Source organism: Nocardioides gansuensis, assembly GCF_003076135.1.
Classification (GTDB): domain Bacteria; phylum Actinomycetota; class Actinomycetes; order Propionibacteriales; family Nocardioidaceae; genus Nocardioides; species Nocardioides gansuensis.
In genome coordinates, this window is record NZ_QDGZ01000003.1 from 112,682 (window position 1) to 227,479 (window position 114,798).

107 protein-coding genes and 3 pseudogenes (2 of these 110 only partly in view) are annotated in these 114,798 nt (G+C 68.5%); 74 read left to right on the top strand and 36 right to left on the bottom strand.

Annotated features, from left to right (window positions below; translation table 11 throughout):
* From otnC to DDE18_RS24235, 5 genes are all read left to right on the top strand, one after another.
* Positions 1–91: the 3' end of a 3-oxo-tetronate 4-phosphate decarboxylase gene (otnC, locus tag DDE18_RS07535; protein WP_116571639.1), read on the top strand. 560 nt of this gene lie to the left of the window's left edge; only the last 91 of its 651 coding nucleotides appear in the window; the start codon falls outside the window, past its left edge; it ends in the stop codon at positions 89–91.
* A complete protein-coding gene (locus DDE18_RS07540) occupies positions 88–771 on the top strand; it encodes an aspartate/glutamate racemase family protein (RefSeq protein WP_211754460.1) in 684 nt (227 codons plus the stop codon). Before otnC ends, DDE18_RS07540 begins: the two co-directional genes overlap by 4 nt.
* 153 nt (positions 772–924) lie before the next feature.
* Positions 925–2,271, top strand: a complete 1,347-nt coding sequence (locus DDE18_RS07545; RefSeq protein WP_165821078.1) for an NAD(P)/FAD-dependent oxidoreductase — start codon at positions 925–927, stop codon at positions 2,269–2,271.
* Between the two features lie 259 nt (positions 2,272–2,530).
* Positions 2,531–3,697, top strand: a complete 1,167-nt coding sequence (locus DDE18_RS07550) for a mandelate racemase/muconate lactonizing enzyme family protein (protein ID WP_116571641.1) — start codon at positions 2,531–2,533, stop codon at positions 3,695–3,697.
* A 920-nt stretch (positions 3,698–4,617) separates the two neighbouring features.
* Positions 4,618–5,538, top strand: coding sequence for an ROK family protein (locus tag DDE18_RS24235; protein WP_116571642.1), 921 nt, complete (start codon positions 4,618–4,620; stop codon positions 5,536–5,538).
* A gap of 14 nt (positions 5,539–5,552) precedes the next feature.
* Here DDE18_RS24235 and DDE18_RS07560 read toward each other — a convergent pair whose 3' ends face one another.
* Together DDE18_RS07560 and DDE18_RS07565 are read right to left on the bottom strand one after the other, a co-directional pair.
* The gene (locus DDE18_RS07560) at positions 5,553–6,605 is read right to left on the bottom strand and encodes an ROK family glucokinase (protein ID WP_116571990.1); all 1,053 of its coding nucleotides are present in this window, start codon (positions 6,603–6,605) and stop codon (positions 5,553–5,555) included.
* A 122-nt stretch (positions 6,606–6,727) separates the two neighbouring features.
* Positions 6,728–7,468: a GntR family transcriptional regulator gene (locus DDE18_RS07565; RefSeq protein WP_116571643.1), complete on the bottom strand. Its 741-nt coding sequence runs from the start codon at positions 7,466–7,468 to the stop codon at positions 6,728–6,730.
* 131 nt (positions 7,469–7,599) lie between these two features.
* Here DDE18_RS07565 and DDE18_RS07570 point away from each other — a divergent pair, with 131 nt between their 5' ends.
* The 18 genes and pseudogenes from DDE18_RS07570 (at position 7,600) to DDE18_RS07660 (ending at position 28,331) form a co-directional block, all read left to right on the top strand.
* Complete coding sequence (locus tag DDE18_RS07570; protein ID WP_116571644.1) at positions 7,600–8,601, top strand: Gfo/Idh/MocA family protein; 1,002 nt, start codon at positions 7,600–7,602, stop codon at positions 8,599–8,601.
* A complete protein-coding gene (locus DDE18_RS07575) occupies positions 8,598–9,479 on the top strand; it encodes a sugar phosphate isomerase/epimerase family protein (RefSeq protein WP_116571645.1) in 882 nt (293 codons plus the stop codon). Before DDE18_RS07570 ends, DDE18_RS07575 begins: the two co-directional genes overlap by 4 nt.
* The gene (gene iolC / locus DDE18_RS07580; RefSeq protein WP_281258355.1) at positions 9,476–10,423 is read left to right on the top strand and encodes a 5-dehydro-2-deoxygluconokinase; all 948 of its coding nucleotides are present in this window, start codon (positions 9,476–9,478) and stop codon (positions 10,421–10,423) included. The genes DDE18_RS07575 and iolC overlap by 4 nt, the downstream gene beginning before the upstream one ends.
* A complete protein-coding gene (locus DDE18_RS07585) occupies positions 10,416–11,312 on the top strand; it encodes a Cgl0159 family (beta/alpha)8-fold protein (RefSeq protein ID WP_245916505.1) in 897 nt (298 codons plus the stop codon). Before iolC ends, DDE18_RS07585 begins: the two co-directional genes overlap by 8 nt.
* A gap of 23 nt (positions 11,313–11,335) precedes the next feature.
* The gene (gene iolB / locus DDE18_RS07590) at positions 11,336–12,169 is read left to right on the top strand and encodes a 5-deoxy-glucuronate isomerase (protein ID WP_211754462.1); all 834 of its coding nucleotides are present in this window, start codon (positions 11,336–11,338) and stop codon (positions 12,167–12,169) included.
* Entirely contained in the window at positions 12,166–14,049 is a 1,884-nt protein-coding gene (gene iolD, locus DDE18_RS07595; RefSeq protein ID WP_116571647.1) for a 3D-(3,5/4)-trihydroxycyclohexane-1,2-dione acylhydrolase (decyclizing), read from the top strand. The genes iolB and iolD overlap by 4 nt, the downstream gene beginning before the upstream one ends.
* 33 nt (positions 14,050–14,082) lie before the next feature.
* Complete coding sequence (locus DDE18_RS07600) at positions 14,083–15,579, top strand: CoA-acylating methylmalonate-semialdehyde dehydrogenase (RefSeq protein ID WP_116571648.1); 1,497 nt, start codon at positions 14,083–14,085, stop codon at positions 15,577–15,579.
* Between the two features lie 44 nt (positions 15,580–15,623).
* Positions 15,624–16,589, top strand: a complete 966-nt coding sequence (locus tag DDE18_RS07605) for a sugar ABC transporter substrate-binding protein (protein WP_116571649.1) — start codon at positions 15,624–15,626, stop codon at positions 16,587–16,589.
* A 64-nt stretch (positions 16,590–16,653) separates the two neighbouring features.
* Entirely contained in the window at positions 16,654–17,688 is a 1,035-nt protein-coding gene (locus DDE18_RS07610) for an ABC transporter permease (RefSeq protein WP_116571650.1), read from the top strand.
* Positions 17,685–18,674, top strand: coding sequence for an ATP-binding cassette domain-containing protein (locus tag DDE18_RS07615; protein ID WP_116571651.1), 990 nt, complete (start codon positions 17,685–17,687; stop codon positions 18,672–18,674). The genes DDE18_RS07610 and DDE18_RS07615 overlap by 4 nt, the downstream gene beginning before the upstream one ends.
* On the top strand, positions 18,671–19,708 hold the full coding sequence (locus DDE18_RS07620; protein WP_116571652.1) for a Gfo/Idh/MocA family oxidoreductase: 1,038 nt from the start codon (positions 18,671–18,673) through the stop codon (positions 19,706–19,708). The genes DDE18_RS07615 and DDE18_RS07620 overlap by 4 nt, the downstream gene beginning before the upstream one ends.
* Before the next feature lie 158 nt (positions 19,709–19,866).
* A pseudogene (locus DDE18_RS07625) lies at positions 19,867–20,492 on the top strand (TIM barrel protein).
* Positions 20,493–22,011: 1,519 nt separating this feature from the next.
* Positions 22,012–24,225, top strand: a complete 2,214-nt coding sequence (locus tag DDE18_RS07635) for an ATP-binding protein (protein ID WP_281258356.1) — start codon at positions 22,012–22,014, stop codon at positions 24,223–24,225.
* Positions 24,226–25,000: 775 nt separating this feature from the next.
* Positions 25,001–25,150, top strand: a complete 150-nt coding sequence (locus DDE18_RS22890) for a hypothetical protein (RefSeq protein ID WP_165821081.1) — start codon at positions 25,001–25,003, stop codon at positions 25,148–25,150.
* Positions 25,151–25,265: 115 nt separating this feature from the next.
* Positions 25,266–26,567, top strand: a complete 1,302-nt coding sequence (locus DDE18_RS07640) for an MFS transporter (RefSeq protein WP_116571993.1) — start codon at positions 25,266–25,268, stop codon at positions 26,565–26,567.
* Positions 26,568–26,613: 46 nt separating this feature from the next.
* On the top strand, positions 26,614–27,009 hold the full coding sequence (locus DDE18_RS07645) for a tautomerase family protein (protein WP_116571654.1): 396 nt from the start codon (positions 26,614–26,616) through the stop codon (positions 27,007–27,009).
* A gap of 103 nt (positions 27,010–27,112) precedes the next feature.
* A complete protein-coding gene (locus DDE18_RS07650; RefSeq protein ID WP_245916507.1) occupies positions 27,113–27,343 on the top strand; it encodes a response regulator transcription factor in 231 nt (76 codons plus the stop codon).
* Positions 27,344–27,734: 391 nt separating this feature from the next.
* A complete protein-coding gene (locus tag DDE18_RS07660; protein WP_425437549.1) occupies positions 27,735–28,331 on the top strand; it encodes an IclR family transcriptional regulator in 597 nt (198 codons plus the stop codon).
* A 77-nt stretch (positions 28,332–28,408) separates the two neighbouring features.
* Here DDE18_RS07660 and DDE18_RS07665 read toward each other — a convergent pair whose 3' ends face one another.
* Entirely contained in the window at positions 28,409–28,933 is a 525-nt protein-coding gene (locus DDE18_RS07665; protein WP_245916550.1) for a winged helix-turn-helix transcriptional regulator, read from the bottom strand.
* A gap of 60 nt (positions 28,934–28,993) precedes the next feature.
* Between DDE18_RS07665 and DDE18_RS07670 the strand changes: the two genes are divergently transcribed.
* The 15 genes and pseudogenes from DDE18_RS07670 (at position 28,994) to DDE18_RS23605 (ending at position 46,845) form a co-directional block, all read left to right on the top strand.
* Positions 28,994–30,049: an aldo/keto reductase gene (locus tag DDE18_RS07670; RefSeq protein WP_116571658.1), complete on the top strand. Its 1,056-nt coding sequence runs from the start codon at positions 28,994–28,996 to the stop codon at positions 30,047–30,049.
* A 255-nt stretch (positions 30,050–30,304) separates the two neighbouring features.
* Positions 30,305–31,798, top strand: a complete 1,494-nt coding sequence (locus DDE18_RS07675; RefSeq protein WP_116571659.1) for an aromatic ring-hydroxylating dioxygenase subunit alpha — start codon at positions 30,305–30,307, stop codon at positions 31,796–31,798.
* A gap of 62 nt (positions 31,799–31,860) precedes the next feature.
* Positions 31,861–32,424: an aromatic-ring-hydroxylating dioxygenase subunit beta gene (locus tag DDE18_RS07680; protein ID WP_116571660.1), complete on the top strand. Its 564-nt coding sequence runs from the start codon at positions 31,861–31,863 to the stop codon at positions 32,422–32,424.
* 8 nt (positions 32,425–32,432) lie between these two features.
* Positions 32,433–32,759 carry a non-heme iron oxygenase ferredoxin subunit gene (locus DDE18_RS07685; RefSeq protein ID WP_116571661.1) on the top strand — a complete coding sequence of 109 codons (327 nt, stop codon included), beginning with the start codon at positions 32,433–32,435 and terminating at the stop codon, positions 32,757–32,759.
* Complete coding sequence (locus tag DDE18_RS07690; RefSeq protein WP_116571662.1) at positions 32,756–33,994, top strand: NAD(P)/FAD-dependent oxidoreductase; 1,239 nt, start codon at positions 32,756–32,758, stop codon at positions 33,992–33,994. Before DDE18_RS07685 ends, DDE18_RS07690 begins: the two co-directional genes overlap by 4 nt.
* A gap of 13 nt (positions 33,995–34,007) precedes the next feature.
* Positions 34,008–34,841, top strand: a complete 834-nt coding sequence (gene bphB, locus DDE18_RS07695; protein WP_116571663.1) for a cis-2,3-dihydrobiphenyl-2,3-diol dehydrogenase — start codon at positions 34,008–34,010, stop codon at positions 34,839–34,841.
* Positions 34,842–34,945: 104 nt separating this feature from the next.
* Positions 34,946–35,827, top strand: a complete 882-nt coding sequence (gene bphC / locus DDE18_RS07700; protein WP_116571664.1) for a biphenyl-2,3-diol 1,2-dioxygenase — start codon at positions 34,946–34,948, stop codon at positions 35,825–35,827.
* 252 nt (positions 35,828–36,079) lie between these two features.
* Positions 36,080–40,849, top strand: a complete 4,770-nt coding sequence (locus DDE18_RS07705; RefSeq protein WP_116571665.1) for an AAA family ATPase — start codon at positions 36,080–36,082, stop codon at positions 40,847–40,849.
* Positions 40,846–41,460 (top strand): response regulator transcription factor, encoded by a 615-nt coding sequence (locus DDE18_RS07710; RefSeq protein ID WP_116571666.1) that lies wholly within the window; start codon positions 40,846–40,848, stop codon positions 41,458–41,460. The genes DDE18_RS07705 and DDE18_RS07710 overlap by 4 nt, the downstream gene beginning before the upstream one ends.
* A gap of 332 nt (positions 41,461–41,792) precedes the next feature.
* Positions 41,793–42,617, top strand: a complete 825-nt coding sequence (locus tag DDE18_RS07715) for an alpha/beta fold hydrolase (RefSeq protein WP_116571667.1) — start codon at positions 41,793–41,795, stop codon at positions 42,615–42,617.
* Between the two features lie 130 nt (positions 42,618–42,747).
* Positions 42,748–43,572: a beta-keto acid cleavage family enzyme gene (locus DDE18_RS07720; protein WP_116571668.1), complete on the top strand. Its 825-nt coding sequence runs from the start codon at positions 42,748–42,750 to the stop codon at positions 43,570–43,572.
* Positions 43,573–43,654: 82 nt separating this feature from the next.
* The gene (locus DDE18_RS07725; protein ID WP_170313271.1) at positions 43,655–44,470 is read left to right on the top strand and encodes an enoyl-CoA hydratase/isomerase family protein; all 816 of its coding nucleotides are present in this window, start codon (positions 43,655–43,657) and stop codon (positions 44,468–44,470) included.
* A 3-nt stretch (positions 44,471–44,473) separates the two neighbouring features.
* Entirely contained in the window at positions 44,474–45,724 is a 1,251-nt protein-coding gene (locus tag DDE18_RS07730) for a CaiB/BaiF CoA transferase family protein (protein WP_116571669.1), read from the top strand.
* A gap of 187 nt (positions 45,725–45,911) precedes the next feature.
* A pseudogene (locus DDE18_RS23600) lies at positions 45,912–46,378 on the top strand (MlaE family ABC transporter permease); the annotation flags it as partial.
* Positions 46,379–46,461: 83 nt separating this feature from the next.
* Complete coding sequence (locus DDE18_RS23605; protein WP_245916563.1) at positions 46,462–46,845, top strand: hypothetical protein; 384 nt, start codon at positions 46,462–46,464, stop codon at positions 46,843–46,845.
* On the opposite strand, the gene DDE18_RS07740 is transcribed toward DDE18_RS23605, so the two are convergent.
* Entirely contained in the window at positions 46,811–47,581 is a 771-nt protein-coding gene (locus DDE18_RS07740) for an IclR family transcriptional regulator (RefSeq protein ID WP_245916509.1), read from the bottom strand. The two genes, DDE18_RS23605 and DDE18_RS07740, sit on opposite strands and share 35 nt — an antisense overlap.
* Between DDE18_RS07740 and DDE18_RS07745 the strand changes: the two genes are divergently transcribed.
* Genes DDE18_RS07745 through DDE18_RS07765 form a run of 5 tightly spaced genes read left to right on the top strand, consistent with a single transcriptional unit; the run spans position 47,544 to position 51,798 of the window.
* Entirely contained in the window at positions 47,544–48,467 is a 924-nt protein-coding gene (locus DDE18_RS07745; RefSeq protein ID WP_281258357.1) for a 2-keto-4-pentenoate hydratase, read from the top strand. The genes DDE18_RS07740 and DDE18_RS07745 overlap by 38 nt on opposite strands.
* The gene (locus DDE18_RS07750) at positions 48,464–49,411 is read left to right on the top strand and encodes an acetaldehyde dehydrogenase (acetylating) (protein ID WP_116571672.1); all 948 of its coding nucleotides are present in this window, start codon (positions 48,464–48,466) and stop codon (positions 49,409–49,411) included. The genes DDE18_RS07745 and DDE18_RS07750 overlap by 4 nt, the downstream gene beginning before the upstream one ends.
* Complete coding sequence (dmpG, locus tag DDE18_RS07755; protein WP_116571673.1) at positions 49,408–50,442, top strand: 4-hydroxy-2-oxovalerate aldolase; 1,035 nt, start codon at positions 49,408–49,410, stop codon at positions 50,440–50,442. Before DDE18_RS07750 ends, dmpG begins: the two co-directional genes overlap by 4 nt.
* Entirely contained in the window at positions 50,439–51,158 is a 720-nt protein-coding gene (locus tag DDE18_RS07760; RefSeq protein WP_116571674.1) for a CoA transferase subunit A, read from the top strand. Before dmpG ends, DDE18_RS07760 begins: the two co-directional genes overlap by 4 nt.
* Before the next feature lies 1 nt (position 51,159).
* On the top strand, positions 51,160–51,798 hold the full coding sequence (locus DDE18_RS07765) for a CoA transferase subunit B (protein ID WP_116571675.1): 639 nt from the start codon (positions 51,160–51,162) through the stop codon (positions 51,796–51,798).
* A 203-nt stretch (positions 51,799–52,001) separates the two neighbouring features.
* Here the strand turns inward: DDE18_RS07765 and DDE18_RS07775 are convergent, their stop codons facing one another.
* From DDE18_RS07775 to DDE18_RS07825, 11 genes are all read right to left on the bottom strand, one after another.
* A complete protein-coding gene (locus DDE18_RS07775) occupies positions 52,002–52,511 on the bottom strand; it encodes a VOC family protein (protein WP_116571676.1) in 510 nt (169 codons plus the stop codon).
* 426 nt (positions 52,512–52,937) lie between these two features.
* The gene (locus tag DDE18_RS07785) at positions 52,938–53,762 is read right to left on the bottom strand and encodes an alpha/beta fold hydrolase (protein WP_116571677.1); all 825 of its coding nucleotides are present in this window, start codon (positions 53,760–53,762) and stop codon (positions 52,938–52,940) included.
* Between the two features lie 119 nt (positions 53,763–53,881).
* Positions 53,882–54,187 (bottom strand): hypothetical protein, encoded by a 306-nt coding sequence (locus tag DDE18_RS22615; RefSeq protein WP_133241185.1) that lies wholly within the window; start codon positions 54,185–54,187, stop codon positions 53,882–53,884.
* 904 nt (positions 54,188–55,091) lie between these two features.
* Complete coding sequence (locus tag DDE18_RS23335; protein WP_211754464.1) at positions 55,092–55,451, bottom strand: tyrosine-type recombinase/integrase; 360 nt, start codon at positions 55,449–55,451, stop codon at positions 55,092–55,094.
* A 265-nt stretch (positions 55,452–55,716) separates the two neighbouring features.
* Positions 55,717–56,409, bottom strand: a complete 693-nt coding sequence (locus tag DDE18_RS07795; RefSeq protein ID WP_116571679.1) for an N-acyl homoserine lactonase family protein — start codon at positions 56,407–56,409, stop codon at positions 55,717–55,719.
* A gap of 183 nt (positions 56,410–56,592) precedes the next feature.
* On the bottom strand, positions 56,593–58,095 hold the full coding sequence (locus tag DDE18_RS07800; RefSeq protein ID WP_116571680.1) for an NAD(P)/FAD-dependent oxidoreductase: 1,503 nt from the start codon (positions 58,093–58,095) through the stop codon (positions 56,593–56,595).
* A gap of 347 nt (positions 58,096–58,442) precedes the next feature.
* A complete protein-coding gene (locus tag DDE18_RS23610; RefSeq protein ID WP_116571681.1) occupies positions 58,443–60,854 on the bottom strand; it encodes an aspartate ammonia-lyase in 2,412 nt (803 codons plus the stop codon).
* Positions 60,854–62,281: an amino acid permease gene (locus DDE18_RS07810; RefSeq protein WP_116571682.1), complete on the bottom strand. Its 1,428-nt coding sequence runs from the start codon at positions 62,279–62,281 to the stop codon at positions 60,854–60,856. Before DDE18_RS07810 ends, DDE18_RS23610 begins: the two co-directional genes overlap by 1 nt.
* A 42-nt stretch (positions 62,282–62,323) precedes the next feature.
* Positions 62,324–63,037, bottom strand: coding sequence for a FadR/GntR family transcriptional regulator (locus tag DDE18_RS07815; protein ID WP_116571995.1), 714 nt, complete (start codon positions 63,035–63,037; stop codon positions 62,324–62,326).
* A gap of 91 nt (positions 63,038–63,128) precedes the next feature.
* Positions 63,129–63,422 carry an NIPSNAP family protein gene (locus DDE18_RS07820; RefSeq protein ID WP_211754466.1) on the bottom strand — a complete coding sequence of 98 codons (294 nt, stop codon included), beginning with the start codon at positions 63,420–63,422 and terminating at the stop codon, positions 63,129–63,131.
* Positions 63,423–63,557: 135 nt separating this feature from the next.
* Positions 63,558–64,823 carry an MFS transporter gene (locus DDE18_RS07825; protein ID WP_133241186.1) on the bottom strand — a complete coding sequence of 422 codons (1,266 nt, stop codon included), beginning with the start codon at positions 64,821–64,823 and terminating at the stop codon, positions 63,558–63,560.
* A gap of 72 nt (positions 64,824–64,895) precedes the next feature.
* On the opposite strand from DDE18_RS07825, the gene DDE18_RS07830 reads away from it, so the two are divergent.
* Positions 64,896–65,774: a LysR family transcriptional regulator gene (locus tag DDE18_RS07830; RefSeq protein ID WP_116571684.1), complete on the top strand. Its 879-nt coding sequence runs from the start codon at positions 64,896–64,898 to the stop codon at positions 65,772–65,774.
* Positions 65,775–65,949: 175 nt separating this feature from the next.
* On the opposite strand, the gene DDE18_RS07835 is transcribed toward DDE18_RS07830, so the two are convergent.
* The gene (locus DDE18_RS07835; RefSeq protein ID WP_116571685.1) at positions 65,950–67,083 is read right to left on the bottom strand and encodes an epoxide hydrolase family protein; all 1,134 of its coding nucleotides are present in this window, start codon (positions 67,081–67,083) and stop codon (positions 65,950–65,952) included.
* A 91-nt stretch (positions 67,084–67,174) separates the two neighbouring features.
* Here DDE18_RS07835 and DDE18_RS07840 point away from each other — a divergent pair, with 91 nt between their 5' ends.
* A complete protein-coding gene (locus DDE18_RS07840) occupies positions 67,175–68,125 on the top strand; it encodes a helix-turn-helix transcriptional regulator (protein ID WP_116571686.1) in 951 nt (316 codons plus the stop codon).
* Here DDE18_RS07840 and DDE18_RS07845 read toward each other — a convergent pair.
* The gene (locus DDE18_RS07845) at positions 68,107–68,991 is read right to left on the bottom strand and encodes a helix-turn-helix domain-containing protein (RefSeq protein WP_165821082.1); all 885 of its coding nucleotides are present in this window, start codon (positions 68,989–68,991) and stop codon (positions 68,107–68,109) included. The genes DDE18_RS07840 and DDE18_RS07845 overlap by 19 nt on opposite strands.
* Before the next feature lie 27 nt (positions 68,992–69,018).
* Here DDE18_RS07845 and DDE18_RS07850 point away from each other — a divergent pair, with 27 nt between their 5' ends.
* On the top strand, positions 69,019–69,534 hold the full coding sequence (locus DDE18_RS07850) for a VOC family protein (RefSeq protein WP_116571998.1): 516 nt from the start codon (positions 69,019–69,021) through the stop codon (positions 69,532–69,534).
* A 502-nt stretch (positions 69,535–70,036) separates the two neighbouring features.
* On the opposite strand, the gene DDE18_RS07855 is transcribed toward DDE18_RS07850, so the two are convergent.
* Positions 70,037–70,531 (bottom strand): glutathione peroxidase, encoded by a 495-nt coding sequence (locus tag DDE18_RS07855; RefSeq protein WP_116571687.1) that lies wholly within the window; start codon positions 70,529–70,531, stop codon positions 70,037–70,039.
* 153 nt (positions 70,532–70,684) lie between these two features.
* On the opposite strand from DDE18_RS07855, the gene DDE18_RS07860 reads away from it, so the two are divergent.
* Positions 70,685–71,080: a hypothetical protein gene (locus DDE18_RS07860; RefSeq protein ID WP_116571688.1), complete on the top strand. Its 396-nt coding sequence runs from the start codon at positions 70,685–70,687 to the stop codon at positions 71,078–71,080.
* Positions 71,081–71,178: 98 nt separating this feature from the next.
* Here the strand turns inward: DDE18_RS07860 and DDE18_RS07865 are convergent, their stop codons facing one another.
* Entirely contained in the window at positions 71,179–71,973 is a 795-nt protein-coding gene (locus DDE18_RS07865; protein WP_116571689.1) for a cation diffusion facilitator family transporter, read from the bottom strand.
* 354 nt (positions 71,974–72,327) lie between these two features.
* On the opposite strand from DDE18_RS07865, the gene DDE18_RS07870 reads away from it, so the two are divergent.
* The 11 genes and pseudogenes from DDE18_RS07870 (at position 72,328) to DDE18_RS07920 (ending at position 83,952) form a co-directional block, all read left to right on the top strand.
* Positions 72,328–75,333 (top strand): NAD-glutamate dehydrogenase domain-containing protein, encoded by a 3,006-nt coding sequence (locus DDE18_RS07870; protein ID WP_342748917.1) that lies wholly within the window; start codon positions 72,328–72,330, stop codon positions 75,331–75,333.
* A gap of 52 nt (positions 75,334–75,385) precedes the next feature.
* Positions 75,386–75,985, top strand: a pseudogene (locus DDE18_RS23965) (aminotransferase class I/II-fold pyridoxal phosphate-dependent enzyme); the annotation flags it as partial.
* Between the two features lie 64 nt (positions 75,986–76,049).
* Positions 76,050–76,568 carry a PLP-dependent transferase gene (locus tag DDE18_RS23970; protein ID WP_281258358.1) on the top strand — a complete coding sequence of 173 codons (519 nt, stop codon included), beginning with the start codon at positions 76,050–76,052 and terminating at the stop codon, positions 76,566–76,568.
* Positions 76,569–76,629: 61 nt separating this feature from the next.
* Positions 76,630–77,358 (top strand): VIT1/CCC1 transporter family protein, encoded by a 729-nt coding sequence (locus tag DDE18_RS07885; RefSeq protein ID WP_116571693.1) that lies wholly within the window; start codon positions 76,630–76,632, stop codon positions 77,356–77,358.
* Positions 77,355–78,098, top strand: coding sequence for an SDR family oxidoreductase (locus tag DDE18_RS07890; RefSeq protein ID WP_116571694.1), 744 nt, complete (start codon positions 77,355–77,357; stop codon positions 78,096–78,098). Before DDE18_RS07885 ends, DDE18_RS07890 begins: the two co-directional genes overlap by 4 nt.
* Before the next feature lie 74 nt (positions 78,099–78,172).
* Complete coding sequence (locus DDE18_RS07895) at positions 78,173–78,847, top strand: haloacid dehalogenase type II (RefSeq protein WP_116571695.1); 675 nt, start codon at positions 78,173–78,175, stop codon at positions 78,845–78,847.
* 182 nt (positions 78,848–79,029) lie between these two features.
* Positions 79,030–79,980, top strand: coding sequence for an ABC transporter substrate-binding protein (locus DDE18_RS07900; protein WP_211754467.1), 951 nt, complete (start codon positions 79,030–79,032; stop codon positions 79,978–79,980).
* A 3-nt stretch (positions 79,981–79,983) separates the two neighbouring features.
* On the top strand, positions 79,984–80,931 hold the full coding sequence (locus tag DDE18_RS07905; RefSeq protein ID WP_116571696.1) for an amino acid ABC transporter permease: 948 nt from the start codon (positions 79,984–79,986) through the stop codon (positions 80,929–80,931).
* Positions 80,928–81,704 (top strand): amino acid ABC transporter ATP-binding protein, encoded by a 777-nt coding sequence (locus tag DDE18_RS07910; protein ID WP_425437550.1) that lies wholly within the window; start codon positions 80,928–80,930, stop codon positions 81,702–81,704. Before DDE18_RS07905 ends, DDE18_RS07910 begins: the two co-directional genes overlap by 4 nt.
* A 126-nt stretch (positions 81,705–81,830) precedes the next feature.
* The gene (locus DDE18_RS07915; protein WP_116571698.1) at positions 81,831–83,108 is read left to right on the top strand and encodes an NAD(P)/FAD-dependent oxidoreductase; all 1,278 of its coding nucleotides are present in this window, start codon (positions 81,831–81,833) and stop codon (positions 83,106–83,108) included.
* Between the two features lie 151 nt (positions 83,109–83,259).
* Entirely contained in the window at positions 83,260–83,952 is a 693-nt protein-coding gene (locus DDE18_RS07920) for a GntR family transcriptional regulator (protein ID WP_211754468.1), read from the top strand.
* Between the two features lie 96 nt (positions 83,953–84,048).
* Here DDE18_RS07920 and DDE18_RS07925 read toward each other — a convergent pair whose 3' ends face one another.
* Positions 84,049–85,125, bottom strand: a complete 1,077-nt coding sequence (locus tag DDE18_RS07925; protein ID WP_116571699.1) for a tartrate dehydrogenase — start codon at positions 85,123–85,125, stop codon at positions 84,049–84,051.
* 9 nt (positions 85,126–85,134) lie between these two features.
* The gene (locus tag DDE18_RS07930; protein ID WP_116571700.1) at positions 85,135–86,610 is read right to left on the bottom strand and encodes an NAD-dependent succinate-semialdehyde dehydrogenase; all 1,476 of its coding nucleotides are present in this window, start codon (positions 86,608–86,610) and stop codon (positions 85,135–85,137) included.
* Between the two features lie 71 nt (positions 86,611–86,681).
* Between DDE18_RS07930 and DDE18_RS07935 the strand changes: the two genes are divergently transcribed.
* Positions 86,682–87,938 carry an aspartate aminotransferase family protein gene (locus tag DDE18_RS07935; RefSeq protein ID WP_116571701.1) on the top strand — a complete coding sequence of 419 codons (1,257 nt, stop codon included), beginning with the start codon at positions 86,682–86,684 and terminating at the stop codon, positions 87,936–87,938.
* Positions 87,939–87,956: 18 nt separating this feature from the next.
* Here the strand turns inward: DDE18_RS07935 and DDE18_RS07940 are convergent, their stop codons facing one another.
* Both DDE18_RS07940 and DDE18_RS07945 read right to left on the bottom strand, forming a co-directional pair.
* Positions 87,957–89,261 carry an MATE family efflux transporter gene (locus tag DDE18_RS07940; protein WP_116571702.1) on the bottom strand — a complete coding sequence of 435 codons (1,305 nt, stop codon included), beginning with the start codon at positions 89,259–89,261 and terminating at the stop codon, positions 87,957–87,959.
* Between the two features lie 53 nt (positions 89,262–89,314).
* On the bottom strand, positions 89,315–90,775 hold the full coding sequence (locus DDE18_RS07945; protein WP_116571703.1) for an aldehyde dehydrogenase family protein: 1,461 nt from the start codon (positions 90,773–90,775) through the stop codon (positions 89,315–89,317).
* 173 nt (positions 90,776–90,948) lie between these two features.
* On the opposite strand from DDE18_RS07945, the gene DDE18_RS07950 reads away from it, so the two are divergent.
* From DDE18_RS07950 to DDE18_RS07995, 10 genes are read left to right on the top strand one after another with little or no spacing between them, the layout of a single operon-like run.
* Complete coding sequence (locus DDE18_RS07950) at positions 90,949–92,457, top strand: ABC transporter substrate-binding protein (protein WP_211754469.1); 1,509 nt, start codon at positions 90,949–90,951, stop codon at positions 92,455–92,457.
* A 27-nt stretch (positions 92,458–92,484) separates the two neighbouring features.
* Positions 92,485–93,762: an NAD(P)/FAD-dependent oxidoreductase gene (locus tag DDE18_RS07955; RefSeq protein ID WP_116571705.1), complete on the top strand. Its 1,278-nt coding sequence runs from the start codon at positions 92,485–92,487 to the stop codon at positions 93,760–93,762.
* Between the two features lie 46 nt (positions 93,763–93,808).
* Complete coding sequence (locus tag DDE18_RS07960; protein ID WP_116571706.1) at positions 93,809–94,753, top strand: ABC transporter permease; 945 nt, start codon at positions 93,809–93,811, stop codon at positions 94,751–94,753.
* Positions 94,746–95,729 carry an ABC transporter permease gene (locus tag DDE18_RS07965; protein ID WP_245916511.1) on the top strand — a complete coding sequence of 328 codons (984 nt, stop codon included), beginning with the start codon at positions 94,746–94,748 and terminating at the stop codon, positions 95,727–95,729. Before DDE18_RS07960 ends, DDE18_RS07965 begins: the two co-directional genes overlap by 8 nt.
* The gene (locus tag DDE18_RS07970; protein ID WP_116571707.1) at positions 95,726–96,436 is read left to right on the top strand and encodes a GntR family transcriptional regulator; all 711 of its coding nucleotides are present in this window, start codon (positions 95,726–95,728) and stop codon (positions 96,434–96,436) included. The genes DDE18_RS07965 and DDE18_RS07970 overlap by 4 nt, the downstream gene beginning before the upstream one ends.
* Positions 96,433–97,473 carry an ABC transporter ATP-binding protein gene (locus DDE18_RS07975; RefSeq protein ID WP_116571708.1) on the top strand — a complete coding sequence of 347 codons (1,041 nt, stop codon included), beginning with the start codon at positions 96,433–96,435 and terminating at the stop codon, positions 97,471–97,473. Before DDE18_RS07970 ends, DDE18_RS07975 begins: the two co-directional genes overlap by 4 nt.
* Positions 97,470–98,522: an ABC transporter ATP-binding protein gene (locus tag DDE18_RS07980; protein ID WP_116571709.1), complete on the top strand. Its 1,053-nt coding sequence runs from the start codon at positions 97,470–97,472 to the stop codon at positions 98,520–98,522. Before DDE18_RS07975 ends, DDE18_RS07980 begins: the two co-directional genes overlap by 4 nt.
* On the top strand, positions 98,515–99,489 hold the full coding sequence (locus DDE18_RS07985) for a cation diffusion facilitator family transporter (protein ID WP_116571710.1): 975 nt from the start codon (positions 98,515–98,517) through the stop codon (positions 99,487–99,489). Before DDE18_RS07980 ends, DDE18_RS07985 begins: the two co-directional genes overlap by 8 nt.
* Positions 99,486–100,958, top strand: coding sequence for an aspartate ammonia-lyase (locus DDE18_RS07990; protein WP_170313272.1), 1,473 nt, complete (start codon positions 99,486–99,488; stop codon positions 100,956–100,958). Before DDE18_RS07985 ends, DDE18_RS07990 begins: the two co-directional genes overlap by 4 nt.
* 31 nt (positions 100,959–100,989) lie before the next feature.
* Positions 100,990–102,183 (top strand): NAD(P)/FAD-dependent oxidoreductase, encoded by a 1,194-nt coding sequence (locus tag DDE18_RS07995; RefSeq protein ID WP_165821083.1) that lies wholly within the window; start codon positions 100,990–100,992, stop codon positions 102,181–102,183.
* Positions 102,184–102,188: 5 nt separating this feature from the next.
* Here the strand turns inward: DDE18_RS07995 and DDE18_RS08000 are convergent, their stop codons facing one another.
* Positions 102,189–104,183, bottom strand: coding sequence for a heavy metal translocating P-type ATPase (locus DDE18_RS08000; RefSeq protein ID WP_116571712.1), 1,995 nt, complete (start codon positions 104,181–104,183; stop codon positions 102,189–102,191).
* Positions 104,184–104,276: 93 nt separating this feature from the next.
* Here DDE18_RS08000 and DDE18_RS08005 point away from each other — a divergent pair, with 93 nt between their 5' ends.
* The gene (locus DDE18_RS08005; RefSeq protein WP_116572003.1) at positions 104,277–104,639 is read left to right on the top strand and encodes an ArsR/SmtB family transcription factor; all 363 of its coding nucleotides are present in this window, start codon (positions 104,277–104,279) and stop codon (positions 104,637–104,639) included.
* 17 nt (positions 104,640–104,656) lie between these two features.
* Here the strand turns inward: DDE18_RS08005 and DDE18_RS08010 are convergent, their stop codons facing one another.
* The 4 genes from DDE18_RS08010 to DDE18_RS08025 are packed head-to-tail and all read right to left on the bottom strand — an operon-like array spanning position 104,657 to position 108,486.
* Complete coding sequence (locus DDE18_RS08010; RefSeq protein WP_116571713.1) at positions 104,657–106,990, bottom strand: heavy metal translocating P-type ATPase; 2,334 nt, start codon at positions 106,988–106,990, stop codon at positions 104,657–104,659.
* Positions 106,991–107,012: 22 nt separating this feature from the next.
* Positions 107,013–107,972 (bottom strand): hypothetical protein, encoded by a 960-nt coding sequence (locus tag DDE18_RS08015; RefSeq protein ID WP_116571714.1) that lies wholly within the window; start codon positions 107,970–107,972, stop codon positions 107,013–107,015.
* Entirely contained in the window at positions 107,969–108,175 is a 207-nt protein-coding gene (locus tag DDE18_RS08020; protein ID WP_116571715.1) for a heavy-metal-associated domain-containing protein, read from the bottom strand. Before DDE18_RS08020 ends, DDE18_RS08015 begins: the two co-directional genes overlap by 4 nt.
* Positions 108,176–108,195: 20 nt before the next feature.
* On the bottom strand, positions 108,196–108,486 hold the full coding sequence (locus tag DDE18_RS08025; RefSeq protein ID WP_245916512.1) for a metal-sensitive transcriptional regulator: 291 nt from the start codon (positions 108,484–108,486) through the stop codon (positions 108,196–108,198).
* A gap of 197 nt (positions 108,487–108,683) precedes the next feature.
* On the opposite strand from DDE18_RS08025, the gene DDE18_RS08030 reads away from it, so the two are divergent.
* Complete coding sequence (locus DDE18_RS08030; RefSeq protein ID WP_116571717.1) at positions 108,684–108,983, top strand: metal-sensitive transcriptional regulator; 300 nt, start codon at positions 108,684–108,686, stop codon at positions 108,981–108,983.
* Between the two features lie 21 nt (positions 108,984–109,004).
* Here the strand turns inward: DDE18_RS08030 and DDE18_RS22905 are convergent, their stop codons facing one another.
* Positions 109,005–109,154: a hypothetical protein gene (locus DDE18_RS22905; RefSeq protein WP_165821084.1), complete on the bottom strand. Its 150-nt coding sequence runs from the start codon at positions 109,152–109,154 to the stop codon at positions 109,005–109,007.
* Positions 109,151–109,429, bottom strand: a complete 279-nt coding sequence (locus DDE18_RS08035; RefSeq protein WP_116571718.1) for a CDGSH iron-sulfur domain-containing protein — start codon at positions 109,427–109,429, stop codon at positions 109,151–109,153. The genes DDE18_RS22905 and DDE18_RS08035 overlap by 4 nt, the downstream gene beginning before the upstream one ends.
* Before the next feature lie 163 nt (positions 109,430–109,592).
* Here DDE18_RS08035 and DDE18_RS08040 point away from each other — a divergent pair, with 163 nt between their 5' ends.
* From DDE18_RS08040 to DDE18_RS08050, 3 genes are all read left to right on the top strand, one after another.
* The gene (locus tag DDE18_RS08040; RefSeq protein WP_116571719.1) at positions 109,593–109,799 is read left to right on the top strand and encodes a heavy-metal-associated domain-containing protein; all 207 of its coding nucleotides are present in this window, start codon (positions 109,593–109,595) and stop codon (positions 109,797–109,799) included.
* A gap of 126 nt (positions 109,800–109,925) precedes the next feature.
* The gene (locus DDE18_RS08045) at positions 109,926–110,600 is read left to right on the top strand and encodes a response regulator transcription factor (RefSeq protein WP_170313273.1); all 675 of its coding nucleotides are present in this window, start codon (positions 109,926–109,928) and stop codon (positions 110,598–110,600) included.
* Positions 110,597–111,877 carry a sensor histidine kinase gene (locus DDE18_RS08050; protein WP_116571721.1) on the top strand — a complete coding sequence of 427 codons (1,281 nt, stop codon included), beginning with the start codon at positions 110,597–110,599 and terminating at the stop codon, positions 111,875–111,877. Before DDE18_RS08045 ends, DDE18_RS08050 begins: the two co-directional genes overlap by 4 nt.
* Here the strand turns inward: DDE18_RS08050 and DDE18_RS08055 are convergent.
* From DDE18_RS08055 to DDE18_RS08075, 6 genes are all read right to left on the bottom strand, one after another.
* Positions 111,840–112,367 carry an SgcJ/EcaC family oxidoreductase gene (locus DDE18_RS08055; protein ID WP_116571722.1) on the bottom strand — a complete coding sequence of 176 codons (528 nt, stop codon included), beginning with the start codon at positions 112,365–112,367 and terminating at the stop codon, positions 111,840–111,842. The genes DDE18_RS08050 and DDE18_RS08055 overlap by 38 nt on opposite strands.
* Before the next feature lie 138 nt (positions 112,368–112,505).
* Positions 112,506–112,673 carry a hypothetical protein gene (locus DDE18_RS22910; protein ID WP_165821085.1) on the bottom strand — a complete coding sequence of 56 codons (168 nt, stop codon included), beginning with the start codon at positions 112,671–112,673 and terminating at the stop codon, positions 112,506–112,508.
* A complete protein-coding gene (locus DDE18_RS08060) occupies positions 112,670–112,921 on the bottom strand; it encodes a hypothetical protein (RefSeq protein WP_116571723.1) in 252 nt (83 codons plus the stop codon). The genes DDE18_RS22910 and DDE18_RS08060 overlap by 4 nt, the downstream gene beginning before the upstream one ends.
* Positions 112,922–112,932: 11 nt before the next feature.
* Positions 112,933–113,136: a hypothetical protein gene (locus DDE18_RS08065; RefSeq protein WP_116571724.1), complete on the bottom strand. Its 204-nt coding sequence runs from the start codon at positions 113,134–113,136 to the stop codon at positions 112,933–112,935.
* A gap of 180 nt (positions 113,137–113,316) precedes the next feature.
* On the bottom strand, positions 113,317–113,763 hold the full coding sequence (locus tag DDE18_RS08070; RefSeq protein WP_116571725.1) for an iron chaperone: 447 nt from the start codon (positions 113,761–113,763) through the stop codon (positions 113,317–113,319).
* 81 nt (positions 113,764–113,844) lie between these two features.
* Positions 113,845–114,798: the 3' portion of an ATP-binding protein gene (locus DDE18_RS08075; RefSeq protein WP_116571726.1), read on the bottom strand. 4,563 nt of this gene lie beyond the right edge of the window; only the last 954 of its 5,517 coding nucleotides appear in the window; its start codon lies beyond the right edge, outside the window; the stop codon is at positions 113,845–113,847.

Here is a 114,798-nt window from a genome sequence, read left to right on the forward strand (position 1 = left end):
CCGGCTCCGGTTGTTGCTGGGTGACAGCCCCACCAGACCGTTGACCAGTGCCCAGCTCGGCGCCTTGGCGCAGAGGAAGGAACGAGCATGATGCGTCGAGTTGTCCTTGTTCACACGGTCGCCGGACTGGTGCCGGTCTTCCAGGACCTGGCGAAGGGACTGCCAGGGGATGTGAAGGTCTCCAACATCGTGGACGAGTCCTTGCTGGAGGATGCGATCGGCGCCGGAGCGCTCACTCCTTCGGTGAACCGGCGGGTCGTGGACCACGTCCTGTCGGCCGCGGACAGTGGCGCGGTGGCAGTTCTTGCCACCTGCTCCTCCATCGGACCGGCCGTGGAGATCGCTTCACAGCTGGTGGGTGTGCCCGTCCTGCGGGTCGACGAGCCGATGGCGTCGACTGCTGTCGAGAGCGGCAGGCGGATAGGGGTGCTGGCAACCGTTCCCTCAACGCTCAACCCCACCGTGGACCTGCTGCGACGCTGCGCCAGGAGCCTCGAGAAGGACGTCGAGCTCGTGCCCGTGCTGAAGGACGAGGCCTTCACGGCGATCAGGTCGGGCGACGGCGCAAGGCACGACGAGCTCATCGGCGAGGCACTCCTGCAGCTGGCGCTGCAGGTGGACGCGATCGTGCTCGCCCAGGCGTCGATGGCACGGGTGGTCGCCACCCTCGAACCGGGAGCCCTGTCGGTTCCGGTCTTCTCGAGCCCCAGCTCGGGCATGGCCCGGCTGGCGTCCGTGCTCGCTGAGGCCGCAGTCGCGGCCCCCGCATGATGGAAGTAGCCATGGAGGCAGCGGCCTTCAGGCAAGACCAGGAGAGGTAAAGTTGTGTTTCGAGTTGACCGCCCCAGCAGCGGGCCAGATGTGGCCGCCGGTCCGCCACCGCCACCCGAGAACCCGTGGGCGCGGAGCCTGTGGCTCGACGGGGTGGTCCAGGGTCTGACCCCGAGAGAGCAGCTGTCAGGCGACCACACGTGTGACGTCGCGATCGTCGGAGCCGGGTTCGGCGGGCTGTGGACGGCGTACTACCTCAAGAAGGCGGACCCGTCCCTGCGGGTCACCGTGGTCGAGGCCGAGATCGCGGGATACGGCGCTGCCGGTCGCAACGGCGGCTTCGTCTCGTCCGGCATTGCCGGCAGCGGGGCGCGCTATGCACGGCGCAACGGTTGGGACAGCGTCCATCGAGCCGAGCGCGAGGTCCTGCACGGGATCGACGAGATCGGTCGCGTCGTGTCGCTGGAGGGCATCGACTGTGGCTACAACAAGGCGGGGGCGCTCACCGTGGCCACCACCGAACCGCAGCTGCAGCGGGTCCGCGCCCGAATCGAGGCAAAGCACCGCTCCGGACTCGGCGCCGAAGACATCAGGTTTCTCAACCCCGACGAGTGCACCGAATTCCTCCGCGGGCCGGAGGGTCTTCTCGGTGCGTCCTACACGCCGCACTGTGCTCGCGTCGACCCCGCTCGGCTGGCTCGGGGACTCGCCGACGTCTGCGAGCGTCTCGGTGTCAAGATCTATGAGCAGAGCCCGGCAGAACACCTGGGCCCCAGGCTCGTGCAGTGCCGCAACGGACGGATCTCGGCCGAGGTCGTGGTCCGCGCGACGGAGTCCTACACGATCCGCGAGCGCGGCCAGCGACGCAAGTTCCTGCCCCTCTACTCCTTGCTGATCGCCACCGAGCCCCTCCCGCAGGAGACCTGGGACGAGCTCGGGTGGCGCGACGGCATCGGCTACTCAGACATCGGGCACCTGTTCTACTACGCCCAGCGGTCGCTCGACGGCCGGATCGTGGTCGGCGGACGAGGAGCGCCGTACCGGCTGACCAAGCCCGTCTCCCCCGAGAACGAGCAGAACGCCCACGTCTACGAGCGCCTGGTCCAGACCCTGCACGAGGCATTTCCCGCTGTGGCGCAGGCTCGGATCACCCATCACTGGGGCGGTTCCCTGGCGGTCCCACGCGACTGGTGCATGCGAACGACGTTCGACCGCGACAGCGGACTTGGATTCGTCGGTGCGTTCGGCGGTCATGGCGTCACCGCCTCCAACATCTCCGGCCGCACGATGCGCGACCTGATCCTGGGCCACGACACCGACCTGACGTCGCTCCCATGGGTGGGGCACCACACCCGGAACTGGGAGCCGGAGCCCCTCCGGTTCATCGCCTCGATGGCCATCCACAAGACCCTCGCGTCGGCCGACGCCTACGAGGAGCGCACCGGGAAGCCGGCGAAGCGCGTACGCCTGGTGGCGCCGTTCCTACCACCGGGCCACTAGACGGACTAACACAGGTCCAGGGTGCGCTTGCGATCCGCGCCTGAACACGACGATGGCCCCGGGACAGGCCCGGGGCCATCGTCGCCTGAGTGTTGGTGGATTCAATCGGTTCTAACCTAGATGTAGGACCTGACGCGACGTTGCCGCTGACCCGCGCTGGGGCAATACTCGGCCGACTTCGCGGGCCCCGGGCGGGGGCGATCTGGCGCGAGCCGGCCAGTTTCGAGGCGCGGCCCGCAAGTTTCGAGGAAGGATGCTCATGAAGATCATCTCCGCCCACGAAGGCGTCATCCCGATCAGCTCGTCGATGGGCAACGCGTTCATCGACTTCTCCACGATGGACTGCTCGATCCTGGCTTTGGTCAGCGACGTGATGGTTGATGGGGAGCCGGTGGTCGGCTACGGCTTCAACTCCAACGGCCGCTACTCGGCCGGCGAGATCCTCCGCCGCCGAGTGCTGCCCCGGCTGATGGGGGCGCCCGCCAATAGCCTGCTGGACGATGACGGCCTGCTCAGCCCGTCCACTGCTTGGGACGTCATGATGCGCAACGAGAAGCCCGGCGGCCACGGTGAGCGCTCGGTCGCGGTCGGCGTCGTCGACATGGCCCTCCACGACCTTGCCGCCAAAATCGCTGGCGTCCCGCTCTACCGGTGGATCTCCGACAAGTACGGCGACGGCACCTTCGACGACTCCGTCTTCGTCTACGCGGCCGGCGGCTACTACGCCCCCAACAAGACCTACCGCGACCTGCAGGACGAGATGAAGGGCTTCCTCGACGCCGGCTACAACGTCGTCAAGATGAAGATCGGCGGCGCCGACCTCGCCGAGGACCTGCGCCGCATCGAGGCCGTCCTGGAGGTCCTCGACGGTGACGGCTCGCGGCTCGCGGTCGACGCTAACGGTCGCTTCGATCTCGACCGCGCGCTCGAGTACGGCCGTGCCCTCGAACCCTACGGTCTGTTCTGGTACGAGGAGGTCGGCGACCCGCTCGACTACCGGCTCAACGCCACTCTGTCCGAGCACTACCGCGGCCCGATCGCCACCGGCGAGAACCTCTTCTCCCTCCAGGACGCTCGCAACCTGATCCGGTACGGCGGCATGCGACCCGATCGCGACTACATCCAGGTCGACCCCGCCCTGAGCTACGGCCTGGTCGAGTACCGTCGCATCCAGCACATGCTCGCCCAGCACGGCTGGTCCTCGCGCCGATGCATTCCGCACGGCGGCCACCAGTTCTCACTTCACATCGCCGCCGCTCTCAAGCTCGGCGGCAACGAGTCCTATCCCGACGAGTTCCAGCCGACCGGTGGGTTCGCAGACGACGCGGTCGTGGTGAACAGCCGCGTCAAGCTCGACGACCGACCCGGGATCGGGTTCGAGGGCAAGGCCAACTTCCACAAGGTCCTGCGGGAACTGCACGCGTAACCGCGTGCATCGACAGCCTCCCGGCAACCCGGGCTCGCATGGTCGATTTCGCTGAGTTCGAGCTCTATGTGAGGAATGACTTCAGGTCGTACTGCTGATCGGACTCCGCGCCTGCGGCGCCTAAGGATGGACGGCGACGCCGGGCTGACGTGTGCCTCCCGGACGTCGGTCGTCACGCGACCGCAGGAGAGGTCGGGAGATCACTCGGCACGTCTCCGCGGCGCCGCCACGTCGGGCTCGGTCGTGGGAAGCGACTGCGATTTGAGTCATGCCGCGCTTATGTACCGAAAACGCCAGCGCAAGTCGTCAAATGGCAGCAGACGGGACCAAGATGATTGGGGACCGATCCCCTGGGTTTCCGTGCCTGCGCAGGTCAGGGCGCACATCGGCAACAGCGGTCAAAGATGTCAGATCGGGAAGGAGCGCACACCGCATGCCCAGAGGTCGCAGGTTCAAATCCTGCCCCCGCTACGAAGAAGTGGCCCCTGACCTGCGGAAACGCAGATCAGGGGCCACTTGGCTTTTGAACCATTTCTGCTTGTGACGCGTTTTGTGTACCAAGAACCCTCGCGCTGGTGACCCGCTTTGGACATGGTCTGCGGGGACGTTGAGGCAAGCAGACGCCGGGTGGGGCCCGAAGCGGCGACGACCTCAGTCGTTCGCGGTGGTCGTCGTGGCCTGGCCGGCGAAGGACTGAAGGATGTGCGTCACGTCGGGTGTGGACCTGTCCTTCTCGATGTAGAACTCTTTCTGATCGCATCTGAGGAGTGGCCGAGGACGCGGGCCGCGGTGTCCGAGTCGACCAGGCGGGTCGCCGCGGTCCGGATGGGTGAGTCGCCGGCTTACGTGGGCGACTACCTCCCATTGCCACCGCCAGGGATGCCAATCCGAGCCAAGGTGCTATTGAGAGGAGCGGGGGTATGGCTGCTGTTGCGGTCCTTCTAAAGGCAGGCTATGTGTCTGGTGCTGCCGTTGCGGACGACGGAGAGGTACTTGGCCGTCATCGTGAGAACTACCCCGTTGGGCCTGGGTCCAGCGGCCCGCAGGACGATGATCTGACAGCCGCCGTTGTCGCAACCGTGAGAGCTCTACGTGCGCCTGGCCAGCGCTCGACTGTGGGCCTCGCCTTCGAACCTCTGGTCGGGCATGTGCCACGGCTTCGGCACGCACTTGAGCATGTTCAAGAACAGGTGCACCTAGAGACGGCTGCACGTGCCGCGGCGTGGGGAGAGCACCGGTTCGGCGTCCTTCGGGGCATCCAAGCCCCTCAAAATTCCATGACAGTAACTGTAGGGGCGAGCATCCGTGGTGGTCTCATCCTGCGGGGTCGACTAGTTCGCGGCGCGCACGGCTTAGGCGGAGAGATTGGGCATTTACCATTCGTGCCGGGCGGCCGGCAGTGCGAATGCGGGTTGGAAGGATGCTTTGATCGCTACGCGAGTGCAACTGCCCTGGTGGAGCGGACACGTGCAGCGCTGATTGAGACTGCCGAAGTCGGCCAGCGACTTGCCCTCGATGTGCGGAACGGGCCCATCGATGAAGTCGCGAGCGAGATAGTCCGAGCCGCCGTGAACGGGAATGAGTCCGCGCTCGGACAGACCGCTGAAATTGGCCGCCACCTGGGCATGGGCATCGGGCGATTGGTCAAACCGCTGAGCCTGTCGGGGGTAGTGCTGAGGGGGTCCTTTGTCGACGACGCGGGCGACATACTGCTGACTCCAGCCCGGGAAGCTATGTCGCGAACTGTTGGGCAATCGACAGATCTGGAACTGCGAGCCGGGCTGCCGGGAGACGATGCTGTGCTCCTCGGAGTGACGGACCTGTCACTTAATGCCCACTAGCCTGTCGGAGCCGGTCACATCAGACGTCGGCGACTGCCAAGTGGTGCGGCGGAGTCTCGTACGCGCGCCTCACGCCTGTCCGCGCGGCGGGTTCTTCGACGCGCCTTGCGTGCGGCTGAGCGAGCCATGTCGGCCGCGCCGATGAAGCCGGCCTCCGGCCCCAGAGCCGCAACTACAATCGCTGGCTCACTTCGGTGGCCGCGGCCCGTGAGCGCCTTTGAGAAGGCGGAGCGAGTAGGACGCAGGAGCAGGTCGCCGGCATCGGACAAGCCACCGCCGATGACGATGCATGACGGGTCGAACGCCGCGGCGAGGCCCGCCAGTCCCACACCGAGCCACTCCCCGATGTCGCTCAAGAGCTCGAGCGACAACGGGTCTCCGTTGCGCGCCTCCTGGGTGACCTGCGGACCGGTGAGTCGGGCGGGGTCGCCGTCGACAAGTTCTCGAAGCCGGTGGGCAAGTGGCGAGCCGTTCGCGATCAGCTCCCGTGCGTCGCGCAGCAAGGCCGTCCCGGAGGCGTACTGCTCCCAGCACCCACGGTTCCCGCACTCGCAGCGGTGTCCGGTTGGCACCATCTGCATGTGGCCGAACTCTCCGGCCATCCCGTTGTTGCCCCGGAACACCTTGCCATCGATGATCAGAGCGCCCCCGATGCCCGTGCCGAGCGTGATGCACAACACGAATCGATGGCCCCTGGCCGCACCGTAGAGGCACTCGGCGACCCCCGCCGTATTCGCATCATTGTCGACCACGACGGGAAGACGTACTCGCTTCGCGATAGCCGATTGAAGGGGCTCACGGCGCCAGTTCAGATGGGGGGAGAACATGACGACCCTGCGAGTCGCGTCCACGAACCCAGCGGCACCGATGCCTACCGCAGCAATCTCATGCGAGCGCCGAAGGTCCTGGACGATGGACACGATCGAGTCTTCAACCAGCTGGACGTCGTGACCCGGCGTCGGGACCTGGCGTCTCGCCAGCACCTTCCCGTGGGGGTCGAGGACGCCCGCGAGGATCTTCGTCCCCCCGATGTCCACCCCGATCGTAGACGCCTCCGCGCGGAACAGAATGGATCGGCGAGGAGGGGTCTCGGTCACGCCGGTCAGCCTAGCCCGCACCTTCCCGCAGGGGGCCGGAGCGACGTCAACTCGCGCCACCTGGAGCGAGTTCTCTCACGTTCGGGCCGTGCTCAGCGCTCGACCAGCGTCACCTCGAACGAGTACGCCTCCGGTCGATAGCAGTGGTCGCCGTACTCGATGGCACGACCGGAGTCCGCGTACGCCGTCCGCTGCATCGTCAACACCGCATCGTTCTTGCGCCGGCCGAGCAGTCTGGCCTCCTGCGTCGTCGCACCACGAGCTCCGATCCGCTGCCGCGCGATCTGGACGTGCGTCCCGGCGTCCCGGACGAGCTGGTAGAGCCCGCCGCCCTCGAGCTCCTCGTCGGTGGGCGAGATCACGTTCGCCGGGAGCCAATTGCGGAGAACCGCCAGGGGCTCGTCGTCGGCCAGGCGGAGCCGCTCCAGGTGCAGAACTTCCTCGCCTTCGGCGATCCCGAGCTCGTCCGCAACCTCGGCCGTGGCCGGCTCCCGAACGTTGAGCAGCACCCGAGTGGAGGGCTGCTGGCCGCTGCCGCGCAGGTCGTCATACAGGCTGGTCAGCTCCAGCTCGCGGTGCACCCGGCCGTGGACTACCTGGGTCCCCACCCCGCGCTTGCGCACGAGCAGGCCCTTGTCGACGAGCTCCTGGATCGCACGCCGCATCGTGGGTCGGCTGAGGCCGAGCTGGTCAGCCAGGGAGATCTCGTTGTCGAGCTTGAAGCCGGGCGAGACCTCTCCGCTGGCGATCGCCTGCTCGAGCTGCCTGGCGACCTGGTAGTAGAGCGGGACGGGGCTGCGTCGGTCCACCGTGAGTCGCAACTGTTCACCCATGATCCTGATACTACCGAGCAATATCAGAATGACTGAAAGACAGAATGTTAGGACAAAGTCTTGACATGCTCCGCCGCCGAGGACTAGAAAAGCCCTGTAACCCACATCACATGCATCCCGAAAGGCCATCCATGCGGATCGGATTCCTTGGCGTGGGGCGGATCGGCGCCAGCCATGCCGCCGTCGTCGCCCGCCACGAGGCGGTGACCTCCCTGGTCCTCGCCGACGCCGACCAGGGGCGAGCACGCGCCGTCGCCGACGAGCTGGGCGGGGAGAGCGTGGCCGACGTCGCCGCGGTTCTCGCCGCTGACGTCGACGCGATCGTCGTCGCGACCGCCACCGACAGCCATGCCGAGCTCATTGCCGCCGGCGCGCGTGCAGGCCTCCCCGTGTTCTGCGAGAAGCCGGTCGCGCTCGACGTGCCCGGCACCCTCCGCGTGCTGGAGGAGGTGCGGGCGGCCGGCACCCCGGTGCAGATCGGCTTCCAACGCAGGTTCGACGCCGGGTACGTCGCGGCGCGCGATGCGCTGCACAGCGGCCGCCTGGGCGAGCTGCGAAGGGTGCACGCCGTCACGGCCGACCCGGCGCCGCCCCACGCGTCGTACATCCCCACCAGTGGTGGCATCTACCGCGACTGCCTGATCCACGACTTCGACATCGTTCGCTGGATCACCGGCCGGGAGGTGGTCGACGTGATCGCTAGCGGCGTCAACCGGGGCGCGAGGTTCTTCGCCGAGGCCGGAGACGTGGACGAGACGGTGGCGATCCTGACCCTCGACGACGGCACGCTGGTGACCGTGCACGGCTCGCGTTACAACGGCGCCGGCTACGACGTGCGGATGGAGATCGCCGGCACCGACGCGACGATCGCGGTCGGACTCGACGAGCACACCGCGCTGCGTTCGGCCGAGTCCGGCGTCGAGTTCCCGTCCGGATCTCCCAACCCCACTTTCTGGGAGCGCTTCGCCGACGCCTACGTGGCCGAGATCAACGCGTTCGTCGAGGTGGTCCGAGGCGAGCGTCCGAGCCCGTGCTCGGTCGAGGAGGCCCTGGAGGCGTTGTACGTCGCCGAGGCCGCGACCCTGTCGCGGCTCGAGGGCCGGCGCGTCGAGATCGCGGAGGTGCGCAAATGACCACGACACTGCAGTCGCGGATCGCGGGAGCGCCGATCTCCTGGGGCGTGTGCGAGGTGCCCGGGTGGGGACACCAGATGGCGCCGGAGCGGGTGTTGCGCGAGATGGCCGACCTCGGCCTTGCCGCCACCGAGTTCGGACCCGACGGCTTCCTTCCGGCCGACCCGCAGCAAGCCGCCGACCTCCTCGCCACCCACGGCATGCGTGCCGTCGGCGGATTCGTCCCGGTCGTGCTGTTCGACGGTTCCCGCGATCCCCTTCCCGAGGTCGAGCGGGCCCTGGCCCACTTCCGGGCCGCGAACGCCACCAGTCTGGTGCTGGCCGCCGCCTCCGGGGCCGAGGGGTACGACGCCAGGCCGGTCCTCGACGAGACGCAGTGGGATGTCCTCCTCGCCAACCTCGACCGGATCCGCGACGTCGCGGGCGAGCAGGGAATCGAGGCCACCCTCCACCCCCACGTCGGGACGATGGTCGAGAACGCCGAGGAGGTCGACCGGGTGCTCACCGGGAGCACGATCGGGCTCACCCTCGACACCGGCCACCTACTGGTCGGGGGCGCCGACCCGGTCGAGCTCGCCCGAGCGGCCACCGACCGGATCCGCCACACGCACCTCAAGGACGTCCGCGCCGACGTGGCCGAGCGCGTCCGCGCCCGCGAGCTGACCTACACCGACGGAGTGCGGCAGGGCCTCTACGTCCCACTGGGACAGGGTGATGTCGACGTCGCCGCGATCGTCCGGACCCTCGAGGACGCCGGCTACCAGGGCTGGTACGTCATGGAGCAGGACACGATCCTCGACGCCGAGCCGCAGGCGGGCGCCGGTCCGGTCGCCGAGGTCCGCACCGGCCTGGAGTTCCTCACCGGGGTGACCGCGTGAACCACGAAGTCGTCACCATGGGCCGGGTCGGGGTGGACATCTATCCCGAGCAGATCGGCGTGCCGCTGGAGGACGTCGTCTCGTTCGCCAAGTACCTCGGTGGCAGCGCCACCAACGTCGCGGTGGCGGCCGCCCGCCACGGCCGGCGTTCAGCCGTCATCACCCGCACCGGCGAGGACGCGTTCGGCCGCTTCGTGCACAAGGCACTTACCGGCTACGGCGTGAGCGACGAGTTCGTCACGGCCGTGCCGACCTGGCCGACCCCCGTCACGTTCTGCGAGATCTTCCCGCCCGACGATTTCCCGCTGTACTTCTACCGGACGCCCACCGCGCCCGACCTTCAGATCCGGGTCGACGAGCTCGACCTCGACGCGATCCGGGACGCCGACCTGTTCTGGGTGACCGTCACCGGCCTCTGTCAGGAGCCGAGCCGGGAGGCGACGCTGGCCGCGCTCGAGGCCCGCGGTCGCCGGGGTATCACGGTGCTCGACCTCGACTACCGGCCGATGTTCTGGGCCCGTCCCGAGGAGGCCACCGAGCAGGTCGCCCGCGCTCTCGAGCACGTCACCGTCGTCGTCGGAAACCGCGAGGAGTGCGCCGTCGCCGTCGGCGAGACGGAGCCGGCGGCCGCGGCCGAGGCTCTGCGGGACCGCGGAGTCCAGGTGGCGATCGTCAAGCAGGGGCCCAAGGGCGTCTACGCCGTGGACGACCACGGGATGGTCGACGTACCCCCGGTCCCCGTCGAGGTGGTCAACGGCCTCGGGGCCGGCGACGCCTTCGGCGGAGCGCTCTGCCACGGCCTGCTCTCCGGATGGGAGCTGGGCCGGACCATCCGGTTCGCCAATGCGGCCGGCGCGATCGTCGCAGGCCAGCTGGCGTGCTCGGACGCGATGCCGACGACCAGTGAGGTCGACGCCGTTCTCGGGGAGGTTCTTGATGCCTGACTACACGACCGCCACCAGCCAGGAGCTGGTGCGGGCGATGACGTCCATCCGGCTCCAGGACCCCGGTGCGATCGTGGACGCCGCCGCCCGGCGCAAGCGCCGCGCCTCGCTGGTCGGCGAGAGCGGACGGCTGATGATCATCGCGGCCGACCATCCCGCCCGAGGTGCGCTGCGGGTGGGTGAGGACCCGCTCGCGATGGCCGACCGCGGAGAACTGCTGCGCCGGCTCGCCATCGCCCTCGACCGCCCCGGCGTCGACGGCTTCCTCGGCACGGCCGACATGGTCGATGACCTGCTCCTGATGGGAGCCCTCGACGACAAGGTCGTCCTCGGCTCGATGAACCGCGGTGGCCTCGCCGGGACGGCGTTCGAGATCGACGACCGGATGACGGCGTACGACGCCGCGACCATCGCCGCGATGGGGTACGACGGCGGCAAGATGCTCGCCCGTATCGACCCCGACGACCCCGCCACCGTCGCCACCCTCGAGGCGTGCGCTCGCGCCGTCACCGACCTGGCGTCGCACCACCTGATGGCCATGGTGGAGCCGTTCATCTCGCACCGGGTCGGCGGCCGGGTGCGCAACGACCTGAGCCCCGAGGCCGTGATCCGATCGGCCACCGTGGCCGCCGGGCTCGGCGCGACGTCGGCGCACACCTGGCTCAAGCTGCCGGTCGTCGAGGACATGGAGAGGGTCGCCGCGGCCACCACGCTCCCGGTGATGCTGCTCGGCGGTGAGGCGAGCATCGACCAGCCGGAGACGTTCGAGCGCTGGCAGCAGGCGCTCAAGCAGCCCACGGTGGTCGGCATGATCGTCGGCAGGGCCCTGCTCTACCCGCCGGACGGCGACGTTGCCGCGGCTGTCGATCGGACGGTGGGCCTGCTGTGAACCCGCGCCATCTTCCTTCTGTGGTGGAGGTGAGTCCCGCCGACGCGGGGTGGACCTACAGCGGCCTGCGCGTGGTCTCGCTGGCGCCGGGCGAGCGGCAGACACTTGCCACGGGCGAGGAGGAGATGCTGGTGCTGCCGCTGTCGGGCGGCTGCGTCGTGGAGTGTGACGGCCAGGTCGTCGAGCTCGAGGGACGTGCCACCGTGTTCAGCCGGGTCAGCGACTTCGCCTACGTTCCCCGCGACTCCGAGGTGACCGTCAGCTCGGACGCCGGCGGCCGGTTCGCGCTCCCGTCCGCACGGTGCGAGCGCCGGCTTCTGTTCCGGTACGCGACGGCGGAGGACGTCTCCGTCGAGCTCCGCGGCGCCGGCAGCTGCAGCCGTCAGGTCAACAACGTCGCCGCGGCGCACACGTTCGAGTGCGACCGCCTGATCGTGGTCGAGGTGCTCACGCCGGCAGGCAACTGGTCGTCGTACCCGCCCCACAAGCACGACGAGGACCGGCCAGGCGCCGAGAGCGTGCTGGAGGAGATCTACTACTTCGAGGTCGACGACGGGCCGGACGGGCCGGGGGTGGGCTACCAGCGGGTGTACGGCACCGACGACCGTCCGGCGGACCTGCTCGCCGAGGTACGGACCGGCGACGTCGTCACCATCCCGCACGGCTGGCACGGGCCGTCGATGGCGGCGCCCGGCTACGACCTGTACTACCTGAACGTGATGGCAGGTCCAGGCGCCGAGCGCGCCTGGCTGATCTGTGACGACCCGGCCCATGCCTGGGTGCGGAGCACCTGGGACGACGCGGCAGTTGACCCGCGCCTACCCCTGACCACGACCGACGAGAGGAGCCCGAGATGAGCGGCACGGTCCGGCTGACCGTCGCACAGGCACTGGTGCGCTTCCTGGGCGTCCAGTACTCGGAGCGCGACGGGGTCGAGCACCGTCTGGTCGAGGGCTGCTTCGGGATCTTCGGCCACGGCAATCTCGCGGGCGTCGGCGAGGCGCTGCTCGAGGAGGAGCTGCGCGCACCCGGCCGGCTGCCGTACTGGACCGGTCGCAACGAGCAGGGCATGGTGCACGCCGCCGTGGGCTACGCCCGGATGCGCAACCGGCTGTCAACTCTCGCCTGTACGGCGTCCATCGGCCCGGGCGCGACCAACATGGTCACCGGCGCCGCGCTCGCCACGATCAACCGGATCCCCGTGCTGCTCCTCCCTGGTGACGTGTTCGCGACCCGGGTGGCGTCTCCGGTGCTACAGGAGCTCGAGCTGCCATCCAGCGGCGACGTCTCGGTCAACGACGCGTTCCGTCCGGTGTCGAAGTACTTCGACCGGGTGTGGCGCCCCGAGCAGCTGCCCTCGGCTCTGCTGGGCGCGATGCGGGTGTTGTCCGACCCGGTCGAGACCGGCGCGGTCACGCTCGCCCTGCCGCAGGACGTGCAGGCGGAGGCGTACGACTGGCCGGTGGAGCTGTTCGAGAAGCGAGTGTGGCACGTGGCTCGACCGCAGCCCGAGGCCGCGCTGGTGGCCCGCGCGGTCGAGCTGCTGCGCGGCGCCCGCCGGCCGCTGATCGTCTCCGGCGGCGGCACTGTCTACGCCGAGGCGACCGAGGAGCTGCGTGTCTTCGCCGAGGCGTCCGGCATCCCGGTCGCCGAGACCCAGGCCGGCAAGGGATCCCTGCCCTACGACCATCCGCTGGCACTCGGCGCGGTCGGTGCGACCGGCACCACCGCAGCCAACGCGATCGCCCGTGAAGCGGACGTCGTCCTCGGGATAGGGACCCGCTACAGCGACTTCACCACCGCCTCGCGCAGCATCTTCGCCGACCCCGACGTCCGGTTCGTCAACCTCAATGTCGCAAGCCTGGACGGGCACAAGCAGGCCGGCCTGCCGCTGGTGGGAGACGCCCGCGAGGGCCTGAGGGCGCTCACCGAGGCCCTCGCGGGTCACCAAACCGACGGTGACTACCGCGACCGGGTGCGCTCGCTGGCGGCGGACTGGGACGCCACTGTCGAGCGTGCCTACCACCTGGGCCACGGACCGCTGCCTGCGCAGTCGGAGGTCATCGGCGCCGTCAACGACGTCGCCGACCCCCGCGACGTGGTCGTGTGCGCGGCCGGCTCGACGCCCGGCGACCTGCACAAGCTGTGGCGCACCCGGGACCCGAAGGGCTACCACGTCGAGTACGGCTTCTCGTGCATGGGCTATGAGATCGCCGGCGGACTCGGAGTCCGGATGGCGGCGCCCGACCGCGACGTGTTCGTCATGGTCGGTGACGGCTCCTATTTGATGATGGCCTCGGAGCTGGTCACGGCGGTCCAGGAGAACGTCAAGATCATCGTGATCCTCGTGCAGAACCACGGGTTCGCCTCGATCGGCGCGCTCTCGGAGTCGCTCGGCTCCCAGCGCTACGGGACGGCGTACCGCCGTCGCAACCCGGCGACCGGGCGGCTCGACGGCGACAAGCTGCCGATCGACCTCGCGGCCAACGCGAAGAGCCTGGGCGCCCAGGTGCTCCCCGCCAGCAGCATCGACGAGCTGCACCAAGCGCTGCGCAAGGCGAAGTGGGACGCGACCGGGCCCGTCGTGATCCACGTCGAGACCGACCCGTTGGTGCCCGCACCGAGCAGCGATGCCTGGTGGGACGTCCCGGTCGCCGAGGTCTCCGGGCTCGAGTCCACGACTGAGGCCCGGGCCCGGTACGACGTCGCGAAGCGTGATCAGCGGCGTCACCTCTGACCCATCCACCGCAGCACGAAGGAAGAGAACCCTGTGAGGACGATCGAACACTGGATCGGCGGCACCCGGAGCACAGCTGGCTCGAGCCGCACCAGCCCGGTCTGGAATCCCGCCACCGGAGAGGAGCAGGCCGAGGTACTGCTCGCCTCAGCGGCGGACGTGGACCACGCGATCGCGGTGGCACGTGACGCCTTCGACACCTGGTCACAGAGCTCGCTGAGTGCCCGCACGAAGATCCTGTTCCGCTTCCAACACCTGGTCGAGGCCAACCTGGACCGGCTGGCCGAGGCGATCACTGACGAGCACGGCAAGGTGCTGTCCGACGCTCGCGGCGAGGTGCAGCGCGGCCTGGAGGTCGTCGAGTTCGCATGCGGCATCCCGCAGTTGCTCAAGGGCGACTACTCCGACCAGGTGTCGACCGGCGTGGACGTGTTCTCCTTCCGCGAGCCGCTCGGCGTGGTCGCCGGGATCACGCCGTTCAACTTCCCGGCGATGGTGCCGATGTGGATGTTCCCGGTGGCGATCGCGTGTGGCAACACGTTCGTGCTCAAGCCCAGCGAGCGGGATCCTTCGGCGTCCGTCCTGCTCGCGGAGCTGTGGGCCGAAGCGGGGTTGCCGGAGGGCGTGTTCAACGTCGTGCACGGTGACAAGGAGGCGGTCGACGCGATCCTGGACCACCCCGACGTCGCCGCAGTGTCGTTCGTGGGCTCGACCCCGATCGCCCGCTACATCCACCAACGCGCCACTGAGAATGGCAAGCGAGTTCAGGCCCTCGGCGGGGCGAAGAACCACGCGATCGTGCTTCCAGACGCCGACCTCGACTTCGCCTCCGACCACCTGGTGGCTGCGGCGTTCGGGTCGGCGGGCGAGCGGTGCATGGCGATCTCGGCCGCGGTGGCGGTGGGCCCCACCGGCGACGCGTTGGTCGAGGCCGTGAACGCCAAGGCGCGTGCCGTGGTCGTCGGCTCGGGCCGGGACGCAGCGAGTGAGATGGGCCCGGTGGTCACCCCGGCCGCCCGTGAGCGGATCGTCGGCCTGATCGACGCCGGCGAACGGCAGGGCGGGCGGGTCACGGTCGACGGGCGTCGTCTCGTCGTACCCGGCCACGAGGACGGGTTCTTCGTCGGGCCGACGGTGATCGACGGCGTGACGCCGCAGATGGACTGCTACACCGAGGAGATCTTCGGCCCGGTGCTTTCGGTGCTGCGCAGCGACGACGTCGACGAGGCGATCGCCCTGATCAACGCCAACCCCTATGGCAACGGCACCGCGATCTTCACCTCCAGCGGCGAGGCCGCGCGGCGGTTCCAGCGCGGCGTCAAGGTCGGAATGATCGGCGTCAACGTCCCCGTACCCGTTCCGATGGCGTACTACTCCTTCGGCGGGTGGAAGGACTCCCTCTTCGGCGACAAGCACGTGCACGGCCCCGAGGGCGTGTCGTTCTACACCCGCGCCAAGGTGGTCACCTCACGCTGGCCCCACGTCGAGAACCCGATCGGCGCAAGCTTCCACTTCCCCACGAACGCCTGACCGGACACGTCGTCCGACCGGGTCCGCAGAGAAAGGCACCACACATGAGGCACAGAAGGATCACCATCACCGGGCTGGCCGCGTCGGCCCTGTTGCTCGCCGCGTGCAGCGGCACCGGCAAGGAGGAGAGCGGGGCCCCGACGGACACGTTGGACGTCACCTACGCGGTGATCACCCACAGCGGTCCTGGCGATGCGTTCTGGGACCGGGTGAAGTCCGGCGCGGAGCGCGCCGGTGACGACTACGGTGTCTCGGCCGAGTACTCAGCCGATCCCGATCCCTCCAAGCAGTCCGAGCTCATCGACGCCGCCGTCGCCGACGACGTCGACGGCATCGTCGTCTCGATGGCCAACCCGGACGGCCTCCAAGACAGCATCGAGGCGGCCGTGGAGGCGGGTGTCCCGGTCGTGACGATCAACTCCGGTTACGACCAGTGGGCGGACTTCGGAGCCATCACCCACATCGGTCAGAGCGAGACGATCGCCGGCCGCGAGGTCGGCGAGCGGCTCAAGGAGGAGGGCTTCAGCCACATCCTCTGCGTCATCCAGGAGGCCGGAAACATCGCTTTGGAGGAGCGGTGTGCCGCAGTTGCCGAGACCGCCGGCGGCACCGTGGAGAACCTGCAGGTCGACGGCACCGACGAGAACGCCGTGACCTCGACGATCACGTCGAAGCTGCAGTCCGACGACTCGATCGACGCCGTGCTCACTCTCGGTGGTCAGTACGGCATCAACGCGGTGGCGGCCGTCGACCAGGCTGGCAGCGACGCCCAGGTCGCGACCTTCGACCTCAGCGAGGACGTCATCAACGAGATCGAGGACGGCAACATCCTGTTCGCCGTCGACCAGCAGCCCTACGTCCAGGGTTACCTCGGCGTCACCACGCTCTACCTGAAGTCGATCAACGGCAACGACGTGGGCGGCGGCCAGGCCATCAACTCCGGCCCGGCGTTCATCACGAGCGACAACGCCGACTCGGTGCTCGAGTTCGCCAAGAACGGCACCCGCTGAGCGGGGCGTGGGGCCCGCCGCTTCGGGCGGGCTCCACCCCGGCTTCCAGGAAAGGAACCAGCACATGACAACCACTGCGGTCGCGGACGAACGCGTCGTCCGCACGTCTCCTGTCGCCAGCGTGATGAAGCGCCCCGAGATCGGCGCGCTCCTAGCAGCGGTCGCGATCTTCGCCTTTTTCGCCCTCACGACCGACACCTTCGCCACGGCTCAGGGAGCCAGCACCTGGCTGGACTCGGCCTCGACGATCGGCATCATGGCCGTCGCGGTCTCGCTCCTGATGATCGGCGGCGAGTTCGACCTCTCCGCCGGGGCGATCACCGGCTTCACCGGTCTGGTCGTCGGCGTCCTGACGACCGAGTACGGCCTGAACATCTGGGTCGCGATCCTCGTCTCGCTCGGCCTCGCTCTCGGGGTCGGCTTCCTCAACGGCCTGATGGTGATGAAGACGGGATTGCCCAGTTTCATCGTCACCCTCGGCACGTTCTTCGTGCTGCAGGGCATCGACCTCGCCGGGACGAAGGCGCTGATCGGCCAGGTCGCCATCCAGGGCATGCGCAACGTCCCGTACTACGACCAGCCCCAGAAGCTGTTCGGGTCGTCCTTCGAGTTCGCCGGCGGCACGGTCGTCGTATCGATCCTGTGGTGGATCGCAGTGACCGCGTTCGCGACCTGGGTGCTGCTCCGTACCCGTGTCGGCAACTGGGTCTTCGCCGTGGGCGGGGCCAAGCAGTCCGCTCGGCAGGTCGGCGTGCCCGTCGTGGGCACCAAGATCGGGTTGTTCATGACGACGGCCGGCTGCGGCTGGCTGGTCGGGATGCTGCTGCTTTTCAGCAGCTCCACGGTGCAGAGCAACACCGGGGTCGGCCAGGAGTTCATCTACATCATCTGCGCCGTCGTCGGTGGCTGCCTGCTGACCGGCGGCTACGGCTCGGCGATCGGCGCGGCGTTCGGCGCGCTGATCTACGGCATGGCCAACCAGGGCATCGTCTACGCCGGCTGGGACAACAACTGGCTGAAGGCGTTCCTGGGCGCGATGCTGCTGGGCGCGGTCCTGCTCAACGAATGGGTGCGCAAGCGAGCGGAGGAGGCACGATGACCGAGGACGAGAAGGTGAGCGCGACCGGCAAGCGGATCGGCAGGGTCGCCCGCGAGTACGCGACGCAACAGGCCAAGGAAGCGGGGCGCCGCAAGGAGCTGGAAGCGGCCGAGACCCCGGTCACCGCCGACGGTCCGGCGATTCCCCCGCGGGGAACCCCGATCATCGAGGTGACCGACATCGGCAAGTCCTACGGCCGGGTGATCGCGCTGAAGGACGTGACGACGTCGGTCAAGGCAGGCGAGGTCACCTGCGTGCTGGGTGACAACGGTGCCGGCAAGTCGACGTTCATCAAGATCCTCGCCGGGGCGCACCAGCACACGGAGGGCACATTCCTCGTCGACGGCGAGGAGCGCCACCTGTCCAGCCCGCGCGATGCGCTGGCACTCGGGATCGCGACCGTCTACCAGGACCTTGCCGTGGTCCCCCTGATGCCGGTGTGGCGCAACTTCTTCCTCGGCTCGGAGCCGGTGAAGGGCATCTGGCCGGCCCGACGGCTGGACGTCGAGTTCATGAAGAAGACGACCCGCAGCGAGCTCCTCGCGATGGGCATCGACCTGCGCGACGTGGACCAGCCGATCGGCACCCTCTCGGGTGGTGAGCGGCAATGCGTCGCCATCGCGCGGGCCGTCTACTTCGGGGCCCGGGTGCTGATCCTGGACGAGCCGACCGCTGCGCTCGGGGTCAAGCAGTCCGGTGTGGTGCTGAAGTACATCGCCAAGGCCCGCGACCGCGGTCTGGGCGTCGTGTTCATCACCCACAACCCGCACCACGCCTATCCCGTCGGAGACCGGTTCATGCTCTTGAGGCGCGGCCGCAGCATGGGCGACTTCCCGAAGTCGGAGCTGACCGTGCAGGACCTGACATCGATGATGGCCGGCGGCGCGGAGCTGGAGTCCCTGGCGCACGAGCTCGAGCGCACCATGGGCTCATCGAACGACATCGTCGCAGAGCTCAAAGCCGAAGCGGAGGCCGAGGCAAAGTGACGGTTCGCATCGCCCTGGTGGGGGCCGGTCGCATCGGCGCCCACCATGCGGAACTCATCGCCCGACACCTCCCGGGCGCGACCCTGACCGCCGTCGCGGATCCGCGCCCCGGCGTCGCGTCAGCCCTGGCGGAGCCGCTCGGCGCTCGGGCCGAGACCGATCCCGGCTCGGTGTCCGCGGCGACCGACGTCGACGCGATCGTGATCGCCGCGTCGTCCGTCGCCCACGCCGGCCTGATCCGTGAAGCGGCCGAGGCCGGCAAGCACGTCTTCTGCGAGAAGCCGGCCGGGATGAGCCTGGCCGAGATCGACGCAGGACGGAAGGCCACAGCGGCAGCCGGGGTCGCGTTCCAGGTGGGTTTCAACCGCCGTTTCGCACCCGACTTCGCGGCAGCGCACGACGCGATCGCGGGCGGTCGGGTCGGCGACGTACGGCTGATGCGCTCACTCACCCGCGACCCGGGCAGCGGCCTGGCCGACCCCGGCGCGATCCCGCCGTGGACGATCTTCACCCAGACGCTGATCCACGACTTCGACACGCTCAACTGGCTCAACCCGGGAGCGCGAGCCGTCGACGTCTCCGCGACGGCCGACGCCCTCATCGCGCCGGACTTCAAGGAGGGCGGCCTGCTCGACACCGCGGTGGTCGTCATCCGCTACGACAACGGCGCGATAGCCACCGCCGAGGCGAACTTCGCGGCGACGTACGGCTATGACGTCCGTGGCGAGGTCTTCGGCTCACGCGGGATGGTGACGATCGGCAACGGGTCCCGCACCTCGATGCGCCTGCACGACGCTGAGGGCCGGCTCGCCTCGACCGCGCGAAGCGACACCGAGCTGCTTCGGGAGGCGTACCTCGGGGAGTTCGCCGAGTTCGCGGCGGCGATCGAGGACGGCCGCGCGCCGAGCGTCGGAGGCGACGAGGCGTGGGCCGCTTTCGCCATCGCCGAGGCCGCGATCGAGTCCTACCGCACGGGTGGGCGCGCCGAGGTCGCCGTACCCGTGGCGTCTGACGGACGAGGAGCTTCTCGATGACCTTCACCCTGGCGGTGTGCTCGGAGATGGTCTACCTCGACGAGCCGCACGTCGACCGCGTCAAGCGCATCCACGACGCCGGCTTCGCGGTCGAGATCTGGGACTGGACGGCCAAGGACGCCGCAGCACTGGCTGCGACCGGTGCGCGGTTCACGTCGATGACCGGGTATGTCAGCGGCGACCTGACCAGCCCCGACGGGACCGCTGCGCTGCTCGCGTCGGCGGCGGAGTCGATCGAGTTCGCCCGCCGGATCGGGTCACCCGCGCTGAACCTGCACGGGACCGGCCTCGGGGAGGGCGGACTGCCTCTCCGACCCGTCGAGGTCGTGACGGGCGAGATGTGGCTGGCCGCGCTGCGCACGCTCGAGCAGGTCGCGGAGCTCGGGCAGCAGCACGGGATGACCTTCGTGCTCGAGAACCTCAACACTGAGGTGGATCACCCGGGGACGCCGTTCGCTCGCGCGGCGGACACGCTCGCGCTGGTGCGGGCGGTCGGGAGTCCGCACTGCGGATGAACCTGGACCTCTACCACGCCCAGATCGGCGAGGGGAACTTGATCGAGCTGATCCGCCGGTCGGCGCCGTACGTCGGTGAGGTGCAGGTCGCGGACGTCCCCGGACGCTGCGAACCCGGCACCGGCGAGGTCGCCTGGCCGGCGGTCGCGCGGGCGCTTGCCGAGGCCGGGTACGACGGCGTGGTGGCCCTCGAGGCCTTCGCCAGCCGACCCGGAACGGCCGGCTCCGACGCAGCGCTCGCCGCATTCCGGGATGCGTTCTCGTTGTAGCGCGCGCGCCCACGACGCACTGAGCGGGCTACCACCGATCAGCCGGCTGCGACCAACCTGATGACCAGATCCGTCTAGTCGTGGAGCTGGCTGGTGCGCCGCCCACGAGACGCCAACGCGGAGCGCAAACCCGACACCGGCCATACACCGTTTCAGTCCGGGGCGGGCTCGCTCAGCACCGGCCGGCTGCGCGTCGCGCCCACGCTGGCGACCACGACGCAGCCGACCGCCACCCAGTAGATCGGCGAGAGCAGCTCGTGGAGCACGACGATCGCGGTGAGCGCCGTTGCTGCTGGTTCGAGGCTGCCAGGTCTCGGCCTCTCAAGTACGGGGCTTCGCGAGCAGGGGCAAGGTCGACGGCGCGGACTATGGCTGCGCCCGAGAGGAATACGGGGGAAGCTCCATCGGCGGAGAGTGCTGCGGTGCCGCGACGAACGGTCGGAACGGAATCGAAGGCTTGGGGCCCGTGACATCAAGTCGCGAAACCGCAGGTCAGCGACCGGGTCTAGGTCGTGACGTGGCAGTCCGCGTTGGTGCCCCAGGCCAGAGTCGAACTGGCGACCTTTCGCCTAGGAGGCGGCTGCTCTATCCATCTTCAGGGCCCGATGAGGGGCGCCATGGGGCGGGAAGCAACGGTGCCCGGACACCAATGCCGCCACGTCCACACGGCAGGCTTCCCGCGTAACGCGCTCGCGAACACCTTCGAGATGTTGCTCAACCTGAGACGTCCTGAGAGACCGATGCTGTCTGAAGGCGGTCGCGGGATCAGCCGAGCATTCGGAGGGCACCCCCTGTAGCAGGGCTCGACAGCGATTTGAGTCGGGCCACGTTTATGTCCCGAAAGCGCCAGCGCAAGCCGTCGAATCTGAGCAGACGGGGTCATGATCACTGGGCCATCGCACCCGCGTGTTGGCCGAGTCTGTGCAGGTCAGGGCACACGTCGGCAAGAGCGGTCAAAGTTGGCAGACCTGGGAATCCGCACACGCCGCAGGTCCCAGAGGTCGCAGGTTCAAATCCTGCCCCCGCTACTGAAAAGTGGCCCGTGACCTGCGGAAACGCAGATCGCGGGCCACTTGTGTTTCGATCCATTTCGGCTTGTGTCGCGCTTTGTGACCCAAAACCTCCGCGCGAGGGCCACGGTCATCCCGGGGCGCCGACGACCGCAGTCGCAGTAGAGAACCTCGCTGACCACTCGAACAGCGTCGCGACGACCTTCAACGACCTCTCACCTGAGGCAGTCCAGATCGAGGCGCACCGCGAGCACGCCACCGCCCCCGTGACCAGCGGCGGATCCGGCTTGGTGAAGGTCGACCCGAGGACTCAGTCAACTCCGATGAACCCTGCCAGCCGCCCCGGTGCCGGGAGTACATTCGAGCACGTAGATCCGACCAGTGGATCCGAGCCGGCAGAGCTGAGGGCAATGGGGTCGTCGCGTCACGAGAAAGTCGTCGGGCACTTGCCGCTGGAGATCAACGAGATGGTCGGCCGCCGACAGGAAACGGCCGAGATCCGACAGATCATGGCTTCTCACCGGCTTGTCACGGTGACCGGACCCGGGGGCATCGGAAAGACGCGCACGGCATTGCACGTCGCCCGTTCGGCCCGTCGTACCTTCGCCGATGGTGCGTGGTTCGTCGAGCTCGGCTCGTTGCGGGACCCCTCGCTGGTCGGCCAGGTCGTGCTCGAGGCTCTCAAGGTGCCCGACTCTTCGACGCGGGATCCGGTGACGGTGCTGATCGAGTACCTTCGCGGCCGCGAGACACTGCTCGTGGTGGACAACTGTGAGCATCTCGTCGTCGGGGTCGCTCGTCTCGTCGATGCGGTGCTCCGGGAGGTGTCTGGGGTCCAGGTGCTCGCGACCAGCCGTCAGCCGCTCGGAGTGCCAGGCGAGGCGACCTACCGCCTCGCACCGCTGCCGGTTCCGGCAGAGGAGTTCGCAGACGTGCCGCAGGTCTCTGGCTTCGCGTCGATCGAGCTGTTCGCGGCCCGGGCACGGGCGGCGCTCGGTTCCTTCGAGGTGGATGCGTCGAACATCCGCGACGTCGTACGCCTCTGCACAACGCTCGAGGCACTGCCGCTCGCGCTCGAGCTGGCGGCGTCCCGACTCAAGGTGATGACGATCGACGACCTCCTCCGGCGACTCGACGACCGGTTCACCATGCTCAAGGGGAGCAGCACCGTCGGTGCGCCTCGCCACCAGACGCTCCTCGCCGCGGTGGCCTGGAGCCACGACTTGTGTACCCCCGCCGAGAAGCTTTTATGGCGTCGGGCCTCGGTGTTTACGGGTGGCTTTGACCTGAACGCGGCGGAGGAGGTGTGCTCGGGCGGGGACCTGCCCCGCGATCAGGTCTTGGACGCGCTGCTCGGCCTGGTCGACAAGTCCGTCGTCGTCAACGAACAGGGCGACGGCCGGGTGCGGTTCCGGATGCTTGCGACGCTCCGCGAGTTCGGCTCGGAGTGCCTCGCGGAGGCTGGGGAGCTCGAAAGCCTCCGTGCCGCCCACTGTGCGTGGACCTCGGGCATGCTGGCTGAAGCGGCCGCCGAATGGTTCGGTCCGGGCCAGGCCGAGTGGACCGCAAGCCTTCGCCTCGCCCAGTCCGACATCCGGGCCGCGCTGGAGTTCTGCGCCACCCACCCCGACTACGCCCGCGTCGGCCAGCGAATGGCCGGAGAAAGCTGGTTCCACTGGATCGCCGGCGAATATCTTTCCGAGGGCCGCCTCTGGCTTGAGAGGCTCCTCGCTGCCGACACCCGACCGAGCGTCGAGCGTGCTCTCGCCCTACGAACCGCAGCAGGGGTCTCCGCGCTCCAAGGAGACACCGGCCGGGCGGACCAGGCGGCCGCTGAGTGCGAACAGCTCGCCAGCGACCTCGCGCGACCAGACCTCGTCGCCTACGGCGTGCACATGCGGGCGCTCTCCGCCTTCTTCGCCAACAGGGCTGCGGAGGCGGAAGATCTCTTCCTCCGCGCCCGAACGCTCTACGCCGATTTCACGGTTTCCGAGGCTTGGAGGCTCCTGCTCCTGGTCCACTACGGCTCCATGCACGCTCTGCAGGGCGACCTGCAAGTCGCTGCCGGCTTGTTCGAGGAGACCCATTCGCGCAGCGAAGAGAACGGTGACCAGTGGGCGCGCTCATACGCCGTCTGGGGTCGCGGCATGGTCAGCTTCCATGCCGGAGAGCTCGAGGAGGCCGAGACCTCGCTGCTGCGGAGCATCGAGATGAAGCGACCATTCCACGATCTGCTCGGGCTTGCCCTGGCCCTGGATGCGTTGGCGTGGGTGCTCGCCGCGAAGGGTCAGGCCCTGCGGGCCGCCCAACTCGTGGGAGCCGCATCGTGGCTGTGGTCCACCTTCGGCATCGACCTCTTCGGCTCCGAGTTCTTCACCGCGCAGCGTGCACAATGCGAGGCCGCCGCCCGCCAGGCGCTCGGGGACCCGGCCTACGTCGAGGCGGTCCGACAGGGTGCCTCGGCCTCGCTCGACGACACCCTTGGTGAGCTGGTGGACCACGAGCCCGCACACCGCGTGCCCCGGCGTACCGAGTCGTTGCTGACCAGGCGCGAGCAGGAGGTCGCAGCCCTGGTGGCCGAAGGGCTGACCAACCAGGAGATCGCCGACAGGCTGGTGATCTCGACGCGTACGGCAGAAGCGCACGTCGAGCACGTGCTGCGCAAGATGGACTTCCGCTCACGAACCCAGATCGCCACCTGGTACGCGACTCGTATCGACTGACCTGACGGTGCCGCCAGGAGGGGTGGCGCCGGGCCGGGCGGCGCACCGCAGTGTCGAGCCATGACGGATCGCACGGATCTGCGTCGTGCGCCGGATGCTGGTTCGGGGTCTCTGGGGTCAAATCAACCTCGAGCTTCTCCGCAAGATACTCCCGGTCGAACTCCTTGTTCCCCCCGACGTACAAGGCGATCATCCGCCGGATGAGCCCCTGCTCCAGCAGCTGGCCGAGGCTCGAGTCGTCGACCCCGCGGCTGTTGCAGACGATCTCCAGGCAGGCCACTTCGGTGAGTTGATGTCAGCCAGCGCCTCTACGGCGGAGGCGACCGTCTTGTCCATCACGCGACCCCGGAAGCGAGTCCGAGCGTCGCGGCAGCCTCGTCGACGCTGGCCGGCTCGCCCGGCGCCGCGGCAGGAAGACCCTGGCCGATCCGGTGGTCGTCGCGGCAGGAAGACCCTGGCCGATCCGGTGGTCGTAGAAGTCGGGGCGAACCCGCTGCCTGACACCCGCTACCGCCCGTCCCCGACCCGGTACCGCCACACAGCGAGCCGCCCAGTCACGGCCGCCCGTTTCGGAGAGGTCTTTCGGATCAGTAGTTTTCCCGGATGCCCCAATGGTGAGACACGCCACACGATGGATGCCGGTCAGTGATCAGGGACACGTATCGCCCCTTTACTCCGTCTACGAAGCGGATCCTCTGACCTCACGCTCGATTGACGATCGAAAAGAACATCCAATGCCGACGGGAAGGGTAGCCCCACTGCTACGAAGCAGCTCGTGAACCTTGCCGTCAATGAGGGCATCGCTGCGGCCGACCTCGGCATGGCGGAGGTACGGCGGGCTATTTTCCGTTCGGATGACTTCGTCACCGGTGTCATCTCGTACCGGGATAACGGCATCGGCCAAGCCAAGTTCGAAGGGCGTTGACCATGACCCACGAGCTTCCTCTGAAGTTTACATCCGCTGTTCTTCTACGACCGAAACCGCGACATAACACGCAAACTCCAGGCCACTGTAAGCCTCTGAAGGAAATATTATGACAATGTTGTTGCCATCCACGAACGTCGCCCAGACCCTCGCTGAACGCCGCAGATCCCTACGGGCAACGGCAATCGGGAACGCGCTCGAGTGGTTTGACTGGACGTTGTACACCACTTTCTCCGCCTACCTGGCGTTGCAGTTCTTCGACCCCAGCGACCCGACGTCGGCGCTGCTGTCAACGTTCGCAATCTTTGCGGTCGGGTTCTTGATGCGACCTCTTGGCGGGTGGTTTTTCGGCTGGCTCGGGGATCGTCGCGGCCGCAAGGTCGCAATGATAGCCACCATGCTGCTGCTCGCGTTCACGTCTGTCGCGATCGCGGTGACCCCCAGTTACGAGGCCATCGGCGTTTGGGCATCCGTGCTTCTGTTGTTTTGGCGGCTACTCCAAGGGCTTGCCTACGGCGGCGAGACCGGTGTTGCGTACACCTATGCCGCCGAACTCGCGCCGCCGGACAAGCGCGCCTTTTGGTCCAGCTCAATCTTCGTCAGCGTGATGATCGGGGTTATGGCTGCAACCGGACTCGCGGCGGTGTTGACATCGGTGTTGAGCACTGAGGACATGGAGGCCTGGGGGTGGCGGGTAGGCTTCGCGATCGGTGGTGTTCTGGGCATATACGCAATGATCCTGCGGCGCAGCGCCGGCGAGAGCGACGTCTTTGAAAAAGCACGCACGGCAACTGGACCGGAGGTGCGTTCGCTGACCCGCCGTGACATTCTTCGTATGTCCGCGCGCATCATCATGATCGCCGCCTTCGCGCAAGTCGGGTTCTACATTTGGGTTGCTTTCCCCCCGGCATTCGCGATCGCCACCAAAGGCATGGACCCCCAGGGCGCGTATATCGCCGGTCTCCTCGCTCAGGCTATCGCGGTCTTCTGGCTACCGATATGCGGAATCATGGCGGACAAATTCGGCCGCAAACGCATGCTCGCCATCTATGGCGTCGGAGTGGTCCTGGCAGTGGTCCCAGTCAGTATGATCCTCGGCTCTCAACCCTGGACACTTTTCGTCTCACTGCTGGTCGGCCTGTTGGTCTGGTGCCTGTGCTCAAGCATGTTTCCGGCGATACTCTCGGAGCAAGTGCCCACCTTTGCTCGCGCGCGTACCGTGGGTATGGTCTCCTCTGTGTCCGCGGCTCTGTTCGGCGGTACGGCCCCGTACTTGAACACCTGGCTTAGCTCCATCGGGCTTGAATGGATCTTCCACATCTACCTGATGGGCCTCGGCGCGCTGGCGCTCATCGCGGCCTTCGTCATTAAAGAGACCAAGGGCGTGCCACTAGATGAAATTGGAACCTCTCGATGATCACAGTGCGATTCCGGGTGCCACCGCACACGAATGAGGAGCCTCGATGCCCATAGTCGATATCACTCTGATCGAAGGACGACGCTCTCCCGAGGTCATCCGCGCGATCGCTGACGGCGTTCACGATGCGCTCGTCGAGCACTTTGGCATCCCGACCGACGATCGATTCCAGATCGTCCATCGGAAGCAGCTTGACGAACTCATCTATGATCGCTCGTTCCTTGGCGGGCCGAGGTCCGATGGGTACGTGATGGTGCGAATCACCGTCGGTAAAGAACGACCCGAGCTCATCAAGCATGCCTTGTACAGAGCCATCGCGGACAACCTCGCCCGAAATGCGCATGTCGATCCCGAGGACGTCTTCATCGCGCTCAATACCGTGGCGTTATCCGACCTCTCCGTCGCAGGCGGGCGCCCATTCCGCCCACCCCACATAACCTGATCTCAACAGGAACCGAATCGGTCAGGCGCTCGGGGACCCGGCTTACGTCGAGGCGGTCCGACAGGGTGCCTCGGCCTCGCTCGACGACACCCTTGGTGAGCTGGTGGACCACGAGCCCGCACACCGCGCGCCGCAGCGTACCGAGTCGTTGCTGACCAGGCGCGACCAGGAGGTCGCAGCCCTGGTGGCCGAAGGGCTGACCAACCAGGAGATCGCCGACAGGCTGGTGATCTCGACGCGTACGGCAGAAGCGCACGTCGAGCACGTGTTACGCAAGTTGGACTTCCGTTCGCGTACGCAGATTGCCACCTGGTTCACGACTCGTGCTGACTGACGTTGGCGTGCCAGGATGAGGTGGGTATCGGTCGCTCAGGTGATAGCGGACCCGCGGAACACTATGCAGCGCTTTGGTCAACCGATCAGATCCAGCTCTGAGTGCGCACCGGGGCGTTCTTCGCTCCGCCGGTCGCGGCATCCGCCGCATTGGGCCGCAGCCCCGGCCAGCACCACGAGTGTGAGTCCTGCGTACTGCGACGCCGATGGGTTCTGCTGGAGCACGGCCAGTCCCAGGAGTACGCCGAATGCGGGCTCGAGGGCCATCAGGGTGCCGAACGCGGTCCGGCGTCATGTGACGCAGCGCGAGCACCTCCAGCGCGAACGGGATCACTCGGAGCAGGAGAGCGAGCCCCAGCGCCCAGACGAGCACTCTGCTGTCGATATGTCCTGTGGCCTGCGGGATACCCACGGCGGCACCGGGATCTCCGAACCGCCACGTCCCATCACCGCTTGGCCTGCCATGGACCGACCGCGTCGAGGAGGCTGTCCGCCGCATCGCTCGTCAGACTGGCGAGAGCGCGTTCTTCTCGGTGAAGCGCGGCAACGAGACCGTGTGCCTTCTCCGCGAGGACGGCAACTTCCCCATCCGCTCGCACGTCCTGTACGAAGGCGTCCGCTTCCCGCTCGGGGCGGCTTCTGCTGGCCTGGCGATTCTCGCGCACCTGTCAGAACGCGAACGCGAGACCTATCTGGCCGAGCGCACACTCACCCACGCTTATGGCGCGGAGCATGCCCCTGGTCCGTTGAGGGAACGGATCGCAGAGACGCGACGGTCGGGCTTTGCACTGAATCCCGGCCAAATTGTTGAGGGTATCTGGGGGATGGCGTCGGCTGTCTTCGACGGCTCGGGTGACCCCCGCTGGGCGTTGAGCATCAACGGCATCGAGGCGCGCTTCCCCGAAGCTCGGCGGGCGGCGATAGTCAACGCCCTCTCGGCGCAGTGGGCCCGGTTTGTTGCTGGCACCGTCCTGGACGCCCGCACCTGATCACTGTCTCGGCGGTCGCCCGCGCCCCCGCCGGCGCGGGCCGCTGGCAACGCCGGCTCGCAGACTGACCGCTTAGCTTAGCTCGACCGACGGTCGGGATCCGCCTCGATATCGGACCGAGCGGTTGATGAGAATTGCGCATCCCCTTGGCTCACCGAGCGGCCCTCGGTGTCGACGAAGGCAACTCGGAGTGGGTGACCTGACTGCGCTGAGGTGGGGACCACGGTGAGCTCATTGCGTGGCAAGTGCGCTGCCCCCCACTGCTGCAGCGCGGCTAAGACGATGTTCAGATCATGTCCTGCGGGGGTGGGCTCGTAGGCCCAGCGTGTGCGTTGTTGTGGCGCTCGGTAGGGCACCTTCTGCAGCACGCCGTGCTCGACGAGGACGCCCAGTCGGTCGGTGAGCACGTCGGTCGCGATGCCGAGTGAATCACGGAACTCAGCGAAGGTGCGTCGGCCGAACAGGGTCTCGCGGATGATCAGGAAGCTCCACGGATCCGCGAGCACACCCAGGCTGCGCGCGATGGCGCAGGTGTCCTCGAGCGCGCGGGTACGAGCGCGGGACCGAACAGTCATGGCTCGATCGTAGTCCTGGGTTGGCACGGCCAAGTCCGAAGGCTAGATTGGCATTGCCAACTCAGTCTGCAGCGAGGAAACTCTGTCATGCGCTTCAAGACCTTCGGCCGTCGCACAGGACTGCGCGTGTCGCAGTACGCCCTCGGAACCGGCAACTTCGGGACCGGGTGGGGCGCGGGCGCCGAGCCGGAGGAGGCCCGGGCGATCTTCGATCGGTTCCGCGACGTTGGCGGCAACTTCATCGACACTGCCGATGCCTACCAGATCGGCGAGTCCGAGCGGCTTCTCGGTCAATTCATCGGCTCCGACCGTGACGACATCGTGCTGGCGACCAAGTACACCGTGGGCGCGTCGGCGGACCGGCGGCTCTCCCGTACCGGTAACGGGCGCAAGAACCTTCGATTGTCGGTCGAGGCGAGCCTTGCCCGGCTCGACACCGACCACATCGACCTCCTGTGGGTCCACTACCCCGACGAGCTGACCCCGGTCGACGAGATCCTGCGCGGTCTGGACGACCTCGTCAGCCAGGGGAAGATATTGCACGCTGCCTTCTCGAACTTCCCGGCATGGCGGACAGCGCGCGCCGCCGCGCTCGCGGATGCGGCCCGGTGGGAGCCGGTCGCTGGCATCCAGGTCGAGTACAGCCTGGTCGAGCGCTCCGCGGACCGGGAACAGCTGCCGATGGCTGAGGCGCTGGGGCTCGGTGTGACGACGTGGTCGCCCCTCGGTGGGGGTCTTCTCACCGGCAAGTACCGAACCTCCGACGACGGGCGTCTCACGGATCTCAAGACCTTGATCCACACCGAGTCGTCGGCTCAGAAGACTGCCGTCGTCGACGCTGTGCTGGAGGTGGCCGAGGACCTCGGACGACCAGCTGCTCAGGTGGCGATGGCCTGGGTCAACGAACGGTCGCGACGCTGCTCGACCGCCGTGGTGCCGGTCATCGGGCCGCGCTCGACCGCACAACTGGCCGAGTACCTCGATGCATTGGAAGTCAGACTCACTGAGGAGCAGTACGCCCGATTGAGCGCAGTTAGTGCTCCCGACCTAGGTGTCCCGCACACAGCTAACGCAGCGAAGCTCGACGGTCTGCAGGGCGGCCGCGCCGACTTGGTGGACCAGCCTGCCTTCCCGGTCGCCTGATCAGGGGTCACCTCCCGCGCTCCTTCGCAGCGCGGAGCTCGCCGACGTTGTGAACCACCTTTACCGCGCCCCCATGGTCCTCGGGGCAGTGGTGCCGAGGGCTGACTCAAGACGAGCACCCGAGCCTCGCTGATCAACCGCTCTGCCTTGAACGCCGGGCTGGTTACGCCCGCTTGCCTGCGACCGGTGATCGAATCCGTAGTTTTCCCGGATGTCCCGGGGGTGAGGTACGCCACACGATGGTCCTCAAGCGTGATGAGGGACACGGAGAGCCAAGCTTCCTCCGGCCATGAAACGGATCCTCCTCTGGCGTCACGCCGGGCTGACAGCCCAACGTTTTCCATTGCCGACGAAAAGGGTTTACCGGTGACCAACTTGCAGTCTGGATCAACACCAGCGGGAAAGAGCTCGAGGTGGGCCGACGCCGACATCGCGGCGCTGGTGGACGAGAAGAATGGGCGTCTCGATCCCCAGATCTTCACCGACCAGGCCATCTACGAGCAGGAACTGGAGCGCATCTTCGCTCGGTCATGGCTGATGCTGGGCCACGAGACCCAGATCCCGAACGCCGGCGACTTCATGACGAACTACATGGGCGAGGACCCCGTCATTGTCGCGCGGCAGAAGAACGGGGACATCCGCGTCTTCCTCAACCAGTGTCGGCACCGGGGCATGCGGATCTGTCGGGCCGACGGAGGCAACGCCAAGTCGTTCACCTGCAGCTATCACGGCTGGGCGTACGACACCGCCGGCAACCTGGTGAGCGTTCCGATGCAGCAGGAGGCCTTCCCCAAGCTCAAGAAGGAGGAGTGGGGCCCCCTCAAGGCTCGTGTGGAGACCTACAAGGGGCTCATCTTCGCCAACTGGGACGCCGACGCCCCCGACCTCGAGACCTACCTGGGCGAGGCGAAGTTCTACATGGACCACATGTTGGATCGGACCGAAGCAGGCACCGAGGCCATCCCAGGTGTCCAGAAGTGGGTCATCCCCTGCAACTGGAAGCTGGCCGCCGAGCAGTTCGCGAGCGACATGTACCACGCGGCGACCACCGCTCACCTGTCCGGCATCCTCGCGGGGCTGCCCGAAGAAGTCGACATCACCGACGTGGCGCCGCCGACGACCGGCATCCAGTTCCGCGCCCCCTGGGGTGGGCACGGCACCGGGTTCTACATCAACGACCCGGCACTGCTGCTCGCCATCACCGGGCCGAAGATCGCTGGGTACAACACTCAGGGACCGGCCGCCGAGAAGGCTTCTGAGCGTCTGGGAAGCATCGAGCGTGGCGCGCAGGTGACCGCGGAGCACATGACCATCTTCCCGAACTGCTCCTTCCTGCCAGGCCTGAACACGGTCCGCGCATGGCACCCCCGCGGCCCTAACGAGATCGAGGTCTGGGCATTCACCATCGTCGATGCCGACGCACCCGACGACATCAAGGACGAGTTCCGTCGCCAGTCGATGCGCAGCTTCTCTGCGGCTGGCGTCTTCGAGCAGGACGACGGCGAGAACTGGGTCGAGATCCAGCAGGTGCTGCGCGGGCACATGGCTCGCAGCCGGCCGTTCAACGCGGAGATGGGCCTGGGGGAGACACGAGAGGACCACCCGGACTATCCCGGAACGATCAGCAATGTGTACAGCGAGGAAGCGGCTCGTGGGCTCTACACGCACTGGGTTCGGATGATGACCTCTCCTGACTGGGCGACCCTCAACGCCACTCGCACTCCGCAGCTCGACGCAGCGTCCGCATAACCGAGCAGGGGCGTCGACCGCCTGCTACCCGACACACTCTTCGGCCAAGAAATAGGTCCGCCATGATCGAGACGACATCACCCAGCACCCCCTTCATCGCCAAGCCGGCGCCCATCGACGTGGCGCTGCAGCAGGAGGTCGAGCTGTTCTACTACTGGGAAGCGAAGCTTCTCAATGACCGGCGATTCCCGGAATGGTTCGCGCTTCTGGCGGACGACATCCGCTACTGCATGCCGATCCGGACCACCCGCGTCTTGCGTGAGTCCCACCACGAATACACCGGACCGAACGACTACGCGCACTTCGATGAAGACGCGGTCTACATGCGCCAGCGTCTCCGCAAGATCACCTCCGACGTGAGCTGGTCGGAAAATCCGGCTTCGCGCACCCGGCACATCATCTCGAACGTCATGATCGTCGACGGGGAGCATCCCGGCGAGTACCAGGTCTCGAACGTCTTCGTCGTCTACCGAAACCGTCTCGAGCGTCAGGTCGACATCTTCGCCGGCGAACGGCAGGACCTGCTGCGGAGGACGGACGACGACCGGGGATTCGAGATCGCCCGGCGAACGATCCTGCTGGACCAGAGCACCGTTCTGTCCAACAACCTCAGCTTCTTCTTCTAGGTCTCCCGATGTCTCTCACACGAATCTGTAGCCCGAGCGACCTGTCGCCTGGAGACATGCTTCGCTTCGAAGATGGCCCGGAGCCGATCCTGGTCTGCAACGTCGGCGGGGAGTTCTTCGCAGTCCAGGACACCTGCTCACATGACGACTGGTCGCTTGCTGACGGCGACCTGGAGGACGACATCGTCGAGTGCACGCTGCACTGGGCGAAGTTCTCCGTACGAACCGGCCAGGTCAAGGCCCTGCCCGCCTGCGTGGCCCTGCGCACGTTCGTCACCAAGGTCGAGGGAGACGATGTGTTCGTCGAGCTCGACAGTGATGCGACAGCCTCATGATCTCGAACATCGCAGTTGTCGGCGGTGGCGTCGCGGGTATCGCCGCGGTGCAGGCACTACGGTCCGATGGCTACGAGGGGCGTCTCTACCTGATCGGCGCAGAGAAGGAGCATCCCTACGACCGCACTGCCCTGTCGAAGAGCGTTCTGGTCGGAGAGAATAGCCACCCTCCTCCGCTGCTGCCGGTGGACTGCTACAGCGATCTCCGTGTGGAGCTCGTGCTCGACAGGACGGTGGAACGGCTGGACCTCGGTCGACGCGAACTGGTGCTCGATGGCGGTGTGGCGCTCATGGCCGATCGCGTCTTGTTGGCAACCGGCGCTCGTGCCCGCGCTGCGGCCATCCCCGGCTCGGAGCTGCCCGGCGTCGCTACTCTGCGGACCGCGAACGACACCTACGAGCTCCGCAGGCAGTGGCGGCCAGGACAACACCTGGTCGTCGTCGGAGGGGGCCTCATCGGATGTGAGGTCGCCACCACCGCCCGCAAACTCGGCCTCGACGTCACCGTCATCGAGGCGTCGGACGAGCTGCTCCAGCGTGTGCTCGGCCGGCGAATCGGTCGATGGTGCCGGCAGCGGTTGGAGGAACTTGGTGTCGCCATCCGGTTGAACACCGGAGTCGCCGAGTTCACAGGCACCGACCGGCTCACCGGGGTGATCGACACCGCGGGCCAGGTCCTGTCCGCCGACAGCGTCATCGTGTGTGTGGGTGCCGAGCCCGAAACGACGCTCGCCGAACAGGCCGGCCTTCATTGCAGCCGCGGCGTCGTCGTCAACGACTTCGGTGGAACCAGCGCCGAGGGAATCTTCGCGGCGGGCGACGTCGCGTCATGGCCGCTCCGCACCGGTGGCCGGCGATCACTCGAGACGTACATCAACAGCCAGAGGGAGGCCGCCAGCGTTGCGACTGCGATGCTCGGCAGGCCCATTCCTGCACCGCAGATCCCTCTGTCGTGGACCGAGATAGCCGGCCACCACATTCAGATGGTCGGGGATATCGAAGGCTCGGGGGAGTACGTCGCGCGAGGGGATCTCGACGACGGTCCAGCACTGCTGTTCAGACTGGACAACGGCCATGTGGCGGCAGCGGTCTCAGTAGGTGCGCCGCGCGACTTCGCCATGGCGAGCCGTCTCGTTGATGCCGGCGTCCAGGTGAGCCAGGAAGCACTCGCAGACGCCGATGTCGAGCTGCGTCAGCTGTATCAAGCGGCTCGCAGCAACGCGGCCGTCAACTAGAAGGAGCACTGCAATGAAACTCAAGGGTGAAGTCGCGCTGGTCACCGGCGGTGGCGCCGGCCTGGGGCGGGCAATCGTCGATCGCTTCGTCTCGGAAGGCGCGCGCGTTGCTGTTCTCGACCGATCCTCCGATGGGCTGTCGGCACTGAAAGAGGCGCATGGTGATGCGGTTGTTGCGGTCGAGGGCGACGTGCGGTTCCTCGACAGCCACCGTGAAGCCGCCGCGAAATGTGTCGAGCAGTTCGGAAAGCTCGACTGCCTAATCCCCAACGCAGGCGTGTGGGACTACTCGACCGCGTTGGTGGACACGCCAGATGAGGTGATCGAGGAGGCATTCGACGAGATGTTCTCCGTCAACGTCAAGGGATACCTGCTGGCGGCGAAGGCGTGTCTTCCTGCGCTATACGACAGCAAAGGCAGCATCACTTTCACTGTCTCCAACGCGGGCTTCTATCCCGGCGGCGGGGGCGCCTTGTACACCGGCGCCAAGCACGCGGTGGTGGGCCTCGTCAAGCAGCTCGCGTTCGAGCTGGGTCCCCACATCCGGGTCAACGGCATCGCCCCGGGCGGTCTCGGCGGAACCGACCTTCGTGGCCTCAAGTCGCTCAATCTCCAGGACACCAGCATCTCGACGATTCCGCTCGCTGACATGCTCGCCGGCGTCCTGCCGACGGGCCGGATGGCCACCGCCACGGAGAGTGCAGGTGCGTACGTCTTCTTCGCCACGCGTGCGGACACGGTGCCGCTGACCGGGAGCGTGCTGAATTTCGACGGCGGCATGGGCGTTCGGGGCTTGGACGGGACCAATCGCGGCGCGCTGCTCGACCAGCACTTCGGGCAGAAGTGAGCCGTCGGCCGCCTTCCGGGCCCAATCGCGTGTTCTCCATCGGCGCCGCCCGGCGACCGGTGCCCCTGTCGACGGCGGAAGCCGCATCTAGGAAAGGTTAGACAATGAGCGTTCAACGACTCGGATACTTGGGCTTCGAAGTGTCAGATGTGCAGGCATGGCGGTCGTTCATGACTCAGAAGCTGGGAGTCATGGAGGCGTCCGGCGACGAATCGTCGGCGCGGTTCCGAATCGACTCGCGCGCCTGGCGCCTGCAGGTCGACAAGGGAACCTCGGACGACATCTCGTTCGCAGGCTTCGAGGTCGACAGCGCACAGTCGCTCGCGGCGATCCGCAAGCGTCTGGAAGCCCATGGCGTAGAGGTGACCACGGAGAGTGCAGACGTCGCAGCCAAACGTGGCGTCCTCGGTCTCCTCTCTTGTTCGGACCCCGTTGGCTCTCGGGTCGAGATCTACTACGGCGCCACCGAGCTCTTCGAGGAGCCGTTCAACTCGCCGACCGGTGTCCACGGGTTCCTCACCGACGACCAAGGCCTCGGGCACTACGTTCTCGCAGTACCGGACATCGACGCGGCCTTGGAGTTCTACGTCGAAGCGCTGGGCTTCCATCTCTCCGACGTCATCGACTGGCAGCTCACCGACACCCTGGGAACCACCCTCCACTTCCTGCACTGCAATGGCAGGCACCACACCCTGGCTCTCGCGAGTCTTCCGAGTCCCAAGAAGGTTCATCACTTCATGCTCGAGACGACGAGCATGGACGACGTGGGTTTCACCTACGACAGGTTCGACGCCGACGGGACGGTCGTGCTCACCCTGGGCCGCCACACCAATGACCACATGTTCTCCTTCTACGGCGGGACGCCGTCCGGATTCGCCGTCGAGTTCGGCTGGGGTGCTCGTAACGTCGAACCAGGCTGGTCGGTGGTGCGCTACGACAAGATCAGCTACTGGGGTCACAAGCCCGCCAAGAAGCCGGAGGTCTGAACGACGAGTGCCACGTGGCAGCGTGCCCGGCCGGCGGGCCGTCGCCTTCTCCTCCAGTCCGAGTGCCAGGGCCGCGACTTCCCGGGCTGATCAGCCGAGTCGTGAGAGGGCTCGGCGGGCTGAGAGACAGGCGACGGCAGTCGCCAGGCCCGTGCCGTTCGCTGGCGCAGAACGACGCGGTCATCGACCTGCCTGGCCCCGGGTGAGACACTGGTAAACGGCAGCAGAGTTGCTGACCTAGGTGGGATCGGCATGGACTGGAACACCGTGAGGCCGCTTCGCCAGACCCCGGGCATCACGACGACTCTCGCGCGTCTGGGGAACTCGCGTGAGCAGTTCGTCCTCAGACGGCTGGACCTGTCGATGACGTGGCCGTGGAGCCAGCAGTGGCTGGAGAGCGAGCTCGAGGCCACTCGAAGGGCGCGGCTGCCACATGTCGTCCCTACGAATATCGCCCAGCGGGGTCATGACTACATAGACCTCGTTCGGCCGTACATCGCCGGGCTTGACCTTCGCGAGTGGTCCGCCCAGCAGTCGCGTCAGTCGAGCGATGCGTACTTGCAGCTGATGTGCGACCTGTTCTTCGCGTTGGCGCGCCTGCACCGGATGGGGATAGCACACGGTGGAGTCAAATCCGCAAACATCCTGCTCGCCGAGGGCAAGGACGAGCTGATCCTGCTTGACGCCAGCGTGACGAGGACTCAGCTCGCAGCGCTGACCCATCCGCTGGAGGGGTCGGAGGCCCCGCATCTTCTACCCGAGCGACATGGACTCGCTTACCCAGCGGCAGGTTTCGCCGCCGACATCTACGCGGCGGGATGGGCGCTTCTCGAGTCGCTGGCCGAGATCAATCGCACAGCCAGTGCCCTGCGCAGGGTGAACCCGCGCGACGACAGCGCGACGGACCTCTCACACCTGATCGACATCGTCGGTGTCCCAGCAGCGCTGCGCCCCATCTTCCAGAAGCTGCTGGACCGCGATGCGGACCTACGCTATGAATCCGCCGAGGACGTACTGGCTGCCCTGGAGGCAGTCGTCGCCACCGGCAGCGCGCAGAGCGCTACCGCCGATCCGTTCACGTCACTCGTCCACGGGGAGCCGCCGCTGGTGGGCAGGCAACGCGAACTGAGCGCGCTCGTCACCTGCGCCGACGGCGCAAGCCACTCGACCGGATCGGTCACGTGCTTGAGTGGCGATTCCGGAATGGGCAAGAGCCGCCTGCTCGACGCCGTGGTGGCGCACGCTGACGAGGCCGGAAGGACCGTACTGCGTGCCGGTGCGTTCGACCATGCACCCGCTCGTCCGCTCGGACTGTTCGCCGCACCATTGCGCACCATCGTTGACTACCTGACCGCCCATCCGCTTGCGGCGGAACGAGTTCGCAACGAGATGGGTGCGCTGGTTCCAGCAGCAGTGGAGCAGGCACCTGAGCTGGCCGAAGCGCTGGGGGATCAGCCACGCCCTGATGCGATCTTTGCTGACAGCTCAGTGGCCGCGGGACCCACTGCGATCGCGCAACTTCTCACCTCCGTCTTCACCGAGGAACACCCCGGGTTGATCGTGCTCGACGATTGTCAGTGGGCGGACGATCTCAGCTGGCAAGTGCTCGCCCAACTGGCGGCAGCGATATCGAGGGAAACCAAGCGATCCGGAATCGGATCGAATGTCTCGCTTATTGTTTCGTGCCGCCCGGAAGCTGTTGCGCAGGTGTTGGCGTGGGGCGTAGACGACATCGGGTTCGTTGAGCTCGAACCTTTGTCGGACGCCTGCACAGAGGAACTGATCCGCTCACTCAGCGACTACGTTCCCTCCGGGGTAATTCCCTACGTCACAAAATATTCCCAAGGCAATCCCCTTGAAACGCTCCTGGTTTTCCAGGCGCTCATCGATTCATCGGCCCTGACGCGCAAGCGAGACCGCTGGGTATTCGATGGCATCCGGTTGGCGGAGCTCCCGCCGCAGCAACTAGCTCGTGACGGCAGCGCGGGTGCGGGAATCGACGGTGGGCGAAACGACGCCTTTCTCTCTTCGCGGCTGAGGCGTTTGTCCCCGGCAGCTGAACACGCTCTCGGGCAGGGCGCAGTACTGGGACGCCGGTTCTCCTCCCGGCTGTTGAGCATGACATTGGAAACCGGGTTGGCCGACGTCGAGCAGCTCCTCGGGGAAGCAGTCGGGGCCGGAATCGTGCGCGGCGTGGACAGGGGTGATCGTCGCGAATACGAATTCTCCCACGATCGGATTCGAGAAGCCGTGTTGCGCAACATGACCGAGGACGCCCGCCGCGAGCTGCACCGGCGCGCCGCGCAAGCACTCGAGAACCGCGAAGACTCAGCAGATTACGACATCGCCTACCACTTCGATCGCGCCGGTCGAGCCGAGTCGGCGTTACCCTTCGCCCTGCGCGCAGGCGAGGCGGGTCTGAGGCGCAACGCGCTCGACGTCGCGGAACGCAATTTCAAGATTGCGGCGGCAGGGTTGGCGCTGCGCGAGTCCGCGGAGGACATCGCGACATTTCGGGTGTACGAAGGCCTTGGCACCATCCACATGCTCCGCGGAAACTATGATCTCGCCGCAAAGGAGTTGATCAGCGCGCACGCGCTGGCGGGTGTGCGCTCAAGACTTGATTCTGCGCGGGTCGCCACCCTGCTCGGCGAGCTTGCCTTCAAGACAGGTCGATTCGATGACGCCGAACGGTGGATGCAACGCAGCTTGCACGACCTGCAGCTGCGAATCCCTCGCAGTACTTCGCACGCGGCGCTACTGACGGTTGCCGAGCTGGGCCTACTCGCCCTTGGCTGGTGTGCTCGCCGGCTCCGGCGCGGGAAGTCGAGGCGTGGCACGGAGCGCGACCGCCTCGCTGCCCACATCCACACCCGTCGTGTCTACGAGTGGTGGTTCGTCAGGTCACCCATCTGGGTCCTCCTGGGAGTGCTGCGCAGCGCGCGATTCGCCAATGTCTCGGGCGGCATGCGTGAACGGGCGCAGGCGTACTCCAGCGCCGCGGTCATCTCTGGGACGGCGCCCCTGCTGGCACCGCTGGCGCTGCGTCTGGTCGAACGGTCGCTGCAGCTGCGACAGTCGGCCGGGGACGGGTGGGGCATTGCCCAGTCTCACCACTTCAGAGGGTTCGTCCTCTACGCCGCCAACCGGTACGAGGAGGCGATCGAAGCCTTCGACGCCGCTGTCGCCGCGTTCGACATCTTCGGCGATCGGTGGGAACAGGTCGCCGCCATGTGGCAGAAGGCGCTCTGCCTGGCGCGACTGGGACGACTTCACGAGGCAGGAGTGCTCGCGCGCGACGCGTATTGGGAGGGCAAACGCAGAGGCGACCGGATCGGCGCGGGCACTGCGTTGGCGATCTGGGTGCAGTGCCTGCCCGGCGATGTGAACGTCGAGACCATCGCTCGCGAATTGCAGCTGACGGATCCCAGCGATCGCCATACCTTGGCGATGTTGCACGCCGCGCGTGGCTGGCGCTTGTTCCATACCAATCAGCACGCGCCTGCATTGGATGCCTTCCGCCAAGCAGATGAGCTGATCCGCGTACCCGGCCTTCGCAACCACTTTCTCGCGTCGGTGCTGACCGCACATCTCCAGGTTCTTCGTCTGACTCGTGCCGCCGGTCCGGAGGTCTGGACCGAGGAGAGCCGCCAGCAATCGAAGATCGCCCGTCGGCTCCTGGCCCGTGCCCGTCGATCCGCGATGGTGTTCGGCGGTGAGCGCCCCGCGGTCCTCAGGGAGTGGGCTCTGCGGCACTTCTCCCGAGGGAACAAGAGGCGGGGACGCCTGATCTTGGAGGTGGCCGCCCGTTTCGCCTCTCGCTACCACGCGCACGGCGAGCTGGCGGCCTGCTCACTGGCCGCAGGCCTCGCTGGATTACATCCGCGCAGGGGAGCCCTCAGCGGGCTACCACCGGTGGCCCAACAGTGCCAGCTGTTGGGGGTACACGTCGATGGCGCGATCGTGACGTCGGTCCAGGCGCGCGACGCGTTCGCCGGTGCACGTTCTTCGCGTCATGATGCCCTGCTGGATGCGGTGAACTCCATCGTCGCTTCGGATGACGCGGACGAGGTGCTCGACAAGCTCCGGGACGCGACCTTCGCCACGACGACCGCGCGTCGGGTGCAGATCGTCCAACAGGAGCTGGCGCCCGACGACGAGGGCAGGCTGCCGAAGTCAGTGGCAGCAGCAATGAGGGGTGTCGAGCCGTCGGACGAGGGTTGGGACATGAGGGTGACCGAGCGTCTCGCAAGGCGAGTTGGCGAGGACGGGCACCACGCAACCTCTGTCGTGGCCGCGTTCCCGCTGGGCGAAGGCGAGACTCACAGGTCGACCGTGGAGGTCCTCGCCGCACTGGCTGGCGCTGTCATCGAACGCGAGTCCCTGCGCAGGGAATCCATGGAGCGGATGGTGGCGGTGCAAGAGGCCGAACGCGGGAGAATCGCCCGCGATCTGCATGACGAGTTCGGCCACCTCTTCGCCAGCGTGACGGAGCGGCTCAGCGCCCTGCAGGAGTGTGACAGCCCGACCGCACACGAGGTCGCGGCCGACATCAAGGGTCTGGTCCGCGAGGGGATCCAGGTGGCTCGATCTGTTGCTTGGTCCTTGCGTCCGTCGGGGCTCGATGATCTGGGCCTCTTCGGATGCGTCGAGCAGTATGTGGAGGACTGTCGCCAGATCTACCCGATCCGCATCGAGCTGACGACCACTCGTCAGCCACCGACCGTCCCATCGTCCGTCGCCACCGCCATCTTCCGCATCGTGCAGGAGGCGCTGACCAACGTCGGTCGCCACAGCGGCGCCAGTGAGGCGAGCGTGATGGTCATCGCGTCAGGTGGCGCCCTGAGGGCCGTCATCGAGGACGACGGCCAGGGATTCGATGTCGACGTCGCTGGTCAGCGCCGGTCGCTCGGACTGATCGGAATGCGCGATCGCGCCCGGCTCGTAGGTGGGCGGCTGACTGTGGAGTCCCGTCCGGGACACGGCACGACGATCGTGGCGGAGGTGCCGATCTCACGATGATCAGCGTTGTGGTGTGTGACGACCATGGCATCATCCGCTCCGGGATCGCTCGCCTCCTGGAGGCCACGGATGATTTCGAGCTGGTGGCATCAGCGCCTACCGGCGAGCTCCTGCTCCAGGCGGTGCGCGACTTCACGCCCGACCTCGTCGTCCTCGACATACGATTGACCGACTGCAGCGGACTGGACCTGCTCAAGCAGGTTCTCGCCATCGCGCCCGACCTTCGCGTCGTCATGCTCAGCATGTACAGCGCCAGGGGCTACATCGAGAAGGCGAAGGCGGAAGGCGCGCGGGGATACATCACCAAGGAGTGTCTGGACGAGGAGCTCGTGTCCGTCCTCCAAGCCGTCATGACCGAGGACGGATTCATCTCCTTCCGGTCCGCCGAGCCCGAGAAGCGCCTCGAGGTCGACATCGATCTGCTGTCGTCACGAGAGCTCGAAGTGATGGTGCTCATCGCCTCCGGGCTGACCAACGCCGAGATCGCCGAGAAGTTGACGGTCTCGCCGCGCACCGTCGAAAGTCACCGGGCCAGCATCCAGCGCAAGCTCTTGATCCGCACCCGAGCCGAGCTCGCGGTCGTCGCTCGCAATGCATTCCTGCTCGAATAGCGGTATTCGCAAGCGAAGCCGTCGGCGCCGCTGACTGCAGGTATCGGTCGAAACTGGATGGCGGTACAGAGGTACGGCAGACCCCGTCTCTCTGCTGCGGGTCCTGGGAGGCGTCAGCTTCTCGACCGCGCGGGGAATGCGGGGCAGCAGTCTCAATCATTCGTCCGACCGACGTGTCGACCTGGGCGCTCAGATCGTGCGGGTCAGTACCGACCGAGGTCGATCGCAGCGAGGGCAATCCGTAGTTTTCCCGGATGCTGTGCCGGGGTGTGACGGAGTTAACTCCGAGGTGCTTGCACTACGCATCAACACCTCGAGGGAAGGCGCAGCGGATGACTGTGACAACGGAGAACGCAGGACGCACCATTGAAGCCAATGGGATCGCCACCCACTACCACGACGTGGGTTCCGGCGATCCCGTCCTCCTCCTGCACGGTTCCGGCCCTGGCGTCTCGGCCTGGGCGAACTGGCAGCGCGTGATCCCGGCACTCGCCGAGGGGCATCGTGTGCTGGCTCCGGACATCGTCGGCTTCGGGCACACCGACCGGCCGGCGGACACTCGCTACTCACTGCAGACGTGGGTCGATCACGTATGGGGCTTCCTCGACGCCCTGGGGATCGAGCGTGCTTCGATCGTGGGCAACTCCCTGGGCGGACGCATTGCCGTGGCGATGGCCATCCAGCAGCCCGAGCGAGTGTCGAAGATGGTGCTGATGGGGTCGCCTGGTCCGGGCATGACGCCGAGCGAGGGTCTGATCGCTCTCCGGACGTATGAGCCTTCGGTCGAGGCGATGAGAGAGCTGCTCGTCAGCTACTTCGCCGTCGATCCCACCATCATCACGCCGGAGCTCGTGCAGATCCGGCACGATGCCAGCGTCGCTCCCGGTGTCCACGAGACCTATCGAACGATGTTCTCCGACCCCGAGCAGTCGCGTGCCGATCTCGCCTTCAACCTCGACGAGCTGGCGGAGCTCGCCACGCCAACCCTGATCGTCCACGGCCGTGAGGATCGGGTGATCCCCCTCGAGTCCGGCCTCAGCATGCTGAACACGCTCCCGAACGCTGACCTCCACGTCTTCAGCCGATGCGGTCACTGGACCCAGATCGAGCGTTCCGGCGAGTTCGTGGCCGTCGTCGACCAGTTCCTGACCAGCTGACGACACGCGCGGCTCGAATTGTCGACGTGCCGCGTGTCCGTCGGCTCGAGCGCAACGCCGCGCGTCACCGACCGCGCGCCTGGACCCGTACCGACCTGCCGATCACACGGCGCCCTAAGGAGCATTCAAGTTGAGTGTCAGCATCACGGTGGCCACGACAGGGCCGATCGCATCGAAGAGGGACAACCCGTCGCTGCCCACCCAACCCGATGAGATCGCCGAGGAGGTTCATGCGGCGTTCCTGGCCGGCGCTTCAGTGGCGCACGTGCACCTCAGGGATGCTCAGGATCGGCCGACCGCTGACTTGGCCATCGCGCGCGAGACGATGGAGAAGATCGCGGAGCGCTGTCCGATCCTCATCCAGCTGTCCACCGGTGTCGGTCTCGACGTGTCGTTCGAGGAGCGCGAGCGCCTCGTCGAGCTGCGGCCTCAGATGGCGACGCTGAACCCGTGCAGCATGAGCTTCGGAGCTGCAGAGTTCCGCAATCCGCCGGCTGATGTCGAGCGGATGGCTCGCCGTATGAATGAGCTGGGCGTCAAGCCCGAGCTCGAGATCTACGACACCGGTCACCTCGAAGCCGCTCTTCGGCTGCGAGATGCCGGCGTGCTGACGAGCGAACCCATGCAGTTCTCCATCGTGCTCGGCGTGCGGGGCGGCATGGCCGCCACTCCCGCCAACCTGATCACCATGGTCGAGCGGCTCCCCGAGGACTGCGTCTGGCAGGTCATCGCCATCGGCCGGGCCAACCTGGAGCTGACCGCGATGGGAATCGCGCTGGGCGGCAATGCCCGCGCTGGGCTGGAGGACACCCTCTTCCTGCGCAAGGGAGAGCTCAGTCAAGGAAATCTGCCCCTGGTCCAACGCGCCGTGGACCTGGCGAGGGCACTGGATCGGCCGATAGCCACGCACGAAGAGACCGCCCAGGCGCTCGGCCTCAGTGTCCCTGCGCTGTGACGCGGGACCTGCCAAGAAGCTCGTGCGCGTGGTCCCCACCGCGCACCGAAAACCAGCACAACGTCGAGAGGACCACCGACCAATGACAACGACACACACCGATGCGCAGGTGTCTGCGCCCTTCGAGAGCCGTGCCATCGTCGGCTCCATGGACGGGGCAGTCGCCGTCCTGTCGCTGGGACTGGCCCCCTACAACCTGATGGACAAGGAGATGAACGAGGAGCTCATCGCGGCGCTGGAGTGGGCACGCGACCAGAGCGCCCGAGCGGTCGTGCTGCGCAGCTCGCTGCGCCACTTCTCAGCCGGCGCGAACCTCGACAACATGATCCGCGAAGCCGACGAGTCCGAGGTTCTCGACTGGGGATTCGTCGAGACGCTGGAGGCGTTCTCCGCGTTCCCTGCGCCCATCATCGCCAGTGTCAACGGCGTCTGCGTCGGTGGTGGCTTCGAGCTGGCTCTGGCCTGCGACCTCATCATCGCCTCCGAGTCGGCCAAGATCGGATCGGTGGAGGTCACCGTCGGACTGCAGCCGCTGATGGGTGCGGTTCAGCGCCTGACCCAACGAGCCGGCGCAGCGCGCGCTCGGGAGATGGTCCTGCTGGGCAGGCGCTACCCAGCCAGCACGCTCGAGCGCTGGAACGTGATCAACTGGACCGTCCAGGACGAGAGCCTGGACGACGCCACGATGGTGATCGCCCAGGAGCTGGCCCACGGACCGACCGTGGCCAACGCGGCGAGCAAGCGCCTCGTGGCGATCGCCGTCAATCAGGGCGTCAAGGCTGCCGACGAGGCCATGCTCGAGGTCCAACGGGCGGTGCTCGGATCCGCCGACTTCCGCACCGGCGTCCGTTCCTACCGAGAGAACGGCGTCGGCATGGCGCAGTTCGAAGGAGCCTGAGCCATGTCCTCAAGCCTGCCTCTAGCGGGTGTCAAGGTCGTCGACTTCTCGCGGGTGCTGGCCGGACCCCATTGCGCGAAGACCCTTCTCGACCTCGGTGCCGATGTCGTCAAGCTGGAGCCGCCTGGCGGAGACCTCTCCCGACGCGCCTACCCCAACGACGGCGGTGTCTCGGGCTACTACGCCCAGCAGAACGCCGGCAAGCGCAACATCAGCATCGACCTGACCGTCCCGGCTGCGCGAGAGGTCGCTCTCCGACTGTGCGACCAGGCCGACGTCATCGTCGAGAACTTCCGTCCTGGCGCGCTCGCCGCCTTCGGGCTCGACTACGAGTCCGTGTCCGCGCGGAATCCAGGTGTCGTCTACGTCTCGATCAGCGGCTACGGCCAGCACGGACCATCGCGGTCCCGGATGGCGTACGCCCCCACCGTGCAGGCCGAGACCGGGCTGACGGCGACGACCGCGGCGCACTTCGGTCATGACGACCTCCGCAGTGACTCGCTGTCGCACGCCGACGTCTATTCGGGCCTGCACGCCGCGATCGCCGTCTTGGCATGCCTGACCCAGCGAGAGCGCACAGGGCGTGGCGAGTACATCGACGTCGCCATGGCCGCGGTGATGCTGTCGATCAACGAGCGGGTTCACGTGGAGCTAGCCGATGACGATCTGGGAGAGGAACGTCCCATCCTCGGCGCGACCGACGGCCCGTTCCTCGTCGGTCCCGGGGGGGAGCGTTTCGCCAGCCCCATGAGCTTCGTGGGCAGCATGTCGTTCCCGATGTACCTCGCAGCCATGCGGCGCGCCGACCTGGCCGATGACCCCCGCTTCCTGACCCCGGAGCTTCGGCTGCAGCACCTCGACGACCTCCGCCGCATCGTCCAGGACTGGATCCTGACCTTCGCCGACATGGAATCGCTCGACGCTCAGATGGATGAGGCGAAGATCGCGACCGGCCAGGTCCGCACCGTGCGCGAGTTCGCGGACAGCGATTGGTCCAGCGCATGGAGCGCTGTCCGCACGGTGAGTGCAGGCTCTGGCCAGAAGTACCGGATCCCGGGGCGGCCCTGGCACTTCGCGGACACTGTCGGGCCGGTGGAGGACCAGTTCGTGCCTCGCCAGGGCGAGAACAACGCCGAGGTTCTCGCCGAGCTCGGATTCAGCGACTCGGAGATCGCCGAGCTCGTTCGTGCGGGCGTCACGGTGGAGGCACCACTGGACAGCAGGACCACCGAGAGGTTGGCCGAGCTCTCATGAGCTCGCCCGACCGGACCGTGGTGTCGGAGGTGCGTGTCGCTCCGGCTGGTCCGGTGGTGCCACGGCGCGGCCCCGACGGCATGAGCCCCGGCAGCTTGCGCGTGACGCGGTGCGGTCGTCGATGTCGTTCAAGACGCTGTCGACGTTCGGTGATTTCTACCGCTTCGTCGGCAAGGTCTTCGTGCAGATGTTCACCCGACGGTTCCAGTTCCGTGAGTTCGTCTCCCAGGCCTGGTTCATCACGACGGTGGCCTTCGGCCCCGCGCTGCTGGTCGCGATCCCGTTCTGTGTGGTGATCGTCTTCCAGATCAACCAGGTCCTCATTCAGATCGGTGCCGTCGACCTGGCCGGTGCGAGTGCGGCCGTCGCCGTGGTCCGCGAGATCGGCCCGATCGTCAGCGTTCTGGTCGTCGCGGGTGCCGGGGCGACCGCGATGAGCGCCGATCTCGGCTCCCGCAAGATCCGCGAGGAGATCGACGCGATGGTCACTCTGGGCATCGACCCGATCGAGCGACTGGTCGTGCCCCGGGTCGTTGCCTCCTGGTGGGCGTCGCACTCAACGGCATCGTGACGGTGGTCGGCCTGCTCGGTGGGTACTTCGTGTCCGTGGTGCTCCAGGGGGCGACGCCCGGGCTCTACTTCTCGGACCTGACCCTCCTAGTGGGTCTGCCCGACTTCCTGGCGTCGGAGCTGAAGGCCGCGGTCTTCGGCGCGCCTTGTCGGCCGCGAAGACACGCGTGCCCGACCTGCTCAGCTACGAGAACGCCATGCTCGAGGACGACCTCGCCCGGGCCCTCGAGCAGACCACGGGCGCCTTCCGCGACGACTACGAGAAGATCCTTTCGGATGTCGTCACGCCGACGGCCGGGGAGCGCGGGATCAGCACGTCCGCCTCGGTCAGCGCCGTCGGAGTCGTCTCAGGCGGCCGGGACGAAGTCGTCGTCCTCCCGTTCCTGACCCAGACGACGACCGCCGACGGCGCCCGATCGTCGGTGTCGGGGAGCCGGGTCGAGGTCACCATGGCGCGCGTGGGTGATGGCTGGAAGATCGCGGGGGTTGAGACCGATCTGAGGGTCTACGGCCAGGTCAGCGGCCGGCGCGTTGCCGGTCGGCACGCGTAAGGGTCGTGGTGAGGGCGGCGGCGGCCGCGCGGAGAGGCGCCACGTGGGCTTCCGGGCGGAACCGGCTCGTCGGCCCGGTGATGCTGATGGCGGCCAGTAGCTCCTCGCCGGCTCCGAAGACCGGCGCGGCGACGCAGTTGATGCCGGGGGCGGACTCCTCGTGCTCGAACGCGACTCCGGTCTCGGCGATCTTCGTCAGCTGGCGACGCAGCACGCCCGGTGCGACGATCGTGTGAGGGGTGCGGCGCGCCAGGTGGGCCGAGAGAACCTCTTTGCGCAGCGTGGAGTCGCTGTGCGCGAGCAGGGCCTTGCCGATCGCCGTGCAGTGGAGCGGCATCCGGCCACCCGCCCGAGAGGGCGCGCGAGCCTGCCGGTGGCCGCCGATCTTGGCGATGTAGACGACCTCCTGTCCCTCTCGTACGCCGAGGTGCACGGTCTCGTGGGTTCGCTCGTAGAGGTCCTGCAGGAAGGGCATCGCAACCTCGAGGAGGTTGCGCTCGACCGAAGCCCGCATCCCCAGCTCGAAGAGACCCCCGGAGAGCCGATAGCCGCCCACGACGCGGTCGAGCAGCCGGTTGGTGACCAGATCGCCGGCGAGGCGGTGCACGGTGGCCTTGTGGAGGCCGGTCCGCCGGACCAACTCGGCCAAAGAAACGGACTGGTCGTCGACTCGAAACGCACGGAGGATCGCCACCGCCTTGCCCAGCACGCTGTCGAGACCGGCATTCTCCTCCACTTCTTCATCGTATCGCTCAGCGAGACGAATTGCTGGTGTCCGGGGCAAGCGCGGCAGCACAGTTGACTCCATGACGCAGACCTTCTCTTCCAGCGACACCGATGTCGCTGCGGCAGCCGACCGGCTTTCGCGGGCCGCGGATTCCGGAGTGCCGTGCTCGCCGGTACGCGACCTCATCGGGCGCGACGACGTCGCCAAGGCTTATGCCGTGCAGCAGGTCCTGACGGCGCGGAGAACCGAGTCCGGAGCGCGGGTCGTCGGCCGCAAGATCGGGTTGACCTCACCTGCGGTGCAGCGCCAGCTCGGGGTGAACCGACCCGACTTCGGCGTGCTCTTCGACGACATGGTCTTCAGCGGCGGCGACACGATCCCGTTGGAGGTCGTCATGCAACCGCGAGTCGAAGCGGAGATCGCCTTCATGCTGGGCGAGGATCTCGCTGCCGGCCCACTGGACGCGGCAAGGGTGCGCCAGGCGACCGGGTATGTCGTCGCGGCGCTCGAGGTCTGTGGCAGCCGCATCGAGAACTGGGACATCAGCTTCGGCGACACCGTCGCCGACAACGCCTCGGCCGGAGTGTTCGTCCTCGGCCCTCGGAGAGTGACCCTGGCAGAGGTGAATCCCGTGGAGGTGGAGATGTCGATGATCATCGACGGCCGGGAGGTCTCGACCGGGAACGGCGCCGCCTGCCTCGGCGACCCGGTGGAGGCGGTGGTGTGGCTTGCCCGGACCGCTGTGGAGCTCGGCCAACCGCTTCGCGCAGGGGACGTGGTCCTCTCCGGCGCGCTCGGGCCCATGCGACCGGTCGTTGGCGGGAACGTCGTCAAGGCCACCCTGACCGGCCTCGGCGCCGTCACCGTGACATTCGAAGAAGGAGCAGCATCATGACCAAGACGAAGGTGGCCATCATCGGCCCCGGCAACATCGGCACCGACCTGATGATCAAAGTGATGCGCACCAGCAGGCATCTCGAGATAGCGGCCATGGTCGGCATCGACCCCGAGTCGGACGGCCTGGCGCGCGCTGAGCGGTTCGGCTTCCAGTCCACCCACGAGGGCGTCGAAGGGCTGATGGCCCTGCCCGACTTCGACGAGATCGAGATCGTCTTCGACGCCACCTCGGCCAAGGCACACGAGTACAACGCCTCGAAGCTGCAGCCCCTCGGCAAGCGCCTGATCGACCTGACTCCCGCCGCCATCGGACCTTACGTCGTCCCCGCGGTCAACCTGGAGGAGCACCTCGACGCCCCCAACGCCAACATGGTCACCTGCGGTGGCCAGGCCACCATTCCGATCGTCGCCGCCATCAGCCGGGTCGTCCCGGTCAACTACGCCGAGATCGTCGCCTCCATCGCCTCCAAGTCCGCCGGCCCCGGCACTCGCGCCAACATCGACGAGTTCACCGAAACGACCTCCGCAGCGATCGTGGAGGTCGGCGGCGCGGAGCGGGGCAAGGCGATCATCGTCCTCAACCCCGCCGAACCGCCGCTGATCATGCGCGACACCGTCTTCGCTCTCGTCACCGCGCCCGACCCGGCCATCCACGAGGAGATCCGGCAGAGCGTCGACAAGATGGTCGCCGACGTGGCCGCGTACGTCCCCGGCTACCGCCTCAAGCAGCAGATCCAGATCACCGAGATCCCGGCCGACCAGCCCGTCGGAACCCTCCTCGTCGAGAGCTCCCAGCAACCGACCCACCAGGTGTCGGTGTTCCTCGAGGTCGAGGGCGCCGCCCACTACCTCCCGGCCTACGCCGGCAACCTCGACATCATGACCTCGGCAGCACTGCAGGTCGCCGAACGCATCGCCGCCGCCAAGGAGGCCGCCCAATGAGCACCCCCATCTTCGTCCAGGACGTCACCCTCCGCGACGGCATGCACGCCGTCCGCCATCGGATCACCCCCGAGGACGTCCAGCGCATCGTCGTCGCCCTCGACGACGCCGGCGTCGATGCCATCGAGGTCGCCCACGGCGACGGCCTCGCCGGCTCGTCGGTCAACTACGGGCCTGGCAGCAACACCGACTGGGAGTGGATCGAGGCCGCCGCTGATGTGCTGAAGCATGCTCGACTCACCACCTTGCTCATCCCCGGTGTCGGGACCATCCACGACCTCAAGCACGCCTACGACTCGGGCGTCCGCTCCATCCGCGTGGCCACCCACTGCACCGAGGCCGACATCTCCGCCCAGCACATCGCCGCGGCCCGCGACCTCGGCATGGACGTTTCGGGATTCCTGATGCTCTCCCACATGGCCCCGGCCGATGAGCTGGCGAACCAGGCCAAGCTGATGGAGTCCTACGGCGCCCACTGCGTCTACGTCACCGACTCCGGCGGCCGACTGACCATGAACGACGTCGCCGCCCGGGTCCGGGCCTACCGTGACGTGCTCGACCCGGTCACCGAGATCGGAATCCACGCGCACGAGAACCTCTCGCTCAGCGTGGCCAACTCCGTGGTCGGGGTCGAGAACGGCGTCTACCGCGTCGACGCGTCACTCGCCGGTCACGGCGCAGGTGCCGGCAACTGCCCCATCGAGGCATTCATCGGCGTCGCCGACCTGGCCGGGTTCAAGCACGGATGCGATCTATTCAAGCTTCGGGACGCGGCCGACGACATCGTCCGCCCCCTGCAGGACCGCCCCGTCCGCGTCGACCGCGAGACCCTCACCCTCGGGTACGCGGGCGTCTACTCATCCTTCCTCCGCCACGCCGAGATCGCCGCCGAGCGGTACGGCGTCGACGTGCGCACCCTGCTTATGGAGTGCGGCCGCCGGGGGCTGGTCGGCGGCCAGGAGGACATGATCTACGACATCGCGCTCACGAGCGTCGCGCAGCAGACGAACACCCACAAGAGCGTGCAGTGAGGAAGCTGGTGGCGGACCCGGAGGCCGCGCTGGCGGCACGGGTGTGGGACGGGATGACGATCGCCGTCGGCGGCTTCGGTCTCTGCGGCATCCCCCGCGACCTGATCGAGGCTGTGCGCGGCAGTGGCGTGCGCGACCTGACGATTGTCTCCAACAACATGGGCATCGACGGCAAGGGCCTCGGGCTTCTGCTGGAGAACAACCAGGTGTCCAAGGTCGTGGCGTCGTACGTCGGTGAGAACAAGCTGTTCGCCCAGCAGTACCTCGACCGGGCGCTCGAGGTGGAGTTCTGTCCGCAGGGCACGCTCGCCGAACGGTTGCGTGCCGGTGGTTCGGGCATCGCGGGCTTCTACACCCGCACCGGGGTCGGCACTGAGGTCGCGGAGGGCAAGTCGCACCAGGTGTTCGACGGCGCGACCTACGTCCTCGAGCGCGGCATCGTCGCTGACCTCGCGCTCGTCCACGCCGCCGTCGCCGACGCGCAGGGGAACCTGCGCTACCGGGCGACCGCCCGCAACTTCAACCCGCTGGTCGCGATGAGCGGTCGGGTCTGCATCGCGGAGGCGGAGCAGGTGCTCGACGGCTTCCTCGACCCGGACGACGTGATGACGCCGGGCATCTTCGTCGACACAATGGTGGTCGCGAGCGACCGGCCCAAGGACATCGAGCAGCGCGTCGTCCGGCCTCGGCCGGTTGCCGTCGGAGCGGGAGCCTGACATGGCCTGGAACCGCGAGGAGATGGCGGCGATCGCTGCCCTGGAGCTCAACGACGGCGACTACGTCAACCTGGGCATCGGCATCCCGACCTTGGTGGCCGACCACCTGCCGCCAGGTGTCAACGTGATGCTGCAGAGCGAGAACGGCCTGCTAGGCATGGGCCCGTCCCCCTATGACGGCGAGGAGGACGGTGATCTCGTCAACGCAGGCAAGCAGACGGTCACCGCGGTGCCGGGAGCCTCGTTCTTTGACTCCGCGACCAGCTTCGCCATGATCCGCGGCGGTCACGTCGACATCGCGATCCTCGGGGCACTCCAGGTCGCTGCCAACGGTGACCTGGCGAACTGGATGGTTCCCGGCAGGCTGGTCAAGGGCATGGGCGGGGCGATGGATCTCGTTGCCGGTACCCGGCGGGTCGTGGTCGTCACGGACCACGTCGCCAAGGACGGCAGCCCCAAGATCGTCGAGCAGTGCACGCTCCCGCTCACCGGAGCCGGCGTGGTCGATCGGATCATCACCGATCTCGCCGTGATCGACGTGACCGACGAAGGCCTCATCCTGCGGGAGGTCGCGCCAGGCGTCGATTCCGAACGGGTGCGCTCCTTGACCGGTGCCGCACTCGAGGAGGCCGTGTCGTGACCCGGCTCGTCAGGTACGAGCGGGTGGTCGAGAGCGGGCGGATGCATGCAGTTGTCCGTACAGCGGCCCCTGCGCCAGGTGCGGTGCGAGGCTTATGATCTCATGCTCGCTGGATCCGCGCCCGTGGAGCAGGATGACCAGCGGTGCCGACGGGTCGGTGCTGCCGTACGTCGCGATCATGGCCCTCGGGAACGTCCCCGTGGTCACGGCGCGTCCAGGGGCACGAGTTCGGCGGCAGTGCGGATGCCGCCCCAGGTCCGGACCTCGCCCGCCAGGTCGAGGCGCTCGACGAGAGCGGCGCTTTCGTACTCGCCCCACTCAGCCTTGGGGAGCATCCACATGACCTCGAACTCGATGCCGTCGGGGTCGTGCGCGTAGATGCTCTTGGTGGCACCGTGGCTGGACTCGCCCGTGTAGGCGTCGAGGTCGGCGAGGGTTGACCGAGCCTGCTCGAGCTCCTCGATGGTGTCGACCTGCCACGCCAGGTGGTAGAGCCCGAGGCTGCCCCGGGGGCGCGGAGGCTGCGCGCCCACGCCGAAGAGTCCGAGGTCGTGGTGGTTGCCCGAACGGGGGAGCCGCAGGAAGACGGCGTTGGCGCGGGGCTCGCGAGCCGCGACCTGCATGCCGAAGGCCTGCTGGTAGAAGGTGACGCTCCGTTCGAGGTCGGCTACGAACAGCACGGCGTGGTTGAGACGGACGGCGTTGACGGTCATGACGATGCTCCGGTCGTGGTGGGGGAGACGTGGGGCTCAGGCGTTGACGCCGAAGCCACCAGTCCAGGAGACCTTCTCGTTGGCGGCCAGGGTGAGCTGGAGGAAGCCGAGGGCCTCGAGGTCGCACTCCAGTTGCGGGACACGCTGGCGCCGACGACCTCGAGGGATGCGACTCCTGGTTGAGGCACGCTCCCAGACTGGGACTGCGGTGTCGAGCAGGCGGCCGTTCGCCAGGCGAAGACGTTCAACTCTGAAGGCTTGCATTGTTCGCTGACATAGCGCCCAGAGCAGAAACGTGCCGCACACCGGAACACCGCAGACCTGAGCCTGATTGCCGTACAACATGACGTGACGACGGTGAAGAGTAAGCCGGTGCCCTGAGCACTTCGGCACAGGCAAGACCTACGAGGCGGATCGCCTGGCCTACTAGTTCGACAAAAACTGATCCACGACGGCCGAGAATTCGCTTGCCCGCTCGACCTGAGTCCAATGGCCGCAGCGACTGAAGACGTGCAGATCGGCATTCGGCATTGTGTTCATCAGGTTGATTCCTACCTCGATTGGAATCACGCGATCTTCACGGCCGTGCACGATCAGGGTCGGGGTGGCAATCCGGCCGTAGTCGCCTGCTTCGATTCCGAGGTCACTGGCCGCAGTCTTGGGGTTGATTTCCATTTTGCGGTACGCCTCGAATGCCCCGGGGGCGATGCTGGCCTCGTGTCGGAGTTGGACTAGTTCGGGGGTGATGATGCTCGAATCGACGGCGAAATACTTTATGAGCAGTTCCTCCATTGCCTTATACGAAGGCTCGTATGTCCGCATTGCCGCTAGGCCCTCGGTCGGAGTCATTCCAGGGCCTGGAGTACCCATCAACACCATCCGGTTTAGACGTTCGGGGCGCTTGATGGCCATGGCCAAAGCGAGAAATCCGCCCAGCGAGTTGCCGACGATCGATGTGCGTTCGATCTTCATCGCATCGAGGAATCCCCATACATGATCGACCCACGTTTCCGCGGAATATCGAATGTCGGCGGGGCGCTCGGTGTTACCGAATCCGACGAGGTCGGGCGCCAGCACGCGGTGATGCTCGGCGAGGACGGGGATGGTGCGCTGCCAGTTCGCCCACGCTGATACGCCGGGTCCGGAACCGTGTAGAAGCAACACGGGATCGCCGGATCCGGCCTCGTGGTAGTTGGTGGCGATGCCGTTTACCTGGATCGTGGATCCTGGCTGTTCTGTCGTCACCGTCATCGGGGTCCCTTCCCTCGTGTGCATTCATCTGCGCTGGTACTGCAGTTAACGCGTTCGGCCATGCGTCGAACATCCGGGAAAACTACGGATGTTGGCACCGCGTTGACGCCGTACGTTGTTCACGCGCCGTGGGAAACTTGCGCCTGCGGCTCGCTTCGGAATGTCGTTGCCGTTGACATCGGTTGTCGGGCGTTGTGAAATTTCAGCACCTCGCGCCACGATTCTTCCTGATCGACATTCCGGTCTTGCGGACGGGTGTCGGCGATCGTCGACACCGGCGCCGAGTTTCTGCGCGGCATGCGCGCGGAAGTTTGGCTGATTGACGCGAACGCCCAGGTCAGCGGGTTGTGAGTGCTGGCCTGAAAATCCGTCGCGAAAGCACGAGGATGGTCGGAGGAGCAGATGACTGGTCCGTGGACCATCATGGGGCATCGAGTCATCCACAGTCCTGTGGATAACTCGGCCGCCGGCTTCGGCGGTCGCGGTTGGCTTCCGCATGGAGGCGCGCTCCGACCCATAGTGTTGGTATGTGCAATCAGCTGAGGGGTTGTCCTGGCTTGAGCGACCGGAACGTCGCTTCGATGTGACTTTGCGTAGTCATGATTTGGGCTCCCCGATGGATGAGGCGCGAAGCTACAAGTGGCACGGGTGGGCCACGGATGAGGCGCACGCTGTGTCGTCTGCGATGCAGGAGGCTGCTGCAGACGGTTGGGCCGATACGACCTCGTACCGCGTATGCGAGTGCGTGGAGTTTCTGCCCGTAGCGTCCGAATCAAACTGGCGGGCCGGCTGAGCTTCCGCCGCACAGCGAGCGCCGCCTGGCCAAGCCAAAGCCGCTCGGCAAGAAGCCATTAGATCCGGTAAACGGTCGGGGGATCGGTAAGGCTTCTTCAAAACCGGGCGCCGGCTCACTTGGGATTTGAGTCGTGCCGCGTTTATGTCCCGAAAACCTCGGCGCAAGCCGTCAAATCGATGCAGACGGCGTCAAGATGATCGGGGGCCGGGCCAGCAGGTTGGCCACGTCTGTGCAGGTCAGAGCCCACAGGGCCAAGACCCGTCAAAGGCGCAGAGCGGGAGCGCGCACACGCCGAAGGCCCAGAGGTCGCAGGTTCAAATCCTGCCCCCGCTACAAGAAAGTGGCCCCTGACCTGCGGAAACGCAGTCAGGGGCCACTTGGATTTTTGAGCCTATTCGCCAATTCCCCGGTTTACTCCCCGAGAACCCCCGCGTTCACGCCCCGTTCCGGGCACTCGCGATAGGCCAGGGCAGCCCGCAAGTCGCCGACTTCTCCGGGCTCAAGGTTGTGCGCATCGGGTGGGAGTGTGCGGATCAGTCGACGGAAGGTGGCGAGGTGGTGCCCGCGAACGACTGCACGACGTGGGTGACGTTGGACGTGGACCGGTTCTTCTCGATGTAGAACTCTCTGGTGATCGCATCGGAGGTGTGTCCGAGGATGCGGGCGGCCGTGCCGGAATCGACTAGGCGGTCGATCAACGTCGCAACTGTTTTGCGGAAGGTGTGCGGAGTCACCCAGTCGTAGCCCGTGTCGGCCTGAACGCTGCGCCAGCGATGCTCGATGTTGTCGACCGGATGCCAGGTCCCGTTGCGCGTGAGGAAGACTGCGTGGTGCTCGCGCCTGCCCTGCTCACCATGACGATGACGATCGTCCAGTTCGGGCTGCTCGCGCACGCCCGCAACGTCGCAAGCAGGCCGCCCAGGAGGGCGCGGCCGCCCGCGGGTTCGACGGCACCGCCACCGAGGCCGAGCAGACCGCACTCGGCTACCTCGACCTACCCCGGCCCGGACACCCTCGAGGGCAGGGACGCCGTCGCGAGCTGCAACGCAGAGGTCGTGCCGGTGACCGTCAGCGGCACCGTCCTCTCCCTTGTTCCCGGGATCCAGTGTTTGGAGCGCGAGTTCGCGAACTCGAGCATCTTCGCCTCTTGGGGCTGGGTCAGGGCGTCCAGATCGCCATGTCGTGGGCGAAGAAGACCCGTCTGGGGTCGAAGGCCAGCAGCCGAGCCATCCATGAACTGCTTATGGGCAGCGGGCCTGTGTGGCCGAGGTCGTGGGCTTGAGCGGCGAGGGCGTCGGCCGTCCACTGCGACGCGGTGTCGTGGGATTGGCCGGCCAGGATGATCGACCCGTCTTCGCATTGCACGACGATCGATTGGTGTCCATCGACGTGTCCGGGCGTTGGGATGACGTGTACACCAGGGGCGATCTCGGCCTCGCCGTCGAGCAGCTCGTACGCGGCTCCAGCGAAGTCGACCAGTTGCGGAACCGTGTAGTCGGGGGTGCGCGCAGCGTCGAGCTCGTGTCGCTGACAGAAGATCGGCCTGCCGCCGAAGGTTGGGTTCCCTCCGATGTGGTCGAAGTGCAGGTGGCAGTTGACCACGAGATCAATGTCGTGCGTGGTGAGGCCGACCTGACGAAGGGCGTCGTCGACGGAGACGCGTCGCGGTCGGTACCACGCTTCGACTTCTGGGCCGGCGTCACCGAGACCTGTGTCCAGCAGCAGAGTGCCCGCAGGGGTCTTGGCGACGTAGCCGAGCACACTCTCCACGCGTGGGTGTCCCGCGTCCGTCTCTTCCGCCGGGCGAACGAAGGTCCCCAGCTTCAGTCGGGCGACGTCGTCGATTCGCATGTCTTCACCCTAGGAGGGTGTGAGAAAGACGCATGAAGATGCCCTCCTGCGGTGAGGGGTTTGGAACCGTCGCAAGTCCCAGACTCCCAGCACAGAAGGGCATCCCTGCGTTGCCGCACGCTCACCTCACGCAGTGCATCGGTGGATCGGGGCTGAGGGGTGGTGCGAACGGCATGGGGTCGGCTAGCTCGGTGGCAGGAACGGTGCCACCAGCCGTGCGCGCTTCGCCGGCTTCCCAGTGCGCTCTTCGTAGGCGTCAGAGGCGTCGAGCGTCTTGGCAATGAGCCTCGAGGCGATGAACCGGATGGGCTCGGGTTCCCAGTTCCGGGTGTGGTGGCCTACCCACGGAAGCGATGTCAGCTCCGTGCTGTGGTTCAGAATCAGGTCGCGCATGGTGCGGCCCGAGATATTGGCGGCGACAACGCCGTGACCGCCGAACGCACCCACGAAACCCAGCCCCGTCTTACGGTCGAAGGTCGTTCTCATGCACCAGTCGCGTGGCACCGCGAGGGAGCCGCCCCAGTGATGGGTGATGCGAGCCTGCGACGCAGCGGGAAACGCTTCGCGCAGGGTCTCACAGAGCCGCTGGTAAACCCCGGCGTCCTGCTCGTTCCGGGCTGAAATGGGGTCGGTCAGTCGATACGGCGCCCCGCGGCCGCCCAGCGCGATCCTGCCGTCGATCGTCCGCAGGGCGTAGTAGTAGAGGTGCCGCGTATCTTGGACCCCGAGACCGTCCCGCCACCCCAGCTCGTCCCAGGTCTGCTGCGGGAGGGGTTCGGTAGCGATCATCAAGGAGTAGAGGGGCAGGAAGCTGCGTCGCTCGGCCCGCTCGCGGATCGTGTAGGACTCCGTGGCTCGCACCACCACCTCGGCCGAGATTCGTCCGTTCCGGCACTGGACCATCTTGGGGCCCAGGTGTTCGGCCGGGCTCTGCTCATAGATCTTGACACCGAGACGCTCGCAGGCCGCGGCCAGCCCGCGAGCCAGCTTGGCCGGGTCGACGCGCGCGCAGTGCGGCGTGAAGGACCCCGCGAGAACACCCTCAGCGCCGCGGATGAGGTCGGCACACTCATCGGCGGTAAGGAGCCTGACGTCCTCGGTCCCGAGCCCGAAACGGTGCTTTGCCTCGACCAAGTCGCGCAGACGCTGCGCTTGCGGCTCGATCGTCGCCACCCTCATCGCGCCCGACTTCCGGTAGCCGCAGTCGATGCCTTCCTCAGACACGACCCGGCCGATCTCGTCCACCCCGTGCTGGGTCTCGCGCTCGGCTCGCAGGACGCCATCCCAACCGCTGACCCGTGCGTAGCGCGCCCCGCTGCCGGCAATACCAGCAGAGACAAAGCCGCCGTTGCGACCGGCCGCGCCGAATCCCGCGATCTCGGCCTCGACCACGGTGACCCGCAGGGACGGGTCCGCCGCCTTGAGATAGTACGCCGTCCACAGCCCGCCGAATCCGGCTCCGACGATCGCGACATCACACGTGTGGTCGCCCGAAAGCTGCTCTCTCGGCGTCAGATCCTGGACCACCCCCTCGAGCCACAGGCTCCGCGCCCACGGGTTGTCGGCTGGTCGAGGACCGGCCACACCATCTGGCCCGTCCTCCGGGCGCGCACCTCGAAACACGACTACACCTTTCTCTTCCTGCTCATGCCAGAAGGACAGCGCCTCCATGGTCACCACGGTCATGCGGCTGTCGCGACCAACTCTGGAGCGCGCAGCGCCTCGTCTGTCCGGTCAACTGTCGACCATTTCGTCAATCGTGTCACTTCCGTCGTGGCCCCATGACGAAGGGTCGGCATCATGGGTGCGCCGATGCAGGCGGAAAGCTGTCATGACACGCACGGTCGGCTCACGCACTGGAGGGAGGAGGTGCGAGACGGGCAACGTTCGCCCGACCGACATCTGGGTCGACCGCGATGACCTGCCGCCAGACATCCGCCACCTCATGTACTGACCGTGCACTGACCGCGCCCGACATCGAGCTGCCGCTGTCGTTCAGGCCTCCGGTACCAGGAGCGGACGCCGGGAGCTTGTCAGCCCGCCTGCGAGCCGGGCCGGGCGAGCCGGTCCGGCTGGAGCAGCTCTGCGAGCCTCTCGGGCGGTATCAGTTTGCGCTCGAGGACGAGCTCGGCGACGCCGCGGCCGCTGGCGAGCGCCTCCTGCGCGATCCCCGTCGCGACGGCGTACCCGATGGCCGGGTTCAGGGCCGTCACCAAGCCGATCGAGTGCTCAACGAAGCCGCGGGTGACCTCCTCGTTGGCCGTGATGCCGGCGACGCACCGCTCAGCCAGCACCAGGCAGGCGGACCGGAGGTGGGTCACGCTCTTGGCCAGCGAGTGCAGGATGATCGGCTCGAATGCGTTCAACTGCAGCTGACCCGCCTCCGCGGCCATGGTGACGGTCACGTCGTTGCCGATGACCTCGAAGGCGACCTGGTTGACCATCTCCGGTATGACCGGGTTGATCTTTCCGGGCATGATCGACGAGCCCGCCTGCAACGGCGGCAGGTTGATCTCGTTGAAGCCAGCCCGCGGCCCCGACGACAGCAGTCGTAGGTCATTGCAGCTCTTGGAGAGCTTGACCGCCACCCGCTTGAGGACGCCGGAGAGATGCACGAAGGCTCCACAGTCCTGGGTCGCCTCCACCAGGTCGCCCGCGGTCGTCAGGGGCAGCCCGGTGATCTCGACGAGGTGCCGGCACACCGTCTCGGCGTAGCCCGGGGGCGTGTTGAGGCCGGTGCCGATCGCGGTGGCGCCGAGGTTGATCTCGTGCAGGAGCGCCACCGCTTCGTCGAGCCGCTGCCGGTCCTCGCCGAGCATGACGGCGTAGGTTCCGAACTCCTGGCCCAGCGTCATCGGCACGGCGTCCTGCAGCTGGGTGCGGCCCATCTTCACGATGTCGCGGAACTCCGTGGACTTCGCCGCGAAGGCCTGCTCGAGCACCGCCATCGCGTCCGACAGCTCGCGTACGGCGAGGATCGTGGCGATGTTGACCGCGGTGGGGTAGGCGTCGTTGGTCGACTGGCTGAGGTTGACGTGCTCGTTCGGGTGCAGCTCGGCGTAGTCGCCCTTCCGGCGACCGAGGAGCTCCAGCGCGCGGTTGGCGACGACTTCGTTGGCGTTCATGTTGGTCGAGGTGCCGGCGCCCCCCTGGATGACGTCGACCACGAACTCGTCGTGCAGGGCGCCTCCCCGGATCTCCCGGCAGGCGGCCGCGATCGCCTCGGCGAGGTCGGCGGGGAGCAGCCCGAGGTCGGCGTTGGCGCGCGCCGCCGCCTCCTTCACCGAGGCGAGTGCGTCGACGAGGTGCGGGTACGCCGAGATCGGCGTGCCGGTGATCGGGAAGTTTTCGCAGGCCCGGGCCGTGTGCACGCCCCAGTAGGCATCGGCCGGGACGCTCATCTCGCCCAGGAGGTCGTGCTCGATGCGGGTGCCCATGGTGGAACCTTTCGATGTGGAGGTCGGTGGTGCTGGTGCGGGTCGCGGGTCGGCAGCCAGCTCGGGGACGACGGCCGGCCCGTCGGTCTCCGTGGACGTGGACAGCGGCGCGAGCAGGGTTGGGTCGGCGCCGGCGCGTGCCAGGAGCGCGAGGGTGACCGGCAGCCGGGCCCGGTCGGCGCCGTCGGCGATCTTGACCGCGATCGCCGTGCCGTCGGCGAGGGCGGCGACCTGCACGCCCTCGAAGCCGTCCTTGGCGACCAGCCCGGGCACGGTGCGCATCAGCTCGGTGACGTCACGTCGGCTCCCACCCACCATCTCGGGATGCGTCCGCATGGCCCGGGCCACCCGGTGCTCGGCGGTGCCCTCGGGTGCGGCGGCCAGCCGTCCAGCCGCCCGGGCGAGGCCGCGGAGCGAGACCGCGAACAGTGGAGCGCCACAGCCGTCACGGGCGGTGTGCGCGATGCCCTCGCCGGTCAGATCCTCGATGGTCGCGGCGATCTCGCGTTGCAGCGGGTGGGCGGGGTCGAGGTAGTCGCCCAGTGTCCAGCCCCGTCGCACCGCGACATTCAGCATCGCCGAGTGCTTTCCCGAGCAGTTGTGCGCGAGTCGCCGAGCCGGAAGGCCGGCCGCGATCCAGGCTTCGCGCTCGACCACGTCCGACGGCCGATCGGGCGGGTTGCCGAGGTGGTCCTCGGTCAACCCGCACGCCTCGAGGATTCGCCGCGCCCCGTCGAGGTGGGTCGCCTCACCGGAGTGGCTGGCGGCCGCGAGCGCGAGCAGGTCGTCCGGCAGCGACAGTCCGAGCCGGACCATCGCCACGGCCTGCAAGGGCTTGGCCGTCGACCGGGGATAGCACGCCGTGTCGACGTCGCCGGCCTCGATCAGCGTCGAGCCGTCGGGGGAGAGCACGACGGCCGAGCCGTGGTGCACCCCCTCGACCATGCCGCCACGCCGGAGGTGGACGAGGGGAACGTGTGCGGGAGCTCGCAGTGGTGCAGGTGCCATCAGCTGATGTGCTCCAGGACCGACGTGTCGATCCGCCGCCGGACGGCGTACCAGCCGGCCACCATCGCCAGGATGATCAGGGGCATGGTCATCAGCGTGATCCGACCGACCTCGTCGAACGCCATCAGGACGACCACCGACGCCAGGAACGCCAGCGTCAGGATCTGGGTGTACGGCGACCACGGCAGCTGGTAGCCCGGCCGGGCCAGCTCGCCACGCTCGGCGCTGCGGACGAACAGCAGGTGGCTCAGGATGATGATGCCCCAGGTGGCGAGGATGCCGACCGAGGCGAAGTTGAGCACGATCTCGAAGGCCTCCGCGGGCACCAGGTAGTTCAGACCCACGCCGAGCACACACACGGCCGCGGTCAGCAGGATGCCGCCGTACGGCACCTGGTTGCGGTTCATCGCTGCGGTGAACCGGGGCGCGGAGCCGGCCATGGACATCGACCGCAGGATCCGGCCGGTGGAGTAGAGGCCGGAGTTCAGGCTCGACATGGCGGCGGTGAGCACCACGAGGTTCATGACGTGGCCGGCGGCCGGGACCCCGATGTTGGACAGCACGGTGACGAACGGGCTCTCACCAGCGGAGTACGACGTCCACGGCATCAGCATCGCCAGCAACACGACCGACCCGACGTAGAAGATCCCGATCCGCCACATGATCGTGTTGATCGCCCGGGGCATGACCTCACGCGGGTTCTCGGTCTCGCCTGCGGCGACGCCGACCAGCTCGATCGACGCGTAGGCGAAAACCACGCCCTGCATCACCAGGACCAGCGGCAATACACCCGCGGGCAAGAGCCCCCCGTGATCGGTGAGCAGCTGGGGGCCGGCGGAGCTGCCGCCGATCTCGTGCTGAGTGATCACCAGGACGATGCCGACCACCATGAACACCACGAGCGTGGCCACCTTGATCAGGGCGAACCAGAACTCCATCTCGCCGAAGAGCCGCACCGAGACCAGGTTGAGCGACAGGACGACCGCGAGCGCGATCAGCGCCAGCACCCACTGCGGCAGCGGTGCGAAGAACGACCAGTAGTGGGCGTACAGCGCGATCGCGGTGATGTCGGCGATGCCGGTGGTCGACCAGTTCAGAAAGTACATCCAGCCGGCGGTGTAGGCGCCCTTCTCGCCCATGAACTCGCGAGCGTAGGACACGAACGCGCCGGACGACGGGCGGTAGAGGATCAGCTCGCCCAGGGCACGCACCACGAAGAACGCGAACAGGCCGCACACGGCGTACGCGATGGCCAGGGCGGGCCCCGCGTCGGCGAGTCGTCCGCCGGCGCCGAGGAAGAGGCCGGTGCCGATGGCGCCGCCGATGGCGATCATGTTGATGTGGCGGGCCTTGAGCGACTTGCGGTATCCCTCGTCGCCGGCATCGGCGGTGGCCTGCCCGGTCCCGAGGACGGACTGTTCGGTCATCTGGGGGTTCTCCGTTTCTGGACGCCTGGTGGCGGCCGGTCTCTACTTCGTCTTGCTGTTCTTGCCGACGATGTCGACGAGGGTGTCGTCGACGTGCCCGAGGTGGGCGCCCATGGCGTCGCTGGCGGCGCCGGAGGAGCCGGAGGCGATGGCCTCCACGATCCGTCGGTGCTCCGTGTTCGAGGCGCTGCGCCGGTCGTTGCCGAGCTGGTTCACGAACGCCGACTGGGTCGCGATGGCCTCCCGGATCTCCTCGATGACCTTGCCGAAGACCGGGTTCCCCGAGGCCCGCGCGACGGCGATGTGGAACAGCGAGTCCAGAGCGACCCAGACCGTGTCGTCGGCCTCCTGTTCCATCCGCTCCAGCAGGTCGGTCAGGGCGTCCAGGTCCTCGGCGGTGTGGCGGCGGGCGGCGTAGCCCGCGGCCGGGACCTCGACGTGCCGGCGTACTTCGAGCAGGTCGCGAGCGGAGTAGGGCCCGAAGGTCGGGTTGGCGGCCGCCTGGGCGGACACCACGAAGGTCCCCTTGCCGGTGCGCGAGACGGTCATGCCCAGGGCCTGCAGCCCCCGCAGCGCCTCCCGGACGACCGACCGGCTGACCTCGTACTCCCTGCTGAGCGTCGCTTCGGACGGGAGCTTTTCGCCGACGGCGTACTCACCGCCCTCGATGGCCGTCCGGAGGTGAGCGAGCACGGCCTCCATGGCACTTACCCGGCGGATCACCTGTCCGCCTGTCTGCCTGTCTGACAGGTTCATGGCGACGACTGTGGTGTACGACACGTTCGAGTGTCAAGGCCTCGTCTCGGGTGCCAGCCGAACGGATCGCCGGCTCGTCGGGACGCAGACGTCACAGGACCCGCTCGACCGCGGTCGCCGCCGCGTCCTCGATCAGCTCGGCTGGGTCCGGGGTGAGCGACACGCGCTCCTGTGACGCGTAGTAGCGGTCGTTGGCCGCCGCGAAGCCGTCAGCGCCGGAGTAGCCGATCACCCAGAAGAAGCGGTCGTGCTCACGATCGACCCAGGCGCCGAGGATCCGGAACCCCGCCGCCTCGCGCAGTGGCACGACGCCGGCCAGCCATCCTGCGATCCAGTCGTCCATGTGGCCGTGCCGGATCCGGTAGTCGCGAACCTCTATCTCCACGCTGTTCAGGATCCACCTCGAGCGCGCCGGTGTGGGAGAGCGCTTCGTCAGCGTGCAGCTGATGAACGGCGCCTTCGCGGCGGAGGAGTCCACGTCGTCGATCAGGGCGCCGACTTTTCCTTCACCCCCGTTCGGTCAACAACTACCAGACGGCCCGCTCACCGAGTCGGCGCACTCCGGTCGAGGCGGAGCGTCCGCAGCCGGTTGTGTTCCTCGCGAGTCCTGTCGGCGTCGGGGCAAAAGGGTTCGTGCCGCAAGGACGACGGGCACGGCGATCAGGACCACCCCGGCGACATGCATGGTGTTCTCCGCGCCGAGGAGGGCGATCACTGCGCCGCCCGTGAGCATCCCCAGCGACGATCCGCCACTGCCGGCCACGTGCTGCGCCGCGAACGCCGTACGGCGATCTTCGCCGCTCGTGTGCTCGGTGATCGCCGCGTTCAGGGCGGCGAGCCCGAACGGGGTCACGAAGCCACCGACCGCGGAGACCAGGGCGAGGGCGAGCAGGGAGCTGTCGAGCCACGGCAGGGCCGTGAACGTGGCGCCCAGCACGATCCATCCGGTGACCATCGTCGGCACCTGTGGCAGGCGCGTCACCACCAGTGGGGCTGTGGCCGATCCGGCCAGCGACCCCATGCCGTACCCGGCCATCCCGGCCGCGATCAGCTGTCCCGGCCTGCCCGTCTCGGCGCCGAGGATGGCGAGGCCGAGCGCGAACGCGAACCACCAGAACCAGCCCACCGCCGCCATCGCGATCCCTTCGGCGACGACGGGATGGCCGCGTAGGACTTCCCGCGCCCGGCGTGGGACCGCACCAGCCGACCCCTGCCGTAGGGCGTACCGTCCGACCCCCGCCACGAGCGCCGCCGCCAGCAGCACGGCGACGGTGTCCGCCCACATGAGCGGCATCGCCCCGTGCTGCGTGACCACCCAGGCGGCGACCGGCGGGCCGGCCACCATGCTGATCCGGTGAGCGAGGTCCTGCCAGGCCAGGGCTCGAACCGCGACACCGGGTCCGATCCGGTCTCCGAGATCGGCGAGCATCGCGCGGGTCGCCGGACCGCCGACCGAGGTGGCTGCACCGACGATCAGGCCGCTGAGGCACAGGTGCACCACGGTGAGGGTGTCCAGCGTCGCTGCGACGGCCACGGTGACGTACCCGAGCGCCTGCACGCCGAGGACCGCCGCCAGAGCCGGTCCGGAGGTCAGCCGGTGGCGCAGCCGCGCCGCCCACCAGGGCGAGGTGAGGAGTGCGATGCCCGAGGACCCGGCGACCAGGCCAGTGGCCCACACCGAGCCCGTCTGCTGCAAGGCGATCAAGGGCAGTGCGACCTCGGTGAGTCGCAGGCCCATCCAGCTGACGAAGGTCGCCAGCAGGATGCGCAGCACGTCTCTCCTCACTCCACCAGAGTCGGACAGACGGGCCTGGTGCGGTAGCGAGCAGTTCCTGAGAGGGATTCATAGACTGTGCTTATGGCCTCATATCCAGAAGTGGGGGACCTTCGCCTGGTCGCCGCCATCGCCCGGCACGGGTCACTGGGCGCGGCGGCGAGAGAGCTGCTGGTCAGCCAGCCGTCAGCCAGTCAGCGCCTGGCCGCCCTCGAGAGACGGTGTGGCGCGCGGCTGTTCGACCGGGACAACACCGGAGCGCGCCCCACGGCCGCCGGCCAGGAGATGGTGGCCGAGGCGGGGCACATCCTCGGGCACCTGGAACGGGTCTTCGAGCGCAGCAGGGCGGCCGCCGAGTCCGAGACCATCACGGTGGGCACCATTCCCAGCCTCGCCATGCTGGTGTTCCCCGCCCTCCACGTCGCCCTGCCCCACCTGCGCACCAGCCAGGTCGTCGACCACGGCCCCCGGCTCGTCGATTGGGTGGCCGAGGGCTCGCTCGACGCGGCCTTCGTCGCGATCGCCGGTCAGATCGAGCTTCCGAAGGGCGTGACCGGCCAGGTGGTGGGGGTGGACCGGATCGGAGTCCTGGCGCCTGCCACCTGCGACCTGCGTTCCACCGACCGTCGGGAGTTCGCCGGCAGGACGGTCGTCACCTACACCACCGACTACTCGGGGGAGGAGCTCGACGGGCGCGTCGTGGCGCTGGGAGCCACGCCGTACAGGGCCGCGACGGCCGAGACCGCGGTGCGGCTGGGGCGCCTCCTGGGCCATCCGGTCGTCATGCCCCGGTCCCTGCTGCGGAGCTATCTCGCCGACACCGACCGCGAGCTCGTCACGCCACGGTTCGGCGGCCCGAGACTGTCCTTGGTGGCCCGGGTCCCGACCGCGCCGTACTGGAAGGACGCACTGCCCGTCGTCGGCAGGGAGATAGGACTGTCGGGGGTCTCTGCTCACTCCTGACCGGAGCGGGGCGGCGGGGGCGGCCTCCACGAGCCCGAGACGCCGGTGAGGGTCGGTCGGCGTCCTCGGCCAAGCACCGGGAAGTCGGGCGTGATCGCGAGACTCGATTTGCGATGTGAGTCGTGCCCCGTTGACGCCCCGGAAACGCCAGCGCGAGCCGTCTCATCGAAGCCGCTCAGCCCAGCCCGCCGAAGAACGCCCGGAGGTCGCCGACGAGCTCGTCGGGAGTCTCCATCGCGGGGAAGTGCAGGCCCTTCTCGTGCTCGACCCAGAACGCGCCCTCGGGCGCCGGCACCAGCTTGCGGACGGTCTCGTCCGCGCTGAAGACTGAGAACCCGAACGGCACCTGTGCCGGTGCACCCCAGTCCGAGGCGTGCGCCTGATCGAAGAGCACGTGCGCCGCGCCGGCGCCGGCCCCGGTGAACCAGTAGACGCTCGCGTGGGTGAGCACCAGCTCGGGTTCGATCGGCACGTCGGTCCACTCCTGGAACTTCTCCGCGATCCAGGCGAGCTGGAAGACCGGGGAGTCGGCGAGCGCGTACCCGATCGTCTGCGGCCGGGTCTGCTGGATCGCCAGGTAGCCCGACCCGTCGTGGGTGAACCGCTCCATCCGCTCCAGGATCAGCTTGTCGACCGGGTCGTCGGCGTCGAGCCGGTCGGCCATGCCGGGGATGAACGTCGCGGTGTTCGCGGCGGTCATCGGGTCAGTTACGACGTGCACGCCGATCACGTGCGTCTCGTCGTGTCCGGCGACCATCCCGGCGACGCCCGCCCCGATGTCGCCGCCGTGGACGCCGTACCGCTCGTAGCCGAGACGGCTCATCAGCTCCACGAGGGCGCCGCTCGTCCTGCCCATCGCCCAGCCGGGGCAGGACAGCGGCGTGGAGAAGCCGAATCCGGGCAGCGACGGCGCAACCACGTGGAAGGCCGGCCCGTGCGCCGGCTCGGTCAGCTCGCCGATCATCCGGGCGAACTCGACGAACGAGCTCGGGTAGCCGTGCAGGAGCAGCAACGGTTGGGCGTCGGCGCGGCTGGACCGCGCGTGCAGGAAGTGGACCCGCTGACCGTCGATGTCGGTGGTGAACTGAGGTAGCTCGTTGAGCGCAGCCTCCTGGGCGCGCCAGTCGTACGACGACCGCCACCGCTCGACGAGGTCGGCGAGCTCGGACGGGGGGATGCCGCGGCTCCGGTCCGCGGCGGCGAGGCCCTCGAGGCGGTCGGGCCAGCGGACCCGGTCGAGTCGGGCGCGCAGGTCGTCGAGGTCGGCCTGCGGGATCTCGATGCGGAAGGGTCGGATCGGGTCGGTCATCGGTGTCTCCTCGGTTGCCGGAACTGATTGCTCCGAAACTACGAACCAATGAGGAAGGGATTGTTCCTCGATTGCGCGGGATACTCGGGGAATGTTGGAGACCTCGGCCCGGCTGCTCCGCCTGCTCTCGCTGCTGCAGAGCCGCCGCGACTGGACCGGTCCGGAGCTCGCAGAGCGGCTCGGAGTCACCCCTCGCACGGTGCGCAAAGACGTCGGCCGGCTGCGGGAGCTCGGCTATCCGGTCGAGGCCCGGGTCGGGGTGGCCGGCGGCTACCGGCTGGGCGCCGGCGGGTCGCTGCCGCCGCTACTGCTGGACGACGAGGAGGCGGTGGCCGTGGCTGTCGGCCTGCGCACCGCGGCCGGTTCGGCGGTCGCCGGCATCGAGGACGCGTCGGTCCGGGCCATGATGAAGCTCCAGCAGGTGCTGCCGTCGCGGCTGCGGCACCGAACCCGGGCCTTCGCGGCAGCTGCACTGCAAACGCCTCCGCGCGGCCCGCTCGTCGACCCGGAGGTGCTCACGCTGTTCGCGAGCGCCTGCCGCGACCGGGAGGTCGTCCGGTTCGACTACGAGGCGCACGACGGGCGCAGTGCCCGGCGGCGTGCCGAGCCATACCGCCTGGTCAGCCACGGGCGTCGCTGGTACCTCGTCGCCTGGGACCTCGACCGCGACGACTGGCGCACCTTCCGCGTCGACCGGGCCCGACCCAGGACCCCGACCGGGCCGCGGTTCACGCCGCGTCCGGCGCCCTCCGACGAGGAGGTGATCGGGCAGGTCGAGAAGGCGGTCGGCGAGGGGATGTGGCACTTCCGCGCGCGGGTGGTCGTGCACGCGTCTGCTGAACACGTGCGCGCCCGGTTGCCGATCCCAGTGGACATCGAGGAGCTGGGGGAGGACCGGTGCGCGTTCCAGCCCGGCTCCGACGACCCCGACTCGCTCGCCCTCTGGCTGGGCTTCCTCGGCGCCGACTTCGAGGTCGAGTCACCGGAGCTGAAGGACGCGCTGCGCCGGCTCGCTGCCCGCCTTCACCGCGCCGCCGGCTGATCGCCGGCGTACCCGCTCGGCGGAACACCGACCAGGTCCCGGAAGTCCCGGGCGAAGTGTGCCTGGTCGAACCACCCCAGCCGCGCCGCGAGCTCGCTGAGGTCGCCCGCCCAGCCCTCGTCGAGCATCGCCTGCGCGTCGTGCAGCCGGAACCGCTGGAGCACCCACTTCGGCCCGACGCCGACGTACCTCCGGAACAGGCGCTGCAGCGTGCGCTGCCCGACGCCGTGGCGCTCGCAGACGGCTCGGACGCTGGTCAGGCCACGGTCGGCGAGCATGTCGGCGACCACCCCGAGCAGCCGCTCGTACGTCGGGTCGGGACCCGGTCGCCGCTCGAGCAGGAAGCCGTCCATCAGGCGGACCCGCTGGCGGTCGTCGTCGGCGGCCAGGATCCGCTCCCTCAGGTCGCCGGTGTCGAGCACGTCGGCGAGCGGCACGACGCGGTCGGTCCACACCGCCACGTCGTGGCCGGTGAACGCGCCGAAGCCGCCAGGCCGGAACTTGACCCCGAACACCCTCCCGGAGCCGGAGAGCTCGACCTCGAAGCGGCGGGTGACAACCCCGTGCAGCAGCGCCGCCGGCATCGCGATGCCGTGCCGCGGCCCGAGCCCGGACTCCACGGTGAGGTGCACCGCCGGATGGGTGAGCACCTGGGAGAGGTACGACGTTCGCCCCGGCAGCGACCACCGCACACACCAGTAGCGCTCCACCCACGGGTCGAGGTCGGGATGCGCTGCGGGCCGGTCGAGCGTGAAGTGCTGTAAGGCCTCGGCGGGCCGGAGCGGGCCCGCCTCGCTCGCGGTCGGCGGTCGCGGGAGGTCGGGCGGGAGGGTCCGCGGGACTGTCGCGTTCGTCCAAGCCGGCACGCCGCCAGCATAGGAAGACTCGCCGACATGACGAGCCAGACCAACAACGCGCCCAGCATCCAGCCCGCAGACCGGCCGACTGTCATTCCTCTCCCCGCCGGTTACACCACGCTGACGCCGTTCTTCTGCGTCGACGGTGCCGAGCGCGCCATCGCGTTCTACTGCGCCGTCCTCGGTGGTGAGGTCGTAACCCGCAACGACAACCCCGACGGCACTGTCGCGCACTGCGAGATCCAGCTCCCGGCCGGGCGGATGCAACTGTCCGACCCCGCGCCCGCCCATCATCTGGTGCCCGCGACCGGTGAGGACGACGTCAGCCGCTCGACCGTCGCGTACGTGCCTGACGTGGACGCGACCTACGAGCGCGCCGTCGCTCTCGGCGCCAAGGGGTACGGCGCCCCCGAGACCTTCGTGACCGGCGATCGGTTCGCCGCCCTGCTCGACCCGTGGGGTCACCGCTGGGCGGTCATGACCCGGGTCGAGGACGTTGCCCCGGAAGAGGCCAAGCGCCGCGTCGACGCCTGGCTCGCCGAGCAGCACTGACCAGCGGGGGAGCGATCAGGCGTACGGAGCCGGCTCGCTTCCGGCGGTGGCGAAGGAGGCGTCGGATGGAGTGGCCTCGCTCAGCGCGGGCGCTTGCGTCCTCGCTTCTTGGAGCTGCTGGACGCCTTGCGGTTGGCCTGCAGCGCGATGACGGGACACTCGGCGCACCGCGGGGTCGATCGGCAACAGCGGACTCGCTTCTTGTGAGCCATCAAGCCGGCTCGCAGTACTGGGCCCGAGCCGACACCGACCTGCGCAGCAACCGCAGTTCGCTGGGCCTCACGACCACGATGTCCTCGCCGAGGGCGATGGACAGGCCGTGATCCTTCGGCGGTCTCTGCACGGTGGTGCTTCTCCGCGCTGCTGACTCTGTTGTGGACACCAACGAAGTATAGACACATGAAGAGATGGTCATATGACGGCAGCGTTCACCGTCCCCTGCGACCAGAAGGCAAGCCCTCGCACGCCCGGGTGCGACTGCGGAGCCCGCCCGACTCGCGGGTCAGTCGGGGAGCACCGCCTCGATCGCCTCCCGAATCTGGGGCGCGTCCGGGGGCGTCTCGGAGTCGAACCGCCCGACGACCCGGCCGTCGGGCGCCACGAGGAACTTCTCGAAGTTCCAGCGCACCTCGCCGGCATACCCGCTCTCATCGCGGGCGTTCACCAGGGTTGTGAACAGGGGGCTGCGGCCCTTGCCGTTGACTTTGACCTTCTCCGTCATGGGGAAGGAGATGCCGTAGTTACGGGAACAGAACTGCTGGATCTGTGCCGCTGTGCCGGGCTCCTCGGCGCCGAACTGGTTGCACGGGACGCCGATGACCGTGAACCCTCGCGGGCCGAGCTCACGGTGCAGCGCCTCGAGGTGCTCGTACTGAGAGGTGTACCCGCACTTGCTGGCCACATTGACCACCAGCGCGGCCGCGCCGTTGGTGAGCTCGCCGAACGTGGTCGGCTCTCCTGCCAGCGTGGTCAGTCGCGTTTCAAGGATGTTGCCCATGGCCTGATCCTCCCGTATCGCTCCAGGGTCGCGGACTCAGAGCCGCGTCGGCGGTAAGTGAAGCTCTCGTCCAATATCGAGTCAACTGTTGACAATCAACAGGCGCCCTGGTTAGGTTGAAGCGCGAGCTGGGAGAGAGTGCCAGGAGGCATCATGAGCGAACCCACGACGATCAGGCGTCCGGCCCCTCCGCGGCCCGCCGCTGCTGGGCCGGCGCGCGAGTGGCTGGCTGTTGACATCGGCGACGGCGAGACCTTGTCGGCGGCTGACCTGCTGCGGCTGCTCGACCGGATGCGCCAGGAGCTGTCCCGCAACCTCGTCGGCAGCCCCGGCGCTTTTGTCGGCTACGACAGCCTGACCGTTCCGCAGAGCACGGTCGCGGGGCCGGGTCGGGTGCTCGTGGAGGCCCGGTTGATGGGCTGGTCCGAGCATCTCCATGACGTCGAGTACCGCGCCGTGTCGGTCCCATCGGGGGCGGAGCGTCCGGCGGCGACCGACCCGCTCCTGGTGCGTGGAACCGGGCGCACCCTCCACCTCGAATGCTCATAGTCGTGCAAGGCCCACGCTTCTACGCGTAGGCATCACCGGAGGCGCAAGGGCCCTGATCCTGCCGGATCAGGGCCCTTGCGTTGTCCGTGGCGTGAACGTCAGTCCACGCAGCAGCCGTCCGCGCACGGCCCGTCGCCCCGACCGCGATCCTCGGCACCGCCATGGCCCGTGCTTGCGATGGGGGAGCAGCACCCCTCCCCGCGCCAGGCCTCGAGGCCTTCCCGGGCGGCGACCGCGGCGATGACCAGGCCGGCGACCGGGTCGGCCCAGCCCCAGCCCAGGGTGGCGTTGAGCACCAACCCGGCCAGCAGGACCGCTGAGAGGTAGCTGCAGAGCAGGGTTTGCGTGCCATCGGCCACAACGGCGTTGGAGCCCAAGGCCCTGCCGGTGCGCCGCTGCGCCCAGGACAGGAACGGCATGACGAGCAGCGAGGCGATGGCCAGGGCGATCCCGACCGGCGAGCTTTCGGGCTCGCTGCCGCCGATCAGGGCGCGCAGTGACTCGAACGTCACATACGCGGCGAGGGCGAAGAACGACCCGGCAAGCATCCTGAGGGCTATGTGTTCGCGACTCTCTGGAAGGCGGGCGCGGAACTGCCAGAGAATGATGAGCCCACTCGAGACCTCGACCACAGAGTCGAGGCCGAATCCGACCAGCGCGACCGAGCCGGCGACCACGCCGGCAGTGATGGCGATGGCCGCCTCGATCATGTTGTAGGTCACCGATGCGGCGGCGAGCAGTTGCGCCCGTCGGCTGAGTCGCCGGCGCTTCGCCGAGTCGGTGATCCAGGCGCTGACGGGGGGCGGGGAGGTCTGGAGCGACCGGGTTTGGGCGGTTTGGCGCTCGCCCAGGCTGGCGCGTCCGCTCCCGGCTGAGCGGGGTGTCACCGGCATGAATGGAGCCTAGGATGGCGCTTGTCAACAGTCAACAGTCTTCGATATCGTCTTACCCATGACCCTCGCGGCTGGCTTCGACTTCCAGCGTTCCCATGACATGCAGGCAGCGCACCGGACCCCCGCAGGGCGCACCACCCCCGGTTCGGCCACCAGGGGTCGGCGGTGAACACGTCCCAGGGTCTCGACGCCGCTCACGAGTCCGACCTAGCCTTCTCGCGGAGGCGCGTCATGACTGTGACCGAGGAGAAGGCAGCACCTTCAGCGCCACGCGTGGCGTGGGAGGCGGATGCGGACGGGTCCTGGCTCAGGTGCAGGATCACGTGGCCGGAGGACAGGCCGCCCCTCTCCCGAGTGCTCCCCATCTTCGAGCAGCTCGGGCTCGAGCTGACCGACCACCGCCCCGAGGAGTCCGCGGACACCTTCGTGTTCTCCGAGGTCGAGGACCCGGGCGTCGAGGAGATGCTGCCGCTGCTGGCAGAGGCGTTCAGCGCCGCCTGGAAGGGGGTGGTCGACCGGGACGAGTTCGCGGCGCTGGTGATCGACGCCCACCTGAACCCCAGGCAGGTCCAGCTCGTGCGTGCCGCATACCAGTACCTGCGCCAGGCAGGCCTCGGCGCCAGCATGTCGTACGTACGCGGAATCCTGTCGAGCCACCGGGACTTCATCCGTCACTGGGTGGAGCTGTTCGAGCAGCGATTCGACCCGGCTGGTGGCACGTCGGTGGCCAACAAGCTCGCGACGTACGCCGATGCGGCGACGACGAGAGATGAGTTCCGGGTCCTCGACTGGTACGCGGGGTTCCTCGACGCCGTCAAGCGCACGAACCTCTTCCGCACCGATGAGATGGGGCGGCCTCCGACCACGATCGTGCTCAAGCTCGACCCGGCCCGGCTGCCGTTCCCGACTGATCCGGCCGTCCGCGTGGAGAGCTTCGTGCACCATCCGGACGTCGAAGGGCTGCATGTGCGCTACGGGGCGGTCGCGCGCGGAGGCCTCCGCTGGTCGGACCGCGTCGAGGACTACCGCGACGAGGTGCTCGCGCTGGCCAAGGCCCAACAGGTCAAGAACTCGCTGATCGTTCCAGCTGGAGCCAAGGGTGCGTTCGTGGTGAAGGCGTCCCTGGCCGGGCTTGCGCCGGATGCGGCGGCAGCCGAGGTGCGTCGTTGCTACCGGCTGTTCGTGCGCGGCCTTCTCGACGTGACCGACACGGTCGGCGACGAGGGAGTGAGCTCGCCGACGGGTGTGGTGGCCACCGATGACCCGGACCCCTACCTGGTGGTGGCAGCTGACAAGGGCACGGCCGCCTTCTCGGACCTCGCGAACGAGGAGTCCGCCGACGCGGCCTTCTGGCTGGACGACGCGTTCGCCTCCGGTGGGTCCACCGGCTTCGACCACAAGCAGCTGGCTGTGACCGCCCGCGGGGCCTGGGTAGCGGTGCGGCGACACTTCACCGAGCTGGGCATCGACCCGCAGCGTGACGAGATCACCGTCGCGGGCATCGGCGACATGTCCGGAGACGTCTTCGGAAACGGCATGCTGCTCTCGGACAGGCTCCGGCTCGTCGCCGCCTTCGACCACCGGCACATCTTCCTCGACCCTTCACCCGATCCGAGGACGTCGTTCGCCGAGCGCGCGAGGCTCGCTGCCCTGCCGCGGTCCTCGTGGGCCGACTACGACCCCGCGCTGATCTCTCCGGGCGGCGGCGTCTTTCCACGTTCCGGCCGGGCAGTCCCGTTGTCGGCCCAGGTGCGGGCCGTCCTCGACATCGATGCCGAGGTCCTGTCCGCCGACGAGCTGGTCCAGGCGGTCCTGAGGGCGCCGGTCGACCTTCTGTGGAACGGCGGCATCGGCACGTATGTGCGAGCCTCGCACGAGTCGGACGCCGAGGTGTCCGATCGAGGCAACGATCGGGTCCGCGTCACGGCCGACCGATTGCGTTGCCGGGTCATCGGTGAAGGCGGCAACCTGGGCCTGACGCAGGCCGCCCGGATCGAGTTCTCCCTTGCCGGAGGACGTGTCAACGCCGACTTCATCGACAACGTCGCGGGTGTGAACACCTCCGACCGTGAGGTCAATCTCAAGATCCTCCTGAGGTCTGCGGAACAGGCGGGCCTCATCGACCGGGCGCAGCGCAACCGGCTCCTCGAGGCCTGCAGCGGTGACGTCGTCGGCGCGGTCCTGGCCGACAGCGAGCGGCAAACGCTCGCGCTCAGCGTCGCTGAGGCGTACGGCGTGACGGTGCTCGACCGGCACGACCAGGTCATCCGCAACCTCGAGCAGCACGGACTCCTCCGCTCTCGTGAGCACCTTCCCGAGCCCGAGGAGATCGAGCGTCGGCGCGCGGCAGGTCAAGGGCTGACGCGACCGGAGATCGCGGTCGTGCTCGCCCACGCCAAGAACCTCGTGCACGAGCTGCTGCTGGCGGGTGACGTGCCCGATGACCCCGGCGTGTCGAACACCCTGGCCGGCTACTTCCCGGCGTCCCTGCAGGAGATGTACGCCGATCAGCTGTCCGCCCACCGGCTGGGCCGCGAGATCATCGCCACGCGACTTGCCAACGACCTGATCGACCGAGTCGGCCCCGGCTTCATCTACCGCGTCGAAGACCGCACCGGTGCCCACACCGACGAAGCGATCCGGTCGATCCTGGTGGTCCAGCGTCTGCTCGGGCTGGACGAGCTGTGGGACGGTCTCGCGCCCTTCCCTGTTGCCGCGACGGTTCCCCTCCGACAGGCGCTCGAGCGAGCCCTCGAGCACAACGTGGTGTGGCTGGTCCGCCGCAAGAGCAAGCTGGGACCGGTCGACGCCGAGGTGGCGGTGTTCGAGCCTGCGGTCGCCCGCCTGCGGGGGGCCATGGCTGCCCGACCTCCGATGGCGGACGGGTCGCCGTTGGAGGGGAGCCTCTCGACCCTGGCCGGCCTGGGTGCTTCGACCGACCTGCTGACAGCCTGTGGCGCGGTGGCGCGGATGCAGGATGCGCTGGCCCTGGCCGCGGCCGCGGCCGACAGCGGCCACGACGTCATCGCCCTGGAGGAGGTCTACGCCAGGATCGGCGAGACCCTGGGCCTCTCCTGGCTCTACGCCACCATGCCGATCACGTCGGCGGACCCCCACTGGGTGCAGCTGGCCAAGGCGGCGCTCCGCGACGAGGTGGCCGCGCTCACCACGACGATCGCCACGGACGTGATCGCGGTCGGGGGTCTTGCACGGTGGACGCGCGAGAACAACGACGCGTTGGCCCGGGCCCGCGCGGCGTACGCCGGCCTGGCTGGCAGCACGGAGGTGGACGTGGCGATGCTCACCGTCGGCGTGCAGATCCTCAGGGACCTGTGCCACGCGGTCGGCGCCGACGGCTGAGCGCCGCGGTGCCTCTCGTGAACTACTCCCGGAACCCGAACGAGGATTCGCCATGACCCAGGGCCGCCCTGACCAGTCCCACAGGTTCACCCCCCGGACCCGCCCGGTGGTGCCGCCCATCCACCACTCGGTCACGTACTTCCTGGACGACGAGGCCTACAAGGACGTCCAGGCCGGCGGTCTCGACGAGATCTGGTACGGACGGTTCCGGAACCCGACCGTCGACGTCGCCGCGGAGGTGATCCGGGACCTCGAAGGCGCCGAGGCGGCGTTCATGACGGCCTCGGGCATGGGAGCCATCGCCACCACCCTGCTCACGCTGCTGCGCGCAGGCGACCGCATCGTGGCCGCACGGCAGGTCTACGGCGACACCCGGGACCTGCTCGTGCGTGACCTCCCGGCCTGGGGCTTCGACGTCGTCCAGGTGGACGCCATGGACCTGGACGCCTGGCGCCAGGCGGTGAACGAGGGGTCGACCCGTGTCCTGTACGTCGAGACGCTGGCCAACCCGCAGCTGGACCTGGCCGACCTGCCGGCACTCGCCGACATCGCCCACGCGGCTGGCGCCCTCCTCGTCGTCGACAACACCTTCGCCACGCCCTACAGCGTCCAGCCGCTCTCCCTGGGCGCAGACGTCGTCGTGCACTCGGCAACCAAGTTCCTCAACGGGGCACTCGGACGTGATCGCCGGTGTCGTGGCCGGGAGCTTCGACCACGTGCGGGAGGTCCAGCGGAGGGTGATCACCCTCGGGACCTGCCTGGATCCGCACGCGGCGTACCTCGTCTGGCGCGGCCTGCAGACCTTCGAGCTGCGGCTCTCCCGGGCCAACGCGACCGCACGGGAGCTGGCGCTGGCGCTGGCGCAGCGCGACGACGTGCTTCGCGTCCGACACCCGTCCCTTCCGGGGTACGAACGGGCGGAGGTCGCCGAGCGCGTTCTCCGCCGTGACGCCGATCAGCTCCGCTCCGGGGCCATGGTGTCGTTCACCGTGGCCGGTGGTGACGAGCGCGCGTTGAGGGTCATGCGGAGGCTGGAGATCGGATGCGAGGCGACCAGCCTCGGGGGAGTGGAGACCCTGGTGAGCACGCCGTTCAACTCCTCACACTTCTCACTCACCCCGGCCGAGCGCAGGGCTGCGCGCATCGACGACGGGATGATCCGGGTCTCGTGCGGCGTCGAACCCGTCGACGCCCTGGTCGAGGACTTCCGGCGCGCGCTGGACGCTACCGCCTGACGCTTTAGGGAAGGCTCGCCTTGATTGTCAACAGTAAACAAGGCACCCTACCCTAGGGCGCATGACTAACCCAACCCTCATCCCCTCCGGACCCGCCGAGGTGGGTCACACCCATGCCGACGTCTCCGGTGGCGCGCTCCGTGCTTCGGTCTTCGGAGCCATGGACGGCCTGGTCACCAACATCGCGCTCGTTGCGGGCGTCGGGGCAGCCGGTGCCGCCCCTCGCTACATCGTGCTGACCGGGCTCGCCGGTCTGGTGGCCGGCGCGTTCTCGATGGCGATGGGGGAGTACACCTCTGTCCGCACCCAGAACGAGCAGGTGGACCGGGAGTGGGCGAAGGAGTCGGCCGAGATCGGCGCGAACGCCGCGGCGGAAGAGCGTGAGCTGGCCGCGATGTTCGCGAACATGGGCATGACCGAGGCCACCGCAGCGCAGGCGGCGCGCGACATCCACGGTGACCCCGAGCAGGCGGCGCTGGTGCACGTCACGCAGGAGCTCGGCCTGGACCCCCGCGACAAGCCGTCGCCACGTGTCGCGGCGATCTCCTCGTTCGTGACCTTCTCCCTCGGCGCGGTCGTGCCGCTGCTGCCCTTCCTGCTCGGCTTCACCTCCCTTGCGGCCGGCCTTCTCGTGGGCGGCCTCGGCCTGTTCATCGCCGGCGGGCTCGCGTCCCTGGCGACCGTGATGCCCTGGTGGCTCAGCGGCCTGCGCCAGCTCGCATTCGGGGCGCTGGCCGCCAGTGCGACGTACGCCGTCGGGATGCTCCTGGGCGTGGGCGTCCCCGGATGACCTCGTCGGGACGAGAGTGGGACACGGAGGGCCAGGAGAAGCGTGTCGCCCTGGTCACCGGCGGCAACCGGGGCATCGGGCTGGAGATCGGCAGTCAGCTCTCGCGGCTCGGCTACCGCGTCGTGCTGACCGCGCGAGACGGTCGGCGAGCCGACGAGGCGGCCGAGACGCTGGACGGCTGGGCGAGCGGCGACGTGGCCGGTGTGTCGATGGACGTCACGGACGATGAGTCCGTGCGGGCAGGCTTCGAGCAGGCGGTCAAGCTCTTCGGCGCGGTCGACGTGCTCGTCAACAACGCAGGGATCGCCATCGACGGCCCGGAGCACCGAGCGTCGGCGCCGGACCTGGACAAGGTCCACAAGACGCTGGAGACCAATCTGTTCGGCGCCTGGCGTTGTGCCCGCGAGGCGATCCCCCTGATGCGGGGCCGCGGCTACGGCCGCATCGTGAACCTGTCGAGCACGATGGCCTCGCTCGAGCTGACCGGGACCCCTAGCTCGCCCGCCTACCGCATCTCCAAGGCCGGGTTGAACATGCTCACCAAGGTGCTCGCCGCAGAGCTGCAGTATGACGGGATCCTCGTCAACGCCGCGTCCCCGGGATACACCCGCACGGACATGAGCCCGGACGCGGAGCGCCCGGTCGAGGAAGGCGCGGACACCCCTGTGTGGCTCGCGACCCTGCCCGACGACGGCCCGACGGGCGGGTTCTTCTTCGACCGCAAGCGGCTCTCATGGTAGCGGTTAACTGTTGACAGTCTTAAGTCTGCATCCTTAGGATGTACCCAAGATCACATAGAGAGAGGCTCCCCTCCATGAGTGCGACCCAGTTCCGGCCGAAGTACGTCTCGTTCGACTGCTACGGGACCTTGATCAGCTGGCCGATGACCCCGATCACCAAGGAGCTGGTCGGCGACCAGATTCCTGCGGAGCAGTGGGACCAGTTCGTGAGGGAGTTCCGTGGCTACCGCTACGACCAGGTGTGCGGTGAGTACTACGCCTACGAGCAGGTGCTGCAGGACGCGTTCGACCGGGTCTGCCGCAAGTGGAGGATCGAGTCGAACCCGACTGCGGGCAAGCGTCTGGCCGAAGGTGTGCGGAGCTGGGGTCCGCACCCGGATGTGGTGGAGCCGCTGAAGAAGATGGGCGAGCACTACAAGCTGGTGATCCTCTCCAACGCCGACGACTCGTTCCTCGCTGAGAGCGTCCCGCGCCTCGAAGCGGACTTCCACGCGGTCTTCACCGCCGAGCAGGCCGGCTTCTACAAGCCCCGCTACGGCGCCTTCGAGTACATGCTCGACCAGCTGGACGCCAAGCCGGAGGACTTCGTGCACGTGTCGTCGCACACCCGCTACGACCCCCTGCCGATGCACGACATGGGCTTCCGCAACCTGGTGCTGCTGGACCGTGGCTACGACCCGGTGCCGCCGGGCTACGACCTCACGGTGGTCAAGTCCCTGGACGAGCTCAACACGATGCTCGGCATCTGATCGAGCACGCGAGGCTGCGGGCCGGCAGCTCTCGTCGCCTGCCCGCGGCTTTGTGCCGCCAGGGGACGAGCGTCCCTGGCCGGCCTGAAGCCCATTCTCTCGACGGTGGCAGCGCATCGTGCCGTCCTCGAGCCAACAACCATGTCCCGGAGTCGGGATTTGATGCCCAAGGAGGCAAGTGCATGAGCCGGAAGAGCATGAACAAGTGGAAGATGTCCGCCGCGGCGGGCCTGGGGTCGCTGCTGATGGTCGCGACGAGTGCCTGCGGTGGCAGTGAGGCCGCCAAGAGCGACGAGGCGTCGGGTGCCAAGGGCAGCTTCGAGGAGATCGCCGCGGCGGTGGAGCCGGATGCTGACGCGGTCGAGCTCCTGCCCGCGGACATCAAGGAGGCCGGCGTCATCACGATGGCGGCGGACCTGCACTACCCCCCCACGTCGTTCCTGGCCCAGGACAACAAGACCCCGATCGGCTACAACGTCGACATCGCCACGCTGCTGGGCAAGAAGCTCGGGCTCGACGTCGAGGTCAAGAACGTGACCTGGGACAACGTCATCCCGGGAATCGCCTCTGGTCGCTACGACTTCACCGCCACGAACATGACCCCCACGCCGGAGCGGCTGGAGGTCCTGGACATGATCACCTACTGGGCGGCTGGATCGTCCCTGATCGTCCAGAAGGGCAACCCGCTGGAGCTGAGCCTGGCCGACGAGTCCATCTGCGGCAAGAAGATCGCCGTGATGACCGGCAGCTCGCAGCAGCAGGACTACCTTCCCCTGATCTCCGAGGACTGTGAGGCCGCCGGACAGGAGCCGGTCGAGGGCGTCGTCCTGGGCAACGTCGAGGGCGCGCTGACCCAGATGGTGGCCAAGCGGGTGGACGGCGTCTTCTCCGACACCTCGCAGCTGGCCTGGGCGGCCAAGCAGCAGCCGCAGGCCTTCGAGCTGCTCTCGCCGCAGTACCAGAAGGAGGAGGGTGACGACATCGTGGCCCTGGGACTCCAGAAGGACTCGCCGCTCACGCCGGCCCTGCACGCGGCGATGCAGTCCCTGATGGACTCGCCGGCGTACCAGGCGACCCTGGACCGTTGGGGTCTGGGCGCGGGCGCGATCACCAAGTCGGAATCCCTGGGGTGACCCATGACTACCACCAGTGAGTCGGTCCGCAAGGACCGCGACAAACAGGACCTGCCGGAGCTGGACGCCACGGTCAAGCCTCGAGTGCACCGGCGCGGAGCGCTGGAGTACTTCGCGTGGCTCTGCTGTGCGCTGGTGGCGCTCGGGGTGGTCCGCACCGTCTTCACGAACGAGAACTACCAGTGGGACGTGGTGGCGCAGTACGTCACTGCGGAGACGGTGCTGCGTGGCCTGGTCATGACCGTGGTGCTCACGGTCCTCTGTATGACCTTCGGTGCGCTGCTCGGCCTTCTCCTGGCCGTCCTGCGCGTCTCGCCGCTCAGGCCGGTCCGGATCCTCGCCGGTGCGTACATCACGTTCTTCCGAGGCACGCCGGTGCTCGTGCAGCTCATCTTCTGGTTCAACATCGCCGCCCTCTACCCGCATCTCGCGATCGGGATCCCCTTCACCGATGTCTCCCAGGACATCGACGTCAACCGGTTGATCAGTGCGACGACCGCGGCGGTGGTGGGCCTGTCCCTCAACCAGGCCGCCTACCAGGCAGAGATCTTCCGCGGTGGTTTCGCGTCGGTCGACAAGGGGCAGATCGAGGCGGCGGACTCGCTGGGCATGAGCCGGGGGACGAAGCTGCGCCGGATCATCGTGCCGCAGTCGATGCCCACGATCGTCCCGGCAACGGGCAACCAGTTCATCGGGATGTTCAAGGAGACGTCGCTGGTCAGTGTGCTGGGCGTCGGGGAGCTGCTGATGAGCGTGCAGCTGATCTACGCGCGGACCTACCAGACCATCCCGCTCCTGATCGTGGCCTGTGTGTGGTACCTGGTCATGACCCTGCTGCTGAGCTACCCGCAGTCCCTGATCGAGAAGAAGTTCTCACGTACGAGGGCAAGGGTCAGCAACGGGCCGGCTGCCGTGCCCACCCAGACCGAGATGATGGGTGAAGCCAAATGAGCCAGATGAATGGTGAAGGAACCGTGCACGCACGGGGTCTGCGCAAGAGCTTCGGCGAGAGGGTGGTGCTCGACAGCATCGATCTGGACGTCGCGTCCGGCGAGATCGTGTGCATCATCGGTCCGAGCGGCTCCGGCAAGTCCACCTTGCTGCGCTGCGTCGACGGGCTGGAGGAGATCGACCGCGGAGTGCTCCGCGTCAACGGTCAGGACCTCGGTTTCCGAGAGACCCCGAGGGCATACCAGGCCTTGAAGCGCAAGGAGGTCGCCGCGCAGCGGACCCGCATCGGCATGGTGTTCCAGTCGTTCAACCTGTTCCCCAACATGACGGCGCAGGAGAACGTGATGTCGGGGCCGGTCCTGGTCAAGGGCGCGCCGAAGGCGGAGTCGAGGCGACGCGCGGACGAGCTCCTGACCAGTGTGGGGCTCCAGGGGCACGGCGACCACTACCCGTGGCAGCTCTCCGGAGGGCAGCAGCAGCGCGTGGCCATCGCCCGGTCCCTGGCGATGGACCCGAGCGTGATGCTCTTCGACGAGCCCACCAGCGCCCTCGATCCTGAGCGGGTCGGCGAGGTGCTGGCCGTCATGAAGGACCTGGCCCACCGGGGCATGACGATGCTGATCGCCACCCACGAGATGGGCTTCGCCCGCGAAGTCGCCGACACGGTGATCTTCATGGACGGTGGCCTCGTGGTCGAGAAGGGCTCGCCCGCCGATGTGTTGGGCAATCCTCAGGAGCCGCGGACGTGCAAGTTCCTGGAGACGGTGCTCTGAGTCGCCGGCTCTGACCCCAGTGCGCCGGATGCCCGGCGCACTGGGGTAGCGCAGCGCCGACCCAGGCCCGTGTAAACTGTTGACAATCTCTATCATTCACTCGACCGATTCGGGAGACCACCGCTCATGAAGTTCACGTCCTACTGGCTCGACACCGCACCGGCCACCCCCGATCGCTCGCGCACGGAGATCAGCCGCGAGGTCGACGTCGCCGTCGTGGGTGCGGGGCTCACGGGCACCTCGGCCGCCCTCCACCTTGCCCGCAAGGGTGCTCGGGTGGCTGTGCTGGAGAAGGAGACCGTGGGGTGGGGTGCCTCCGGTCGCAACGGAGGCATGGCCACGCCCGGGCTCTCTCTCGGGCTGCGCGACGCGATCGCGCGCTACGGCTTCCCCACCGCGCGGGACCTCTACAACAGCTACTACGACGCGATCGACAGCATCGAGAAGCTCGTCGCCGACGAGGGCATCGACTGCGACTTCGCCCGGAACGGGAAGCTGAACCTGGCGGCCAAGCCGGCCCACTACGAGGGCATGAAGCGCACCTACGAGGTCCTGACCGAGCGCATGGGCGTCGACACCACGCTCGTACCCCCCAGCGAGCTCGGCGAGGAGATCGGCTCGCCTCGCTACCACGGTGGCATCCTCGACCCCCTCGGTGCCGGGCTGCACGTGGGCAAGTTCGTCAAGGGACTGGGCGAGAGTGCGGTTCGGGCGGGTGCCGAGATCCACGAGAAGGCCGGCGTGGAGTCGGTCCACCGCCTGGGAGGCACGCGTCACGAGCTCGTCACGTCGCGAGGCCGGATCCGCGCCGACAAGGTCCTGGTCGCCACCAGCGGCTACACCACGCGGCCCTTCCGTTGGCAGCAGGTCCGCATCGCACCCGTCGGTAGCTTCATCATCGTGACCGAGCCCCTCGGCAAGGAGGTCTGCGACCAGCTGTTGCCGAACCGGCGGATGTGCTCGGACTCCAAGAACCTCCTGTACTACTTCCGCATCACGCCGGACCACCGCCTGCTCTTCGGCGGTCGGGCCCGATTCGCGATGGCCGGTCCCCGATCCGACCAGAAGAGCGGCCGCATCCTGCGGGAGGCCATGGTCTCGGTCTTCCCGCAGCTCGCGAATGCCGGCGTCGACTACTGCTGGGGCGGACTGGTGGACATGAGCATGGACCGCCTCGTCCACGCCGGTGAGCAGGACGGCCTGTTCTACTCGGTCGGCTACTCCGGTCACGGGGTCCAGATGGCCACCTACATGGGCAAGCAGATGGCCGACTACATGGATGGCGTGCTCGAGGCCAATCCCTGGCGCGACATCCCCTTCAAGCGGATCCCCGGCCACTTCGGTCCGCCGTGGTTCCTGCCCTTCGCCGGCGGGTACTACAAGTTCCAGGACGTGATCAAGTAGTCCTGGGTGATCACACCCTTCGACGGTGGTGTCCAGCTCTGCTGGGCACCACCGTTGTTGTATGATGTCAACTGTTAGTTTTTCATGGTGGCACAAGAAGCCACGAGCGAAGAGGCGGCTTCGAGCCGCGACTGGATTACAGGGGGAGCACGTGGCAGCGAAGAGCAGCGCACCGACAGGAATTCCACGCGCCACGTTCGCGTCGATGGTGGGGGAGCGGATCAGGTCCAACATCATCGAGGGTGTGCTGCCCCCGGGGTCCCAGCTCCACGAGGTGGAGCTGGCTGCGAGCTTCGGCGTCAGCCGCGGCCCGGTCCGAGAGGCGCTGCAGCGTCTGATCCAGGAGGGCCTGCTCCGCAGCGAACCGCACCGCGGGGTCTTCGTTCCCGTCATGAGCGCCGCGGATATCGACGACATCTACCTCGCGCGTCAGGCGCTGGAGACCGCAGCCGTCCAGAGGATCACGGCCAGGTCGCGGACCGCCTCGGCGTACAAGGCCATGGACAAGATCGTCAGGGCCATGGAGGCGGCTGAGAAGGCGGACGACTGGAAGACCGTGGCCAACCGGGATCTGGAGTTCCATTCCGCGCTCGTTGCAGCGGCGGAGAGCCCGCGCCTGGAGCGCATGTTCTCCACAGTGATCTCCGAGACCCGCCTGTGCCTCACCGTGCTGACCTCGTCGTACGAGGCCCGGGACGATCTGGTCGAGGAGCATCGCCAGATCTGCGAGCTGCTCCGGAATGACGACACTGCGGGCGCTGTGGCCTTGCTGAAGAAGCACTTCGACGACGCCGTCGTGACGTTGAAGCGTCGCCTGGAGACCGAGGACGAGCAGGTCGGCTGAGCGCAGTCGGTTGAGCGCAAGAGAGCCCGGCCACCCCGAGGGGTGGCCGGGCTCTTTCGCAGGACCGGCGGGTGCGGCTCGTCGGAACTGAGCGGGTCAGTCCGCGGCGAGCAGGTCCAGCACCGCGGCGGTGACCTGCTCGGTCGAGGCGGTGCCGCCCACGTCGGCGGTGCGGGTGGCGGGATCGCGCAGGGAGGCCTCGATGGCGTCCATCAGCCGGGCGGCGGGCTCGCCGGCGTCGAGGTGCTCGAGCATGAGCACGACCGACCACAGCATGCCGACGGGGTTCGCCAGTCCCTTACCAGCGATGTCGGGGGCCGACCCGTGGACCGGCTCGAACATCGACGGGTTCTCACCCGTGGGGTCGAGGTTGGCCGAGGGAGCGATGCCGATGCTGCCGGTCACGGCGGCCGCGAGATCGCTGAGGATGTCCCCGAACAGGTTGCTGGCCACGATCACGTCGAACGACTCCGGGCGAAGCACCAGCTTCGCTGCCAGCGCGTCGACGTGCTCCTCGACCAGTTCCACTTCTGGCCGGAGGTCGGCGCGCTCACGCACCACCTCGTCCCAGAACGGCATGCTGTGCACGAGACCGTTGGACTTGGTCGCCGACGTGACGCGCCGGTCACGTCCGGACGCGAGCTCCAGGGCGTAGTCCGCGATGCGGCTGATGCCGCGCCGGGTGAACACCGCCTCCTGGATGGCGGTCTCGCCGGGCCCTCCTCGGCCGAATCGCCCGCCGACCTCGCTGTACTCGCCCTCGTTGTTTTCCCGCACGATGACGAGGTCGATCGGCCGGTTGTCCGCATCCGCGAGGGGACTGGTGACCCCTGCGAACGAGCGGACCGGACGCAGGTTGACGTACTGGCTGAACGCTCGGCGGATCGGGATGAGCAGGCCCCACAGGGAGACGTGGTCGGGTACGCCCGCCCACCCGACGGCGCCGAGCAGGACTGCGTCGTACTGGCGCAGCGTTTCCAGGCCGTCGGGAGGCATGAGGGCGCCGGTGTCGAGGTAGCGCTGGCAGGACCAGTCGAACTCGTCGATCCGGATGCCCAGGTCGTGACGGGCGTCGAGGGCGGCGAGCACGGCGCGGGCCGACGTCGCCACCTCGACACCGATGCCGTCACCCGGGATGAGTGCGATGCGGCGCGTCTTCGTGGTGTTCTCCATGACGCCGGCTCAGGCCGTCGTGGCGATGGCGACGTACTTGGTCTCGAGGAACTCCTCGATCCCCACCCGGCCGCCCTCGCGGCCCAGGCCCGAGTGCTTCACGCCGCCGAACGGCGCCGCGGGGTTGGAGACGACGCCCTGGTTGAGGCCGATCATCCCGGTCTCGAGTCGCTCGCAGACCCGGAATGCGCGGTCGAGGTCGCGGGTGAAGACGTAGCAGGCCAGGCCGAACTCGGTGTCGTTGGCCGCAGTGATCGCCTCTTCCTCGGTCTCGAACGTCACGATGGGGGCGACGGGGCCGAAGATCTCCTCGTGCCGCATCCGGGCGTCCTTCGCCACGTTGGTCAGCACGGTGGGCGGGTAGAAGTAGCCCTCGCGGTCGAGAGCCTTGCCGCCGACGACGACCTCGGCGCCCCGGCTCACTGCGTCGTCGACGAGGGAGGAGACCTTGTCACGGGCGTCGGCGTCGATCAGGGGGCCGACGACGACCCCGTCCTCGACCCCGCGGCCGATCGGCAGTGCCGCCATGCGCTCACCGAATCGGCGGGCGAACTCGTCAGCCACCGAGGAGTGCACGTAGAACCGGTTGGCCGCCGTGCAGGCCTCACCGATGTTGCGCATCTTGGCCTGCATCGCACCGTCGACGGCCACGTCGAGGTCGGCGTCCTCGAAGACGAGGAACGGTGCGTTGCCGCCGAGCTCCATCGAGGTCCGCATCACCTGGTCGGCACACTGCTCGAGCAGCTTGCGCCCCACCGCCGTGGAGCCGGTGAACGAGAGCTTCCGGGCCCGTCCGTCGCGGATCATCGGCTCCATCACGGGCGCCGGGTCCGCGGTCGTCACCACGTTGAGCACGCCGTCCGGGAGCCCGGCCTCCTGCAGGATCCCCGCGAGCGCCAGGATCGACAGCGGAGTCTGCTCGGCGGGCTTGACCACCATCGTGCAGCCGGCCGCGACGGCGGGCCCGATCTTGCGGGTGCCCATCGCCATCGGGAAGTTCCACGGCGTGATGAGGAGGCACGGGCCCACCGGCTCGCGCATCACCAGCAGGCGTCCCTGGCCGTTCGGGTTGACCGCGAAGCCGCCGTCGATCCGCACCGCCTCCTCGGAGAACCAGCGGAAGAACTCCGCGGCGTAGACGATCTCGCCCCTGGCCTCGGCCAGCGGCTTGCCCATCTCCAGCGTCATCAGGAGCGCGAGGTCCTCCTTGCGCTCGAGGAGCAGGTCGTACGCCCGACGCAGGATGTCGCTGCGCTCCCGAGGCGGCACCGCGCCCCAGGCGCCCTGCGCCTTGGCCGCGGCCTCGAGGGCCTGCATGCCGTCGGCGGGGGAGGCGTCGGCGACCTGGGCGAGGACGCGTCCGTTGGAGGGGTCCTCGACCGAGAAGGTCGCCCCGGACTCGGCCGGCCGCCAGGTGCCGCCGATGAACAGTCCGCTCGGCACCGAGCTGACGACCTTCTCTTCCCGTGCGAATTCATCAGACATGTGTGGCCTCCGGGGCGTCGACGGTAGTATGGTTGTGTCTGTTGTTGACAGTCTACCAAGGAGCGTTCGTGATGGCCAACCTTTCTCCCCTGCTCAAGCAGGCAACTCCCGTGGTCGTGGCCCGCGGGGAGGGCGTCTACCTGTATGACCAGGACGATCGGCGCTACCTCGACTTCACTGCGGGCATCGGCGTCACCAGCACGGGCCACTGCCACCCGCGTGTCGTCGCCGCCGCCCAGGAGCAGGTGGCCACCCTGATCCACGGCCAGTACACGACGGTGATGCACCGACCGCTGCTGACGCTGACGGAGCGCCTCGGCGAGGTGCTGCCCGAGCGGCTGGACTCGGTCTTCTTCAGCAACTCCGGCAGCGAGGCGGTCGAGGCGGCGCTCCGCCTCGCCCGGCATGCCACGGCCCGGCCCAACATCGTCGTGTTCCACGGCTCCTTCCACGGACGCACCATCGGCGCGGCCTCGATGACGACCTCGGGCACCAAGTTCCGCGCCGGCTTCTCCCCGATCATGGGCGGCGTCGCCGTGTCGCCGTTCCCCACGGCGTACCGCTACGGCTGGGACGAGCAGACCGCCACCGAGTTCGCCCTGCGTGAGCTGGACTACCTCCTCGCCACGGTGACCGCGCCGGCCGAGACTGCCGCGTTCCTGGTCGAGCCCGTGCTCGGTGAGGGTGGCTACGTCCCCGCCAACACCGCATTCATGGAGGGTCTCCGGGAGCGCGCCGACCGTCACGGGATCCTGCTCGTGGTGGACGAGGTGCAGACCGGCTGGGGACGCACCGGCCGCTTCTGGGGGCACGACCACTTCGGGGTGCAGCCCGACATCCTGATCACCGCCAAGGGCCTTGCCAGCGGCTTCCCGCTCTCCGCCATCGCGGCCCCGGCCGACCTGATGGCCAAGGCCTGGCCGGGCTCGCAGGGCGGCACCTACGGTGGCAACGCGGTGGCCTGCGCGGCAGCCATCGCGACGCTCGACGTCATCCGTGACGAAGGGCTGGTCGACAACGCTCGCGTGGTGGGCGCGGCCCTTTCCGCTGGACTCGAGAAGGTGGCCGCCAACACGGCGGGCATCGGTGACGTCCGCGGGCTGGGCCTGATGCTCGGCAACGAGTTCATCACGGCCGACGGGCAGCCCGACCCCACCACGGCTCAGCGCGCCCAGCAGAAGGCGGCCGAGCTCGGCCTGCTGCTGCTGACGTGCGGACCGTTCGGCAACGTTGTACGGATGATCCCGGCACTCGTGGTCACCAAGGAGCAGGTCGAGGACGCGCTCGCGATCTGGGCCGCCGCGGTGGACTTCGCCACGTCGGCGTGAGCTCGGCTGGCCCGGCGGCTAGGCCGCCGGGCCAGGCCGGAGCCAGGCCGCGGATCGGAAGCGCAGCGCCACCGCGACCTGCCGGGCCAGCAGCCAGCCGGTCAGTGCCCACCACAGCGCGACGACGCCTGCCTCGGTGACGAGCACGGCACCGGCCAGCGGCAGGAACACCACGAGCGCGACCAGCATCGTCCAGGCGAGGTAGCGCGTGTCCCCGGCGCCGATGAGGATCCCGTCGAGGACGTAGAGCAGGGCGCCGATCGGCTGGCTGGCCGCGAGCACCACAGCCAGCGACCAGACGAGGTCGCGGACCGCGGCGTCTGTGGTGAAGATCGGCACGTACGCCGGCCTCAGGACCAGCAGCAGCGCGGCCATCGCGAGCCCGCTACCGAGGCCCCAGATGAGCGCACGACGACCCGCGGCCCTCGCCGTCGCCGACTCCCCGGCGCCGAGGGCCTGGCCGACCATCGCCTGACTGGCGATGGCGAACGCCTCCGGCGGCATCGTCAGCAGATACCACAGGGTGAAGGCGATCTGGTGGCCTGCCAGAGCCACGTCACCCTGGGCGGCAGCGACGAAGGTCATGGTCAGCAGGGAGATCCGCAGGAGCAGGGTGCGCGCGAGCAGCGGCGCGTTCGCGCTCGCCGCCGCCTTGATGCCCGGACGGTCCGGTCGCAGCGATGCGGCGTTCCGGCGGGCGCCTCGGACCACGACGGCGCACAGCCAGGCGGCCGCCGCGGCCTGGGCGATCACGGTGCCGATCGCTGAGCCGGCGATGCCGAGCCCCAGAGGGTAGACGAGCACGAGGTTGAGCGGGACGTTGGCGATCGCGGCGAGTCCGGTCGCGAGCAGCGGCGTACGCGTGTCCTTCAGGCCGCGTAGGGCGCCGGTGGCGGCCAGGACGACGAGCATGGCGGGCAGGCCGAGCAGGCTGATCCGGAGGTAGGTGACGGCGTGCGGCGCCGCGGTCGCAGACGCGCCCAGCAGGTCGACCAGGATCGGGGCCAGGGGGATCCCGAGGGCCGCCAGCCCGAGACCGATCGAGACGCCGAGCCAGATCCCGTCGATCCCGAGCGTGTACGCGCGACGCAGGTCGCCGGCCCCGGCGCGACGGGCCACGGCAGCCGTCGTCCCGTGCGCGAGGAAGATGCACAGGAAGACGGCGTTGAGCAGCACCGCCGAGGCGATGCCGAGGCCGGCGAGCTGGGGGGTGCCGAGGTGGCCGATGATCGCGCTGTCGGCGAGGAGGAAGGCCGGCTCGGCCAGCAGTGCCCCGAGCGCCGGGATCGCCAGCCCCACCAGCTCGCGGTCGGTCTCGCGCATCCGTCGCGACGACCTGCCACCGGGAGGGGAGGATGGTCGCCGCACGGCGGGGGTCAGGCCGGCCGGGGAGATCTGTGGATGGCGATGATCTTCGGCTCCGTCATGGCGTCCACCGCGAACGGCACACCTTCCCGACCGACTCCCGAACGCTTGCTGCCCCCGAAGGGCATCGCGTCTATGCGGAAGTCGCCGGTGTCGTTGATCATCACGGCGCCGACGCGCAGTCGTTGTGCGACGTCCAGGGCGGCGTCGAGGTCGCGGGTGAAGACGCCCGCCTGCAGCCCGTACTCCAGGCCGTTCACCTCGGTCACCACGGCGTCGACGGAGTCGAACGGCTCGATGGAGACGACCGGCCCGAAGACCTCCTCGGTGAGCACCCGGGCACCGGCCGGGACCGAGACGAGCACGGTGGGCCAGTAGTAGGTGCCTTCGCGCTTGGCGCCCGTGAGGACCGCGGCGCCGCCCTCGACGGCCTCGTCGACCCAGCTCTCGACGCGTGCGGCCGAGGTCTCGTCGATCAGCGGGCCGACGTCCGTGCGATCGTCGGCCTTGCTGCCGACGACCAGCTCGGTCGTGAGGCGGACGACGCGCTCGACCAGCTCGTCGACCAGCTCGCGCGCGACGAACACGCGCTGCACCGAGAGGCAGTTCTGGCCGGCGTTTCCGAAGGCGCCGTCGACGACCGCCTGCGCCGCACGGCGTACGTCGGCATCGGGCAGGACCACGACGGTGCCGTTGCCGCCCAGCTCCATCACGGTCTTCTTGGCGCCCGCGGTGGCGGCGATGGCATTGCCCGTGGTGTAGCCGCCGGTGAACGAGACGAGGTCGACCCGCGGGTGGCCGACGAGGGCCGCCCCGACGGTGGCGCCACGACCCGGGAGCACGGCGACGCGGTCCGCCGGAACGCCGGCGTCGAGCAGGAGCTCGGTGAAGGCGAGCGCGACCAGCGGGGTCTGCTCGGCGGGCTTGAGGACGACCCCGTTGCCGCCGATCAGGGCTGGCGCCACCTTGTGGGCGACCAGGTTGAGCGGGTCGTTGAACGGGGTGATCGCCGCGACCACACCGACCGGCTCGCGGGTGTACCAGCCGAGGCGGTTCTCGCCGCGGGGTGTGTCACCGAAGGGGAGTGTCTGCCCCTCGAGCCGGTCGGCCTGCTCGGCGGAGAGGCGCACGGTCTCGACGGCCCGCTGCACCTCGCGGAGGGCGTCGCGGATGGGCTTGCAACCCTCGCGGGAGAGCAGCTCGGCGAAGGCGGCCTCCCGCTCCACGAGCAGCGAAGCAGCCCTGTGCAGGGCCTCGCGGCGCTGCCAGATCGGCCACGCAGGACCGGCCAGCACAGCCTGCGCCACGGCGCGCACCGCCTCGTCGACATCGGCCGCCGTGCAGTCCCCGACCCGGCCGACCAGCTGGCCGTCCTCGGGGTCCAGCACCTCGAGGGTGGTGTCCGGGTGGTGCCAACGGCCGGCCCAGAAGGCGCCGCCGGCGGGGGTCCAGGTGGAGGGCTGGCTGCTCATGTACAAACTGTGACCTGTCATCTGCTTATCGTCAACTGCAATCTGTTGACAATAGTCACCGGGCGGTGGTGTGCTTGTGACCTGGAACACACCCGCTGTCGCCGAGGGGGCGCAGCCGGATTTGCGAGGAGCTCTCGATGGGTCGAGTTCGTTGGGCGGTTGGGCTTACAGCGGTGACTCTGGTCACCGCCGGATGCGGCATGGGCGGTGGCGACGACGGTGGCGATGGGGGTGCCGGTCAAGGGGCCAGTGGCGGGCACGTGGTCTACGCCGAGCAGTTCGCGCCGGCGTCGGCGTGGGCGATGGAGACCAATGATGCGCATTCGCTGACCCGGGCGGGGTGTCTGGAGACGCTGGTGAAGTACACGGCCGAGGGTGAGCTGGAGCCGATGCTCGCCACCGAGTGGACCCAGGTGGAGCCCACGACGTGGGAGTTCACGCTGCGTGAGGGGGTGACCTTCCAGGACGGTACGCCGATGGATGCCGAGGCGGTGGCCGGTGCGTTGAGCCACGTGCTGGAGGTGGAGACCCCGGCGCGGGCGTTCAACGCCGACGTGATCGCTGGCGTGGAGGCCGCCGACGAGGCGACGGTGCGGATCAGCACGCCGAAGCCGGACCCGCTGGTGCCTCTGCGGGTGGCCAACGCCAACGCGGGGATCCTGGCTCCGAAGGCCTACGAGGGCAGGCAGATCGACATCGTGGGGACCTGCACGGGGCCGTTCACGGTGACCGAGGAGGTGCCGCAGCAGTCGCTGAGCCTGGAGGCGAACGCCGACTACTGGGGTGGCGAGGTCACGCTCGACTCGGCGGAGGTGCGGTTCGTCATCGACGGTGCCACCCGGGCCACCCAGTTGCAGAGCGGTGAGGTGCACATCGCCAAGAGCCTGCCGGTGGCCAACCTGGCCAACCTGGAGGGTGACGACAACCTGGAGATCGCCCAGCTGGAGCTGGCCCGGACCACGGTGATGCTGCTCAACAACTCCCGCCCGCCGTTCGACGACCCGCTGGTGCGGCAGGCGATCCAGCAGGCGGTGGACACCCAGGCGATCGTCGACGGCGTCTACGAGGGCGCCGCTGCGGCGGCGGTGGGTCCGTTCGGGCCGGACACCGACTGGGCCCCCGAGGGCGCGGAGGCCGTCGCCCCGGACCTGGACGAGGCGCGGGCGCTGCTGGACGAGGCCGGGGTGGCCCCCGAGGACCTGTCGATCCAGCTGCTCGCCTACAACGACCGGCCGGAGTTCGGGGACGTCGCGGCGGTGATCCAGAGCCAGCTGGGCGAGCTCGGCGTCGACGTCAAGATCAAGGGCGGTGACTACGCCGCGATGGAGCCGGACATGCTCTCCGGCGACTTCGACGCGGCGCTGCTCTCCCGCGGTTACCTGGTCGACGTGGCCGACCCGGGCGGATACCTGCTCTCGGACTGGACCTGCGAGGGCGGCTACAACATCGCCCACTACTGCGACCCCGAGACCGACCAGCAGATCCAGGACGCGGCGGCCATCGAGGACACAGCAGAGCGCAACGCCGCCTACCAGGAGCTTGCCGCGAAGCTGCAGGAGGAGGCGGCCAGCGTCTTCCTCCTCCACGAGAACGCCGTGTGGGGCTTGCAGGGCGACGTCGAGGGGTTCCAGCCCCACCCGCTCGACTACTACGTCCTCACCGCCGACCTCGCGGTCAGCTGACCGCGCACGACCAAGGAGAGAGATCACATGAAGTTCACTCCGTACTGGCTCGACACCTCGACCCCAGGACCGGACCGGTCCACCACCGAGCTGGGCGGCCACGTGGACGTGGCCGTGGTCGGGGCGGGACTGACGGGACTGTCAGCCGCGCTGCACCTGGCCCGGAAAGGCGCCAATGTGCACGTCCTGGAGCGCGACACCGTGGCGTTCGGTGCCTCGGGGCGCAACGGCGGGATGGCGACGACCGGCCTGTCGATCGGGTTCCGGGACGCCATCGCGCGCTACGGGTTCCCGACGGCCAGCGCGCTCTTCCTCTCCTACAACGACGCGATCGACAGCATCGAGAAGCTCGTGGGCGAGGAGGGGATCGACTGTGACTTCGCCCGGACCGGCAAGATGACCCTGGCAGCCAAGTCCGGCCACTACGACGGGCTTCGCAAGACCCACGAGGTGCTGGCCGAACGGCTGGGCTACGAGACGCAGATGGTCCCCAAGGACGAGATGCGCTCGGAGATCGCCAGCGAGCACTACCACGGCGCGATGGTCGACCCCAAGGGTGCGGGACTGCACGTCGGCAAGTTCACCCGGGGCCTGGGTGAGGCCGCGGCCCGGCAGGGCGCGGTGGTCCACGAGAAGGCGCCGGTCGAGCAGGTCCGGCGGCTGGGCGGCACCAAGCACGAGCTCGTGACTCCGCGGGGCACCCTCCGCGCCGACCAGGTCCTGATCGCCACCAGCGGCTACACCAGCCGGCCATTCCGCTGGCAGCAGGTGCGGATCGCTCCGGTCGGCAGCTTCATCATCGTGACCGAGCCGCTGGGCAAGGAGGTCTGCGACCAGCTGATTCCGAACCGCCGGATGGCCTCGGACACCAAGAACCTCCTCTACTACTTCCGGATCACCCCCGACCACCGGCTGCTGTTCGGCGGCCGTGCCCGGTTCGCGATGTCCAACCCGCAGTCGGACGAGAAGAGCGGCCGGATCCTCCAGAAGGCGATGGTCTCGGTCTTCCCGCAGCTCGCAGCAGCCCGGGTCGACTACTGCTGGGGCGGCCTGGTCGACATGAGCATGGACCGCATGGTCCACGCCGGCCAGCACGACGGCCTCTACTACTCCCTCGGCTACTCCGGGCACGGCGTGCAGATGGCGACGTACATGGGCAAGCAGATGGCCGAGTACATGAACGGAGCGGAGGACGCCAACCCCTGGCGCGACCTCACCTTCAAGCGGATCCCCGGCCACTTCGGACCGCCGTGGTTCCTGCCCTTCGCCGGTGCCTTCTACAAGGCCCTCGACGTCGTCAAGTAGGGGCGTGCCCTGTGACTGACCGACCTGACCCACCAAGGAGGCATCGATGCTGACGTTCCTGATCCGCAGGGGGATGACCCTGGTGGTGACGTTGCTTGTCGTCTCGGTGCTCGCCTTCCTGATCCCGTACGCGGGGGAGGGCGACCCGGCGCGGAAGATCCTCCGGGCCCGGGTGAACGACCCGGCGCTGGACCCCGCGCAGGTGGAGGCGCTGACCAAGGAGCTCGGCCTGGACCGGCCGCTGTATGTGCAGTACGTCGACTGGTTGCGCGAGGTGCTCACCGGGGGCTTCGGCTTCTCGTTCACCAGCCGGACACCCGTCCAGGAGCTGGTCGTCCCCGCCCTGGGGGTCTCGGTGTCCCTGGCCCTGGCGGCGCTGCTGCTGGCCCTGGTCTTCGCGCTCCCGCTGGGCATCTGGGCCGCGACCGCGCGCGGGGGCAAGGTCGACAACGCGGTCACGTTCATGTCGCAGAGCGCGGTCTCAGCGCCCGAGTACTGGGTCGGTCCGGTGATGGTCCTGATCTTCGCCCGCTACCTCGGCTGGCTCCCGTCGGGCGGATGGACCGGTCCGGCGTACATCGTGCTGCCGGCGACGGCGCTGGCGCTGCGGCCGCTGGGGTACTTCACCCAGGTCACCCGGGCCGCGATGTCGGACGTGTTGAGCGCGCCGTACATCACCGCCGCACGCAGCCGGGGGCTGAGCTTTCCGCGGACCCTGGTCCGGCACGGGCTGCGCAACAGCATGCTGCCGGTGATGACCCTGTTCTCGTTCTGGTTCGCCGGCCTGCTGGGCGGGTCGGTGGTGGTCGAGGTGATCTTCAACATCCCGGGCATGGGCCGGCTGCTCTACACCTCGGTGATCAACAACGACGTCCCCGTCATCCAGGGAGGCATGATGCTGATCCTGACCCTCGCAGTGGTGATCAACACCGTGACCGACCTGCTCTACGGCGTCCTCAACCCGGCGATCAGGGTGAGCAGCCATGCCTGACACCATGTCGACCCGGCCGGTGCCGCGACCCAACCAGCGTCCGTCGGAGCTGAGGTCCGCGACGCCGCATCGTCCCAACGTCCTCTCCTTGCTGGTGCGGGGCGCCCAGGGCCGGCACTGGACCTTCGCCGTCGGTGTCGTGCTGCTTGCGCTGGTGCTGCTGGTCCTGGTGCTCACGCCGTGGATCTCGCCGCACGACCCGGCCACGCAGGATCTCGGCAACCGGCTCGCGGGCCCCTCGGCGGACCACTGGTTCGGGACCGACCACCTCGGACGCGACGTGCTCTCCCGGCTGATGTGGGGCGGACGGTTCTCCGTGACCATCGCCGCGATCACCCTGGTGATCTGCGCCGTGACCGGCTCCATCATCGGTGCGCTCGCGGCCCGCCGCGGCGGGTGGCTCGACGAGCTCGTGATGCGTAGCGTCGACGTCCTGATCTGCTTCCCCGACGTCGTCATTGCGCTGTTCCTCATTGCCCTCTTCGGCACCGGCTACGGCACGCTGATCGCCGCGCTGACCATCACCGGCTGGACGCCGTTCGCCCGGCTGATGCGTGGGCTGGCGCTCGAAATCAACTCCAAGGACTACGTCGAGGCCGCCGAGATCCTGGGCTCCCCGAAGTCCTACATCGTCTTCCGGCACGTGATCCCCAACGCCTCGAGGCCGGTGGTCGCGATGGGATTCCTCCGCTTCGGGCACAAGCTGATCACCGTCGGTGCGCTGTCCTACCTCGGCCTGGGCGTGCAGCCACCCGACTCCGACTGGGGCGCGATGCTGCTCGACGCGCAGCCCTACATGGAAAGAGCGCCCAGCCTCGGCGTCCTGCCCGGTGCCGCGATCTTCGTCACCGCCCTCAGCGTGACCATGATCGGCCAGGGCCTCGACATCAAGAAGCGCCGCAAGCGCGCCAAGGAGCCGACCGCCATCCCCGTGCCCCCGCCCAGCACCGCTCTCGTAGAGGGAGAAGCCCTGTGAACGCCGAAACGGCATCCGCCGTCACCATCCCGCGCGCCACCTTCGCCTCGATCGTGACCGAGCGGTTGCGAGCGAGCATCGTCAACGGGTCGCTGAAGCCCGGCTCGCAGCTGAGCGAGGTGGAGCTGGCGACCAGCTTCGGCGTCAGTCGTGGTCCGGTCCGGGAGGCGCTCCAGCGGCTGGTGCAAGAGGGACTGCTGCACAGCGAGCCGCACCGAGGCGTGTTCGTGCCGGTGCTCACCGACGAGGACGTGCTCGACGTCTACGTCGCCCGTGAGGCATTGGAGTCCGCAGCCATCCGGTCCATCATCTCGAGTGGCACGACCGCCGTCGCGTCCGAGTCGCTGGACCGCCTCGTCACCCTGATGGAGAAGGCCGAGTCGGCGGGTGACTGGGAGACCGTCGGGAACGTCGACCTGGAGTTCCACGTGGCCCTCGTCGATGCCAGCGGCAGCCCACGGCTCAAGCGGATGTTCGGCACGGTCATCTCCGAGACCCGCCTCTGCCTCGGCGTCCTGACTGCGGACGACGCGCGTGACGACCTCGTGGAGGAGCACCGGCTCATCTCCGATGCGATGAAGGCGGGCGAGACCGAGCAGGCGCTGGCCGTCCTCAAGAAGCACTTCGACGACGCGGTGGTCACGCTGATGAGGCGACAGGCATCCGTCGACGCGGCGCCCGGGAAGGGCGTTGAGGAGCTGTCATGACCAAGCTGCTGAAGCAGGCGCGTCCGCGAGTAGCGGCGCACAGCGACGAGCCCTTGCTGGACATCCGCGGGCTGCGGGTGGACTTTCCGGATGTGCCGGGGGCGCCCGCGATCGACGGCATGGACCTGAGGATCAACCGGGGCGAGATCGTGGCGCTGGTCGGCGAGTCCGGGTCGGGCAAGAGCCTGACGGCACTGACCGTGATGGGCCTCCTGCCGCCGGGCGCGGAGGTGGTCGGCGGGGAGGCTCGCCTCCAGGGTGAGGACGTCTTGTCGATGGGGTCCGGACGTCGCAACGAGATCCGTGGCGACAAGGTGGCGATGCTCTTCCAGCAGCCGAAGGTGATGCTCGATCCCACCGCGCGGGTGGGCAGCCAGGTGGCGGAGTCGCTGCGGCGGCACCGCAAGGTCGGTCGGCGTCAGGCCAGGGCGCGGGTGGTGGAGATGCTGCGCGACGTGGGGATCCCCGAACCGGCCCGGCGGGCTTCGTCGTTCGCCTACCAGCTGTCGGGAGGGATGGCGCAGCGGGTGATGATCGCGGCCGCACTGAGCGCGGACCCGGAGCTGTTGATCGCGGACGAGCCGACCACGGCGCTGGATGTCACCGTGCAGGCCCAGATCCTGGACCTCCTGAAGCAGAAGCGGGACGAGCTGGGGCTCTCGATCCTGCTGATCACCCACGACCTGGGCATCGTCTCGACGATGGCGGACCGGGTGGCGGTGATGTACGCCGGCCGGATCGTGGAGAACGGGACGACCAAGGACATCTTCGATGACCCGCAGCACCCCTACACCCAGGCGCTGCTCAAGGCCTCGTTGCTCGAGGCGGAGCGGGGTCAGCTGTTCTCGATCCCGGGCAGCGTGGTCCAGGCCCGGTCGCTGGAGCATGGGTGCCGGTTCCTCCCGCGCTGTCCGGTGGCCGCCCAGCTCGGCATCACGGACATGTGCCGTGGCGAGGAGCCGACCCTGCACACGTGCGGGGAGCACGAGCACCACAGTCGATGCTACGCATCCCGAGAGCACGCGGAGGCAGGATGACCACCAGCGTCCCCCTCGACCACCCCACGGTGACGGAGGCGGCCCAGCCGCTGCTCTCGCTCCAGGACCTGGTCAAGCACTACCCGGCGGGCAAGGGCAAGAAGGTCCACTCCGTCGACGGGGTGTCCCTGTCGGTCCGCCAGGGTGAGGTGCTCGGCCTGGTCGGGGAGTCCGGCTGCGGCAAGTCCACGCTGGCCCGGACCATCCTGCGGGCCGTGGACGCCACCAGCGGCCACATCGTCTTCGACGGCGAGGACATCACCAGTGCCAAGGGCAAGCGGCTCAAGGAGCTGCGCCGCTCGATGCAGTTCGTCTTCCAGGACCCCTACGGCGCCTTCGACCCGAAGATGAGCCTCGGGACCAGCCTCGAAGCCCCGCTGCGCCACCACGGCATGAAGGACCGCGCCCAGCGTCAGCAGCGGATGCTTGAGATGCTCGACCGCGTCGGCATCGAGGAGGCGATCCTCGAGCGCCGCCCGGCCGAGTGCTCCGGCGGCCAGCTGCAGCGGATGGTGATCGCCCGCGCCCTGCTGCTCGAGCCCAAGTTCCTGATCTGTGACGAGCCGACCTCGGCACTCGACGCCTCGATCCGGGCCCAGATCCTCAACCTGCTGGTCGAGCTGAAGGACCAGCTCGACCTGACCCTGGTGCTGATCTCCCACGACCTGCGCGTGGTGCGCTACCTGTGCGACCGGGTCGCGGTCATGTACCTGGGGAAGATCGTCGAGGTCGCCCCCCGCGACGAGCTCTTCACCAACCCCCGCCACCCCTATACCCGGGTCCTGCTCGCCGCGTCGCTGGCCGAGCAGGCCGGCGCCGAGGCCAACGCCATGGTCTCCCGGCTGCGCGGCGAGCCCCCCAGCCCGATCGACGTGCCGTCGGGCTGCCGGTTCCACCCCCGCTGCCCGATCGCCCAGGACATCTGCAGCACCGTCGTACCCGAGATCTCCCGGCCCGGTCAGGACCACACCGTGACCTGCCACTTCTGGGACCAGGTGCCCCACCCGTCCGCTCTTCTCGCCACCTCCACGAGGAACCCAGATGAGTGACGAACACACCCACGGGAACAGCCACGGCCACGGCCACGGGCACGGGCACGGGCACGGGCACAGCCACGGGCCGAGCGCCGCGGACGCCCTGACCGCCGGCGCCCGCTACCGCCGACCGCTGCTGATCGCGTTCCTGCTCACCACCGCATTCGTCGCGGTCGAGTTCGCCGCCGGCCTCATCTCCGGCTCGCTGGCCCTGCTCTCCGACGCCGGCCACATGCTTTCGGACGCCGGCGGGCTGGGCATGTCCCTGGCGGCGATCACCCTGGCAACCAGTGGAAGCAAGGCGGTGCACCGCACCTTCGGCTGGTACCGCCTGGAGATCCTGGCCTCCCTGGCCAACACCGCCCTGCTGTTCGCAGTCGCGGGCTATGTGGTGTACGAGGCGATCCAGCGGCTGCAGGACGCTCCCGAGGTGTCCACGACGCCGATGATCGTGGTGGCCGTCGTCGGCCTGCTCGTCAACCTGGTCTGCTTCCGGCTGCTCCAGGCCGGCGCGAAGGAGAGCCTCAACCTGCGCGGCGCCTACCTCGAGGTGGTCGCAGACGCCGTCGGATCGGTCGGGGTGCTCATCGGCGCCGCCATCATCGCGGCAACCTCGTGGTACTGGGTCGACTCGGTCATCGCCATCGGCATCGGCCTGTTCATCCTGCCCCGCGCCTACAGGCTCGGCCGCGACTCGCTCCGGATCCTCGTCGAGTCCGCACCCGCGCACGTCGACGTCGACCACCTGACGCGTGACCTGGAGAAGCTCGACGGCGTCGTGGAGGTCCACGACCTGCACGTGTGGACCATCACCTCGGGCATGGACGCCGTGAGCGTCCACCTCCAGGTCCGACCGCACTCGGACACCCACGCCGTGCTCGACCAGGCCCGGGACCTGCTGCGTGACCACCACCACATCACGCACGCCACCGTGCAGGTCGAGCCCACCGAACACACAGGCTGCAAGGAAGTGCTCTGGTGACCCATTCCGACCCCACGACCTCCACCGAGACCGCTGAGCAGGTGAGGCCACCCCGAGCCCGGATCGAGCGTGACTTCCTCGGGGAGAAGGCGGTTCCCGCAGGTGCGTACTGGGGCGTGCACACGGCGCGTGCCCTCGAGAACTTCACGGCCAGCGGTACACCGGTCTCGGTCCACCCCACCCTGGTGGCGGGCCTGGGCTCGGTCAAGCTGGCCGCCGTCCGCGCGAACCATGAGCTGGGGCTGATCGATTCCCGCCGGGCGAACGTGATCGAGCGTGCATGCCAGGACGTCAGGGAGGGGCTGCTCGACGACCAGTTCGTGGTCGACGTCCTCCAGGGCGGGGCCGGCACGTCGACGAACATGAACGCGAACGAGGTCATCGCGAACCGCGCGCTCGAGCTGCTCGGCCTGCCCGCGGGGAGCTACGACGAGGTGCACCCCCTCGACCACGTGAACCGCAGCCAGAGCACCAACGACGTCTATCCCACGGCACTGAGGCTGGGCCTGCTCGCCGCGCTCGACGGCTTGTCCGAATCCGTGCACATGCTCGCCGAGGCCTGCGAGGCCAAGTCCCGTCAGTTCTGGTCGGTGCCCAAGGTCGGGCGCACCCAGCTCCAGGACGCGGTCCCGATGACCGTCGGCCAGGAGTTCGCCGCGTGGGCAGCCACGCTCGTCGAGGAGCAGGCACGCATCCTGGACTCACGCGCACTGCTGCGCGAGATCAACCTCGGGGCCACGGCCATCGGCACAGGAATCACCGCGGTGCCGGAGTATCGCGAGTCCGTGTGCCGCCACCTCGGGGAGATCACCGGCCTGCCGCTGGTCGGCGCGACCAACCTGGTCGAGGCCACGTCCGACACCGGGGTGTTCGTGCAGCTCTCCGGGGTGCTCAAGCGCACCGCTGTGAAGGTGTCGAAGATCTGCAACGACCTCCGGCTGCTCTCCTCCGGCCCGCAGGCGGGCTTCGGTGAGCTGCGCCTGCCGGCCAGGCAGGCCGGTTCCAGCATCATGCCGGGCAAGGTCAATCCGGTGATCCCGGAGATGGTGAACCAGGTGGCGTTCAGCGTCATCGGGAACGACGTCACCGTGACCATGGCCGCGGAGGCCGGGCAGCTACAGCTCAACGCCTTCGAGCCGGTGATCGCACACAACCTGCTCCAGGGCATCAGCTGGATGACGACGTCGTTCCGGACGCTGGGTGACCTGTGCATCTCCGGGATCGAGGTCAACCTCGAGCACCTGCAGGCCTCGACCGCGCGGAGCGTCGGCATCGTCACCGCACTCACTCCCCATCTCGGATATGCCGCGGCGGCGGACATCGCCAAGGCCGCGCTGGCCGGCGAGGGGATGGTCCGGGACCTGGTGTTGGCAACCGGCCTGGTCGGCGCCGAACAGCTCGATGGCCTGCTCCACCCGGAGCGACTGGCCGGGCTCCCGGTCACCGCACCCCCAGCGGCCGGTGACTGACGACGCCAGGGTCGTCGGGCCGCCGAAAGCCATGAGCAGGATCGTGGTCGTCGGCGCCTCGCTCGCCGGGCATCGGGCAGCACTTGCCCTCCGAGGGCTCGGGTACGACGGCGAGCTGGTCGTGGTCGGAGGCGAGCAGCACCGCCCCTACGACCGCTTCCCGCTCTCCAAGGCGTACCTGACCCGGCTGGTCGACCGTGCCGGCCTCGCTCTCGAGGACACGCCGGCCGATGTGGTCTGGCGTCTCGGGGAGCACGCCACGCGGCTGGATCTCGCCGGGCGTCGCGTCATCCTGGGTGACCGGACGGTGCTTCGGTTCGACGGCCTGGTCGTCGCGTCCGGCGCTCGGCCACGTGACGTCGACCTCGTCGAGGGTGTGCAGGGTGCCTTCGTGATGCGTACCCTCGAGGACGCCGAGGCGTTCCGGTCCAGCCTCGAGTCGCGGGCACGACGCGTGGTCGTCGTCGGGGGTGGGCTGATCGGCGCCGAGGTCGCGGCGCACGCAGTCGCCCAAGGTCACCACACGACCATGGTCGACCCCTCCGACCTTCCGACCGCCCGGGCCGTGGGCCGGCCGGTCGCCGAGCACCTGCGGCACCTCCACGAGGTCGCCGGAGTGCACCTGCGGCACCGAACGCGCATGCGGACCCTCGACGTGCGGGCCGGAGCGGTCGTCGGGGTGGTGCTCGAGGACGGCAGCCGACTGCCGGCCGACGTGGTGATGATGGCGACCGGCACGACGCCCAACGTCGAGTGGCTCCGCGGCAGCGGACTGCTCGTCTCCGGAGGGCTGCAGTGCGGACCCACGCTGCACGCGCGCGGCAGCGACCGCGTCGTCGGGGCGGGCGACGTCGTCCGTGCGCCCCAGGCGTTGCTCGGCGGGGAGTCGTCCCGGGTCGAGCACTGGGCGAGCACCCTCGCCCACGCGGACCTGGCCGGGGCGAACCTGCTCGCCGGGCCGGGGCAGGCGCAACCTCTCACTGCCCTGCCCACCTTCGGCACCACGATCCACGGGGCCCGTGTCCGCGCGGTGGGCTTCCCCCAGGTCGCGGACCGCAGCCGGGTGGTGTGGGGCGCTGTGGAGGCCGGGCAAGCGTTGGTCGCGCTGGCCCGGGGGAGCCAGGTCGTCGCCGTGGTCTCACTGGCCGCCCACGAGCACCTGCCCTGCCTGGTCGATCAGCTGTCCCCCGGGAGGCCGCTCGACGACGTGGTCGGCCCCTCCTGACCGAATCAGGCCCGATCCGCCTTCTGCCAGGCGGAGCGCGCGAGGAGTCGCAGACCGTTGAGTCCCACGACCATGGTGGAGCCCTCATGACCTGCGACGCCCAGCGGCAGCGGCAGGATCCACACGATGTCCCAGATGACCAGCACGGTGATGACGGTTGCGGCGAAGGCCAGGTTTGCCTTCACCACCCGGTGGGCACGCCAGGACAGCCCGATCACCTTGGGAAGCGTCCCGAGCTCGTCCCGGACGATCACTGCGTCGGCGGTCTCGAGCGCGAGGTCGGACCCGTGGCGCCCCATGGCCACGCCGAGCTCGGCAGCGGCCATCGCCGGGGCGTCGTTGACGCCGTCGCCGACGAAGAGGACGCGATGGCCCTGCTCCTGGAGCCGGCGCACCTCCGCCACCTTGCCGTCGGGCAGGAGTGCGGCGCGAACATCGCTGATGCCGACCTCGTCGGCCAGGCGGCGCGCGGCGCGCTCGTTGTCGCCCGTGAGCACGATGGGGCTGCGCCCGGTCATCGCGGTGAGCTTGGCAACCGCCTCACGGGCACCGGGGCGAAGCTGGTCGGCGAGCGCCAGCACCCCGACCGGAACATCGTCGACGATGACCACGACGGCCGTCCGGCCGGCGTCCTCGAGCCCGCGCACCAGGGTGCGGGCCTCGGCGAGGTGCTCGCTGAAGGCGGGGCGCACGTCGTCGAGGAGAGCGGGGGAGCCGACCCGGACCTGCGCGCTCTCGACGATCGCGGTGACCCCGCGGCCGGGCGTGGAGGTGAAGTCCTCGCTGTGCGGCATCGGCACATCCCGGTCATGCGCAGCAGCCACGAGCGCACGGGCGAGGGGGTGTTCACTCGGTCGTTCTGCGGCCGCGGCGAGTGAGAGCAGCCGGTCCGTGCTCATTCCCGCGGCCCGGACCGGCTCGATCTCGGAGACCCGGGGCGTGCCCTGGGTGAGCGTGCCTGTCTTGTCGAACGCGACCAGGTCGGTCTTGCCGAACTTCTCCAGCGCGACCGCAGACTTGATCAGGACGCCATGGCGTCCCGCGTTGGCGATCGTGGACAGGAGCGGGGGCATGGTGGCCAGCACCACGGCGCAGGGCGACGCGACGATCATGAACGTCATCGCGCGGAGCAGCGTGGGCTCGAAGGCCGCCCCAAGGGCGAGCGGGATGCCGAAGAGGGCGAGTGTGGAGACGACGACGCCGACCGAGTAGCGCTGCTCCACCTTCTCGATGAAGAGCTGGGTGCGAGCCTTGGTCTCGGAGGCCTCCTCGACCAGGCTGACGATCCGGGCGACCACGGAGTCCTCGGCCGCGCGGTTCACGCTGACCCGGAGCGCGCCGGTGCCGTTGAGCGTGCCGGCGAAGACCTCGTCGCCCACCGTCTTGGCGACGGGCAGCGGCTCACCGGTGATCGACGCCTGGTCGACCTCACTGAGGCCCTCGAGGACCTCCCCGTCGGCGCCGACCCGCTCGCCGGGCCGGACCAGGACGAGGTCCCCGACCACGAGGTCGGCGGTGTTCACGACTTCCTCCTCGCCGGACGCGGTCAGCCTGGTCGCTTGCTCCGGGGCCAGGTCGAGCAGCGCCCGCACCGAGTCCGCCGTACGACGGGTGACGAAGGCCTCGAGGGCGCCGGAGGTGGCGAAGATGACGATCAGGAGTGCACCGTCGAAGACCTGGCCGATGGACGCCGCGAGCAGCGCAGCAACGATCATGAGGATGTCGACGTCGAGGGTCTTCTCCTTCAGCGCCTGCAGTCCCGAGAGGGTCGGCTCCCAGCCGCCGGTCGCGTAGCAGGCCAGGTAGAGCGTCCACCAGACCGGTGCCGGAGCGTCGAGCAGCTGGCATGCACCACCCGCGAGGAAGAGGGTGGTGGCCAGGGCCGCCCACCGGACCTCCGACATCGACAGCACCGACCAGAGCCGTGACCGCCGGGTCCGGCTCGGGGAGAGGTCGGCAGAGGCGACGTCGCGACGTGGCGCCGACAAGGTGGAGGTCATGGCAATCCTTCGCAAGAGCAGCGGCTGGTGCGCGCAACGCTAAGACATGAAGATATGTTCATGCAAGCGAGGGAGGCGTGTATGCTGCCAGGCATGGGCCACGGAGCAGACGGACGCAAGCCCACCCCGTCGCGCCTCGATCTCGCCGCAGCGAAGTCGGTCGCCACGACGCTGCAGGCACTCGCCACGCCGAGCCGGCTGATGATCCTCGGCCGTCTTCGGGAGGGCTCCGCCACGGTGGGCGAGCTGGCCGACGCGGTGCAGATGGAGCAGTCGGCTGTCTCCCACCAGCTCCGGTTGTTGCGCAACCTGGGTCTCGTCGACGGTGTCCGGCAGGGCCGCAGCATCGTCTACTCGCTCTACGACAGCCACGTGGCGCAGCTCCTCGACGAGGCCGTCTACCACGCCGAGCATCTCCGGCTCGGAGCGACCGACCGCGAGTCCGCCACCGGCTGAGCCGATGGCGGACGTGGTCAGGCCGCGGCCTGTGCTGCCTCCGCCTCGTGGTCTGTCAGGGGCTGGAACCGGCGGAGCCGGAGACTGTTGGTGACCACGAACACGGAGGAGAACGCCATCGCAGCGCCGGCCAGCATCGGGTTGAGCAGTCCGGCGGCGGCCAGGGGCAGCGCGGCGACGTTGTAGGCGAACGCCCAGAACAGGTTGCCCTTGATGGTGGCCAGCGTGCGCCGGGAGAGCCGGATCGCGTCGGCGGTCACGCGGAGGTCGCCCCGGACCAAGGTGAGGTCGCTGGCCTCGATCGCGACGTCGGTGCCGGTGCCCATCGAGAGGCCGAGGTCGGCCTGGGCCAGGGCCGCCGCGTCGTTGACGCCGTCGCCGACCATCGCCACGACCCGGCCCTGGGACTGCAGGCGCTTGACGACGTCGACCTTGTCCGAGGGGAGCACGTTCGCGATGACCGTGTCGTCCGTCGCGTCGATACCCACCTCGCGGGCCACCGTCCGTGCCGTGGCCTCGTTGTCGCCGGTCAGCAGCACGGGCGTCAGACCGAGCTTGCGGAGCTGGGCGATGGCCTCGGCTGAGGTCGGCTTGATCGCGTCCGCGACGACGAGCACGCCGCGAGCCTGGCCGTCCCAGCCGACTGCGATCGCGGTGGCTCCGTCTGCCTGGGCTGCGGCGAAGGCACGGTCCAGCTCCACGGGCAGCTTCTGCGACCACTCTTCGAGCAGCCGCGGCCGGCCGACCAGGACGGCGTGGCTGCGGTCGCCGTCGACGACCACGCCCTGCACCCCCAGGCCCTCGACGTTCGCGAAGTCCTCGACCTTGGGAAGGCGGCCGCTCCTGTCCCGGGCGGCGACGGCCACGGCCTTGGCGATGGGGTGCTCCGAGGCGTCCTCGAGGGCTCCCGCGAGCCGGAGCACCTCGTCACGGTCCTCGCCGTCGGCGGCGACCACGTCGAGCAACGTCATCTGTCCGGTGGTCACGGTGCCGGTCTTGTCGAGCACGATGGTGTCGATCCTGCGGGTCGACTCCAGCACCTCCGGACCCTTGATCAGGATACCGAGCTGTGCGCCGCGGCCCGTCCCGACCATCAGTGCGGTGGGAGTGGCGAGGCCGAGGGCGCAGGGGCAGGCGATGATGAGCACGGCGACCGCCGCGGTGAAGGCGGCGGCCAGCCCGCCGCCGGTTCCGACCCAGAAGCCGAGGGTGGCCGCGGCCAGCACGATGACGATCGGGACGAAGATGCCAGACACCCGGTCGGCGAGGCGTTGTACCTCGGCCTTGCCGTTCTGGGCGTCCTCGACCAGCCGCGCCATCTGCGCCAGCTGCGTGTCGGAACCGATCCGGGTGGCCCGGACCACCAGCCGACCGCCGGCGTTGACGGTGGCGCCGACGACGGCGTCGCCGGGGCCGACCTCGACCGGCACCGACTCGCCGGTCAGCATCGAGGCGTCGACTGCCGAGCTGCCTTCCTCGACCACGCCGTCCGTGGCGATCTTCTCGCCGGGTCGGACCACGAAGCGCATGCCCACGGCGAGCTGCTCGGTCGGGATGCGCTCCTCGGTCTCGCCGTGGGGGCCGTCACGGAGGATGGCCACGTCCTTGGCGCCCAGCTCGAGCAGCGCACGGAGAGCTGCCCCGGCGCGGCGCTTGGAGCGGGCCTCGAAGTAGCGGCCGGCCAGGATGAAGGTGGTCACGCCCGCCGCGGCCTCGAGGTAGATGTTCGCCGAACCGTCGGTGCGGGCCACGGTCAGCTCGAACGCGTGCGTCATGCCCGGCGTACCGGCCGTGCCCCAGAAGAGGGCGTAGAGCGACCAGCCCAGCGCGGCCAGGGTGCCGAGGGAGACCAGCGTGTCCATCGTCGACGTGCCGTGCCGGAGGTTGACCCAGGCCGCCCGGTGGAAGGGCCAGGCGCCCCAGACGACGACCGGCGCAGCGAGCGTGAGGCTGAGCCACTGCCAGTTCGTGAACTGCCAGGCCGGCACCATCGCCAGGGCGATCACCGGAACGGTGAGGAGCGCGGAGACGATCAGGCGCTGCCGAAGCGAGCGGGTCGGGTCGTCGGCCTCCTCGTCGCCCGCGTCGGTCTCCGGCTTCGCGGGGCGGGGGAGGGCAGCGCCGTACCCTGCCTCCTCCACCGTCCGGACCAGGTCCGCCGGGTCCAGACCCTCGGGGAAGGCGACCCTGGCCTTCTCGGTGGCGTAGTTGACGGTGGCGGTCACGCCGTCCATCTTGTTCAGCTTGCGCTCGATGCGATTGGCGCACGAGGCGCAGGTCATGCCACTGATCTCGAGCTCGACCTGGGCGGTCGAGGCCGGCAAGCCGGGCGAACCCGTGAGCGAGCTCATCTGCTACTCCTTGGTCTTTAGATCAGTGTGCGTCGTCGTCGGCGTGTTCGCCATCGGACTCGTCATCGGGGGAGGTTGCGGTGTCGGCGGATCCGGTCACCGTGAACGCGGCGGTCCGCACCACGCCCTCGTGCTTGAAGTCGAGGAAGAGGTGGTAGCGGTCCGGGCTCGGGACGTTCGCGAAGAAGACCACGTCCGGTCCGGGCTCGGTCTCCCCGTCCCCGGGCGTCCCCTCCGGGTGCACGTGCAGGTAGGCGAGGTCGCCGGCCCGGAGCGCGACCAGGTGCCCGTAGGCGCCCAGGTACGGTTCGAGGTCGGTGACCGGCTCGCCGTCGCGCGTCACGTTCAACGTGAGCTTCGCTTCTGCACCGGCGGTGAGGTCGCCCTCGAGGGTGACGGTGTAGTCGTCGACCGTGGCGGTCGTGGAGTCGGCGGTGGGAGGCTCAGCCGGCTGGAGCTTGCCGGGCACGAAGAGGTCGTTGCCCAAGGTGAGTGCCTCGGCCCCGGTGGCTTTGAAGTCGGCGAAGAGGCGCCATGCCCCCGGGGTGAGGTCTAGCTCCGTCGTCCAGGTGCCGTCCGAGGCCATCTCCGGGTGGACGTGCTGGAATCCCGAGAAGTCGCGGCGTACGGCGATCAGGTGGAGGTCCTCCTCGTGCTCGACGTCGTACTCGGTGACCGGGTTGCCGTCGGGGTCCTCGATCGTGAAGGACACCGGCACCGCGGTGCCGGGCGTGACCGTTGTCTGGTCCAGCCGGAACGAGTAGCCGTCCTGCGACACCAGCAGGCCCTTCGGAATGCTGGCGGCACCGGACTCGGACATGTCCATGCCCTCCATGCCCTCCATCTCGTCCATGCCCTCCATCCCGCCGTGGTCGGCAGTGGGGGAGTCGACAGGGCCAACTGCGCGTCCGATCCCGACTGCGCCGCCGAAGACTGCGGCCAGGGCGACGAGGAAGCCGATGAGCTTCACGCTGACGCTCATGCGAGCTGGTATCCCGCGTCCTCGACCGCGGCCTTGACCGCGGCGTCGTCAACCGGCTCAGCGCTGGTGACCGTGAGGCTTCCGGTCTCGAGGACGACGTCGACGTTCTCGACTCCCGGGATCTCCTGGACTTCCTCGGTGACGGAGGCGACGCAGTGACCGCAGGTCATGCCGGTCACGGTGTAGGTCTGGGTGGTGCTCATGGCGCGATTTCCTCTCGGTGTCAGGAACGGACGAGGCGGGCGATGGCGGCGGAGGCCTCGGCAAGCTTCTGCTCGGCCTCTGGGCCGCCGGCTGCGGCGGCCCCGACCACGCAGTGGTGCAGGTGGTCGTCGAGGAGGCCCAGGGCTACGGACTCCAGTGCCGAGGTCATGGCGGAGACCTGGGTCAGGATGTCGATGCAGTACTTGTCCTCGTCGACCATCCGCTGCAGACCGCGGGCCTGGCCCTCGATCCGCCGGAGGCGGCGCAGGAAGTCGTCCTTGCGGGCGTCGTATCCAGGGTGGTCAGTCATGTCGGCCATCGCAGTCTTCCTTCGCACGGGCTGGTGCTGTCAAGCAATGGATACAATACCCCCCTAGTGTATCCGGGGTCAAGGGCAGGTGGTGGCGAATCCGGCGTCGCTCATACTGGTACGGGGTACAGTTCGGGTGCCTGCAACTGCCGGGATGGGCACAGCCGAGATGAGCTGCAAGACGAGATGAGCTGGACATGACCGAGACGCCGCACCACCACGGTTACCTCAACCGCAAGGACGACTACCTCCGCCGCCTGCGCCGGATCGAGGGTCAGGCCCGCGGCCTCCAGCGCATGGTCGAGGAGGACAAGTACTGCATCGACATCTTGACCCAGATCTCGGCCATCACGAAGGCGCTCCAGTCCGTGGGCCTCGGGCTCCTGGAGGAGCATCTGAGCCATTGCGTCGTCGATGCGGCCGCCGCGGGGGGCCAGGATGCCGACGTCAAGCTGAAGGAAGCCACCGACGCGATTGCGCGCCTGGTCCGTTCCTGATCGGAGCTCGCCGGCTGCGTGTCAGCGCGAGCGGAGCTCGGCCCGGACGGTGATGCCGCCGACGCTGCGACTGGCCTCCACCGCCCACCGGCGGGCGACACAGCCGCACGTGGCGGCCACGGCGTGGCGGAGGATCCGGGTCGTCAGCGTCGTCACGCTCGCGCTCGTCATGCAACGCCTTCGTCGTCTGACTCGGCTTCGGAGGTCCCGCAGACGGGGGGCCGGTCCTGACTGGTGAAGCCCTGTCGGACGTGGCTGGAGTCGCAGAACGGCTGGTTCCCCGAATGTCCGCACCGGCACAGCAAGACGATCCGCTGACCCTCGAGGTCGTACTCCTCGCCGTTCGGGTCCAGGAGCCGGAACGTGCCCTTCAGCTGGAGGGGGCCGTTGCGCACCGCCTTGATGGTCGTGGGGCGCTGGGCGAGGGCGGGGATGGCGTCGGTCATCGCAGTGTCCTCCATGGGGGACGGTGGGTGGCTCGGTTCGCAGTACCATACCCTGGGAGGGTAAAAAGTCAACCGGTGCGAACAGTTGACAAGATACGCTAGGGGGGTAACCTATCGAGTCATTGGAGCCGCACCAGCGGCCAGACCCGAGGGAGATACCGCAATGAGCACGAGTACTGCCAGCTACACGGTCGTCGGCATGACCTGCAACGGCTGCGTCAACAAGGTCACCAATGCGGTCATGGAGGTCGCGGGTGTAGAAGACGTCGACGTCGACGTGTCCACCGGCGCCCTGGACGTCACCGGCGAGGTCAATGACGCGGCCATCCGCAGCGCGGTGGAGCAGGTGGGGTACAAGATCGCCGACTGAGTGCCCCGCACACCGTGGGCGCCGCTCTGCCCAGGTGAGCCCGCGGAGTGGCTCGACGGTGGGGGCGAACGCTGAGGTGCTGGACCGTACGCGTCCCGAGCCTCCGGCGCGCCTATGGTTTCTCGCGTGCGAGTGCTTCTGGTAGAGGATGACGAGTCGATCGCCACGTCGTTGCGACGCGGGCTGGCCAGGTACGGGTACGAGGTCGACTGGGTGGCCACCGCAGCGGAGGCGCTGCAGGCGGCGCCGAGCGATCTCGTGCTGCTGGATCTCGGGCTGCCGGACGGCGACGGCCTCGACGTCTGCCGGGTCCTGCGGTCGCGCAGCGACGTGCCGATCATCGTCGTGAGCGCGCGCAGTGACGAGGCGGACCGCGTCGTCGGGCTGGAGCTGGGGGCCGACGACTACGTGTCCAAGCCGTTCGGCGTGCGCGAGGTGATCGCCCGGATCAGGGCCGTCATGCGTCGCGTGCACCCGGAGGGGAGCGCGTCGGACGAGGGCCGGTACGGCCGGGTCACCATCGACCGGAGGGCAGGGCGGGTGTTCCTCGACGGAGTCGAGGTGCAGCTCGCGCGCAAGGAGTACGAGCTGCTGTCCTTCCTGGCCGAGGAGCCCGGCGCCTTGATCACCCGGGAACACATCATGGAGGCGGTCTGGGACACGAACTGGTTCGGCCCCACGAAGACCCTCGACGTCCACGTCTCGGCGCTGCGCCGGAAGCTCGCCGGCGCCCTGACCTTCGAGACGGTGCGGGGCGTCGGCTTCCGACTCCTCGTCGAACCGGCTGCTGCCACCCCATGATCCGGAGGCTGACGGTCGCCTACGTGGTGCTGGTCGCCTGCGCGCTCCTGGCCTTCAAGGTGCCGGTCTCGGTCCCCGTCAGTGGGCACGTGCGGGACGACACCGAGGCGGCCGTCCAACGCGACGCGACGGCGATGGCCCTGTTGCTTGCGAACGGGGACCAGGCCTCCCGCGACTCCCTGGCCGCGACGATCCGGGCCTACGAGCGCGACACACCTGGCAGTGTGGAGGTGCTCCCCTCGTGGCAAGGCGGGACCCGGGCCGACTGGAACGACACCGCCCTGCTCGTGACCGTGCCCGCCTCCGCCTACGGCGCCGTGCGGATCAGCTATCCGATCGGCGAGATCGACGAGGAAGTGTGGGAGATCTGGGCGGTCCGGGCACTGCTCGCAGTCGGGATCCTCGCGGTCGCGGCCGTGCTCGGTGCCGTCGCGGTGCGTCGGCTGACCCGGCCGCTGCGCGAGCTGCACGCGATGGCCGGCAGGCTCGGCGACGGTGACCTGACGGCCCGAGCGCCCGTGACCGGTCCGCCCGAGATCCAGACGCTGGCCCGGACGTTGAACGCCGGCGCCGAGCGCGTCGAGAGCCTGATCGCCGCGCAGCAGGTGTTCGTCGCGGACGCCTCCCACCAGCTCCGCACGCCGCTGACGGCGCTCCGCCTCTCGCTCGACAACATCGCCGACGGTGTCGACGACGTGGCCGTCCGAGAGGACGTCGAGCAGGCGGCGAGCGAGGTGGTCCGGATGAGCCGCCTGGTCAACGGCCTGCTCGTGCTCGCCCGAGCAGACGCCACGGCCGGTGGGACGGAGCCGGTCTGCCTGCCCGAGGTGATCGAGCAGCGCCTCGCCGTCTGGCGCCCGGAGGCGGCGGAGCAGGGCATCCGGTTCGCGCTGACGGCGGCGTACGACGGCGTGCCCATGGTCGTCGCGGGCCCGGGGCACCTGGAACAGGTGCTGGACAACGTCCTCTCCAACGCGCTCGCCGTGTCGTCGGACCGGGCGACGATCGGGATCGCCATCCAGGCATCTCCAGACGCAATCGTGCTCGAGGTCCACGACGAGGGTCCCGGGATGTCGGCCGACGAGAAGGCGCGGGCCTTCGACCGGTTCTGGCGCGGACGCGGGCTCACCGGCCGGTCCGGCTCCGGCCTCGGGCTGGCCATCGTCAAGCAGCTGGTCACCGACGACGGTGGGAGCGTCGTGCTGGACGACGCCCCCACCGGCGGTCTGTGCGTGAGGATCAGCTGGCAACCGGCAGCAGCGAGGAGTGGTGGTTGATGATCCACCACTGGCCGTCCCGCTTCTCGTAGACGAACGTGTAGCGCGCGTCCACGGAGTCCGTCGTCCCGTCGGCGTTGTGGAAGGTGAAGCGGTAGAGCCCGGTGTCGATGGCCGAATGGGCGTCGAGCACCTTCACGACCGAGCGGATCTCCTCACCGCTCGGGTGGCGCGCGAGGAAGTGCTCGAAGTAGTCGACGATTCCCTCGCGCGTGGTCCGGATCTGCGGCGACAGCGTGGGAAGCAGCACGGCGTCCGGTGCGTAGAGGTCCGCCACCTTCTCCGCGTCCCCGGTCTCCACCGCGGCGTTCCAGCGGTCGAAGAGTGCGGTGATCTCGGCGTTGCTCGGTGTGCCGGCGATTCTCGTCGCGACGGGCTGGCGTGCGGAGTCGCCGTGCGTGGCCGTCGCAGCTGTGCTCACCGCGGCCGGCACGGCCAAGGCAACGGCCGACAGTGCGGCACCTGCCGCGATGATCGACAGCTTCTTCATGGTGTCTCCCTTGCTCTGATGGATCAGGAGGCACCACTGTCGCGAAGGACAGGCAAGCGGACGGTCAGCGCTGGTCAAGGCGACGGCAAGGGCATCGACAAGTTTGGTCCTGGCCAGGCTCGCCCTCAGTGAGGCTGGTCAGTTCGCGCGCTCACGGGAGTCGAGGTCGCCGGTGTCGGTCGTCCAGGTGACGTGCACACCGTCGGGCTCGGGGCGGGAGCTGGTCACCGTGCCGCCGTGGTCGCGAATCCTGTCGACCAGGGAGCCGAGGCGGTCGGCCGGGACGACGGTGGAGTGCCAGGTCATGCTGTGCCGCCGATCAGCTGGACGAGGTGTCCGGTCATCACCTTGCCGCGGAGCGGGTGGTCGCGGCGGGTGCGGGTGACGGTGAACCAGCCGTCCCAGTACGCCGAGTCGGGTCCGCGTCGAGTGCCGTACTCGAGGCGGACGTAGCCGACCTCGCGGTCGGCGTCGAGCACGCAGGCGCCGTCGCTCAGCGCGGAGCCGAAGGCGTCGCGCAGGTACTTCTCGTTCTGGGGTAGCACGGTCGACATGGCACGCCTCCTCAGCTCTCGGCGAGAAGCTGGTCGGCCGCGGCCCCCAGCAACGCCGCAACGGTGCGGGCTTCGAGGACGGTGGCGGGGGTGGGGGAGCAGCACGGCGTGGCAGCGGCGTCGTCGGCCGCCTCGTCCTTCTCGCGGCGGGCCAGCTCGACGAGGATCGAGCGCACCTTGCTGGCCGTGTTCGTGCCGGAAGAATCGATGTTCATGACTGCCTCGCTTCCTGGGTGAGCGTGTCCGGCGCTACATCCAGAAAACGCCCGGTGAGCTCCGGTCGCGACCGCAGGAGTACTGATTTGGATACGTAGACGCGGCGTACCGACACGTCCCATTCGCACGCCGTTGCCGCTGCTCGGGCCCGGTGGTGCTTGTTCAGCCCGGTCAGCTCCTCAGCTGACGGCCTTCCTGACCAGCGCGGTCAGCTGCTTCTCCACGGCCGGGTTCATGGCGGTGATGCCGAAGACGGTCGGCCAGAGATCGCCGTCGTCGAGGTTCGCCTCCTCGTTGAAGCCGACCTCGCTGTAGCGCATCTTGAACTTGGAGGCGTTCTTGAAGAAGACCACCACCTTGCCGTCGCGGGCATAGGCCGGCATGCCGTACCAGGTCCTGGGAGCGAGGTCGGGAGCGAGCTCCGCGATGATCCGGTGCAGCCCCTTCGCGACCGCCCGCTCGCGCTCGGGCATGGCTGCGATCTTGTCGAGGCAGTCCTGCGCGTCGGCAGCAGCCTTCTTGGCGCCGGAGCCGCGGCGGGCGGTCGACTTGAGCTCGGCCGCCCGCTCCTTCATCGCCGCGCGCTCGTCCTCGGTGAATCCGTCGTACGACGCTTGCCTGGCCATCGGACGCTCCTTCTGTCGTTCGGGTGTGGTCCCGATCGTAGGGAGCGCCTGAGGCGCGAGGCTTCTTCGATCCTGACCGATCTAGCCCTCGCCGAGCTCGCGCTCGAGGACGGCGATGATCTCCGGCCGCAGCCGGTCCGCAGGGATGACGGCGTCGACGGATCCGACCTGGACAGCGCGGTGGATGTCGTGGACGCCGTCGAACTCGCCGGCGACCTCGCCGAGCTTCTCGGCCCGCACGGACGCCCGCAGCTGCGCGAGCTCCACCACCAGGCGGCCGCGCTCGGTGTCCGTGGCCTCGGCCACGGCCTCCTCCAGCTCCCGCACCCGGGGATCGCTCGCGGTGCGCTTGTCCACCTCGCCGGCGAAGACCACCGCGGCCGCCGGGGCGCCGCCGATCACCGAGGCGAACGAGCCGTCGAGGGCGAGCACGGTCATCCGCGGGTTGAGCGCCTTGGAGAACACCACGAACGCTCCGCCGTGGTAGCGCGAGATCACGCAGAACACGATGGGGCCGTCGAAGTTGACGATCGCGCGGCCGATCTCTGCGCCGTACTCCAGCTGCAGGTTGCGCATCGAGTCGGGCGAGCCGTCGAAGCCGGACAAGTTGGCGAGGATGACCAGCGGCCGGTTGCCGCTCGCGGCGTTGATCGCCCGGGCCGTCTTCTTCGACGACCGCGGGAAGAGCGTGCCGCCCGTGTAGACGTCGGGCCCGTCGGTGGGCGGGAAGCCGCGACGGGGGACCGGCTTGGACTCGATGCCGATGAGGCAGACCGGGTAGCCACCGAGGTGCGCGTCGAAGACGACGGACGTATCGGCGTCGGCCATGCCCGCCCAGCGCTCGAGCGTGGCGTGGTCCTGGTCGGCGACGGCCCGCATCACGGTCCGGATGTCGAAGGCCTTCTTGCGGTCCGGGTTGCTGGCCGTGGAGAAGATCTCGCCGACGGTGCTGAAGTCGCTGCCCGGGTCCTCGTGCGGGGCGGTCGTGACGTCTCGGTCGCTGGGGTCGGAAGTGGCGGTACGACGCGGGCCGGC

Coding starts and splice junctions, on each gene's coding strand:
- DDE18_RS07980 (WP_116571709.1), top strand. CDS start 97,470: ATGACCACCAGCGTCCCCCTCGACCACCCCACGGTGACGGAGGCGGCC.
- DDE18_RS07610 (WP_116571650.1), top strand. CDS start 16,654: ATGACAACCACTGCGGTCGCGGACGAACGCGTCGTCCGCACGTCTCCT.
- DDE18_RS08020 (WP_116571715.1), bottom strand. CDS start 108,175: ATGAGCACCACCCAGACCTACACCGTGACCGGCATGACCTGCGGTCAC.
- DDE18_RS07995 (WP_165821083.1), top strand. CDS start 100,990: ATGAGCAGGATCGTGGTCGTCGGCGCCTCGCTCGCCGGGCATCGGGCA.
- DDE18_RS08025 (WP_245916512.1), bottom strand. CDS start 108,486: ATGACTGACCACCCTGGATACGACGCCCGCAAGGACGACTTCCTGCGC.
- DDE18_RS07890 (WP_116571694.1), top strand. CDS start 77,355: ATGACCTCGTCGGGACGAGAGTGGGACACGGAGGGCCAGGAGAAGCGT.
- DDE18_RS07785 (WP_116571677.1), bottom strand. CDS start 53,762: ATGACGGTGACGACAGAACAGCCAGGATCCACGATCCAGGTAAACGGC.
- DDE18_RS23610 (WP_116571681.1), bottom strand. CDS start 60,854: ATGGCACCTGCACCACTGCGAGCTCCCGCACACGTTCCCCTCGTCCAC.
- DDE18_RS07730 (WP_116571669.1), top strand. CDS start 44,474: ATGTCCTCAAGCCTGCCTCTAGCGGGTGTCAAGGTCGTCGACTTCTCG.
- DDE18_RS08010 (WP_116571713.1), bottom strand. CDS start 106,990: ATGAGCTCGCTCACGGGTTCGCCCGGCTTGCCGGCCTCGACCGCCCAG.
- DDE18_RS07570 (WP_116571644.1), top strand. CDS start 7,600: ATGCGGATCGGATTCCTTGGCGTGGGGCGGATCGGCGCCAGCCATGCC.
- DDE18_RS22910 (WP_165821085.1), bottom strand. CDS start 112,673: ATGACCTGGCACTCCACCGTCGTCCCGGCCGACCGCCTCGGCTCCCTG.
- DDE18_RS07715 (WP_116571667.1), top strand. CDS start 41,793: ATGACTGTGACAACGGAGAACGCAGGACGCACCATTGAAGCCAATGGG.
- DDE18_RS07900 (WP_211754467.1), top strand. CDS start 79,030: ATGAGCCGGAAGAGCATGAACAAGTGGAAGATGTCCGCCGCGGCGGGC.
- DDE18_RS07860 (WP_116571688.1), top strand. CDS start 70,685: ATGAGCGAACCCACGACGATCAGGCGTCCGGCCCCTCCGCGGCCCGCC.
- DDE18_RS22615 (WP_133241185.1), bottom strand. CDS start 54,187: ATGATGGTCCACGGACCAGTCATCTGCTCCTCCGACCATCCTCGTGCT.
- DDE18_RS07585 (WP_245916505.1), top strand. CDS start 10,416: ATGCCTGACTACACGACCGCCACCAGCCAGGAGCTGGTGCGGGCGATG.
- DDE18_RS07540 (WP_211754460.1), top strand. CDS start 88: ATGATGCGTCGAGTTGTCCTTGTTCACACGGTCGCCGGACTGGTGCCG.
- DDE18_RS07615 (WP_116571651.1), top strand. CDS start 17,685: ATGACCGAGGACGAGAAGGTGAGCGCGACCGGCAAGCGGATCGGCAGG.
- DDE18_RS07815 (WP_116571995.1), bottom strand. CDS start 63,037: ATGAACCTGTCAGACAGGCAGACAGGCGGACAGGTGATCCGCCGGGTA.
- iolD (WP_116571647.1), top strand. CDS start 12,166: ATGAGCGGCACGGTCCGGCTGACCGTCGCACAGGCACTGGTGCGCTTC.
- DDE18_RS22905 (WP_165821084.1), bottom strand. CDS start 109,154: ATGACGAGCGCGAGCGTGACGACGCTGACGACCCGGATCCTCCGCCAC.
- DDE18_RS07710 (WP_116571666.1), top strand. CDS start 40,846: ATGATCAGCGTTGTGGTGTGTGACGACCATGGCATCATCCGCTCCGGG.
- DDE18_RS07565 (WP_116571643.1), bottom strand. CDS start 7,468: ATGGGTGAACAGTTGCGACTCACGGTGGACCGACGCAGCCCCGTCCCG.
- DDE18_RS07575 (WP_116571645.1), top strand. CDS start 8,598: ATGACCACGACACTGCAGTCGCGGATCGCGGGAGCGCCGATCTCCTGG.
- DDE18_RS07965 (WP_245916511.1), top strand. CDS start 94,746: ATGCCTGACACCATGTCGACCCGGCCGGTGCCGCGACCCAACCAGCGT.
- DDE18_RS07635 (WP_281258356.1), top strand. CDS start 22,012: ATGGCTTCTCACCGGCTTGTCACGGTGACCGGACCCGGGGGCATCGGA.
- DDE18_RS08035 (WP_116571718.1), bottom strand. CDS start 109,429: ATGACCGACGCCATCCCCGCCCTCGCCCAGCGCCCCACGACCATCAAG.
- DDE18_RS07830 (WP_116571684.1), top strand. CDS start 64,896: ATGGCCTCATATCCAGAAGTGGGGGACCTTCGCCTGGTCGCCGCCATC.
- DDE18_RS07940 (WP_116571702.1), bottom strand. CDS start 89,261: ATGCGCGAGACCGACCGCGAGCTGGTGGGGCTGGCGATCCCGGCGCTC.
- DDE18_RS08070 (WP_116571725.1), bottom strand. CDS start 113,763: ATGGCCAGGCAAGCGTCGTACGACGGATTCACCGAGGACGAGCGCGCG.
- DDE18_RS07850 (WP_116571998.1), top strand. CDS start 69,019: ATGACGAGCCAGACCAACAACGCGCCCAGCATCCAGCCCGCAGACCGG.
- DDE18_RS07935 (WP_116571701.1), top strand. CDS start 86,682: ATGGCCAACCTTTCTCCCCTGCTCAAGCAGGCAACTCCCGTGGTCGTG.
- DDE18_RS07685 (WP_116571661.1), top strand. CDS start 32,433: ATGTCTCTCACACGAATCTGTAGCCCGAGCGACCTGTCGCCTGGAGAC.
- DDE18_RS07865 (WP_116571689.1), bottom strand. CDS start 71,973: ATGCCGGTGACACCCCGCTCAGCCGGGAGCGGACGCGCCAGCCTGGGC.
- DDE18_RS07810 (WP_116571682.1), bottom strand. CDS start 62,281: ATGACCGAACAGTCCGTCCTCGGGACCGGGCAGGCCACCGCCGATGCC.
- DDE18_RS07955 (WP_116571705.1), top strand. CDS start 92,485: ATGAAGTTCACTCCGTACTGGCTCGACACCTCGACCCCAGGACCGGAC.
- DDE18_RS07775 (WP_116571676.1), bottom strand. CDS start 52,511: ATGACCGTCAACGCCGTCCGTCTCAACCACGCCGTGCTGTTCGTAGCC.
- DDE18_RS07835 (WP_116571685.1), bottom strand. CDS start 67,083: ATGACCGACCCGATCCGACCCTTCCGCATCGAGATCCCGCAGGCCGAC.
- DDE18_RS07795 (WP_116571679.1), bottom strand. CDS start 56,409: ATGCGAATCGACGACGTCGCCCGACTGAAGCTGGGGACCTTCGTTCGC.
- DDE18_RS07840 (WP_116571686.1), top strand. CDS start 67,175: ATGTTGGAGACCTCGGCCCGGCTGCTCCGCCTGCTCTCGCTGCTGCAG.
- DDE18_RS07895 (WP_116571695.1), top strand. CDS start 78,173: ATGAGTGCGACCCAGTTCCGGCCGAAGTACGTCTCGTTCGACTGCTAC.
- DDE18_RS07925 (WP_116571699.1), bottom strand. CDS start 85,125: ATGGAGAACACCACGAAGACGCGCCGCATCGCACTCATCCCGGGTGAC.
- DDE18_RS07690 (WP_116571662.1), top strand. CDS start 32,756: ATGATCTCGAACATCGCAGTTGTCGGCGGTGGCGTCGCGGGTATCGCC.
- DDE18_RS07960 (WP_116571706.1), top strand. CDS start 93,809: ATGCTGACGTTCCTGATCCGCAGGGGGATGACCCTGGTGGTGACGTTG.
- DDE18_RS07645 (WP_116571654.1), top strand. CDS start 26,614: ATGCCCATAGTCGATATCACTCTGATCGAAGGACGACGCTCTCCCGAG.
- DDE18_RS07725 (WP_170313271.1), top strand. CDS start 43,655: ATGACAACGACACACACCGATGCGCAGGTGTCTGCGCCCTTCGAGAGC.
- DDE18_RS07945 (WP_116571703.1), bottom strand. CDS start 90,775: ATGAGCAGCCAGCCCTCCACCTGGACCCCCGCCGGCGGCGCCTTCTGG.
- DDE18_RS07550 (WP_116571641.1), top strand. CDS start 2,531: ATGAAGATCATCTCCGCCCACGAAGGCGTCATCCCGATCAGCTCGTCG.
- DDE18_RS07985 (WP_116571710.1), top strand. CDS start 98,515: ATGAGTGACGAACACACCCACGGGAACAGCCACGGCCACGGCCACGGG.
- DDE18_RS07855 (WP_116571687.1), bottom strand. CDS start 70,531: ATGGGCAACATCCTTGAAACGCGACTGACCACGCTGGCAGGAGAGCCG.
- DDE18_RS08055 (WP_116571722.1), bottom strand. CDS start 112,367: ATGAAGAAGCTGTCGATCATCGCGGCAGGTGCCGCACTGTCGGCCGTT.
- DDE18_RS07910 (WP_425437550.1), top strand. CDS start 80,928: ATGAGCCAGATGAATGGTGAAGGAACCGTGCACGCACGGGGTCTGCGC.
- bphC (WP_116571664.1), top strand. CDS start 34,946: ATGAGCGTTCAACGACTCGGATACTTGGGCTTCGAAGTGTCAGATGTG.
- DDE18_RS07885 (WP_116571693.1), top strand. CDS start 76,630: ATGACTAACCCAACCCTCATCCCCTCCGGACCCGCCGAGGTGGGTCAC.
- DDE18_RS08030 (WP_116571717.1), top strand. CDS start 108,684: ATGACCGAGACGCCGCACCACCACGGTTACCTCAACCGCAAGGACGAC.
- DDE18_RS07905 (WP_116571696.1), top strand. CDS start 79,984: ATGACTACCACCAGTGAGTCGGTCCGCAAGGACCGCGACAAACAGGAC.
- DDE18_RS07765 (WP_116571675.1), top strand. CDS start 51,160: ATGGCCTGGAACCGCGAGGAGATGGCGGCGATCGCTGCCCTGGAGCTC.
- DDE18_RS07705 (WP_116571665.1), top strand. CDS start 36,080: ATGGACTGGAACACCGTGAGGCCGCTTCGCCAGACCCCGGGCATCACG.
- DDE18_RS07930 (WP_116571700.1), bottom strand. CDS start 86,610: ATGTCTGATGAATTCGCACGGGAAGAGAAGGTCGTCAGCTCGGTGCCG.
- DDE18_RS24235 (WP_116571642.1), top strand. CDS start 4,618: ATGGCTGCTGTTGCGGTCCTTCTAAAGGCAGGCTATGTGTCTGGTGCT.
- DDE18_RS08065 (WP_116571724.1), bottom strand. CDS start 113,136: ATGAACATCGATTCTTCCGGCACGAACACGGCCAGCAAGGTGCGCTCG.
- DDE18_RS08040 (WP_116571719.1), top strand. CDS start 109,593: ATGAGCACGAGTACTGCCAGCTACACGGTCGTCGGCATGACCTGCAAC.
- DDE18_RS07675 (WP_116571659.1), top strand. CDS start 30,305: ATGAGGGACACGGAGAGCCAAGCTTCCTCCGGCCATGAAACGGATCCT.
- dmpG (WP_116571673.1), top strand. CDS start 49,408: ATGAGCACCCCCATCTTCGTCCAGGACGTCACCCTCCGCGACGGCATG.
- DDE18_RS07915 (WP_116571698.1), top strand. CDS start 81,831: ATGAAGTTCACGTCCTACTGGCTCGACACCGCACCGGCCACCCCCGAT.
- DDE18_RS07750 (WP_116571672.1), top strand. CDS start 48,464: ATGACCAAGACGAAGGTGGCCATCATCGGCCCCGGCAACATCGGCACC.
- DDE18_RS08060 (WP_116571723.1), bottom strand. CDS start 112,921: ATGTCGACCGTGCTACCCCAGAACGAGAAGTACCTGCGCGACGCCTTC.
- DDE18_RS07800 (WP_116571680.1), bottom strand. CDS start 58,095: ATGACCGTGGTGACCATGGAGGCGCTGTCCTTCTGGCATGAGCAGGAA.
- DDE18_RS08005 (WP_116572003.1), top strand. CDS start 104,277: ATGGGCCACGGAGCAGACGGACGCAAGCCCACCCCGTCGCGCCTCGAT.
- DDE18_RS08015 (WP_116571714.1), bottom strand. CDS start 107,972: ATGAGCGTCAGCGTGAAGCTCATCGGCTTCCTCGTCGCCCTGGCCGCA.
- DDE18_RS07640 (WP_116571993.1), top strand. CDS start 25,266: ATGTTGTTGCCATCCACGAACGTCGCCCAGACCCTCGCTGAACGCCGC.
- DDE18_RS07975 (WP_116571708.1), top strand. CDS start 96,433: ATGACCAAGCTGCTGAAGCAGGCGCGTCCGCGAGTAGCGGCGCACAGC.
- bphB (WP_116571663.1), top strand. CDS start 34,008: ATGAAACTCAAGGGTGAAGTCGCGCTGGTCACCGGCGGTGGCGCCGGC.
- DDE18_RS07605 (WP_116571649.1), top strand. CDS start 15,624: ATGAGGCACAGAAGGATCACCATCACCGGGCTGGCCGCGTCGGCCCTG.
- DDE18_RS08000 (WP_116571712.1), bottom strand. CDS start 104,183: ATGACCTCCACCTTGTCGGCGCCACGTCGCGACGTCGCCTCTGCCGAC.
- DDE18_RS07670 (WP_116571658.1), top strand. CDS start 28,994: ATGCGCTTCAAGACCTTCGGCCGTCGCACAGGACTGCGCGTGTCGCAG.
- DDE18_RS08050 (WP_116571721.1), top strand. CDS start 110,597: ATGATCCGGAGGCTGACGGTCGCCTACGTGGTGCTGGTCGCCTGCGCG.
- DDE18_RS07680 (WP_116571660.1), top strand. CDS start 31,861: ATGATCGAGACGACATCACCCAGCACCCCCTTCATCGCCAAGCCGGCG.